This window comes from Flagellimonas halotolerans (assembly GCF_035818535.1).
Taxonomy (GTDB): Bacteria; Bacteroidota; Bacteroidia; order Flavobacteriales; family Flavobacteriaceae; genus Flagellimonas; species Flagellimonas halotolerans.
Genome location: NZ_JAYKYV010000016.1, coordinates 1 through 84,796, shown reverse-complemented (window position 1 = coordinate 84,796; position 84,796 = coordinate 1). Strand labels below are relative to the sequence as shown.

The following is an 84,796-nucleotide window of genomic DNA, read 5'->3' as shown; positions in this document are numbered from 1 at the left end:
TTTCGGGGTTTTGTTATACCTAAATATACGAATTAATTATCTGATAATCAAATAATTACACTACTTCTGAACGTGCCCATATTGTCTGGTTTGGCGAAATGGTACCAATGCTTGAAACTGCCGCGCAAATCACCCAACAGGCCCAAATACTTATTATTGTGGGAACCTCTATGCAAGTCTATCCCGCTGCAAGTTTAATCCACTACGCGCCAAATAAAACCCCGATTTACTTTGTAGATCCAAAGCCCAATATTCGTTCATCGGATTTCGAAAACCTTACCATAATCTCCAAAACAGCAGCAGAGGGAATTCCCGAATTGGTGGAACAGTTTTTTAATAGTTGGCCCTAGTTTCTTTTGCCCAGGCTACCAATACATTTATTTGCTCCTCGGACAATTTCGCATCAGCGTGGGTCCATGTGTATTCCTTTAAGGGCATTTTTCCCTCTTCCACCTCTTCGATGAGTTCTTCCAGTTTGTGATTCTTTTTTTCAGCATCGTAGTTGGCCCAATCGGAAAAATCAAGATGTTCCTTGCCCTCTTCAATATGGTCTGCCAACCAATAGGAAACCGGGGCAATGTTATTGTACCAAGGATATTTGGTATTGGCGCTATGGCAATCATAACAGGCCGTCTTTAAAATTTGTTTTACTGCTGTTGGAGGTTGGGTCTCTGTTTCAAAGGCAGCCACATAATCGCCTTCAGCTACATTTTTTTCAGGTCGGTAAAATTGCATTCCTACCAATACAACCAAAAGAACAATTGCTATTTTTTTCACTATTTTCATCACCTACAGGATTTTAGTAAATATATTGATTTTTTGTGACCGAAGAGGAACTCCATATCAGACTTTGTTCAGGTAGAATATCGAAACTTGAAATAGATGTTTTGGTTCAGCAATTGAAGAAAGAACCCCGACTGGCCAAGGCACTTTTTAAACAGGTGTTGTTGGAAGACAAAGCAGGAAGTTTCAATGCGAGTTGGACTTTTGATCATTTAATGCGAAAAGACCCCTCCTTGATCCTCCCCTTTTTTGAAGATTTTGTGAACGGTTTGTCAAAATTAAAAACCGAATCTTGTATAAGACCCATTGCACACGTTTGTGAAATGATTTGCGAAGCCTACTTTAAGAAAAAAGACCCCGTTTTTGTCCAAAGTATTACCGACGACCAATTGGAAAAAATAATGACATCCTGTTTTGAGTGGCTCATCGGTCCAATGAACATGGCACCCAAGGTATTTTCCATGACCAGTCTGTATTACTTAGGTTCAAAATTTGATTGGGTACGCCCCGAACTCAAACAAGTGTTGGAGGACACTTACGCCACAGGAACCGCGGGCTACAAAAACCGAGCAAAAAAAACTCTGGATAAGTTGGCCAAATTGGGTGTCTAAAACACAGCGTTTAAGTATCTTTGATGCTTTCAAAATTTTCTTGACCATGTCGCTGACACAACTAAATGCCATTTCGCCGATTGACGGTAGATACAGAAACAAAACCAAGGCCCTTAAAGATTATTTTTCGGAAGAGGCCTTGATCAAATACCGTGTTCAAGTTGAGATTGAATACTTTATTGCCCTTTGTGAGGTTCCATTGCCACAACTGGCCGATTTCAACAAAAAGCTGTTCCCCGAATTACAAAAAATTTATCAAGAGTTTTCTGCGGAAGATGCACAGGCGATCAAAGATATTGAAAAGACCACCAACCACGATGTAAAAGCCGTGGAGTACTTCATCAAGCAAAAGTTTGATGCATTAAACCTTCAAAAATACAAGGAGTTTATCCACTTTGGATTGACTTCTCAAGATATCAACAATACTGCGATACCTCTGTCCATCAAAGAAGCTATAAACGATGTATACGTTCCTTCTTATTTAGAGGTTTTGGAGAAATTGAAGGAGCTTGCCAAAGCATGGGAAAACATCCCCATGTTGGCAAGAACACACGGACAACCGGCCTCCCCTACCCGTTTGGGCAAGGAAATCGACGTTTTTGTCGTACGTTTTAAAGAGCAGTTCAATTTATTGAACGATATCCCCAGTGCCGCTAAATTTGGTGGAGCCACTGGGAACTACAATGCCCACAAAGTAGCTTATCCAAAAATTGATTGGAGAGCCTTCGGAAAACAATTTGTACAAGAAAAATTAGGTTTGCACCACTCTTTCCCCACTACTCAAATTGAGCATTACGATCACATGGCCGCTTTGTTCGATTGTCTTAAACGCATCAACACTATTTTGATTGATTTGGATCGAGATATATGGACCTATATTTCCATGGACTACTTCAAACAAAAAATCAAAAAAGGGGAAGTGGGTTCATCGGCCATGCCACACAAGGTAAACCCTATCGATTTTGAAAATTCTGAAGGAAACCTGGGGTTGGCCAATGCTATTTTTGAGCATTTATCCGCCAAATTGCCGATTTCCAGATTACAGCGCGACCTTACGGACAGTACCGTACTACGTAATGTTGGGGTGCCGTTTGCACACACCTTGGTTGGGTTTCAATCCACTTTAAAAGGATTGAACAAATTGGTACTGAACCAAGCCAAGTTTGAAAAAGATCTGGAAGACAATTGGGCTGTTGTTGCAGAAGCCATCCAGACTATTTTGAGAAGGGAAGGTTATCCCAATCCATACGAAGCATTAAAAGGTTTAACGCGTACCAATGAGAAAATCAATCAAAAATCCATTGCCGATTTTATTGAAACATTGAATGTCTCCGATGCTATTAAAGCTGAGTTAAAGCATATAACACCGGCGAATTATACCGGGGTGTGATTTTTGTTATTCCTGCGTCCCGTTCTTCAACGGGATAAACAAGCAGGAATCTCATCCGCTAGGTCATTTTAACATGTAGGACACAGTCTCGATTGAGAAGTCCACTTAATAAATTAGATTTCTCACACTCCCGCTGGTCGGTTCGAAGTGACGTAAAGCTAAGTGCCAAATCATGCATTTTCTCCCCAAGGTAGGTCTCTATTGTCATTCCTGCGAAAGCAGGAGTCCAATCATCGACCCATACAGCTTTTCCTTCGACCATTGCTAAAGGTAAACTAAACGCGAGAACTTAAGACATCTCGACTGCGCTCGATGTGACACGCATCTCCTTCCATTACGCTCACCACCCAGCTTACAAAAACCAGGGGAAAGTGTCTTCTGAAGGAGAGGAACAACTGAAGAAACTCCTTTCACAAGAACAAGTGCAATTCACAAGTTCAAGAGCAAAAACATCTGTGGCCATTCGTGAAATCCGTGTCAAAACCTTTAACACTTTGCCATTGACCTGAAAACCCAAGAATCCAGCTATCGGTTTATCCCTCTTTATGGATTTCCACTTGATGTGGGTATGGAATTTCAATTCCAGCCTTGTCCAAGGCTAACTTACAATTTTCATGGGTCGCAAAATACACGTCCCAATAATCATCTGGCTCACAAAAAGGTCTTACCGCAAAATTCACGGAGCTGTCCGCCAACTCCAACACATTTACCGAAGGCGCGGGGTCTTTTAACACCTTTGGATTAGATGTCAACACCTCCAATAATACATCTTTGGTTTTTTTGATGTCCTCACCGTAACCCACTCCTATTACGGTATCGACACGCATTTTACCCTCTGCGGTATAGTTTATGATGTTCCCGTTGGCCATGGCACCATTGGGAACAATGGCCAGTCTGTTCTGTGGGGTCACCAATTTTGTAGTAAAGATTTCGATTCCTTTTACTTTTCCCAAAACCCCTTGTGCTTCGATTAAGTCATCAATTTTATAAGGTTTAAATATCATAATCAACACACCTCCTGCAAAGTTGGAAAGCGAACCCTGCAACGCCAGCCCAACAGCAAGACCTGCAGCGGCAATCAAGGCTGCAAAGGTAGTGACATCCACTCCCAAACGGGAAATAACTATAATGATCAGGAATATTTTTAATGCCCACGAAAAGAGATTCAAGAGAAATGTCTGAAGAGATTGATCATACTTGCTTTTGGACATCACCTTACGTGTACCCTTTATTATCTTTTTCACCACCCACATACCAATAATGTATATAACAAGTGCTGTAATCAGTTTTGGGCCAAATTCTTTGGCCAGTTCAATACCATAGTCAAACCATTCTTGTGCTTTTTCCATTATGCTAGAGTTTTGTTAGTGTTCTTATTATGAGACACTAAGATACTAAACTAGGTCACGTTTTTGATTTTCCTAAAAAGAAAAAGGGTGACAAACGCCACCCTCCTTAGAAATTTATGATGATTGGCCTTAGCCTTTTAGAAAATCTCCAATTTCACCAAGACCTTCTCCTTTGTAATCGGATTTTTGTATGGCTTGCATTAATTGAATGATATGCGCGGGGTTCATATCCTTACCAAGTACCCTTACTAAGGCAAAGCCTTTATCTTCACTATCCCCATAAATAATTACTTCATCAATGGCGTCCTCATCTCCTAAATATTTAATGACTCCCTTGCCATATTTTGAATTGATTTTCATGAGCTCCACAAACTGGTCTCCCTTTAAGATTTCGCGTACTTTTTTCTTTTCAACCTCATACTCCACTTCATTATCGGCATTCTTTTTAAAGGCCAACAAATTGAATTTACGAAGTGATTCAATAGCTTCTTTTTGGGTTGGGTTCAAATCTTCCTCGTTCAGCTTTAAGATGCTTGCGGGAACATCTATGGACAAAAAGTTTGGGTTCTCCGAATTGTCCACATAATACTCTTGCAGGCTTTGCTGCGAAGCACACGAAGCCAGAAGCACTGCCCCGGCCACCAACATGGTTTTAATAATATGTTTCATCTGTTCTTTTTTTGATTGATTTTATAAACTGATAATCAGTTGACAATAATTAGTTGGAGCTTGTTGCATTTTGTTACAGTATCTAACCGATTATTGCCAACCGATGTCTTAATTAATTCTTTTTACTTGCCTCGTTGAGTTCTTCCGGTAAGTTCATTTTTTTTGTCAATGAACCAATTTTGTTCAAATCAATATCACCGGTAAGTGATAAAATTACAGTCTCGAATTTTCTGCCATCGGCCTCAACGTTATTCATACCTGTCACGAACATGAGCAGTTCGCTCACATGATCCGCATCCTTGCCCTCTTTAATGTAGAACTTGACATTGGCATCTTTGTCCTTTACCCGCATCAACTCTTCCATTTTGGAGAATTTTAGGTAGCTGTCCACGGACGACTTCATGTCCTCACCGATTTTCTTATCCTCGGTAGTGAAGACCTTTAAGCTTTGTAAGCTACTGGCAATATCCATAAAGTCCTGAGCTTCGGGATCATCTACCTCTACATCAATCTTTGCCAATAGGTTGAACATGCTTTTGTTCACCACTACGGATGTTACATCGTCCAAATCTTCAAATTTATCAAAAAGGGATTGTGAAAATCCGGCCAAAGGCAATACTGCCATTACTGTGATTAAAATATACTTTCTCATCTTTTCGTTTTTTAATTGTTGTTGTAAATCTTCTCTTTTGCTTCTTCGAACTCTTTTAGATAGGCCACCTTTTCTGTTCCACGACTAAAATTTTCCGCTAAGAGCTCAAAAGCTTTTTTGGTTTCTTCGTAGGCATATTCTGCCTTTTCTTGTTCCAAACGCTTAGTTTCTTGGTACTGATTACCAAAATAAATGCCAAAGGCAAGAACTACTGCCGCTGCAACGGATAGCCACTTGTAATAGTTTACTCTAGGTTTTAATGGTACCTGCTTGGTGTACTTTTCTTCCTTGGCCGTGGAAAAGTAGTTGAACATGGGTCTGTACTGTTCTAAATGAGGCGCTACCTCTTCTTGTGAAAAATACTCCCTGAGTGCTCTTTCTTCGTCCACTGTAGCAGTGGCCTCGAAATACTTCTCCAATATTTTCTCTATGTTACCCAATTCCATAGTTATGTTTTTTTATTAATTCTTCCCTTACTGTTTTTCTCGCCCTCGACAGTGCTACGCGCACTGCTGTGGGTTTCATGTCCAAGAGCTCGCATATCTCATCGAACTCGTATTGCTCCACATCCCGTAGCTGCAATATCATTTTTTGTTGTTCTGGCAGGTCTTCCATAATCCGTTCCATCCAACTTACGCTGTCCTCGGCCTCCATTTGTTTTTGTAAGGAGGTATTTTGGTCACTATAGTTGCTATGAACCAATTTTAGGTTTCCTGCTTGCTTGGACTTTAACCGGTCCAAACAAAAGTTTTTGGTCATGGTCATGGCAAAGGCCTCTACATTTTTATACTTTGACATTGACTCGTTCTTTGACCATAGCTTCAACAAAATTTCTTGAGTGGCGTCTTCCGCTTCCTCTCTGGAGACCAACAGGCGCTTTGCGAGCCTGTACAGTTTATCCTGAAAAGGTAAAACCACATTTAAGAATTCTGTTTGTTTCATTTGGTTGTCTTAGTTGTTTTTGTGTCTTTCTTATCGACCTACACTATCACGACGATACATATCGAAATTTGTTACAAAAAATTTGTACTCTCCTTATATAAAGGTATTTTGCAAGGCAAATTTGCATGATTGTTCATGTATTTTTACTCAATTCAACCTACACCCTTGATAAATTTGGAATAAAGTTTGAGTAAATTCATTAAAAATTAAGTTATGAAAAAGTATTTCTTCCTGTTTTTGGGATTGTCTTTTGCATTTTTGTCCTGCAGTGATGATGATGGAATCAAAAACGGACCTACTCCCGATCCAGACCCAAGTGCAGATGTGGCTGCCCAAGATTTTATGTGGAAGGCCATGAACCTTTGGTATTTTTGGCAAGCTGATGTTCCTGACCTTGCTGATAATAGGTTCTCCACCAACGCCGAATACACTGCTTTTTTGGAGAGTAATTCTGATCCTGAAAATTTTTATTATAGCATTTGTAACAGACACGAAGAAATTTACGGTGAAGAAACTGCCATAGACCGATTTAGTTTTGCCAACGAAGATTATACCGAGCTGGTAAGCAGTCTCTCGGGTATATCCCAAAGCAATGGTTTAGAGTTTGGATTGGGACTTATTGGCGATACCGATAACGTTTTTGGATTTGTACAATATATTTGGCCAGATTCGGATGCTTCTGCCAAGGACATACAAAGAGGCGAATTTTTTACGAGAGTCGATGGAGTTCAACTAACCGCAAACAACTATATCAACCTACTTTTTGGTGATAATAGTACTTACACGCTCGGAATGGCAACTGTGGCCGATAACACCATTTCTGACAGTGACAAAGAAGTTTCGCTTACCAAAATAGAGAATCAGATTGAAAACCCCATTTTGGTTGCTAAAACATTAGATGTAAACGGTACTAAGGTCGCCTATTTAATGTACAACCGCTTTTTAAGCAGTTTTAACGAAGATTTAAATGATGCCTTTGCAAAATTTAAGGCCAATGGAGCCACTGAACTGGTTTTAGACATGCGTTATAACCCAGGTGGCTCAGTTAACACATCGCGCCTTTTGGCCAGTATGATCTATGGCACCAAAACTAGTGATGTGTACATAAAACAGCGTTGGAACTCCAAGATACAAGCCGAGTTTTCCGATGAATTTCTGACTGACTACTTCGCAAATTCTACGGGAGCGAGTGCCATTAACTCTTTAAATTTGAGCAGAATATTTGTGATTGCCACAGGTGATTCTGCTTCGGCAAGTGAATTGGTGATGAACGGACTGGACCCATATATCGATGTAATCCATATTGGTGAAACAACACGTGGCAAAAATGAATTCTCCATTACTTTGGTTGATGATAGCGAAAACAATTTTATCTATAATAGCGATCGTGAAGGGAATATAAACTCACAAAATTCTTGGGGATTACAACCTTTGGTCGGTAGAAATGAGAATGCGGATGGTTTTTATGATTACACCAGCGGCTTAAGCCCCGACATTGAACTCAGTGAAGATTTAACCAACCTTGGAGTTTTGGGAGACGTAAACGAGCCACTTTTGGCACGTGCACTCCAAGAAATTTCTGGTGGAGCTGCAAAAATCGACTTTACGGTGGAAATGCCCGCAGAATCTTTTACATCTTCAAGATTACATACTCCATTAAAGGATAATATGTTTTTGGACAAACCTCTTCCCACAAATTTGGAGTTGGAATAAAAAAACCTGTTTAAAAAAACATCTAAACCGTTAATGGTAGCTTAACACGGAACCCATAGCCCTTACCCTGAAATAAGTTTAGGGCAAGCAGTTTTTGGTATGACAAATAATTGACTGTAAACTGTTTATCCTTGATTACATATTAACCTATGGGATCCACTTATCCTTGCCAAAATCGGGCTTGCGCTTTTCCAAAAACGCATTGCGGCCCTCCTTGGCCTCATCGGTCATGTAAGCCAAACGAGTGGCCTCTCCTGCAAACACTTGCTGTCCCACCATACCGTCGTCGGTGAGGTTCATGGCAAATTTTAGCATTTTTATGGAGGTCGGTGACTTGGCCAAGACTTCCTGAGCCCATTGGTAGGCAGTGTCCTCCAATTCCTTATGCGGAATTACAGCATTCACCATACCCATTTCATAGGCTTCTTGAGCAGAATAGTTTCTTCCCAAAAAGAAAATTTCCCGCGCTTTTTTTTGCCCCACCATTTTAGCAAGATAGGCCGAACCATAGCCTCCATCAAAACTGGTAACATCAGCATCGGTTTGTTTAAAAATGGCATGCTCTTTACTGGCCAGTGTCATATCGCACACCACATGCAGGCTATGCCCCCCTCCAACGGCCCATCCGGGCACTACGGCAATTACCACTTTGGGCATAAAACGAATCAAACGTTGTACCTCTAGAATATTTAAACGGTGATATCCATCATCGCCAACGTAGCCTTTATGACCGCGTGCTTTTTGGTCCCCGCCACTGCAGAATGCCCATTTACCATCCTTGGATGAAGGTCCTTCACCAGAAAGTAGCACGACCCCAATAGATGTATCCTCCTGGGCATCGTAAAATGCCTTGTAAAGTTCGCTTGTGGTTTTTGGGCGGAACGCATTGCGTATATCCGGACGGTTAAATGCGATACGTGCCACGCCATTACATTTTTTATAGGTGATATCCTCGAATTCCATGGCGGTCTGCCAATTGGGTGATTCCATAATAAACTTTTTATACCACAAATAACGGAAATTCTACGTTATTGTCATTGAGAAGTGCCTCCAGAACTTGTTATAGGGCAAAACCTGATATAATCAAAAAATTGTTGCTTTCTGCACATCCTCTTTACTTAGGGGCAAACCATAACATAACAGTAATTTTACTTATGTAACTTTACCTTTCCAAAGGCGTTGTTCATGAAAAAAATAAGCCACAATTCATTTTTTGATCACCTGAACCAATATGTACCCGTTTCGGAAAAAGCGTTTGGCAAGATTTTGTCGTATTTTGATGAACGTTGTTTGGACAAAAAGGAAATACTGATGCATGCCGGGGGGCCGTGCACCCATATCCACCTTGTGCTCAACGGCTGTATGCACATGTACTTTATCAATGAAAAAGGTGTGGAATGTACCGTTCAGTTTGCGTTGGAAAATTGGTGGCTATCAGACTTCTTGGCCTTTCAGAACAAATCCAACACCGATTTTAATTTACAAGCCGTAGAGAATACCCGGATTCTATCCATCAGTTATGAGAAACAAGAACAATTGCTCCATGAATTTCCAATACTTGAACGTTATTTTAGAACAATCTATCAAATTGCATACGGGGCCTCTCTAAATAAGGTGAAGTATATGTTTGGATTATCAAAAGAGGAAATCTACCTCCACTTTACAGAGCATTTCCCGGAATTTGCACAACGTGTGCCCCAATATTTAATTGCTTCTTTTTTGGGGTTGACTCCAGAATATGTAAGCGAAATACGGGCAAAAAAGCGTTCTTAAACCCGTTTAAGTTTTCTGTTTGTTTCTCTGAATACCTTAGCATCAACATTATAAAAAACAATCATGGAAACAAGAATTCAAATTGATGCAGCGGAACCATTGGCCTTCAAAGCTATGCTTGGGCTTGAAAATTACTTGCTACAAAGCCAGTTGGACAAAATTCACTACGAGTTGATAAAAATTAGGGCCTCACAGATCAACGGCTGTGCGTTCTGTATAAATATGCACACCAAAGATGCCCTGACACTGGGCGAAAACCCAAAAAGATTACTTTTATTGGATGCTTGGTGGGACACGGACCTTTTCTCCGAGGAAGAAAGGGTGATCTTAAAAACTACGGAAGAAGTTACCATGGTACACAAAAATGGGCTAAGCCGAGAAACATACGAAAAAGCCGTAAAGCTATTCGATGAACATTATTTTTCGCAGATTATTATGGCCATTGTTACCATAAACGCTTGGAACCGTATTGCAATAAGCACCCACAAACCTTTACAAGATTAAAAAAGTCATCAAACTACCTTCGCTAAAGGATACTAAAGAGTCCTCCCCCAACCCCTCCAACTGAGAAGAGAATAGTTCCTCCCCTTTGGGGAGGTTAGGTGGGGACAAAACGTGAAATAATAACTACCTTTGAGGTAAGCCCGCGAGGTGTTTAAACGAACAAACCTTAACCCATTTCGATACAGAGCATCGGAAAATTAGCCCCATTTAATGGGATTAAATCCTATATTAGTGTCCCACAATACATCAAAACTTTGATATGAGGACCAGGCATACTTTATTATTTGTTTTGCTGATACTTTCATGCTTATCATGTAAAAACTTTAGAGCAGAAAAAAATGATTCCGAGCCTATAATCGAAGATTTTAATACCGTTGCCATCAATAATGAGTATCAAATAAAGGTTCCCCGTTTCATGAAGGGCACCACTGGATTGAATGAAGAAGCATCCCTTCAGTATCAAAGCCTACTCCAAGAGGCATATCTTCTGGTAATTGATGAGCCAAAATCAAGATTTGAAGAAGTATATAGGGATTTAGGGCAGTACGATGAGCAACTTTCCACAATACAGAATTATAGGGATGCCCGGTTAAAAATACTCTCTCGAACCACTGAAATCAATAGTAGATCCAAACCCCGACCTTTCAAAATAAACGGTTTGAGTGCTGAATTTATAGAAATTGATGCCAATATTAATGGTGTCTCCAGTGAAATCTCTTATTTTTTGACCTTTGTTGAGGGGAATGACAGGGTTTATATGATTATGGCCTGGACCCTAAAAGACAAAAAAATGGAACATAAAAAAACCTTTAAAACGATTGCCGAATCTTTTGAATTGATCGATTAGGAAACCGTCTTAAAGGTTTATTGAATGTTGGTTCTACTTATTACTTGCTCAAATACATTTTTCGCCTGGAGTACAAGTTATAGAACTCATCATCTTTTAAGCTATCAATAAATAAAATGCTCTCCCCGGTACTCTTCATTTCAGGTCCCAAGTTTTTATTCACATTAGGGAACTTATTGAAAGAGAATACAGGTTGTTTTATCGCATAGCCATCCAAATGCGGCTTAAAGTCAAAATCCTTAACCTTTTTATCGCCCAACATCACTTTGGTGGCGTAGTTTACATATGGTTCCTTATATGCTTTCGCAATAAAGGGAACCGTTCGAGAGGCTCTTGGGTTGGCCTCTATGATATAAACGATATCGTCCTTGACAGCAAACTGAATATTGATCAATCCTACCGTGTTGAGTGCTAAAGCAATCTTTTTGGTATGATCTTTAATTTGTTGCATTACAAATTCACCAAGATTGAACGGTGGCAATGTGGCATTGGAGTCTCCCGAGTGAATTCCACAGGGCTCTATATGCTCCATTATCCCGATAATGTATACATCTTCACCATCGCAAATCGCATCTGCTTCAGCTTCAATGGCACCATCCAAATAGTGGTCCAAAAGCAACTTGTTGTTGGGTATTTTTCGCAACAAATCCACCACGTGGGCCTCCAATTCCTCTTTGTTGATAACGATTTTCATTCCTTGTCCACCTAACACGTAGGATGGTCTTACCAACAACGGGAACTTAAGTTCCTCGGCCAAATCCAAGGCTTCATCAGCGGTTTCTGCCACACCGAATCTTGGGTAAGGAATGTTGTTATCCTTCAATAATGTGGAGAAACTTCCCCTATCCTCGGCCAAATCCAAGGACTGGAAGCTTGTTCCGATGATGTTGATTCCGTATTTGTCCAGTTTTTCGGCAAGCTTCAAAGCGGTTTGTCCTCCCAACTGTACAATTACACCTTCTGGTTTTTCATGAAGGATAATGTCGTAGATATGTTCCCAGAAAACAGGCTCAAAGTAAAGCTTGTCCGCGGTATCAAAATCGGTGGAAACGGTTTCTGGGTTACAGTTGATCATAATGGTCTCATAACCACACTCAGCGGCAGCCAAAACACCGTGAACACAGCAGTAATCGAACTCGATTCCTTGACCAATTCGGTTTGGACCGGAGCCGAGAACCACTACTTTCTTCTTGTTGGTAACCACACTATCGTTAGCCACGTAGCGCTCGCCATCGGGTGTCTCTATTTCTTCTTCAAAAGTAGAATAGTAGTAAGGCGTTACCGCTTTAAACTCAGCGGCGCAAGTATCTACCAATTTGTACACTCGATTGATGTTCAAATCCATACGCTTACTGTGCACTTCACTTTCCCAACAATCCAACATGTGGGCAATTTGTCTATCCGCAAAACCTTTTTGCTTCGCTTCCAACAACAATGCTTTTGGCAAGCTCTCTATGGTGTATTTTGATATTTCCATCTCCAAGAAGTGTAATTCCTCGTATTGTTTTAGGAACCACATATCTATCTTGGTGATTTCGTGGATGCGTTTTAATGGGATACCAAGTTGAATGGCATCGTAGATTACGAATACCCTGTCCCAACTTGGTACTCTTAATTTTTCAATAATGGTTTCGTAATCCTTGTACCCTTTTCCATCTGCACCCAATCCGTTTCGTTTGATCTCCAGGGACTGTGTAGCTTTGTGCAAGGCTTCTTGGAACGATCGTCCAATACCCATTACTTCTCCTACGGACTTCATTTGAAGGCCAAGGGTTCTGTCGGAACCTTCGAACTTGTCAAAGTTCCAACGTGGTATTTTTACGATGACGTAGTCCAATGTAGGCTCAAACAATGCCGATGTGGACTTGGTAATCTGGTTGTCTAACTCATCCAAAGTGTAGCCAATGGCCAATTTAGCAGCGATTTTCGCAATCGGATATCCTGTAGCCTTGGATGCCAAAGCTGAAGATCTGGAAACCCTTGGGTTGATCTCGATTGCAATAATATCTTCTTTCTCATCTGGACTCACGGCAAACTGCACGTTACATCCACCTGCGAAGTCCCCTATACTGCGCATCATGTGGATGGCCATATCCCGCATGCGCTGGAACGTCCTGTCGGACAAGGTCATCGCAGGAGCCACGGTAATGGAATCCCCTGTATGGATGCCCATGGGATCCATATTTTCAATGGTACAAATGATTACTACATTGTCGTTCTTGTCGCGTAGCAGCTCCAATTCATATTCTTTCCAGCCCATCAAGGCTTTATCGATCATTACTTCGTGAATGGGAGAAACTTCCAGACCATAGCTCAACATATCGTCAAACTCTGCGGGATCGTGCACTATAGCTGCTCCTGCCCCTCCAAGTGTAAAGGAAGCCCGAATCACTAATGGAAACCCGAATTCTTGGGCAATTTCCTTTCCTTTTAGAAACGATGTTGCGGAAGCCTGTGGTGGCATACCTATACCAATTTTGAGCATCAACTCCCTAAACTTTTCACGGTCTTCGGTAATGTTGATGGCGTCGATGTCCACCCCTATGATTTTTACTCCAAAATCTTCCCAGATACCTTTGTCATCGGCCTCGATACAAAGGTTCAATGCGGTTTGTCCGCCCATAGTTGGCAATACCGCATCAATATTTGGATGTTTTTTGAGTATTTCAATGATCGACTTCGTTGTCAATGGTTTTAGATAAACGTGGTCCGCCATAGTTGGGTCCGTCATAATGGTGGCGGGGTTGCTGTTTATCAAAATGGTTTCGATACCGTCTTCCCTAAGCGATCTAAGTGCTTGGGAACCTGAATAATCGAACTCGCATGCCTGACCGATAATGATTGGGCCAGAACCAATAATCAAAATGGAATTTAAATCTTTTCTTTTGGGCATTTTCTACAGGGGTTTCTCGGTTATTTGTTTATATGTCAAAAAAAAGGTGTTACCTAGAAAAGTAACACCTTTAATTTAAATAATAAATACTATCATTATTTTTTATGTCTTGGCTCAGAGGAAACAGTTAATCTCTTTCTTCCCTTGGCTCTTCTTCTCGCAAGAACTTTTCTACCATTGGCAGTCGCCATGCGCTCCCTAAAACCATGCTTGTTTCTTCTCTTCCTTTTGGATGGTTGATACGTTCTTTTCATTTCCGAACTGTTTTATGGATTTTGATGTCGGGAAATTTGTTTTCCCTAAAAAATTCTGGGCGCAAATATACGAAGACTTTTTACTTTGGCAAGTCCAAACTTAAAATATTTAATTAAGTTTTTAGTACTTTTGCGAGCGCTTAACTAAAGGTAAAAACCACAAGACAATATGTTCAACAAAAATATCAAGCTCGTTATTGCCGTTCTTATCATTGCTTATGCAGTTTACCAGTTTGTGGAAGGCAACATTGGCAACGGAATTGCATTGATCTTGCTATCCTTCGTTTTCATCTCTCTTTATTTTAGAAATGAGTTTATCCTATTGGCCTTTCTTAAAATGAGAAAGCAGGATTTGGACGGTGTGCAACGGTGGCTTGATAAGATAAAGAACCCCGAGTCTGCTTTGATTAAAAAGCAGCAAGGGTACTACAACTACCTGCACGGTATTATCTACTCTCAAAAAAACCTGACGCAGGCCGAAAAGTACTTTAAAAAGGCCTTGAAATTTGGTCTCACCATGGACTACGATGTGGCCATGGTCAAATTGAGCTTGGCGGGCATTGCCATGCAAAAGCGCAGAAAGCGCGAAGCTACCCAATTGTTGAAAGAGGCCAAAAAGTTGGACAAGAACAATATGCTTACCGACCAGATCAAGATGATGCAGCAGCAGATGAAGAAGATTTAGGGTTCTTCCTAAGTTTCCTCATTATCTCTTTTCTTAATTTGGGTTGAAAATTTGTCAAACCAGATTTTGCCTTCGTCAATTTTATCGGCTTTTAATGACTTTAATACTTGTGCCGAATTACCGTCAACTATCACGGTGTTTCTTTTATTAATTGATAAATTCATTAAAAAATGAATTACATTCTATTACATTGAGTGTAAAAATTCAGGTCAAATAAAAGTTATACGTATATTTTAATTAAATTTGTACGTATAATAAGTTCGGTTTATGGACACAAAACTAACTTTAAAGCTTAATCAAGAAATAATTGAACGAGCAAAAGAATATGCTGCAGATAAAAAAATGAGCTTGTCCAGAATTGTGGAAGCTTATTTGCAATCTTTGACATCTGACAAGAAAGATTCAGATGTAGAAATTTCTCCATTCGTTAAAAGTTTATCTACTGGAGTCAAAATCCCTGCTGACTTAGATTCCAAAACAGCGTATTCCGACCAATTATTGGAGAAATACAAATAGATGAGAAAAAGATTGTTTCTCGATACGAAAGTAATTCTTGATTTACTTGGAGAAAGATACCCTTATTATGATTCCATAGCTAAAATTGCCACACTGGCCGATAAAGACGTGCTAACTTTAGTTGTCTCACCCATATCGTTTGCAACTTTAAACTACTTTCTATCAAAATTTGAATCTATACAAATTGCTAGGGGGAAATTAAGGAAATTTAAAATCTTATGTACAATCTGCGAACTAGATGAACACATCATTGAAAAAGGGCTGAATTCCGATTTTAAAGATTTCGAAGATGCGCTACAATATTTTAGTGCTGTGGATTCAGATTGCGACATTATTATTACTAGAAATGGAAAAGACTTTAAAAAGTCTTTATTGCCAGTTATGACTGCGGATGAATATTTGCAGAGCATAAAATCAACATAACATCACCTATTCGAAATGGCAACTGTGCTGCTAAAAACAACCGAAGACCTATACCAACAAATGCCGTAATCTATAAGCGTTCGTTCCAATCCCTACTTCCCCATACTACCCACACGATAGTACCCTTTATTAGGAATTTCGATGGTATACTTTTTACCAGAAGCATTGTTCAAATGCGGTTCGCGCAACCAAGGGTTATGGCGCTTCAGCACCTTGTAGTTGATTTCGTAAAGCTCCGCAAAATCCGCCCAGTTGCTTACCGCGGTATCTACTTCAACCGTAAAAGTCGGGGCCTTTTCATACATATCCTCCTCGTCCAACTGAAAACCGTACTTGTCGCGATTAGATAATATTTCCTTTATGGCCAAAATACGGAACACATAGCGCCCTGTTTCCTGCCCCAAAAGCAAATCGTAATAATCGTCCACTTGCTGAATGTCCATATATTTTTGAATGCCGGCAGGGCCAGCGTTGTATGCGGCAGCGGTCAAGGTCCAGGTTCCAAATCTTTCTTTCCACTTATTTAGGTAATCACACGCCACTTGCGTCGCTTTTTCCACATGGTAACGTTCATCTACGTTATCGTTTACTTCAAGACCATACTCCCTTCCGGTTCCTCTCATTATCTGCCAAAAACCAGTAGCTCCGGCAGGCGACACCACATTTTGCAAACCACTCTCGGCTACGGCCAAATATTTAAAATCATCCGGAATACCATTCTTTTTTAAAATGGGTTCAATAATAGGAAAGTATTTATTGGCCCTTTTCATTAATAAAAGGGCATTGGATTGCCAATAGGTGTTCACCAAAAATTCACGATCAACACGTTCCATAATTTCTGGGTCTTCTTGTGGAACCGGTTCGCCTGCAAAATTGAGGTCTTCAGGAATTTCAATGGCACTAATCTGGTAGGTATCCGCCACATTCTTGTCCGTATTGGCCGTTTCTGGCCCCTTTATGGCTGGTTTTTGCGTTTCACTTGACTGCACAGCAAAAATCAAGGTGCTTCCAACTGCAATCAATCCTATAATAGCGAGTATGTTTTTGATGTATTTCATAGCAATTAATTTTAAGAATACCGTAAAGATACTATTATATAGACGAAATTATTTCAAAATAATTGTGGGAAGGTGCTCATTGAACCACTTGGCACGATGAATGATCATGGTGTGGGTACCATTTTTAACCGTAATGCAATTTTTGATATTGGCTATTGGAAAAATAGCGTCACGTTCCCCTTGAATGTGCTCAACACTATCTACGGGGAGTTCTTGATTCCAATTTACGATCTGATCTATAGACCAATCAATATAATATTTATCACGGATGGATAAATACTTTTCATACAAATGCAAACGCTTGGTCACCGTTTCGCCAAAGGCGTATTTAGCCAATAGTTCCAAATTGTTTACCAAGCCCGTGGGCAGCAATTTGTGCACTTTGGTGTACTTGGCAAAAATCATTCTTTTAGGGAGTTCGTGCTTGCTCTTTACGGAAGATACCACGATTACTTTTCGGGTCGGGATAATTTTGGCCATCTCCTGCACCAATATACCTCCAAAGGAAACTCCCAACAAAACAGGGTTGGGCTCCTCAATCTTATCGCACATCTTTTTGGCATAATCGGTAAGACTGATTCCCCTATCGGGTAGAAACCAATCCAGAGTATGAACGGTAAATTGGTCTTCCGGAAGTTTTATTCCTTCAAAAATAGATGTATTGGCAGCCATTCCAGGTATTAGGTAAACAGGGATTTTATTATCGGACATATAGCACCAAATATCGGCAAGGACTAGGAAATTAGCAATATTTTGACTAATTTTGTATCCCTTTTGCAGCTAACCCCGTCAAATGAATACATTTTTTTAATTAGGGGAACACAGAACTACCCATTTGGGTACTTCTAGAGAGTCATTAAAAAAACAAGTACTATATGACAACATTGGAAATCACTGACAATAGTTTCTTGCGTCAATTTGAAACTAAGGTCAATGGGCATTTAGCCAAAATTGAGTACTCTTCACAAGAGCGCAAAGTATTTTTGACCAAACTGGTTATTCCAGAAGAAATTACAGAAGAGGGGTTTAAAGAGGATTTTATCAAAGCCGTTTTAAACGAAATTCAGGAAAACAACCTTAGAGTTGTACCCACAAGCCCTCAAATTGCAGGTTTTTTAAGAAAAAATAGGCAATACAAGGAAATGTTACCAGTTGGTATTCGCATCTGATCGAGCCAACCATCAGTTAAAGCATTTAAACCTCCTAAATCGGGAGGTTTTTTTATGCCATGATTTCGGTGGACACAAATTCGAATCGCACCAGACCGTCATCATCAATATCGGTGAGCTTTATTTGGTGCAAGGTATTCACAAACGTAGGATCCCATGGTGCCTTTACCTTTACATAATTTTCGGTAAACCCATGAATGTAGCCTTTTTTATTCTCCCCCTCGAACAAAACAGTACGTACAGTCCCTAATTGACTCTCATAAAAAGCCCTACGCTTTTTGGCGGATAGTCCTCGGAGCATCTTGCTTCGCTTGCTACGTACTTTTTTTGGAACCACTTCGTCCATTTCAGCGGCCACGGTATTATCTCTTTCTGAATAGGTGAACACATGTAAATAGGAAACATCCAGTTCATTCAAAAAATGATAGGTCTCCAAGAAATGCTCGTCAGTCTCTCCTGGAAAACCTACGATCACATCCACCCCGATACAGGCGTGAGGCATCGTTTTTTTGATGCGCTCTACCCTATCCACATACAAATTGGATAGGTAGCGACGCCGCATCTTCTTTAAAATAGCATCACTACCGCTCTGCAACGGCACATGAAAATGAGGCACAAAAGAATTGCTCTGTGCCACAAAATCTATAGTCTCGTTCTTGAGTAAATTAGGCTCAATGGAAGATATTCGTAAACGATGGATGCCATCAATAGTATCCAAGGCCTTCACCAAGTCCAAAAAGGTATGCTCGTGCTTTTTATTGCCAAACTCACCTTTTCCGTAGTCACCGATGTTCACTCCCGTTAAAACAATCTCTTTAATATCTTGGGAGGCAATTTCCTTGGCGTTGTGCAGCACATTGCCCAAGGTATCGCTACGCGAAATTCCACGTGCCAAGGGAATGGTACAATAGGTACATTTATAGTCGCAACCATCTTGAACCTTTAAAAAAGCACGGGTACGGTCACCAATGGCATAACTGCCCACATAAAAATCGGCATCTTCTATCTCGCAGGAATGCACCTCCCCCCTATCGTTTTTGGTAAGATCGTTTAGGTAATCGGTGATTTTGAACTTCTCCGTAGCGCCCAACACCAAGTCCACACCGTCCACAGCAGCCAATTCTTCTGGTTTTAGCTGCGCATAACAACCTACAGCCGCCACAAAAGCATCAGGATTGGCTTTTTGCGCCTGCTTTACAATGGTTTTAAAACGCTTATCGGCATTCTCGGTTACCGAACAGGTGTTGATCACATACACATCAGCCTCCTCCGAAAAGTCCACACGCTCAAACTCCTCCTTTTCAAAACCTCTAGCAATTGTTGAAGTTTCGGAGAAATTGAGCTTGCAGCCCAGCGTGTAAAATGCAACTTTTTTGTTCATATACCTGCCATGCGTTTTAGGGGCGCAAAGATAGTGATTTGTTGGGAGTTATCGCAAATGGCCCTATGGTGCAGAGTTTATGGTTTAGGGTTAATCGCCTACTACCTACTGCCTACCAAATCAATCAATTACATTTTCCCATCAAATTTCCCACATCTTTTAATTAACTTGTTTGCCCATACCAACCATAAAGAGCACCTAAATGAAAAAAATCATCATCCTAGCCTTAATTACCCTTGTCTATACCACCCCATCCCTTGCACAGGAATATCAATCTACTGCTGAAAACCTCGAAAACAGGAAATGGTTTCAAGATGCGAAATTCGGGATGTTTATACATTGGGGCGTATATTCTGTATTGGGCGTGCACGAATGGGTCATGGAAACACAGTCCATTGATAAAAAGACCTACGAAAAAATACCTGCGTTTTTCAACCCTACCGAGTTTAATGCGGAAGAATGGGTGCTCTTGGCCAAATCGACTGGCATGAAATACATTACCATAACCACCAAACACCACGACGGCTTTGGCATGTTCAATAGCAAGCTTACGGACTGGGACATTATGGATAGGACAGTCTACAAAAAGGATATTATAAAACAAATGGCCGAAGCCTGCAAAAAGCATGGTTTAAAACTGTTCCTCTATTATTCGCAACTGGATTGGCATCATAACGATTATTACCCAAGGGGCGATACTGGAAAAAAAACAGGTAGACCTGATAGCGGTAACTGGGAAAACTATCTTGATTACATGAACGGACAGCTCACCGAATTGCTGACTAATTATGGTGACATCGGCGGGATTTGGTTTGATGGTTGGTGGGACAAAAAAGATGCCGATTGGCAGCTTCAGAAAACTTACAATTTAATCCATAAACTGCAGCCACAGGCCATGATCGGAAGCAACCACCACCAAGCTCCCAACAATGGTGAAGATTTCCAGATGTTCGAAAAAGACCTCCCCGGAGAAAACAAAGGTGGGTTCAGCGGAGATTCCGAAGTGGGTAACTTACCTCTCGAAACTGCGGAGACCATGGCACAGCGATGGGGGTTTTCATTACAGGACAAAGCCTATAAATCTTCCAAGGAATTGATTCAATATTTGGTGAGAGCTGCTGGCTACAACTCCAACTTTCTGTTAAACGTTGGCCCAATGCCCAACGGTAAAATTCAACCCGAATTTATTAAAACCCTAAAAACAATTGGCGATTGGACCGAAAAGTACGGCTCCTCCATTTACGGAACCCGGGGAGGGCCCATACCACCGCAAAGTTGGGGCGTATCAACCCAAAAAGATGATAAAATCTATATTCATATTATGGACTGGAAAACCGACAATTTCTTTTTCCCAACCATTACTGGCGATATTAAGAGCATTATTGATTTCCAGTCGAAGAAAAAATTAGACTATAAAACCACAGCCTACGGCACGCTGTTACAGCTTCCGGATAATCGGGATTTTGACCAAGCTGATTTTATAGTTGAAGTAAACATAAAGTAAACCCGTGTTTGCCTTACCAAAACGGACAATATAACCGACAAAACCATCAAAATTCGCTACCTTGAACCTTTTACTCAAACCAACCCTATGAAACTACGCTTATTTGTCGTTGCCCTTGTATTACTGGCCTGCTATTCCTGTAAAACCGAACCCACATCATCCTTGGCGGACTACCAAGGTGAGGAGAACTACTCCGTAATTATCAGCGAGACCAAAGTGGGCTACCTCAAAACCAACACCACTGGTGATACCATTACTATTGACTACGATTACAAAAACAATGGCCGTGGCCCAACCATGAAGGAAACTATTGTGCTCAACGCCGAAGGCTATCCCGTAAACTGGCAAATAACCGGAAACACCACCTTTGGCAATGCCGTGGACGAACAGTTCTCCTTGGAAGGTGGAGAGGCCTCTTGGACCGATGCCACAGGCTCGGGGAACGCCGCTGTGGAATCACCACAACTCTATGTAAACCAATTTGGAAGTCCGTACAGTGCAGTTTTGGCAGCCCGTTTGCTCATGGATGCGCCCGAAAACACCTTGCCCGTGCTGCCCGCCGGGAACTTGACCCTGACCAAAATGGAGGATTTGACCGTACCCAGCAGCTCAGGCGAGGGCGAATTGGCCTTGACCACCTATGCGCTGTCCGGTGCGGAGATGAATCCTTCCTATTTTATTATGGATGATTCGGAGCGTTTCTTTGCCTATATCTCACCCCGCTACATCGTGGTTCGGGATGGCTACGAAGCCGAAGAAAAGGATTTGCGCCAATTGGCCGAAAACTATTCCGCCGAGCGCTACGAAAAACTTCAAAAAGAATACGCCCACAACTACGGTAAAAAAGTGCGCATTTCCAACGTAAAGGTTTTTGACCCAAAAACCCTATCCCTGACCGACCCGGTTTCCGTGGTCGTAGAAGGTGAAAAAATCACCGCTATTGAAGCTGCCGATGCCACTGGCGAGGACGAAGTGGTCATCGAAGGCAAGGGCGGAACTTTGGTGCCCGGTCTGTACGAAATGCACGCCCACACAGGCGACAACGGTGCTTTGTTGAACATTTTGGCAGGAATCACCTCTTTCCGAGATATGGGGAACAATACCGAGGTGCTGAGCAACTTGATTGAAAAAATCAACTCCGGTGTACTCGCCGGACCCCGCATTACCCGCCTTGGGTTTATTGAAGGAAAAAGCCCGTACAGCAGTAATAATGGTATTTTGGTGGAAAGCCAGGAAGAGGCATTGGCTGCTGTGGACACCTACGACAGCCTCGGTTTTTACGGTGTAAAACTCTACAATAGCATGGACGGTGATTGGGCACCTGCCATTGTAAAAAAAGCGCACGATCAAGGTCTGTTCGTAACCGGGCATGTACCTGCCTTTTCCAATGCCAATGCCATGGTAAATGCTGGTTATGATGAGATGACGCACATTAACCAGACCATGTTGGGCTGGGTGTTGGAACCGGAAGAAGATACCCGTACATTATTGCGCCTCACCGCCATGAAACGATTCCCCGAACTGGATTTGAACAGTGACAAAGTACAGGAGACCTTGGATTTGTTCGTAGCCAACAAAACGGCAATGGACCCCACCTTGGCCATCCACGAGCGTTTGATGCTCTCCCGCAACGGGGAAGTAACCCCCGGTGCCTTGGATTATGTAGACCACATGCCGCCCAACGAGCAACGTAGCCTAAAAGTGGCCTTGGCGCAGATTGCGGACGATGAAGAGGACAAAGCCTACCGCAAAGCCTACGATAAAATCGTGGAAACCCTTAAAATGATGAAGGACAAAGGCATTTTAATTGTGGCCGGAACCGATTTGGGCGGTGCCTTTAACCTGCACCGCGAGCTGGAACTGTACCACCAACAATTGGGCTACACCCCTGCCGAAGTATTAAAATTGGCCAGTTACGATATGGCGCAATACTTGGGGCATGAAAGTTTAGGAAGCATTGAACCCGGTAAATTGGCCGATTTCTTTTTGGTACCCGGCAATCCGGTAGAGGACATTAAGGCCATTAAAACCATTGCCATGGTATCGCGCGGCGGAACGTTTTACTACCCCTCCGATGTGTACCCGGCTTTTGGGATAACTCCTTTTACCGAAAAACCCGAAGTAACCGAATAGCATCTTTTTCTCAGATAACTTTTAAAAGCCAGTGGCAGTTTGCTACTGGCTTTTTTTATTAATGGAACCGTTCTCAATTTCTATTTGATGAATATTCGGTATTTTTCGGTACAGTATCTTCTAACACTAAAAGAATGAAACACTTACTTTTTCAACTTACCACTATTTGTTTGGTTGCAAGCTTTTTCTCGTGCAATACAAAACAAACCACCGAAACAACGGTCGAAAGTCCGGCCCGTTCCTATTCCGAATCGTACAAAGCTTCGATTTTTGACCCCGATGATCGGATAGAAAAAATCAAACAAATCGTACCCGAGCTAAAGCAATCCATCGAGGAGTACGCCAAGGCCGAGCATTTACCAGGTGTTGCCTTCGGTATTGTAGTGGACAATGAATTGGTGTTTACGGCTGCCACTGGATACCTGAACCTTGAGAAGGAGATTCCCGCTTCGCCCTCATCCGCTTTCCGAATAGCCTCCATGACCAAAAGTTTTACCGCAATGGCCATTATAAAACTCAGGGATGAAGGAAAACTGTCGCTGAACGACCCTGTCAGCAAGTACATTCCCGAAATGTCGAAACTCACCTATCTTACCAAAGATGCACCGACCATAGACATTGAAAACCTTTTGACCATGACGGCCGGATTTCCCGAGGACAATCCTTGGGGCGACCGCCAGTTGGACGAACCCGATCAGATGTTGATTGATCTTGTAGATGAAGGCATCTCCTTTTCCAATGTTCCTTCCTACGGGTACGAATACAGCAATACCGGGTATGCCCTTTTAGGGCATGTTGTTTCCGTGGTTTCTGGGATGCCCTATCAGGACTATATCACCCAAAATATATTTAAGCCCTTGGGTATGGACCACACCTATTGGGAATACGAAGGCATTCCCGAAGAACAACTGGCCATCGGGTATCGCTGGGAAGATGAACAATGGAAACTGGAACCCATGCTCCACGACGGTTCTTTTGGTGCCATGGGAGGACTCATTACCTCCATAGCCGATTTTAGTAAATATGTGAGTTTTCACCTTTCGGCATGGCCTCCCCGGAACGAGGATGACAGCGGCCCCATAAAACGAAGTTCGTTGCGCGAAATGCAGACGCCACAGTTCCCAAGGTTGTACGCCAATGCAAAAGATTATAAAGGTGACGACTGTGCTGTTTTGGCCGGCTACGGCTTTGGATTGGGCATTACGGAATACTGCAATGGCCTTAAAAGGGTCTCGCATGGAGGCGCGTTGCCCGGCTTTGGCAGCAACTATAGCTTTTACCCCGAGTATGGCGTGGGCATTATGGCCTTTTGCAACCTTACCTATACCTCGCCTTGGTCGTTAAATGAACTTAGTAAATTATTGTTCGAGACGGCCGATCTACAGCCACGGAAATTACTCGCCTCCGATGTGCTATTGGAACGGCAAGAACAGATTACCCAACTGATCCAGCAATGGGAACCCATTTTGGAAGAGCAAATCTTGGCCGAGAATTTTTATTTGGACCTATCGCGAGAAAAAAGAAGGGCAGCAATACAAAATGTTTTGGAAAAAGCCGGGGCCATTGAAGCGGTAGGTGACATGCATCCCATAAACCAGCTACGGGGGCGCTATACCCTACAGGCCGAAAATGGGGAAGTGAACATCTTTTTTACGCTAACACCAGAGAAATACCCAAAAGTACAGCGGTTGGATGTAGCCTTTGATTCAAATAAAGCGAAGCCATAGAGAGACGGGATTTACACCTAATGATCACTATACCAATGCATTACTATTGATAAAAGTGTTGAGTACTTACGGAAAAGCGCAAGTGATTGTAGGTTTTTTTCTATTAACTCAGTTGTCTGCACTGAACTCGATTCAGTATAGGTTTATATAAATCACTTTGTGTTGAGCGAAGTCTAAGTATTGAAACGATTTATATCTTTTAACGTTGACAATAAATATAAAAATCATGGCAAAAAAGAAAATTGCTGAATTAAAGGCAGAAAATACAGAAGACGAAAACATAAAGTCAAAGGAAAAAAAAGATAACAAAGAGAATGAGTTAGTAACGTTTGACGTTGCTAAACCAATGATTGATACATATGGAGGTGAGGGAAATGATTCAATTATAACTCATTTTCACAAAAAATTTCAAGAGTATCTATTTCAAGAATTCTCCAAAAGTGTCGTTTGTCTAAAAAATATAGGACTATACACTAGACCGTTGGCCAAAACCACTCCAACACCTATGTAACTTTAGTTACATTTTTTTTGGCTAATTAATACTTTCTTTGGAATATGCCGGGAATCCACAAATCCACATTCGACATGCGCATCCTGTTTACCGCTTTGTTGGCAGGTTTGCTGTTGGTGGCGCCCTGCAAAGTCCGTAATTCCTTGGAACATGCCCTGGGCTTGGAAAAATCCGAAGTCTCCAACAAAATAAAAACTACCATATCCGCTTCCTGCGCTTCCTACGAGGCTGTGCAGCATAGCGAGAGTACCGTATTGCAGTTGGATAGGGCCACTGCTCTATTACCAGCCGTGGCAACCCCTAGCTGTTTTACCGCTTCCAATAACGGAAAGAACGTTTACGCTGCCGAAAAGCAACCCTTTGCTTCGGTGGTTCCCCTCTACATTTTATATCGGCAGTTCAAAATCTATTCATAAGTAGTCCTTTCCACATCAGGCATTGCCTACCCCCTTATCTTTTAACTAATTATAAAACAACAACATGCAAACTATAAAATATTTGGGCCTTGTCGCCCTGCTCTTCGGAACCCTATCCTCTTGCAAGGATGCCAAAACCCCTGCGCAAGACACCGAACAGACCATCACCATATTACAGACCGCCGACATTCACGGACAATTGTTTCCCCACGACGAACTTTTTTGGGAAGACGAACACATCACCTTTAGAAAACTGGGTGGACTCGCCCATGTAAAAACCCTATTTGAGGACGAACGAAGTAAAAACCCCGAAGGCACCTTGATCTTGGATGGTGGCGACATGATCCAAGGAAGTGCTTTTGCCGCACTTTCGGAAGGGAAGGCCTTTGCCCCCATCATCCAAGAAATGGGCTACGATTTTCTAATTCCGGGTAACTGGGAAGTAGTGTACGGCAAACAAACCATGATGGACGTGCTCACCCAATACGATACGCCGGTGATTTCGGCCAATATGTACCACCAAGCCACGGGAAAATCTTTGTTTCCTCAGTATTTTGTAAAAGAATTGAAAGGCGTAAAACTCGGTTTTATCTCCTATAACGACCCCGAAATTCCGGTACGTCAGAACCCTTCGTTTAGTGAAGGTATCCGTTTTGATCACATCGAGGAAAACTTGGAAGCCCTGATCACCGAACTTAAGGACAACCAAAAGGTGGATGTGTTGTTTTTGGTAACGCATATTGGCATCAGCAAACAATACGATTTGGCCAACAACCCCGCCTTGGAGCGGGTGGACTATGTGCTGGGCAACGATACCCACGAACGTATCCGCAAACCTTTGGAGACCGAATACACCAAAGTGACCGAGCCTGGGGCCTTTGCTTCCTTTGTGGGTAAGCTTACCTTAACGGTTAAAGACGGCAAAGTGGTGAACGAAGCCTATGACCTTTTGGAAGTGGACCCATCAACATACGCAGCAGATGAAAAAGTGGCCCAAATTATTGAAACAGCAACCGCTCCATATCAAGAAGAAGCAAATCAAGTGTTGGGATATACCGGTGTTCCGCTCTACCGTTATTTTGTAGTTGAAAATCCCATGGACAATTTTATTACCGATGCCGCCCGATGGAAAACGGGGGTTGATGTTTCCATTTCCAATGGTTTTCGGTTCAGTACACCAATTTCTGTTGAAGAAGGAGGTAAATCTCCCATTACTAAGGTAGACCTTTGGAGCATGCTCCCTGTAAATGAAAAGGTAAAAATTGGAAAGGCCAGCGGTAAACAAATCAAGGATTGGCTGGAAAAAGAATTGCACAATGTATTCGCACAAAACCCTACGGAACGTTTTGGCGGCTGGTTGGTGCGCTTTTCGGGCATGGAACTGACTTTCTATGCGAACAAACCGATGGACGAGCGCGTAGCGTCCATAAAAATTGGCGGCAAACCAATTCAAGATGACAAACTGTACACCATGTCCGCTTGTCGTAGGGAAGGTGAACCCCTACCTACCCTCTGTCGTATACCCAACACTTTAGAAACCAAGGTGATGGACTACACGATCCACGATGTGATCGAGGAATACCTCAAAGAAAAGGGCACCATTGCCCCAACTTTGGATGGCAGGGCCAAAGCCCTGGATTTAGGCCCCAATGTATTGTCGCAATTACCGGGAACGGATTATCAATTCCATTAAAACAAGCCATGCAAAACAACAAAATTGAAGTTAACCGTAGTTCGGTAGCCGTGTTACGGGTCATGGTGAGTTTGATATTCATCGTGGCCAGTTTAAACCATTTAATCAATACCGATAAGGCCGTTGCTCGCATCGAAAATGCCAAGTTTGGAGCTTTGGGTCATTTATTGGGGCTACCGGAGTTTTCGGTGATTGCCTCTGGAGTGGTGATGCTGCTTGCCGGTATTGCTTTAGCTGTGGGCTTCAAGACCAAATGGTCGGCCTTACTGTTGATCTTGATGCTTATTCCCATCACTTTGACTATTCAAGTAGGTCAAATGGCGACGGTGGGGCCCTTGTTCAAGAATATTGCTATTCTGGGCGGACTCCTCTTTTTTGTATTAAATCCAAAACTTAAAAAACAATAAAATGAAAAAATTATTAACCGTGGCCTTGTTGGCCATCAGCTTTTTGACCGGGCTTAGTCAAGTGAGTGCACAAAGCACCTACAATAAAGATCAGAACAACTACATTGTGCTTACCCGAAAAATTCCACAATTAAAGGCCATCTTGTTGGCTGCTGATGAACTGGCTGCCGATGATGGTGACCAGTTCGGGGAGTTCCATGTGGTCATCTGCGGAGAGACGGTGAAAGGGCTAACAGACATGGAACAAATGCAACCGTTTCTGGATTTGGCCAAAAGTGAAAAGATAAAACTGTTGGCCTGTGGTTTTTCCCTTAAAAAATTCGGAGTAGATGCCACAAAACTACCCAAGGAAATGGGTGTGGTAGCCAATGGGATTCTGTATGATTTTAACCTACAAAAAGATGGGTTTTTAAGCATTACTTTATAAAAAAACCTGATTTTGTTATTAAAAGGGGCGTTGGAAACATCGTCCCTTTTTCTTTTTTGGTACATTAAGGGAAATCCGAGGTCCATTTATTTTTTCATCACAGGAATCTCCAAATAACTATCCCCATACCATTTAATGGTCAAAGGCTCTTTGGCATCTTTTATGGTTTCTTCGCTGACATTTTTACCTGTACCATAATTGATTTCAGAGAAGGGGTCTTTAATTCCATTGACCACCACTATCAACCGACTGCCCTTACTTATTTTCTTACTTGTCATCCGTACAATTGCGAATGGGAGTTTTACCTTTTCATGGGGTGTCAATAATTGTCGGTGCTCCCAATCTCGCACATAACTCGCCCTGCCCACATAGGGCAAGGTCAGTGCAAAGAAATTGCCCTCAGGGGTCTGCTCAAACAACACAACTTTATAATCAAAATCCTTTTTATTGATGGACACCGAGATTTCCCCTCCAAAAGAACCGTTCAGTTCAAAATCGGCATCAAAAGGTTGGGTTGCAAAGGAAAAACCATGTCCCACCATTAAACTGTCTTCAACAATGTTCCTCCAGCCACTTGAATTCCAGGTAAGGTTGCTTCGGTCCAAAAAATCAATCGCCTGCTCCAAGTATTCATTGGAGTCTACAGGCTGCTCCGCAAGGGTGAAATGGATATCCTTCCCATTATTTCCGGTATCAAACAGCGATGCAAAGCCAACTCCCGAACGCTCGTTGCTCAAATAATACTTGAGCGTATCGTTCACCATTTCCTGCAGCGAGGGAGCATGGCCCCATGTATTGGCTCCCATCACCTGATAATTGATTTTGTCCTGCAATAATTTGGGTTTAGCCTCACCCTTTAATATATAATCAAACCAATCAAAGATCAATTCCGTGACATCAATTTGGGCCACGGGGTCTATATCGTACCCAAAAATATTGGCGCTGGTTTTTTCCTGGGCTCCAAAATGGGTGTATGGCCCTATTACCAGATAATGCTCCGCATTTTTGTTGTATTTGGTATGTTCTTTCAAATAATACTGCGTTCCGACTTGCCCACCATCATAGTAGCCTGTTGTTGCCAAAACGGGAATCTTTATATGCGCAAACTCCTCTTGGTAGGGCATCATGTTTTGCCAATAGGCATCGTAGGCGGGGTGTAATAACCGCTCCCGAAACTGTGGGTTAGGCAATCCGTCCAAGCTATCCATGGCCTTGTAGGCCACCCCTTTTTCAAACCATTTCATGTTAAGGTCTCGCCACCTTTGGCCGTTGTAATATAAAGTGGTGTCCAAATACTTATTATTCGATACATAATGGTGCCAAGGAAAGTGGAAATTAAAATATACCCCATTTTCCATAGGTTCTGCGATACCCGGCGCTGCGGAGACCGAAGGAACAATGGTTTTTAAGGCAGGATGCACCTTGTGCTTTACCGCAGCCCATTGGGTGAAGCCGACGTAGCTTCCACCATACATTCCCACTTTTTGGTTGCTCCAATCTTGTTTACTGATCCAATCGATTACCTCATAGGTGTCGGTTGACTCATATTTATAAGGGACTATCGAATCAGGGCTCAAGCCCTTGCCACGAGTGTACGAAACCACCCCTACGTACCCGTAGTCCGCAGCCATTTTAGCTCTTTTAAGATCGCTTTTACGTGCGTAGATGGTATGAAAAAACACGGCCGGACTTGGTTCCGAAGCCTCGGCATTTCGAACTACGATTGCATGGATTTTTGCTCCATCATCGGTTGAAATCAATATACTGTCCTGAACCAGGTATGTTTTGCCGTCTTCCATGATCGCTCTTGGGGTTTGAACGGGAGCTTGTTCCTTGCAGGAGGCCACAAAACAGAGGGCTACCACGACAAGAACAAACGTTTTGTTGATTGAATTTTTCATTTTGATTGATTTTAAGTTCAGGATATAACCGTCCTAAAGCAATATGTTTTTGCTGTTCGTTATTTTGATTTGATTGCTTGTGAAACCGCTACAAACTGTTCCGTTTTTTGAACTTAACCGATTGCCTGCTCGAGAGATCTATCTTTTCCCCTGTGGTCAATACCAACTGCAGTTTGTTGTTGAAATACGGGTGGATTTCCTTGATGTATTCCGTATTGATGATTTGACTTCGGTTGACCCGAAAAAACGTATTTGGGTCCAATTTTTCTTCCAATTGGTTCAGGGAACGCTTGATCATGGCTTTTTTATTGCCAAAATACAAGCGTGCATAATTTTCCAAGGATTCGATTAAACTTATCTCGGCCAAAGCAATAAAATATACCTTTTCGCCATCCTTGATAAATATTTTTTGATGGCTTGCCAAGGGTGCTTTTTGCGCTTCTTCCTTCTTTTGCAGTTCCAGCTTTACCTTTTCTATGGTTTTGGCAAAGCGTTCTTCCCTTAGGGGTTTCACCAAATAATCCAAGGCATTTACTTCAAAAGCTTGGACAGCGTATTGATCATAGGCCGTTGTAAACACTACTTCGGGAACGGCTCCCAACTCCTCCAATAAATCAAACCCCGATTTCTCCGGCATATGAATGTCCAAAAAGATGATGTCTGGATGCTCTTCTTCTATTAATCCAATAGCAACTTCCACATTGTTGGCTTCACCCACAATTTCAAATTCTGGATAGCTTTCAAGGGCTCTCCGGACCTCTTCTCGGGCCAAGCGCTCATCATCTATGATCAAAGTTGTATACGTACTCATCATTTTTCAATTGGAATCATTAATGTGGCAACCACCCTGTTTTCCGAAGGGGTTTCAACCTTAAACTCCGCCCTTCCCTCATATTGCAATAAAAGGCGTTCATTAAGATTTTTCAGGCCTAGCCCCTTATGCTTTCCTTTGGAAAGATTTCCAGGATTTTTAACGCTAATCATTACATGGTCGTTCTTCTTTTGAACCGAAATATCTACAGTGCCCCCATCCAATTGTTTATCAATACCGTGCTTAATGGCATTTTCTACCAAAAGTTGAATACTTAATGGCGGGATTTTAACGTTTTCAAGCGTGTGGTCAATATCAAAGGTAATATTTAGGCGTTCCTCAAATCGAAGTTTTTCCAACTCCACATAATCCTTTACCAACGCCATTTCTTCTGCAATGGATGTGGTGGTATGCTCTTTTTCATACAATGATGAACGCAATAGGTCGGACAATAAATCTATGGCCCTTCGTGCACTTTTCGGGTTTTCAAAAACCAAGGCTTTGATGGAATTTAAGGAATTGAACAAAAAATGTGGATTCAACTGTGCAGCTAGATTGTCCAACTGACTTTGCTTTGCAATTACCGAAAGTTGGGCGTTTGTTTTAGCCGTATGTACCTCTTTAATATAGAAGTGATAGGCATGGTAGGCCAATACCCAAATAGCCATATGTCTCAATCCGGTAATCAGAACCGGATTCCAAACCGACAAATTCTCCAGAAATGTATTGCTATCATTTATCAAATAAATGTAAGCCGATGTTTTTAGATTCATTATCAGCATGAACAGTACGGCCAACACCAAAATAGAGGGAATAACCTTCTTAATCAATCCCTTTATCCCCAACTGGTTCCAATTAGCTTTTAAAGCTATGCTCCTATAAGCATGGGTCAGGCCAATACAAATGGCAACATCCAATATATAATTGATTAAAGCTTGAGTAATGGTAAACCGATCCCGTACCAAAGCAATGTAAAGCCACAAGAGGGAAACAAGGCCCCAGCCAATAAATTGGCATTTCCAATAGAGGGATAGTCTTGTTTTTGTCGTTTTGTTCTGCATTGAACCATTCATTTTTAGGACCTCTTGTTTTGCTTGGTTATTGCAACTCGGGATTTGAATAACTGGTCAACTCATTTACATATACCCCATACCCATCCTCATTAACATGCTTGATATATGTTTTTAAATCTGGGGAATACCACCAAATATCCGTCATTTCCCCTTTAAAACCTCTAGAATTTGTTACAATTCCTTTGTATTCTATTTTATACGCCTTGAATGTTCCGGCGACCACATTTAACTCTTCAAATGAAACAATTTCAGCATCTTGAATGGTTTTTCCCGTAGTACCTTCATCATTTTCCCATTCTGATTCGTATTTCCATTTTTTTCCAACCTGCAAAGGCCAATTACGAAACGGGGTGCTGCTCTTCTTATGATTTGTGGTTTTCGAAATTTGAACGGTATCAACCCCATTCCAGAGCCCCATAGTTCCATTGTAGTCCACTACTTCCTGAATGTCTTCCCCTTGTGCACGAATCTCTCCTTCCACTGCACGTTCCCATTTCCAAGTCCATTTTTCTCCAACGGTATAATCATTTAAAGTTGGTTGGTTGGTTTTTGTGGATGCACAATTACTGAAGATCAGTAGCAGTGCGAAGTGGAATATTACTTTTCTTGTCATTGTTATTGTTTTTTGATTGATGAATAATTATGGTTGTGATCATAACTATGATGAATCACTGGTACAAAGCAATCAAAAACATCCATCCCCAAGAAGAAAAAGTACATAAACGCATGAAATTTGAGTTGGGCGTAAAAAATAGCGGCAATTATCTACGGAAACAATGCGTTCCAATCCAAAAACAACCAGTTTCAAGGTCATTTAGGCTTGGGTGCCAACAAACTTCCCCTACAGCTCAAAAAAACTTTAATACCCTACATTGTATGGTTATCGACAAAGCCAATGGTTGGGAGTTACTAGGGAAAATTGAATAGATTTAGTAGTTCCGCCACTTTTGGGTAAACTCAAAAACGTGTTCCAGTATCTTGGCTTCGGTGTCGTTGAATTCCATGTTACGGCGTTTCATCATGGCTTCTGCCACTTCAAAAGCCTTATTGGTCCTAAAAGAGGTGTAACCTGCTGGGCCGCCCCAACTAAAACTGGGAATAAAGTTTCTGGGGAAACCACAGCCAAAAATATTGGCACTCACTCCCACCACGGTTCCCGTGTTAAACATTACATTGATGCCACATTTGCTATGGTCGCCCATCATCAACCCGCAAAATTGCAGTCCTGTTTTGGCAAAACCTTCGGTTTTGTAGTTCCACAGGCGAACGGGAGCATAATTGTTTTTTAAGTTGGATGTATTGGTGTCCGCCCCAATATTGCACCACTCCCCTAACACGGAGTTTCCAAGAAAACCATCGTGCCCTTTGTTGGAATTGGCAAACAATACCGCATTATTCACTTCCCCACCCAATTTGCAGCCCGGTCCAGCGGTAACGGCACCGTAAATCTTGGCGCCCATCTTTAAAATGGCGCTTTCGCAAAGGGCCAATCCACCTCGTACCATACAGCCTTCCATCATCAAGGCGTTTTTACCAATATAAATAGGACCTGTGGAGGCATTCAAAATACAGAACTCCACCGTAGCTCCTTCTTCGATAAAAATGTTCTCTGGGCTCCTAACTTGGTTGGTATCGGGTATGGGCTGGCTGGTTCTACCTTTGGTCAGTAGGTCAAAATCGACCTGTAGTGCCTCCCCGTTTTTGGAAAAGATGTCCCAGGTATGCTTTATGGTCAATACCTCGCCATCAAAAGGAATGGCTGTGTATGCCGATTCCTCAAAACCCGTTTCTGGGTTTTCTGTTACATAAGCGATATAGCTATCGTCCCCAATCAAAGCTTCACCCATCTTTAAAGTGCGGATGGCTTCCACCAAAGCTCGATTAGGCAAATAACTACCATTAATCACGGTATTTTTAGCCGCAACGGATAACGGAAACTTTTCAGAAAGGTAATCCGCAGTTTGAAAGCTCACAGAAGTTTTCAGCCATTTCTCCCATTTTTCACTAATCGTTAAGATACCCACCCGAATCCCGGATACAGGCCTCGTGAACGTAAAAGGAAAAAGGTCTTCGCGGTGGTTACCGTCGGAAAGGATATAGTTCATAGCGCAGCTTTGAAGGTCTATTTAGGAAGTTGTGATTGAAATTCCCAAACAGGTTACATACCGTAAAAATAAAAAACGCCCTCGAAAACCATCGAGAGCGTCTATATATTTCGTTAAAAAGTGCGGCCTACTCGGTCTCCTTCTCTTCTTTCTTGAATTTTTTGTACTTGTTCTTGAACTTGTCAATTCTACCAGCGGTATCGACCAATTTGGTTTTACCGGTGTAGTATGGGTGGGAAGTTCTTGAAATTTCCAATTTTACCAAAGGGTATTCAACACCATCAACAGTGATGGTCTCTTTCGCTTCAGCAGTGGACTTTGTAATAAACACATCGTCGTTGGACATGTCTTTAAAAGCAACCAATCTATAGTTTTCTGGGTGTATACCTTTTCTCATCGTCTTAAATGCTTAATCTCAGAATTTTCAGGGTGCAAATTTAATGATTTCTTTTATTTCTCCAACTTAAAAGCCCTAAAAAATTAAAAGTAAATTTATCTGTAACAAATCTAAGCAATCTGGCACTAACCTTTTGTAATCAACACTAATTTTAAAATCATGGAAGAACAACAACCCAAAACAGGGAAATTTGCACTTAACTACGGATTATTGTTAGGTGTAATATCCGTGGTGTTCGGCGTTATGCTCTACACCCAAAAAATGCACTACGAAAGAAATACGGCAATTATCGTGATTTCCATCGTAATAATGGCTGCCGTTGTGTTTTTGGCGATCAACGCCTTTAAAAAGGCGAACGGTGGGTATTTAACCATTTCGGAAGCTTTAAAAGTTGCTGTGGGCGCCGCTTTGATCGGTGCTGTAATTTCTTTGGCCTATCAATTTGTACTTACCAATTTTATTGAGCCCGATTTTATGGACAAAGCCATAGAAATGGCCAAACCAAAAGCCATGGAACAAAACCCAAGCATGACAGAGGAGCAATGGGAACAGGGTGTGGAAATGCAAAAAAGCCTCTCCTGGCTACAATATCCCATTGGTTTAATTATAAATTGTGTACTCGGTCTGATATTGGGCCTTATTACGGGACTGATCTTGAAAAAGTCCAAAGCGGAATACTAAAACAAAAAATACTACTTTTGAAAGGAATTCCAGAATCGAACAATGCAGATTTCCATTGTAATTCCTTTACTTAACGAACAAGAATCGTTAAAAGAACTACATGATTGGATTGTACAAGTGATGCAATCCAATCATTTTTCTTATGAAATCATCTTTATTGATGATGGCAGTACCGACGGCTCTTGGGAAACCATTTTGGAGCTTTCCAAAACTGACCCAAATACAAAAGCCATTCGTTTTCTAAAAAATTTTGGCAAATCACAGGCCCTGCACGCGGGTTTCAAAGCTGCCGTGGGAGACGTTGTGGTCACCATGGATGCCGACCTTCAGGACAATCCGGAAGAAATCCCTGAAATGTACCGAATGGTCACCCAAGAAGGGCATCATGTAGTATCGGGCTGGAAAAAGAAACGATACGATTCCGTTATTACCAAGAACATTCCCTCCAAACTGTTCAATTGGGCAGCACGGAAAACTTCTGGCGTAAAATTGCACGATTTTAATTGTGGGCTCAAAGCCTTCAACCAAAAAGTCATAAAAACCATCGAAGTTTCCGGTGAAATGCATCGGTACATTCCTGTTTTGGCCAAAAATGCCGGCTTTGCCGATATTACGGAAAAAGTAGTGCAGCACCAAGCCAGAAAATATGGTTCCACCAAGTTTGGAGCGGAACGTTTTATAAATGGGTTTTTGGATTTGATTACTATTTGGTTCGTTTCCAAATTTGGTCGTAGGCCCATGCACCTATTTGGGGCTTGGGGGGTACTCATGTTTATTGTAGGCTTTGGATTTTCACTTTATTTGGGTGTTGACAAACTATTCCTTAACCCAGCAGGTCGTCTAATTACCCAAAGACCACAATTTTATATGGCGCTGACCGCCATGATCATTGGCACACAATTATTTTTAGCGGGTTTTATTGGAGAGATTATGGTACGGTCCAGAAAAAACGATACCCGATACAACATCTCCGACAAAATTAACCTCTAGACCATTCCAAAACCCGTTAAACTTTGTATTTTTAAACCTCTAAACAACTATAAATACCATGGATTCCATTACCGATATAGCGCGAACTTGGTTGACCGATTTTTTTGACAATGACACAAAAAAAGAAATCAAACACCTTATGGAAAACGACCCTGACGAACTCAAGGAACGCTTTTATAAGGATTTAGAATTTGGAACTGGGGGCATGCGCGGTGTAATGGGTGTTGGCACTAATAGAATTAACAGGTACACCTTGGGGAAAAATACCCAAGGTCTAAGCAATTATCTTAAAAAAACATATACGGACAATGATCTTAGGGTCGTAATCGCTTACGATTGCAGGCACAATTCTAAATCTTTGGCCAAAACCGTGGCAGAGGTTTTTTCGGCCAATGGTATTAGGGTACACCTCTTTTCCGAATTAAGGACAACCCCCGAGCTTTCCTTTGCCGTGAAGCATATCGGATGCCATGCAGGAATTGTACTTACCGCCTCCCACAACCCACCGGAATACAATGGATACAAAGTATATTGGGCCGATGGCGGACAGATTGTGCCTCCACAGGATGGCGAAATTATAGCTGAGATCAACTCTCTATCTTTTGAGGACATCAAATTTGATAAGGATGAAAGTCTGATACATTTAATTGATGAAGATGTGGACGAAGCCTTTTTTGATGCATCTGTAAAAAATGGAAGTTTTGACGCCAAGGGGAAGGACAATTTCAAAATCGTGTTCACTTCCTTGCACGGAACCTCCATTACCGCCATTCCAGAAGTATTGAAACGAGCAGGCTACAAAAACGTTACTATAATTGAGGAGCAAGCAAAACCGGATGGGGATTTCCCAACTGTAAAATCTCCAAACCCTGAAGAACCAGAAGCATTGTCCATGGCCATAAAAAAAGCCGAAGAGATTGGTGCGGACATGGTTGTGGGTACCGACCCCGATAGCGACCGTTTGGGAATCGCAGTACGCAACTTGGATGGTAAAATAGAACTGCTGAACGGAAACCAGACCATGGTGCTCATGACCAAGTTCCTTTTGGACCAATACAAGGAAGAAGGATTCAAGGGTAACGAATTTATCGCTACCACCATTGTTTCCACCCCCATGATGCAGCAAATGGCAAAATCGTACGGTGTGGAATTTAAAACAGCGTTGACTGGCTTTAAATGGATCGGCAAAATGATAAAGGATTTTCCCAACTCCCGATTTATAGGTGGTGGCGAGGAAAGTTTTGGATATATGGTTGGGGACTTTGTACGAGACAAAGATGCAGTAACCGCTACCCTATTGGCCTGCGAAATCGCCGCCAACGCCAAAGCCAATGGAAGCTCTTTTTATAAAGATTTGATCGATGCCTACGTGGAGTTTGGCTTCTACAAGGAAAAACTCATCTCCATCACCAAAAAAGGAATGAGCGGAGCAGAAGAAATCAAACAAATGCTGAAGGATTTTAAAGAAAATCCAGTAAATACGGTTCAAGGTTCAAAGCTGCTCTACATTGAAGATTACAATACCTCCATTGTAAAAAATGTACAGACAGGTGAGGAATTTACGCTTCATTTGCCAAAATCCAATGTACTCATTTACGAGACGGAGGATGGCACCCGAATTGCCGCGCGACCTAGTGGAACCGAACCCAAAGTAAAGTTCTACATCAGTACAAATGGAAAATTGGACAAGGCAGCGGATTATAAATCCGTAAATTCGCAGTTGGATACCAAAATTGAAGGTATCATTTCTGAGCTGAATTTATAAGTGAATGAACTACTTTAAAAAGATTCTCCAATTTGCGAGACCATACCGCAAATATGGTGTTCTGAATATTTTCTTCAATATTCTCTATGCATTGTTCAGTGCATTGTCCTATGCTGCACTCATTCCAATGCTTAATGTACTTTTTGATAAAACCAAGCAAATGAGCGATCCACCAAAATTTGAAGGTATCGGCAAGCTCAAGGATTATTTTGAAGGTTACATGAATTATCAGGTGACCCAATTCTCCGGAGAGGACCCTATGAAAGGGCTGCTTTTGGCTGTGGGTCTCATTTTGTTCTTATTCCTATTCAAGAACATCTTCAATTACTTGGCCATGTATTTTATTACCTTTTTGCGTAATGGAGTACTCAAAGACATCCGTAACAAAATGTACCGGAAAATCGTGGATTTGCCCATCTCCTACTTCTCCGAGAAAAAGAAAGGCGATGTTATTGCCAGGATCACTTCCGATGTATTGGAAATTCAGCATTCCTTTCTATCCATTTTGGAGTTGATCGTGCGCGAGCCCTTGACCATCCTGTTTACGATCATTGTAATGTTCATCATTAGTGTAAAGCTGACCATTTTCGTTTTTATTTTTATTCCCATTGCTGGAATGATTATATCCCGGATTGGGAAATCATTAAAGAAAAAATCGGACAGGGTACAAAAGGAACAAGGTGAATTTCTCTCCATAGTTGAAGAAACCTTGGGGGGACTTCGCGTAATCAAAGCATTTAACGCGGAATCTAAATTCTATCATATATTTAAAACCTCAACTTCACGCTTTTTCAGGTTTTCAAACTCCTTGTTGAACCGTCAAAACCTCTCATCGCCGACCAGCGAGTTCCTTGGAATTGTCGTTTTTGGCGTACTGCTTTGGTTTGGCGGACGGATGGTACTCTTGGAAGGAACCTTGGACGCCGCCTCTTTTATATCCTATATGGGGTTGGCATTTAATATATTAACGCCTGCAAAAGCCATTAGCAAGGCTTCCTATGCCGTTAAAAAAGGAAATTCCGCTGCCGAGCGTGTTTTGGAAATACTCGAATCCCAAAACCCCATCACCGATATTGATGGAGCTGAAGATAAAACGGATTTTAATTCAGGTATTGAATTGAAAGAAGTCAGTTTCAAATATGAAGACGATTATATCCTTAAAAATTTCAACCTAAAGGTTGATAAAGGGAAAACTGTTGCCTTGGTAGGGCAATCCGGCAGTGGAAAAAGCACCGTGGCCAATTTGGTCACTCGTTTTTACGATGTAAATAAAGGAGATATATTGATTGACGGCACCAACATCAAACACATTACCAAAAAGTCGTTGCGCGGACTCATGGGGTTGGTAACGCAGGACTCCATTCTCTTCAACGATTCCGTAAAGAACAACATTGCCCTAGGCAAGGAAAATGCCACGATGGACGAGATTATCGCCGCTGCAAAGGTCGCCAATGCCCACGATTTTATTATGGAGCTCCCTCATGGCTACGATACCAATATTGGAGATAGCGGAAATAAACTGAGTGGCGGTCAAAAACAACGCTTGTCCATTGCAAGAGCCGTGCTGAAAAATCCACCCATCATGATATTGGACGAGGCAACCTCCGCCTTGGATACTGAAAGTGAGCGATTGGTACAGGACGCCTTGGAAAAAATGATGCTGAACCGCACTTCCATTGTAATTGCACATCGACTGTCCACCATACAAAACGCAGATACCATTGTGGTGATGAGCAAAGGGGAAATTGTGGAACAAGGTACCCATGAAGAATTGATGAAATCCGCCAAAAGCTACAAGAAATTGGTGGAGATGCAGTCGTTCACCTCTTAATCCATCACCAGCACAGTTATTTTGAGATAATTTGTGCCAATAAAAGAGTCCCGTCTTCGGACAAGTTCAAGCTCAAGTGTTACTGCGAACTCCCGAATCCTAAAAACCTTTTTATTTGAATACCAATTGTGCAATCCTGTTTTTTCCCGCAGCGTATGCCGTCGAGTCGTTTAAGAAACGAAGGGTGTAAAAAGGCGCTTCATTCAATTGCTGCCAGCTTTCGCCCCCATCATGGGAATAGGAAATTCCTGTAAAACCAACAGCCACCAAATCCTTGCCACCAGAATTCGGAACAAACTGCACACAACTTTTATATCCCGGTTCCAGACCGTCGGCAACCAATTGCCAGGTTTTACCGCCATCAACCGTTTTTATTTTATTCGCCCTATTGGATTCTGGTCGGGTGTAATCCCCTCCAATGGCAAATCCAGTGTGTTCATCAAAAAAGTCTATGGAATAAATACCTTGGGTGGGTTCATCCGAAATAACAGGAGTTTCTTGTATCTCCCAAGTCGCTCCTTTATCACCTGAAAAATAGATTCTCCCCTCTGTAGTTCCAATCCAAACTTTATCTCCCTGCACGGCAATATTGCTGTTACTGGCAGCAAAAGCACCTTCGCCCTCAATACCATCAGGCAAGTCGGAACACGATAATTTGTTCCACGAAGCCCCTCCATCTCTTGTAATAATAATAGAAAGGCATCCATTCACCGTATCGCCTACCGCAATACCTTCGGAATCGTTCCAAAAAGTAAGGCTGTCATAAAAAACACCTTCCCCATCTTCCGTATACACCAATTCCATCTTTCCTTGGTCACCTGTTTTGTACAATAAGGCAGGACTTTCCACCGAAAGCATGAAAAAATCACTTGAAGTATGGTCTACGGCCCTAAAATGTGGTTGAATGGAATCAAACATCTGAACATTGGCCATAACCTTGTGCGAATTAACATCAATAGTGCCATAAACTCCATTGCTCCCTGCAAATGCCAATGTTCTACTATCCAAAAAAGTAATCGCCCGTATACTTACGGAGTCTTCAAAAACAGGTGTTATTGCAACAGATTGAAAGGGTTTTTGTTTTGGCTCCCCAGCACAGGAAACCAATACAAGAGCCATTAAAAAGGAAATGATTGACCTCATTGTATTTATTTTCCTCAAAAGTAAGCAGAAATCATACCTTTGCAACCTTATTTTATATGATGCGTTTACACAGAAACTTGGTATTTGCCGTAATTGATGCCCTTCACATGATTTTTAATGAGGGGGAATATGCCGATAAGGTCATAGAAAAAGTATTGCGGTACGATAAACGCTGGGGCGCTCGTGATCGTGGTTTTATTGCCGAGACCACTTATGATATTGTTCGGTGGAAACGTCTGTATTCGGAAATTGCTGAAGTTCACAAACCGTATAGCAAGCCCCATTTGTTCCGATTGTTCGGGGTTTGGTGCGTGCTACGTGGTATCCGAATCCCCGATTGGAAACAATTGGAAGGCACGCCCGAACGTCGTATAAAAGGTAAGTTTGATGAACTGTCCAAAATCCGAAAGTTTAGGGAATCCATTCCCGATTGGATGGACGAACTTGGGGAAAAATCGTTGGGCAATGAGCTTTGGACTAAAGAAATTGCCGCCCAAAACCAACAAGCCGATGTAATTCTGCGAACCAACACACTAAAAGTCCCAAAACCCCAGCTAAAGAATTTTTTGGCCAAGGAGGATATAGCTACGGAATTTATAGAAGGGTATCCCGATGCATTAAAACTGGTGGAACGCAAGAATGTTTTTGTAACCCAAGCCTTTAAAGATGGACTGTTCGAAGTGCAAGATGCCTCTTCCCAATTAGTGGCTCCATTTTTAGAAGTTGAACCGGGACAACGGGTGGTAGATGCCTGTGCCGGTGCCGGAGGCAAAACGCTTCACCTAGCCTCACAAATGCAAAACAAGGGCCAATTGATCGCTTTGGATATTTATGAAAGTAAATTGAAGAAACTTAAAAAAAGAGCCAGAAGGAATGGTGTGCACAACGTGGAAACCAGAGCGATTGATTCTACCAAAGTAATCAAAAAACTATATAATAGCGCAGACCGTTTATTGTTGGATGCGCCCTGTTCAGGATTAGGAGTAATCAAAAGAAACCCAGACTCCAAATGGAAACTGGAGCCCGAGTTTGTGGACCGTATAATGGGGGTGCAGCAAGATATACTCCAGAACTACAGCAAAATGGTAAAAAAAGGCGGACAGATGGTGTATGCTACCTGTTCCATACTTCCACAGGAAAATACAGAGCAAGTCAAAAAGTTTTTGGAATCCGAAAACGGGAAAGACTTTGAGTTTGTAAGAGAACGTAATATTTTTGCTTCAGAAACTGGTTTTGACGGGTTTTATATGGCTTTACTGGCCAAACGATAAAGAAATTATTTCACTTGCTTCTCTAAAATCAGGCTACAACAATCTTAGATTTGGCTACATTATTCCTCTTAATAGAGGACAACTTCGCAGTGTCAATTTATAACAAAAAAATCAAAGAAAATGGACACTAAAAAAGTATGGTTGATCACAGGAGCCTCAAAAGGGCTGGGGTTAACAATGGTAAAAAAGCTACTGGACAATGAATACAGGGTAGCCGCAACTTCAAGGAATATAAGTGCTTTGGAAAGTGCAGTAGGCCAACATATCGATTTCTTGCCCCTTCAAGTGGATTTGATTAGTGAAGAAAGTGTTGAATCTGGTATTTCCAAGGTGTTGGACACATTTGGCCGCATTGATGTGGTAGTGAACAATGCAGGTTATGGCCAAAATGGAACATTGGAAGAGTTGACCGATGAAGAATCACGACAAAACTTTGATGTCAATGTTTTTGGCATGCTGAACGTAATTAGAAAAACCATGCCCCATTTGAGAAAACAACAATCTGGGCATATTTTCAACATTGCCTCTATAGCAGGTATGGTAGCAAACTTTCCTGGGTTTGGTATATACTGCGCTACAAAATTTGCCGTAGTTGGGCTCTCGGAAGCACTTTCAGCGGAAGCAAAACTATTTGGAATAAATGCCACGGTAGTATATCCCGGATATTTCCGTACCGAGTTTTTGTCCGATGAATCCCTGCGCTTAGCTAAAAACAAAATGGATGTTTATGCCCCAGCCCGTGAGTCAGAACGCTTGCACAAGGAAGAAATTGCCGGAAATCAACCAGGTGATCCTAAAAAAGCCGCAGAGGTAATAATTGAGGTTGCCGAAAGCAAAAACCCTACCCTACACTTGTTCTTGGGCAGCGACTCGTATGCTATGGCACAAGATAAATTGAAATCCTTGGAAACCATTTTGGAAAGTAACAAGGTGTTGAGTCATTCCACAGACTTTAAAAATTAATCTTTAATTTCAAATGGGGTGAGGGGCTTTCCCTCTCTCCATTAACCAATAAGTATATGCACACATTCAATACACTCAGCGAATTCCATAAGTTTTGCGACCTCCCTAAACCCGAGCACCCCTTGGTGAGCCTTATAGATTATAGCCAAGTGGAATACAAAACCACCGAAAGTGAAATCCATTGGATGCAAAACTTTTATTCTATTGGGTTGAAACGGGACATTCAAGCCAAAGTCCGATACGGCCAGCAGGAATATGATTTTGATGAAGGGTTACTGACTTTTATTGGCCCAAAACAGGTTCTTCAGTTTGAATTATTACCTTCCAAAATAAAAGCCTCGGGATGGTTATTGCTCATACATCCTGATTTTTTATGGCATACCCCATTGGCAAGAACCATCAAGAATTATGATTTTTTTGGTTATGCCATCAATGAGGCTCTTTTTCTATCCGAGAAGGAAGAAAAGACCATCACCGAAATATTGTTGAACATTCAACAAGAGTATCAATGCAACATTGACAAATTCAGTCAGAACATCATTATTGCCCAAATCGAATTATTGCTCAATTATGCAGAACGGTATTACCAAAGACAGTTCATCACAAGAAAAATCAACAATAACGAGATATTAGTTCGGCTAGAGGAGCTCCTTAACACGTATTTCGATGGTGAGGAGGTCATCAACAAGGGAATTCCTACAGTCCAATATGTAGCAAGCACATTGAATGTATCCTCAAACTATTTAAGCGGTCTTCTCAAGGTGTTGACCGGACAAACCACCCAACAGCACATTCATGAAAAATTGATAGAGGAAGCCAAAGAGAAATTGTCAACCACAAAACTTTCAGTAAGTGAAATTGCTTTTACCCTCGGGTTTGAGCATTCCCAATCCTTTAGCAAACTCTTTAAAAGTAAAACAAAGCAATCACCAATGGCCTTCCGCACCTCTTTCAATTGAACACCGCTACATCGAGCGCCCGTCCCTACCATAATGACGGGACAGGCGAGATGTTGTATTCGAGAAAATTCGTGTCATTCGTGTCAAACAAGCTATGGATTAGGAATGATACGATGAAAAAGGTCTAAAACTGTCATTCCGCACTTGATGCGGAATCCAAACCCAATTGGATGGGATGCTGAAACCGGTTCAGCATGACGCTTAAAAATGAAACTTTGTCACATCGAGCGAAGTCGAGATAGGTTTAAGTTCTGAACTCCGCTCAGACTGACATATCGAATTATTCCTTCACCGTTGGATATTCTACCCCTAACTGCTCCAAATAGCTATCGTATTTGGTTTCATCATAATAATACTTCTCCAAGGCTGGCCTAAACATATCCTGCTTGTCCTTGTTCAAGAACGTTGGTGGCATATCATCTGCAGAAATCATGGGCTCGTACTTGGTTTCCTTGGTCTGTTCATTATTGAAGTAGTCCCAAGCCTGGGTCAACAATTCAGGTTTTAACAAGAAATCCATAATGGTCATAGCTTCTGCTTTTGCGCCCGCTGTAGCCCCTTTGTGCGCAATCGGGGTCGCCATAGCAATGGCATTGGCCCAGTGATGCCCTGGTAGTCCTGGGATGTTGGACGGAAAACGCATGGTTACCGTAGGTACTTTCCAAGAAATATCTCCAATATCGTCAGAACCTCCACTCACAGGTTCCAAAACAGGAAGTCCTAATTCGGACAATTCTGTGGGCAATCCTTCTATTCTTTTGGATTTCATTTCCGTTTGCACGGCCTTGGCCAGCTTTTGGTCTGCATCCGACCATGTAGGTAGACCAATTTCTTTGATATTTTCATACATGGTCTCTGCAATCACCTTGTTAAAGTGTCTTGGCCATGCGGTACCCAACACACGGGAAGTCATTTTGGTTCCTGTCATCATTGCAGCGCCTTTGGCAATATCGTTGGCCTCTGCATACATTTCCATAATACCTTCGTAGGTAACGTCCCTAAAATAGAACCAAATAGCAGCTTTGGATGGCACTACATTGGGCTGGTCCCCGGCATCGGTAAAAATGGAATGGGAACGCTTCAGCGGGTGAAGGTGTTCTCTCTTGTAATTCCATCCCACATTCATAAGTTCCGCGGCATCCAAGGCACTACGTCCCCTCCAAGGTGCTCCGGCGGAATGTGCCGCTTCACCTTCAAACATATATTCCACAGAAATAAGGCCAGTTCCCCGAGTAGGACCCCATGAAACGCTCAGGTTACTGCTCACATGGGTAAAAATGCACATATCAATATCATCAAAAAGGCCATCTCTTACATACCAGGCTTTGGCTGCAACCAATTCCTCGGCAATTCCTGGCCAAAGAATCAATGTTCCTCCAATGCCTTCTTTCTCCATCACTTCTTTAACAGCTAATGCAGAAGTAATATTTAACGGTATTCCTGCATTATGGCCTTCTCCATGTCCTGGCGCTCCTTCCACAATAGGTTTATGATATGCTACGCCAGGATACTGTGATGCTTTGGGAATACAATCCACATCACTCCCTAAAGCAATAACGGGACCTTCCCCATTACTCCATGTTGCAAACCATGATGTTGGAATATTGGAAACAGAATGTTCAACGGTAAAACCGTTATCTTCCAAAATGCCAGTAAGGTATTTAGAACTTTCCTCTTCTTGGAATCCCAGTTCGGCAAAACTGAAAATTTTGTCCACCATTACCTGTGTCTGCTTTTTATTGGCTTCCACTAAGGCTTCTACTTCGGCCTTGAATTTTTTAATTTGACTTTTTGAGTATTTTTTTTGTGCAATCGAAGAAGTTACTCCTGTAAAAAGCATAATCCCGCACAATAGGATGTTGGTAGTTTTCATAAGGTTGGTTTTGAGTTAGCTATATTTCTTCCAAGATAGGAAAAGTTGCTTAATTTACTATGCCCAAAGGCATTTGACCTACCTTTTTTTTGTGAATTGACAAAATCATTCAACAGAATTTTAAGCAAAACCAGAATGAGCCCACAAAAAATATAAAGCTGTTTGCCCTACCTTTGTTTATCAGGTATAAAAATCCAATCAAAACATGTTCCTTACAATATTTCTTATTAGGTGCCTAAAAAATTAATCCAATTCCAACTCCAATCATCCATGAACACCTCAATCAAAATAAGGAGCACAATTAGAAATACAATTACAAGTGCTTGATTCCTATAATTTGTTCTTTTTTACCATTCCATCCAAGTGATTGTTTAAAACTCCACCAAATATATATGAATGCTCTCCACACAATCTGGTGAATTGAAGGATGCCCCTCTACAATTGACAAATACACTATCAACATTGTTTAGTTAACAAAACACCTTTTCAGTAGGATGAATTACGTTCCAAAATCGTAAATTTGCACTTTCTTAAACCGTTCAACGCAAAGATTGTATGATCCATTTTTTTGGGGACAAGGCGACCAAGGTTTTTGCCGTCCAATCCGCTCAGGAAATCACTCAGGAAAACATTAATAAACTGACATGGTTGTTTGGCAACCAGCCTAAGATTGAAGCGGCGTCTATCGACGCCTTTTTTGTTGGGCCACGTGCTGCCATGATTACGCCTTGGAGCACAAACGCTACCGAAATCACCCAAAATATGGGCATCACTGGGATTATCCGTATTGAGGAATTCCACGCAGTTACGGAAAATTTCACCTATTTTGACCCCATGCTGTCCCAAAAGTACAGCGCGTTGGGACAAGATATTTTTACCATCAATATTGTCCCAGAAGCTATCCAAGAGATTGATAACATTGCTGCGTACAACCAAAAAGAAGGTCTGGCCCTTAGCGATGAAGAGGTTGAATATTTGGAAGAACTTTCCAAAAAGTTGAATCGTAAGTTGACGGATTCCGAAGTGTTTGGTTTCAGTCAGGTGAATTCAGAGCATTGCAGACACAAAATTTTTAATGGAACTTTTGTGATTGATGGCAAGGAAATGCCCTCTTCCCTATTCAAATTGATCAAAAAAACATCCGAGGCCAATCCAAACGATATTGTTTCTGCCTATAAGGACAATGTTGCCTTTATAAAAGGGCCTAAAGCGGTTCAGTTTGCTCCCAAAAGTGCGGATAAGCCCGACTTTTATGAAGAAAAAGAGATTGATTCCGTGCTATCCCTAAAAGCGGAAACCCACAACTTCCCAACCACTGTGGAGCCGTTCAACGGAGCCGCTACGGGTTCTGGTGGAGAAATCAGGGACCGTTTGGCAGGTGGAAAAGGATCCTTGCCTTTGGCAGGAACCGCTGTGTATATGACCTCCTACTCGCGATTGGAAGACCCGTTCGACTCCGCTCAGGGCAGGCCGTGGGAAAAAGGAATGAAAGAACGGGATTGGCTATATCAAACGCCAATGGATATTTTGATAAAAGCATCCAATGGAGCATCTGATTTTGGAAATAAATTCGGTCAACCTTTAATTGCCGGCTCAGTTCTCACCTTTGAACATGAGGAAGAAGCACGAAAACTTGGCTTCGACAAGGTGATTATGATGGCCGGAGGTATTGGTTATGGTAAAACCGACCAAGCTTTGAAAGATACGCCCAAGAAAGGAGACAGAATAGTTGTTCTAGGTGGGGACAACTACCGCATTGGGATGGGAGGTGCTGCCGTATCCAGTGCAGATACTGGTGAATTTAGCTCCGCAATTGAACTGAATGCCGTGCAGCGTTCCAACCCAGAAATGCAGAAAAGAGCTTCAAACGCCGTACGTGGTCTGTTTGAAAGTCATGACAACCCTATTGTTTCCATTCACGATCACGGAGCAGGTGGACACTTGAACTGTCTGTCTGAATTGGTTGAAGAAACGGGTGGAACTATTGATACGGATAAGCTACCCTTAGGAGACCCTACGCTTTCCAAAAAAGAATTAATAGGAAATGAATCCCAAGAACGTATGGGATTAATTATCGGTGAAAAGGATTTGGATTTGTTGAACCGTGTTTCGGCACGTGAGCGTTCACCCATGTACAACGTAGGGGAAGTCACAGGCGACCACACCTTTAAATTCACTTCGGGTAAAACTGGTGAAACCCCAATGAACCTGGAGCTTTCCGATATGTTCGGAAGTTCTCCCAAAACTATTATGGCCGACAAAACGGCCCAGCAGAAATATCCTGCCCTTTCGTATTCTTTGGAGCATTTCCACGATTATTTAGAGCAAGTGCTGCAATTGGAAGCCGTGGCCTGCAAGGATTGGTTGACCAACAAGGTGGACCGTTGTGTTGGCGGACGCGTTGCAAAGCAACAGTGTGCTGGCATATTGCAATTGCCTTTGAACAACTGTGGTGTAATGGCACTCGATTTTAAAGGAAAAGAAGGTATTGCCACCAGTATTGGCCACTCCCCCATTTCGGCTTTGATTGACCCTGTTGCCGGTAGTAGAAACAGCGTAGCGGAATCGTTGACCAACATTGTTTGGGCACCGTTGAAAGATGGTTTGAAATCCGTGTCACTCTCCGCAAACTGGATGTGGCCTTGTAGAAATGAAGGAGAGGATGCCCGTTTGTACAAAGCCGTGGAGTCTTTGTCGGAGTTTGCTATAGATTTGGGCATCAATGTGCCCACGGGAAAGGATTCACTTTCCATGAAACAAAAATATAAGGACGGTGAAGTATTGTCACCTGGAACCGTAATTATTTCAGCAGCTGCCAATTGCAACAATATCAACCAAGTAGTGGAGCCAGTTTTGCAAAAAGATGGTGGGGGTATCTATTACATCAACATATCTAAGGATACTCACAAGTTAGGTGGTTCTTCCTTTGCTCAAATCTTGAATGGTATTGGGGACGAAGCTCCTTCTGTTTTGGACGCTGAGTACCTTAAAACTGTTTTCAACACATTGCAGGAACTCATCAAGAACAATCAAATTTTGGCCGGACATGATGTAGCTTCAGGTGGTTTGATTACGACCCTTTTGGAACTCTGCTTCGCAGACAACGATTTGGGTGCCAAATTGGATTTATCAGTGTTGGGCGAACAGGATATCATCAAATTACTGTTCTCTGAAAATATTGGGGTGGTGTTCCAAGCCAAGGATGCCTCTGTAGAAAAAGTGATGACAGCATCAGGTGTCAATTTTGCCAAAATTGGTACTCCAACATCAGAAAACACCTTGGAAATCAAAAACAACGGTATTCAAATTGGTTTGAACATCAAATCTCTGCGTGATATTTGGTTCAAAACATCCTATCTATTGGACAACATACAGACCGCAAATGGTTTGGCCAAAGACCGATATGACAACTACACGAAACAACCGTTGCACTATATTTTCCCTAAAAATTTTGACGGGAAACTGTCACCGCGAGCGCAGTCGAGAGGTTATGATAGACCAAAAGCAGCCATTTTACGCGAAAAGGGAAGCAATTCCGAACGTGAAATGGCCAATGCCATGTACTTGGCTGGTTTTGATGTAAAAGATGTACACATGACCGACCTTATTACAGGCAGGGAAACCTTGGAGGACATACAGTTTATCGGTGCCGTTGGTGGTTTCTCCAATTCCGATGTTTTGGGAAGTGCCAAAGGATGGGCCGGAGCCTTTAAGTACAACGAAAAAGCCAACAAAGCCTTAAAAGATTTCTTTGCCAGACCAGACACTTTATCCGTAGGGATTTGTAATGGTTGCCAATTGTTCATGGAGTTGGACCTCATCAACCCAGAACATGAAACTCACGGAAGATTGACCTATAACGACTCCAACAAGCACGAGAGTAATTTTACTTCGGTTAAAATTCAAGAGAACAATTCTGTGATGCTTTCCAACATGGCAGGAACCACGCTCGGGGTTTGGATAAGTCATGGTGAAGGCAAATTTAGTCTTCCACATACCGAGGACCAATATCATATTGTGGCCAAATACGGTTACGAGAGCTATCCGGCCAATCCAAACGGAAGTGATTTCAATACAGCCATGCTTTGCGATAAAACAGGTCGACATTTAGTGACCATGCCGCATATAGAGCGTTCTACGTTCCCTTGGAACTGGGCGCACTATCCAAAGAATAGAACCGATGAAGTGTCGCCTTGGCTACAGGCATTTGTGAATGCACGGGAATGGTTGGAAAATTTGGAAGATTAGTATAATTCACCCTGCTTGGAGGTTATTATTTGGGGATTTTTCAAAATTTACCTTATCTAATTGTTAAATCTGTTTCACTGTTAAGGTCTGATTTGCTAATTTGCAATCGCTTAACATATAACTAACTATGCAGACGGTTACCCGATTATTTGATTTCCCATACTATCAACTTGAAAAATACCCCATAGAAAAATCATTGGTCACCAAAAGTGACGGTAAATGGATAGCTACATCCACACAACAGTACATTGACAAAGCCAATGCCGTGAGCAGGGCCTTACTTCGTATGGGCGTTAAGCCTAACGACAAAATTGCTGTGATTTCCATGACCAACCGCACGGAATGGAATATTGTTGATATTGGAATTCTTCAAATTGGAGCACAGAACGTACCCATTTACCCTACCATTTCCGAAGAAGATTACGAGTATGTCCTGAACCACTCCGAAGCAAAATATTGTTTTGTTTCTTGTAGTGAGGTATTGGAAAAGGTCTTGTCTATAAGCTCAAAAATTGACAAGCTGGAAGAAATTTATTCCTTTGATGAACTGGATAATTGCAAAAACTGGAGAGAGGTCTTGGAATTTGGAGCCGATACATCCAACCAAGACAAGGTCGAAAAGTTAAAAGATGCCGTAAAACCTGATGACTTAGCTACCCTTATATACACCTCTGGCACTACTGGTAGACCAAAAGGGGTTATGCTATCTCACAACAATATAGTTTCCAACGTGGTCGATAGCCAAGTTAGGGTTCCTTTTGAAACGGGTGGAACTGCCCTGAGTTTTTTGCCTGTCTGCCACATTTTTGAACGTATGATTCTTTACCTCTACCAATATTGTGGTGTAGAAATTTATTTTGCGGAAGGGCTGGACAAAATCAGTGATAACGTGAAAGAGGTGAAACCCCATGTCATGAGTGTTGTTCCTCGATTGCTTGAAAAAGTCTATGACGCCATTATTGCCAAGGGAGCTGCACTCACAGGAATCAAAAAGAAACTCTTTTTCTGGGCTGTGGAAGTAGGACTCAAATTTGAGCCTTACGGAGCAAACGGCTGGTGGTACGAGAAAAAACTTGGGCTTGCCCGTAAATTGATATTTAGCAAATGGAAAGAAGGTCTCGGCGGCAATCTATCTGTGATGGTTTCCGGCAGTGCCGCACTTCAGCCAAGGCTTGCCAGGATTTTTGCCGCAGCAGATATGCCCGTAATGGAAGGATACGGACTTACAGAGACTTCGCCCGTAATTGCAGTTAACGACCAACGAAACAAAGGGTGGAAAATTGGCACTGTTGGGAAAATGATTGATAACGTAGAAGTGAAAATTGCCGAGGACGGGGAAATTCTTTGTAAAGGCCCCAATGTAATGATGGGCTACTACAAAGACCCGGAAAAAACCGCAGAAGTAATGACAGGGGCTTATTTCCATACCGGGGATATTGGAGAAGTGGATGCAGAGGGCTTTTTGCGCATTACCGACCGTAAAAAAGAGATGTTCAAAACCTCTGGCGGAAAATACGTGGCGCCACAATTATTGGAAAACCGTTTTAAACAATCCCGATTTATAGAACAAATCATGGTTGTGGGCGAAGGTGAAAAAATGCCGGCAGCCTTGATTCAGCCCAATTTTGAATTTGTAAAGGAATGGGCAAAACGACATAATATTGACTTGGAATCAAATGATGAATTGGTCAAAAACGAAAAGGTAATCGCCCGTATGCAGGAAGAAGTGGATTGGGCTAACCAAGAGTTCGCCAAATGGGAAAAAGTGAAACAGTTTAGACTTACCCCAGATGTTTGGAGTGTGGAAGATGGCCACCTCACCCCCACCATGAAATTGAAACGGAAGCCGGTAAAGGAAATGTACCTAGATCTGTACAATGATATCTACGGGCACTAAGCCAATGTTCAATTTACAATGAGCAATTGGCAATGACCCATAATCTGTCATCATTCCGAGCTGTCATCCTGAGCGCAGTCGAAGGAGCAGTCGAGAAATCTCATGTAATTGGAAATGAACAATTAGTTGTATTCAAAATTTGATTGTCATTCTGATTGTCCCAATAGTTATTGAAGAATTTATTAACTTTGAGTTAAAGCAAAAAAACCAACGGAAATCCGTTGGTTTTTTTGTTAAAGTATAATGTTGTGATTAATTGCAAGCAATACCTATATCGCCATTAAAATCAAACCGAAATCGTTGACCAAGGTTTCACGTGCTGCTGTCGCTTCGCTTTCAAAACAATATTTTAGTCCTGACACACCAACATCAATATCTAATGGTAATATCAAAATTCTCTTCGGTTATATTCCATAAGGTAACAAAGGAGTTTTCATCTTCAGCCAAGGCGTGATCAACATTTAAACCTTTTATCTTTATTTGGCCATCTATTTTATCAATACCATCGGTTACCCTTACTTTAATTGTGTGTTCTATTACCGATTCGTAATCAAGAGTCTTTCCTTTTGATAATGCTAAATTACCTTCAGATGAAAGAGAAAAAGTCCGTTATCATTTTCTATGATAGAAAAATAAAGGTCATCATTATCCTTATCCGTGGCTATTATTTTTCGTATTTCATCCCTATCCATAATATCTTCAGCACCCGTAAAGCTTTGTGCCTCAATTTTAGGAGCGTTGTTCTTGGGTGATTCCGAGCTATCGTCCTTACCACACGACCATAGCAACGCAAGCGAAATAATCGCACATAATAGATTTTTGATATTCATAATAAATATTTTGGTAAATAGGGATTTTCACAATATCCATTCATGCTGTCATTTTAACTACGATCTGACCTATGCCCCATTTGAATTGATGTATGAAGTATTCTTCTCATTTTTTGATAAAAAAACATAGATACTTAACTCAAATTTATTATGCATGCATAATAAATTTTTTATATATTTGAGAACACCAAACCTGTTCCATGAAAGATTTGACCATTGATTACGCCCTAAGGGCCACTTGGCAGGCTGTTAGCAAAATGTACAATGAGGAAGCTAAAAACTATGGGCTTACAATGGCCATTGGATTTACCTTACTGAGCATTGACCCCAAAGGAGGTACACCAAGTACCACATTGGGGCCCAAAATGGGGATGGAAGCAACTAGTTTGTCAAGGATCTTAAAAAATATTGAGCAAAAAGGCTACATACAACGTAAACGTAACCCAAGAGATGGGCGCGGCGTTCTGATTTATCTTACCCCGCTGGGTTTGGAAAAACGAAAGGAGTCCAAAGAAGTAGTACTGCGTTTCAACGAAGTCGTAAAAGAACATACCTCTCAAGAAGATTTGTTGGGCTTCTTTAGAATCATTGAAACTATCAATAAACTTATTACAGATAAAAAAATCTATTCAAAAACAACTAATAACTAAATTACAAACTCGCACATGAAAAGGCATATAAACAAAGTTGCCGTAATCGGTTCCGGAATTATGGGAAGTGGCATTGCATGCCATTTTGCGAATATTGGGGTTGAGGTTCTATTATTGGATATAGTCCCCCGTGAACTTACCGATAAGGAAAAGGCGCAAGGACTTACCTTGGAAGACAAAACGGTCCGCAATCGCTTGGTGAACGAATCCCTTGCTTCTGCCCTTAAATCCAAACCCTCCCCTATTTATCACAAAAGCTTTGCTGACCGCATCACCACTGGAAACCTAGAAGATGATATTTCCAAAGTGGCCGACGTAGATTGGATCATAGAAGTGGTCGTGGAACGCTTGGACATCAAAAAACGAGTGTTTGAGAATTTGGACAAACACCGCACACCGGGAACACTCATCACTTCCAACACTTCTGGAATACCTATTCGGTTTATGAGCGTAGAAAGAAGTGAAGATTTCCAAAAGCATTTTTGTGGAACCCACTTTTTTAACCCCGCACGTTACCTCAAACTTTTTGAAATCATTCCGGGACCAAAAACCTCCAAAGAGGTTCTGGAGTTCCTAAACGGATATGGCGAGCAGTTCTTGGGGAAAACATCGGTTGTTGCTAAAGACACGCCCGCCTTTATCGGAAACAGAATCGGAATTTTCAGTATCCAAAGCCTTTTCCATGCCGTAAAAGAAATGGAGATGACGGTCGAAGAAGTCGATAAATTGACAGGCCCCGTTATTGGACGGCCTAAATCCGCTACCTTCCGTACCGTGGATGTGGTAGGGTTGGATACCCTTGTGCACGTAGCCAATGGAATCAGTGAAAACTGTAAAGACGATGAACGCCACAAACTGTTCCAGTTGCCCGACTTTATCCAAACCATGATGGCCAATAAGTGGTTGGGCAGCAAATCTGGACAAGGTTTCTATAAAAAAATCAAAGGGGATGATGGTAAAAGTGAAATCTTGACCTTGGATTTGGACACCATGGATTACCGTTCCAAAAAGAGTGCAAAATTTGCCACTTTAGAACTCACCAAAACCATTGATAAGGTAATTGACCGTTTTCCCGTTTTGGTAGATGGAAAAGATAAAGCCGGAGCGTTCTATCGGAAAAGTTTTGGGGCACTTTTCGCCTACGTCACCCACCGTATTCCAGAAATCACGGATGAATTGTACAAGATAGATGATGCCATGAAGGCTGGTTTTGGCTGGGAACACGGCCCCTTCCAAATTTGGGATGCCGTTGGACTGGATAAAGGTCTTGAATTCATCAAGGCTGAAGGTTTGGAAGCCGCGCCTTGGATCGCTGAAATGAAAAATGCAGGAATTGATACCTTCTATACCATAAAAGAAGGTAACACTTACTTCTATGATATTCCTAAAAAGGCTATGGAAAAAGTTCCGGGTCAGGATGCATTCATCATTTTGGACAACATCAGAAAAACCAAAGAAGTTTTCAAAAACAGTGGTGTTGTTATCGAAGATTTGGGTGATGGAATCCTAAACTGTGAATTCCAATCCAAAATGAACACCATTGGCGGCGATGTGTTGGCAGGATTGAACAAGGCCGTTGACCTAGCCGAAAAAGATTTTGCAGGATTGGTCATAGGTAACCAAGCTGCCAATTTCTCTGTTGGCGCCAATATCGGAATGATTTTCATGATGGCGGTGGAACAAGAATATGATGAGCTGAACATGGCCATCAAAATGTTCCAGGACACGATGATGCGGATGCGATATTCCTCTATTCCAACCGTAGCTGCACCGCACGGTATGGCACTTGGGGGTGGATGTGAACTTTCACTTCATGCGGATAAAGTTGTGGCCGCTGCCGAAACCTATATCGGTTTGGTGGAGTTTGGCGTTGGGGTAATCCCCGGCGGTGGTGGTTCCAAAGAAATGGCGCTTCGCGCTTCGGATATTTTCAGAAAAAATGATGTGGAGCTCAATGTGCTTCAAGAGTATTTTCTCACCATCGGAATGGCCAAAGTGTCCACATCGGCTTATGAAGCCTTTGATTTGGGCATTTTGCAAAAAGGAAAAGATGTAGTGGTCGTCAACAAAGACCGTCAGATTGCAACAGCAAAAGCCTATGCTAAACTTATGGCAGATGCGGGTTACACTAAGCCTGTGAAGCGAAAAGATGTAAAAGTACTTGGAAAACAGGCCTTGGGTATGTTCTTGGTAGGAACGGATTCCATGGAAGCTGGTCACTATATTTCTGAACACGACAAAAAGATTGCCGATAAATTGGCCTATGTTATGGCCGGGGGCGACCTTTCGGAAGCCACAATGGTAAGCGAACAATATCTTTTGGACTTGGAAAGAGAAGCATTTCTATCCCTTTGTACCGAAAGAAAGACTTTGGAACGTATTCAGCATATGTTGAAAACAGGAAAACCGTTGAGGAACTAGACACAAGAATCAAGACAAAAGAGCCAAGACCCAAAATCCTGACTCTTGGTTCTTGAATCTAAAAATCAAAAAGAAAAAATGAAAACAGCATACATAGTAAAAGCATACAGAACAGCCGTAGGCAAAGCACCCAAAGGACTGTTCCGGTTTAAGCGACCTGATGAACTGGCTGCCGAAACCATAGAACACATGATGAAAGAGCTTCCCCAATTGGACAAAAAACGTATTGATGACGTTATTGTTGGGAATGCCATGCCCGAGGCCGAGCAAGGCTTGAACATGGCTAGGCTTATCTCACTAATGGGACTGGATATTGACGATGTGCCCGGGGTGACCGTAAATCGCTATTGCGCATCCGGACTGGAGACGATTGGTATTGCAACAGCCAAAATACAATCGGGAATGGCAGATTGCATCATAGCCGGTGGTGCGGAGAGCATGAGCTACATCCCCATGGGAGGTTACAAACCAACGCCAGATTACGCCACGGCCAAAGAAGGGCACGAAGACTATTATTGGGGAATGGGCCTAACAGCCGAAGCGGTTGCCAAACAGTTCAAGGTATCTCGCGAGGACCAAGACGAGTTTGCCTACAATTCGCACATGAAAGCGTTAAAAGCACAAGAAGAAGGTCGCTTTCAAGACCAAATTGTTCCTATTGAAGTAGAGCACACCTTTGTGAACGAAGCTGGTAAAAAGGAAACAAAAAATTACACCGTCAATAAAGATGAAGGGCCGAGAAAAGGCACCAACATCCCAACTTTGAACAAACTTAGGCCTGTTTTTGCCGAAGGTGGGAGCGTTACCGCTGGAAATTCATCACAAATGAGTGATGGTGCCGCTTTTGTTATGGTAATGAGCGAAGAAATGGTGAAAGAACTCAACTTGGAACCCATTGCACGATTGGTAAACTATGCCGCGGCAGGGGTAGAACCACGAATCATGGGAATTGGCCCTGTAAAAGCCATTCCAAAAGCATTGAAACAAGCCGGAATGAAACAGGACCAAATAGACCTTATTGAGTTAAACGAAGCCTTTGCATCGCAATCGTTGGCCGTTATCAGGGAACTTGGCCTAAACCAAGACATTGTAAACGTAAACGGAGGAGCTATTGCACTGGGGCACCCACTGGGATGTACAGGCGCCAAACTATCGGTTCAGCTTTTTGATGAGATGAGAAAGCGAGACATGAAAGGCAAATACGGTATGGTCACCATGTGCGTAGGCACCGGGCAAGGTGCCGCAGGGATATTTGAATTTCTTTCCTAAAATAGAAGAAAAGAGATTAGAGAAAAGAGACATCTTCGATGAAAAGGCACAATTATAAAAAATGAAAATTTGGTTGCTCGGATTGGAAATAGCCAACGACATTTCCGATTTGCTCCTCAATTTTCCAAAACATCAACGATATGACCTAAGTTCCCAGATAAGTAGATGCACAGTTTCAATGCCTAGTAATGTTGCTGAAGGATTATCTAGAACAGATAAATCTTTTAAGTACTTCATAGATATTGCATTAGGGTCCTCTTTTGAACTCGGCATACAACTTTTGATTGCAAAACACCGAAAATATATTAACACCGAAATTTTAAATACACTTGAAGATAAAATTGAAGAATGGCAAAAAATGACCATGGGGTTTCAAAACCGATTGGAATAAGTCTTTCATCTATTTTCTATCTTCTTTAATCATAATCAAAAATGGAAACAAAAGAAAAAGACATACTGAGAGGAGGTCAATTCTTGGTCAAAGAGACCAAATGTGAGGACGTGTTCACCCTTGAAGACCTCAACGAAGAACAAAAAATGATGCGCGAAAGCACCAAGGAATTTGTAGACCGCGAGCTTTGGGCACATTGGGAACGTTTTGAGAAAAAAGACTATGCCTATACCGAAGAATGTATGAAAAAGGCTGGTGAACTTGGCTTGCTGAGTGTGGCAGTTCCTGAAGCTTATGGCGGTATGGGAATGGGGTTTGTTTCCACTATGTTGGTCTGTGATTACATTTCAGGTGCTACGGGATCTTTTAGTACAGCATTTGGAGCACATACCGGAATTGGAACCTTGCCCATTACATTATATGGAACTGAAGAGCAAAAACAAAAATATGTTCCCAGATTGGCCACAGGCGAATGGTTCGGAGCTTATTGTTTGACTGAGCCAGGAGCGGGTTCCGATGCAAACTCAGGTAAAACAAAGGCCGTCCTTTCCGATGATGGCAAATATTACAGCATCACAGGACAGAAAATGTGGATTTCAAACGCTGGTTTCTGTAACCTGTTCATTGTTTTTGCCAGAATCGAAAACGATAAAAATATTACCGGGTTCATTGTGGAGAACGATCCGGGAAATGGAATCAGTCTTGGTGATGAGGAAAAAAAATTGGGTATCCACTCCTCCTCTACCCGGCAGGTATTCTTCAGCGAAACCAAGGTGCCTGTTGAAAATATGCTTTCTGAAAGAGGCAATGGATTTAAAATAGCCATGAATGCCTTAAATGTGGGCAGGATCAAATTGGCTGCTGCCTGTTTAGAGGCGCAACGCCGCGTAATCAACGAAGCTACAAAATATGCCAACGAGCGCGTTCAGTTTAAAACTCCGATTATAAACTTTGGCGCCATTAAAGCAAAGATTGCCGACATGGCCACCAATGCTTATGTGGACGAAGCTGCTTGTTACCGTGCCGCCAAAAATATCGAGGATAGAATCGTCATTCGCGAAGCCAATGGAAATTCACACCAAGAAGCAGAGCTTAAAGGTGTTGAAGAATATGCGATTGAGTGCTCTATTTTGAAAGTGGCCGTATCTGAACATGTACAGCATACCACGGACGAAGGCATCCAAATTTTTGGAGGAATGGGCTTTAGTGCCGATACCCCAATGGAATCTGCTTGGAGAGATGCCCGTATTTCCAGAATTTATGAAGGCACGAACGAAATCAACCGTATGCTTTCCGTAGGCATGTTGGTTAAAAAAGCCATGAAAGGCCATGTAGATCTTTTAGGTCCAGCTACTGCCGTAGGTGAAGAATTGTTGGGCATACCATCTTTTGATATACCTGATTACTCTGAATTACTATCAGAAGAAAAAGACTTATTAATCCGATTGAAAAAAGTATTCTTGATGGTTGCTGGTAGTGCCGTTCAAAAATTCGGACCCGACTTGGAAAAACATCAAATGTTGTTGATGGCCGCTTCCGATATCTTGATTCAAATTTATATGGCAGAATCAGCTATCCTAAGAACGGAGAAAAATGCAAAACGCTTTGGTGAAGGAGCCCAAGCAACACAAATAGCCATGACCAAATTGTATTTGTACAGGGCCGTTGACATTATCCAACAAAAAGCAAAGGAAGGTATTGTTTCCTTTGCCGAAGGTGATGAACAACGTATGATGTTGATGGGACTTAAACGCTTTACCAAGTATACAAACCAACCCAATGTGGTGAAACTTAGGACGCAAATTGCTGATAAAGTCGCTGCAGACAACGGGTATACCTTTGACTAATTCAAATATGTGTTGGGATAAAAACCCGCTTGGATTTGAAAACGCCCCGACCGGGGCGTTTTTTATCACCCACTTTTCTTGATGTATTTATGTTAGGTAGTGCCCGATTGCCGGACGGACAGGGAGTAGAGACCAAATTGAAATTTTACGCTTTGAAAAATAATCAATTAGCAAGAAGATACGAGCGTGACGCTTGCACCAACGGGAGCACTTATGTCAGGTTGAGCGCAGTCGAGACCAATCTAAGGCTTAGGTTTTTGTAAGACTTCTCGACTACGCTCAAAACGACAATTATTTTATGCAAAAACTTTACTTGATGGATTCCAATATTTGCTCGTCCTTCTGTTTTTTGGAAAAGTTGATGGCACATTCAATTAATGCCAAATGCGAGTATGCTTGTGGAAAGTTGCCCAACAACCTTTTAGTTTTAAAGTCGATGTCCTCGCTAAACAGCCCCAAATGGTTGCTGTAGCCCAATAAACGTTCAAACTGTTCCAAGGCCTTTTCCTCCTCCCCTATTTTGAACAAGGCATTGATGAACCAAAATGTACAAATGGTGAATGATGAGGAAGGAAGCCCAAAATCATCTTCGTTTTTATATCGGTACAAAAGACCATCGTTGCTAAGCCCATCTTCTATGGCTTTGACCGTATTTACATATTTAGGGTCGCGCGCATGGATAAAACCATACGGTTCCATCAAAAGCACCGAGGCATCCAAATGGCGGGACCCATAACATTGCACAAAGGCATTGATATCATTGTTCCAGGCGTTTTCGTGGATATCTTCCTTAATTTCCTGCTCAAGGGCCGTCCAACGTGCCAGTTTTCGGGTTTTACCGAACATTTGAGCCACTTTTATAGCGCGATCCAAAGCTACCCAACACAACACTTTGGAAAAGGTAAAATGTTTGTCTTCCCCACGGAATTCCCAGATACCTTTGTCCGGTTCCTTCCAGTGTTTTCCAACAATCCAAACAATTCCTTTAGTAATGCTCCAAAGTTCCTCCACATTCTCAATATCGTTGCTAAAGTTCCTTAGTTGCTCATAAATCACATCCATCAAAATGCCATAAATATCATTTTGACGTTGCTTGTAGGCCGCATTACCAACGCGAACAGGTTTGGAGCCTTTGTATCCATCAAAATGATCCAAGGTCTTCTCTGTTAATGTTTTTTCCTTGTTGATACCATACATAATCTGGAGTTTTTCATCTTTGTCAGGCATCAAATCAATAATAAACTGAAGATAACGCTTGGCCGAATTCTTATGTCCAAGTTCCGAAACCACCTTTATTACCATGGATGCATCACGAATCCAGCAAAAACGGTAATCCCAATTCCTAACCTCACCAATGGTTTCGGGCAAGGATGTGGTCGCAGCTGCCAAAACCGCCCCAGTCTTGTCGTAGGTCAGCATTTTTAGGGTTATGGCGCTCCTAACAATTTCTTCTTTAAACTTTTTGTAGTCGGGTGTCTTTGCTACCCAATCCAACCAATATACCTTGGTGCGTTCCAGTTCCAGCCCCATTTTATCCGTGGTCGGCATCAATATCTTTTCGTTGTAACGAATCAAAAAATATCCGTCTTCCTCCAAACTTATCTCCTCACCACCCAAAACACGCTCTTTATCAAAAGATGTGTACAGGAACAAGGTGTCATATTTTAACTTATGGGTAAGGCTGGCAATAAAATCCTCTTTTACAAAATGTTTGGTTGCACCTAATCCATATTCCAATTTAGGGTCATATTTTACCTTGAATTTTGGTGCACCAGAAACATATTTTACATAGCGGATAATCTCTGGCTGCGCCATGTACTTCCCATGCATTTTATGGTGACGGGGCATAAAGTCGTGCAACTCAAAAATATTATCCCCATCGGTAAAGCGTGTAATCAAAATCGCCGTGTTGCGATAATATTCTTGTTGAATGGTATAATCACCATTTGGGTGTATCTCAAAACTGCCCCCTTTTTGCTCATCCAACAGCTTCGCAAATATCGATGTTGAATCAAATTGCGGCAGGCAACACCAGTCTATGGAGCCTTCTTTGGAAATTAATGCCGCACTTCTGCAATTTCCTATAATTCCATAATTCAAGTTGTCCATAGGTCAAAAATTCTCAAAAGGGTTAGAATGAATTGGTTTTGCGCTCGAATTTCCCGAATTTTAAAGAAACAAAAAATTAAAATACGTCAAAAATCATCCTTTTATGGGAAAAACTATCATAATCTCAAATCGATTACCCGTTCAGTTACAAATTAGCAACGGAACCATTAATGCAATACCAAGTGTTGGGGGTTTGGCTACGGGGATGAAATCCGTACATAGCGGTGGCGAAAGTCTTTGGATAGGTTGGTCCGGGTTAACCGACGAGGACACACCCGAAGAACTTGAAGATGACATTGATAAAGCATTAAAAGAACATGGTTGTGCCAAGGTAAAGCTCAATTCCGATGAAATTGATGGCTTTTACTACGGTTTTAGCAATAGAACCATTTGGCCCCTGTTCCATTATTTTTTGAAGTATTCCGAGTTTGAACTGAATTATTGGGACACCTATAAAAAGGTAAACCAGAAATTTGCAGATGCCATTATAGAAAATTCGGACGAGGACGACACTATTTGGATCCATGATTACCAATTGATGCTGGTTCCTCAAATGGTGCGTGAAAAACGTCCCGATACTACAATCGGATTCTTTTTACATATTCCCTTCCCCTCTTTTGAAATATTCCGAACATTGCCTTGGCGTGATGAAATTTTGGAAGGATTGTTAGGCTCGGATCTTATAGGTTTCCATACTTACGATTACGAAAGACACTTTTTAAGTTCTGTACGAAGGCTTATAGGATTGGATGTAAGCTTCAACGAGATTTATTTGGACAATCGGGTCATTAAAGTGGATTCCTTCCCTATGGGAATAGATTACAAAAAATTCAGGGATGCCGCAATCTCGCATGAGTCCAAAAGCCAAGATGAGCGAAGTGATCTTCAGGTTAGGTTGGATAACCACAAAGCCTCGGCTCCAGATACCAAGCTCATCCTTTCCATAGACCGATTGGATTATAGCAAGGGCATTGCAAAACGTATCAATGCTTTTGAGTACTTCCTTCAAAAATATCCAGAATACAAAGAAAAAGTGAGATTGATTATCCTAGCTGTGCCATCTCGCTCCAATGTACCTCAATATCAACTGTTAAAAAGAGAAGTTGATGAACTGGTAGGAAGGATCAATGGGGAATTGTCCACCATAAATTGGACCCCGATCTGGTATTTCTACCGTTCCTTGCCATTCGAAAGCTTGATCGACCTATACACTTCCAGTGACATAGCGTGGCTTACCCCGCTCAGAGACGGAATGAACTTGGTCGCCAAGGAATATATCGCCACACGGACGGACAAATCCGGAGTACTTATTTTAAGTGAAATGGCCGGTTCCGCATACGAAATGAACGAAGCCCTGTTAATCAATCCCAATAACTTTGAGCAACAAGCGGACACCCTAAAAAGAGCCTTTAACATGCCATTGGAAGAGCAAGTTTCCAGGAACACTTTTTTACAAAAAAGATTGGAACGCTACAATGTGGAGGTCTGGGCCAACGAGTTCATGAACGCCCTAAAGGAAAATAGGGATTTGGGCCAAGCCTTTATTTCCGAAAAAATGTCGCCACAAATCCTCATGTCCATTGAAAAAGCTTATATAGCATCGAAAAAACGCTTGTTGTTCTTGGATTATGACGGTACCTTGGCCGGCTTCCATAAAGACCCACAACAAGCCTCTCCCGATGAAGAACTTTACGAACTTTTGGACGAATTGCACCAGCAAGAGAACACCACTGTATTTTTAATAAGCGGACGAGACAAAGAAACCTTTGGCCGTTGGTTTTTGCCCAAAAAATATAATATGATCGTAGAACATGGCGTGTGGATTTCCAGAAACGGCGATGACTTTAAGTTACTGGAACAAGTCAAAAGCGGATGGATGAGCAAAATAAGACCTGTTTTGGAATCTTTCGTGGATAGGACACCCGGCTCCTTTATCGAGGAAAAAAATTATTCCTTGGCTTGGCATTACAGAAACACCGATCCCGATTTTGGTACAAAAAGAGCAACAGAACTCAATACTGTTTTACGTAGTTTAATCGGGAATGACGATATTAGCGTTTTAAACGGAAACAAGGTCATGGAGGTAAAAAGCAGCAATGTAAACAAAGGTAGGGCCGCCACGAGAATGTTGAGTGAAGGTGATTATGACTTTGTATTTGCCATTGGTGATGACTGGACGGATGAATTTATGTTCCAAGAACTGCCAGATTCGGCAATTACCGTAAAAGTGGGACTCAAAAAAACACAGGCCAAATACCATGTGGAAAACACCAAAAGGGTACGGCAACTTTTAAAACGTTTTACAAAACAATGACACGAGGTTTTTTTTTGATTTGCTCATTATTGGTAAGCGCTCTAGGGTGGGCGCAGACCGATACGGAAGTCTATCTTTTTGACCTTAAGGTAAACAATGCAAAGCCTACCCTGTCCAATCCAAAAAATATTTCCAACAATCCCGGTTACGATAACCAACCCTCTTTTTGGGATGATGATTCTGTTTTGTTTGCTTCAACAAGGCAAGACCAAACAGACGTTCTTCAATTTAATGTGAATGAGGGCAGCACTTCGTCTTGGTTGACCTATACCACGACAGGAAGCGAATATTCGCCCCTTCGCATCCCCGGTAAAAATGCTATTTCTGCAATTCGATTGGATTTGGATGGCCTGCAACGTTTGTATGAGTATGACTTTGAAACAAGCGAATCAACCCCGATCACAGATCTAAAGATTGGATACCATGTTTGGTTTAACGACCACATTTTGGTAGCTACCGTTTTGATGGAAAATAGAATGGACTTAAAAGTTATGGACCTTGAAAAAGGAACACAACAAACCGTTCACCAAAACGTAGGTCGATCATTGCATAAAATACCGGGAACGGACCTCATTAGTTTTATAAGCAAGAGAAATAATACTTGGGAAATAATGTCTTTGGGCCCCATTACGGGTGAATCAAAGAAAATAACCAAGACTTATGCCCAAGAAGAAGATATTTGTTGGTTGGATGAAAACACCATCATTACTGGAGCGGGTAAAAGGCTTTTGACAAAGAAACTGAGTTCAGATGCTGATTGGGAAACCATCATTGAGTTTCCACAAGAAGAAATCAATAACATTAGCCGTATTGCTATCAGCCCTAACAGCAAACGATTGGCATTTGTGGCCGAGGAATCACCGGCAAAAATTATTCAAAAGCAAGTAAAAGCCTTTAATAGTCGAGATTTAGATGGATTCGTAGCCTGCTTTGCAGACAATGTACTGGTGCAACGTTTTCCCAATGAGAAAATGTATCAAGGAATTAGTACCATGAGGGACAACTACGAACGCTTCTTCGAAAACGTAAAATCTTCGAGCGTTGAAGTGGTGAACCGGATCATCCTCGGAAACACCATAATAGATGAGGAAAAAACCAAAGTAGATGGCAGGGACGGACACCAAGTCGCCATCTATCAAGTGGAAAATGGATTGATTGCTTCCATGACCTTTGTTTTCCCCGATGGGCCCTTGACCGATGCCGAAAGTGTTGTACAGGAGCAATTGGAGGCCTACAACAATAGGGATATTGAGGCTTTTACCGACACTTATGCCAATGGGATTGAGCTATATGATTTTCCGAAATCGCTCAATCTAAAGGGTAAATCCAAACTTGCACAACGGTACGGTTCCTTTTTTGAGGATACCCCGGATTTGCATTGTGAAATACAAAACAGAATCGTAATCGGAAACAAGGTAATTGACCATGAATCCGTAACCGTCAATGGAATGCCCATAAATGCCATTGGCATTTATGAAGTAGATAATGGCGAAATTGCCAAGGTTACGTTCATCAAATAATTTTTAAAGAATTTTAAACTAACTAAATCTAACAAAAATGAAAAAAGTACTTACGCTCCTATTGTTAACCATCACATCCATTGGTTTTTCCCAAACCGATACCCGGATGTACGACATCATCAATTCCGTATCGGCAGATCGTATTGAAAGTGATGTGACCACCCTCGTTAATTTTGGCACAAGGCACACTTTGAGCGATACCGTTTCACAAACCCGAGGAATTGGTGCCGCAAGGAGGTGGATCAAGTCAGAGTTTGACAAAATTTCTTCTAATTGTGGAGATTGTTTGGAAGTGTTTTATCAAAAAAACCTGATTGAAGAAGGTGATAACGCCCGAATAGTCAAAGATGTTGAAGTTGTAAACGTAGTGGCGATTCAACGTGGAACCAAGTTTCCGAACCGCTTTATTATTATGAGCGGTGATATTGATTCACGCGTAAGCAATCCAACCAATTACACTTCCGATTCTCCTGGAGCCAACGATAATGCCAGCGGTATGGCGGGCACCATTGAAGCTTCGCGAGTGCTATCCAAGTACAAGTTCGAGAGTAGCATTATTTACGTTGGTCTTTCGGGTGAAGAGCAAGGACTGTATGGTGGAAAAGGCTTGGCTGCTTATGCCAAGGAAAAAGGCTGGGATATTGTGGGTATCCTCAATAATGATATGATTGGGAACATCACCGGAGTGGACGGTGTGGTGAGCAATAGGGATTTCAGGATTTTCTCAGAACCCGTTCCGCCTACCGAAACCGAACAAGAACGGAGAGCAAGACGTTTTTACGGTGGCGAAGTAGATGGTATCTCCCGCCAATTGGCCAGATATGTGTACAAAACCACCAAAACCTATATGCCCGAAATGAACCCCATGATGATTTACCGATTGGATAGGTTTGGTCGTGGTGGTCATCACAGACCTTTTAATGATGCGGGATACGCGGGTATTCGAATTATGGAGGCCCATGAAAATTACACACAGCAACATCAAGATATTCGTGTGGAAGACGGCATCGCCTATGGTGATGTGTTGGAGCACGTAAATTTTGAATATGCCAAAAAACTTACTGCTGTCAATGCCATTAGCCTAGCTTCTATTGCGTGGGCTCCGCCAGCTCCAGAAACCGTAGAAATTGGCGGTATTGTGGAACCAAGCGCCAAACTAAGATGGAGCAAAGTGGATGGGGCCGTTGGCTATAAAATCTATTGGAGGGACACCACCTCGCCTACTTGGGACAATTATAAATATGTTGGCGATGTTAGCGAACATACTTTGGAAGGCGTAGTTATTGATAATTACTTCTTTGGAGTGGCCGCTGTTGGTGAGAATGGGCACGAAAGCCCGGTGGTTTTCCCAAACAAGGTTTTTAGGTAGGATTTGAATGTCATTCCTGGGAAAGCAGGAACCCAGGGTATTTCATAGGATAAGATTGGATTCTGCACCAGGTGCGGAATGACAGGTTGTTACCTAGACACAACACAATTTTTTTAACTGATTTTAAACTACTTACCAAGTATTAATTATGAAGCAGACTTTATTTGTTGCTTTTGTTTTTGGGTTGAGTATTGCATCTGCGCAAAATTTTACTAAACAAGACACTTTAAGGGGCAGTATAACTCCAGAAAGGGAATGGTGGGATTTGAACTATTATCACCTCAACGTGAAGGTGGAACCCTCCGATAAGTTTATTTCGGGGCACAACGTTGTTCGGTACAAGGTTTTGGAAGATGCCAAAATACTTCAAATTGACCTACAAGAGCCCATGAAAATTGAGTCCATCACACAAGACGGTAAAAAATTAAAATACACTTCTGTAGGAAACGCTCATTTCATCAAACTGAAGAAAAAACAGGTTCCCGGTGAATTCAACGAACTAAAAATAGCATACTCTGGGCATCCTAGAGAAGCGGTAAGAGCTCCTTGGGACGGTGGTTTTTCATGGAAAAAAGATGCTAATGGCAACCCTTTTGTTGCGACATCGTGCCAAGGTTTGGGCGCCAGTGTTTGGTGGCCCAATAAGGACCACATGTACGACGAAGTGGACAGTATGCGCATTAGTGTCACCGTTCCCAAACATCTTATGAATGTATCCAACGGACAATTGGAAAGCGTTACCAACAAAGGCGATTTTAAAACCTATAACTGGGTGGTAAAAAACCCCATAAACAACTATGGTGTTAATGTTAACATTGGAAATTACACACACTTTAGCGAAAAATATGAAGGTGAAAACGATCCTTTGCAACTGGATTACTACGTGTTGCCCGAAAACTTGGAAAAAGCCAAAAAACAATTTGCTCAAACTCCAATGATGTTGCAAGCTTTTGAACATTGGTTTGGCCCCTACCCTTTTTACGAAGATGGCTTTAAATTGGTTGAAGTGCCTTATTTGGGCATGGAACACCAAAGTTCTGTTACCTATGGCAATAAATATGAAAATGGTTATTTGGGTCGGGATTTGTCGGGCACCGGTTGGGGTCTACAATTCGATTTCATCATTATACATGAGGCTGGGCACGAATGGTTCGCCAACAACATCACCTACAAAGATATTGCCGACATGTGGGTACACGAAGGTTTTACGGCCTACTCTGAAAATCTGTACCTCGATTATCATTTTGGCAAAAAAGCATCTGCCGAGTATGTGATCGGAACTCGTACCAATATCCAAAACGACATACCCATTATTGGCCCCTACGGAGTAAATCAAAAAGGTTCGGGGGATATGTATTACAAGGGTGCCAACATATTGCATACCCTGCGCCAATTGGTGGATGATGATGAAAAATGGCGTCAAATATTGCGAGGACTCAATAAAGATTTTTACCATCAAACGGTAACCACCAATCAAATCGAAGATTATTTAAGTGAAAAATCGGATAAGGATCTATCCGCTTTCTTCAATCAATATTTACGTACCACGATGATTCCTATCTTGGAATATAAAATTGAAGATGGCTCCATTGCCTATCGCTATGTTGATGTGGTAGAAGGTTTTGATATGCCCATCAAAATATCCGTGGGAGATGAAGAAAAATGGCTGTTTCCCACAGCCGAGCGGAAAATGGAAGAACTGGAAGGAAGCAGCAAGGTAGTTTTTGATGAGAACTTCTATATAGAGACCAAAAAGATGTAGTCCGAAAAACATTTGAAAACAAAAAGGCTCCGCATATTACGGAGCCTTTTTTATTTGATTTATCAGTTGTTTAATTAAACTGTACCTGTGTCAGTGCAAAAGGGCTTCCCCCCTCACCTTCAGCTTTGTAGGTAAGGTATAGCTCAGGTTGTACTCCATCGGTTTTTTCAATGGGTATTACAATAGCTCCTCCTTGGCCACTGAGACCATCAGGATTAAGTTGTCCTGTTCCGAGGACTTCGCCATCAGGTGCTCCAGCCCTTAACTCCATGGTGTAGCCTATACTTGGAGGTTCTTGCCATCCAACAATGGCCATCAATCTACTTACACCTGTCAAATCTGTGTTTTCTATTTTCAACCATCCTTCGGCAGCGTTCAAAAGTTGCAACTGCATTCCACCAAAGGCCATGGCCTGCATACCCTCCGTAGGCGTACCCTCTGGAAAAGTCATGGTATTACTGGCCAAAACAACCGTTTTTGAGCCTGTTAATGGCAACGCTTCCGCTGTTCCTTGATCGGTGTAACTAGCTGTCAGTAAAAATACTTCTCCCTTCTCCTTTGCCTCTGGCGTTACTGTACCAGTTAAAGGGAGTGATGGTTGCTTATTGCCGCCACCTGTCAAGGACTGAATGTACTGGGTAATTTGTCTAGCCTCCATTTGAGTGACATTTGGGTGGGCAGGCATTACCACTTCACCCCAGACACCGGAACCGCCTCCAATAATTTTAGCCATCAAATAGTTGGTAGCACCTCGGTCGCCCTTGTACTTCTCCGAAACTTCAAGATAATTTGGTCCAATCGACGCCTCTTTTTCCTTGTGGCATGATTTGCAGTCCAAACTCTGGGTTAACGCTTTGCCCATTACAGCACCGGATACTTGCTGGTGGCCCAAATTCATGTTGACCTCATCCATACCTGAACGATATTCTACCGAAACATAAACATTATCCTCATCGACTTCGCTATCCGCATCCGAAACGGAAACCTTGTAGCCGATTGGTTGTCCTGGTATATAAAATGATGAATTCGCTTGGTCCAATTCAATATCAACTACAGGTCGCTCATTGCCCGCAACTATAGTTTGATCAAGGCTCGAAACTTCCTCGCCTGCTGTATCTTTGGCTGTTACATTAAGTTTATAGGAGCCTGCATCTTTGTACGTATACGTTAAAGTGGGTTCTGTAGTCTCCTGGGTAGTTCCATCTCCCAAATCCCAAACATAGCTCATGTTATCACCTTCCCGATCATGGGCTTCAACAGTGGCTGTAACAGTAAGTGGCAGTGAACCGGAATCGGTATCCACTATAAAATTGTCTATTACAGGGGCTCGGTTGCCTCCATTATATTCAATATAGCTCAAACCACTGTCCGGGTTTGCAGAGAACCAACCACTTCCGTATTCCAATAGGTAAACGCGTCCATCGGGACTCATTTCCATATCGATCAAATTGCTTAATTCGATGTCTGGTGCAAAAGGCTCCATTTTGTTTACAGAACCATCTTCAAAAAGATGAACGGCCATCATCCAACCTCTCATCCAATCATAAATGATTACTTTTCCATCGTAATAAGACGGTAAACCTCCGCCATTAGGGTATAAATCTGACCAATACGTAGGTCCTGCCATAGCGTTTCTTCCTCCCGAACCTGTTTGGGGGAAATCCTGGCTTTCTCCATAATGATAATATGCATATGCTGGTTGGGCAGGAGGCAACTCTCTCAAACCTGTATTGTTCTTGGAATCGTTGATTGGTTTCTCTGGGTCGAAAAACCTTCCGGATTCCCCAGTTTCATAATTATACTTGCTATAGGCAAAATTATCTCCGATAAACATGGGCCAACCGTAATTCCCAGGCTCACGGGCCTGGTTCATTTCATCATATCCTCTTGGGCCACGGGTTTCGAGACTGTCAACTCGTGCATCAGGTCCCACATCACCCCAATACAAGTATCCACGTTTTAAATCAACAGAAATCCTGTATGGGTTACGATGTCCCATGGTATAAATCTCTGGTCGTGTTTTTTCTGTACCTTCAGGGAAAAGGTTACCCTCGGGTATATCATAACTTCCATCTTCGTTGACTTTAATTCTAAGTATTTTACCACGAAGATCGTTGGTGTTTGCAGATGTACGTCTAGCATCAAATTGTTCCTTGCCCGGTATATCGTTCAAGGGTGCATATCCACTATTTACATATTTGGCCTCTTTGTCATCAAAAGGTGTAGAGTTATCTCCTGTAGATAAATAAAGAAGTCCATTGGGGCCAAAGGCAATAGATCCTCCTGTATGGCAGCATATTTCACGTTGGCTGTCCAACTCAAGAATTACTTGCTCGGAATCCATATCAAAATTCCCATCCTTAAACTTAAAACGCGAAAGTCGATTTTTCCAATTGTCGCCTGATGGGGCATAATACAGGTAAATCCAATTATTTTCCGAAAAATTTGGGTCTTTTTGAAGTCCCATAAGTCCTTGTTCAGCATTTACCCCTGGTGTTTCCAGTGTTTTATGGTATACATCCAAAAAGGCAACTTGGCTAATTTCCTTAGTCTCATCGGAATACAACATTACTTCTCCCCTACGCTGTGCAATCAACACATCATTGTTTGGTAGCACGGTCATTTCCGTAGGCTCAAAAAATTGTCCCGTAGACAATGTTACTTTACTGAAGCGATCGGTCTCGGGTGGTATTTGGGATGTTGCCTTGGCATAATCCAATTCAAGGTTTTTACCGATGGCATAGTTAATACCGCCAAGAACATGTTTTAGAAAGAGTTCCTCGGAATAACTTTCGTCCGTATGTCCTGCTGCAGTGTAAAACGCACGGCCACCATCAAATTCGTGGTACCAGGCCATTGGATGGTACTCCCCGTTTTCGCCACCTTCGTAGGTGGACTCGTCCACGGTCATCAAAACATTGATGCCATCGTAAATATTTTTGTAGTTGTACAATTCATCGCTACGGTGCCATACGGAATCTGTAAAAAATTCTGTAGATTGATGGTTTTTATCTTTTATGATAAAATCCGCCTCCGGTGTTCCTGCTGGATGGCTCAAGAATTGAGCGCCGACCAATTTGTTGTACCAGCCCCAATCGTACTCGGTATCGGCCGCTGCGTGAATACCCACATAACCTCCTCCTGCTTGAATGTATCGCTCAAAAGCTGCTTCTTCACGTGCATTGAGTACATTTCCTGTGGTACTTAAAAACACGATTGCGGAATACTGAGCCAAATTTTCGTCGGTAAATAATTGGCCGTTTGTTGTAGTGTCAACAACAAAATTGTTCTCTTGGCCCAGTTTTTCAAGAGCCGCGATTCCTGATGGGATAGAAGCATGTTTAAATGCCATTGTTTTTGAAAAAACCAAAAGCTTGGGCGGCCCTTGGCGTTTTTTCTCACACCCAACAAGAACAAAAAGTAGGCATAACGCCCCTAAAATGTAATTCTTCATGTGCATTAATAATTGTTGTAAAATCTTAAAGTTTAGTTTTGGCAATTAGCTAATAGCTAACTATGTGGCAATATAATTACTATTTTGCTGAAAACCGGCCTCTATTGTCTCAAATTGTAAAAATAAACGGATTCGTTGTAATTCAACGATATTATAACTCTGTTTTAAAACGGTCTATCATGCTTTTTTACAAATTGAGGCACCACTTCCATAAATGGTCATAATTATTTGTCCCTACCGTACTTTTTGTGATAAATCCATGCTGCTACTCCCCCAACAAATGCAAAAACGCTCAACATCAAGAATACATTTTGGTGTCCCAATTCCTCTCCGGGGTGTGCATCCAGCAGCATACCGTAGGCCGGACCCGCAAAGACATCGGGGGTATAGCCGATCAAAGAGATGAGTCCGACAGCGGTTCCCGTTAATGCCATTGGTATTTTACCAACGTGCATTACTCCAAAATACAGGGCCCGTATGCCATAAACCCCTGCCGCAATAACAACTACCGATATAAAAAACAAGAGTGTGGTTGTTGGGGCTATCACGCCACTGGCAAAGAGCAATCCTCCAATCAATGCCAAAACAAAGCTTACCACTAACAGCCATGTAATTTTCAATCTATCAGCGATCAAACCAAAAAGAATGCCTGTGGTAGGACGTAGAAATTGTAGCAGGGTTCCCACTTTGGCGGAATCCACTTGATTGTACAACATGACTTCTTCGGTATATTGCGAGATGATATCCGTAATCTTGTAACCTACATAACCACACAGTATAATTACCATGAGCAACCAAACCGAAGGTAATTTAAGCACTTGTTTAATATCTTTCCAAGAAATGCGTTCGAGAATGATTTTCTGATCACTTTCTGTGGTTTTCATGAAAAACCACACTAATACCCCTACCAAAATAATAATGATGGAGGCTGTATATAGAACATAAGTGAACGCTTTTTTGCGGTCATCAAGATCGGGAGAATCCGATAAAAAAAACGAAAAGACCACTACGCCCATCAAACTGAACAAGGCGCCTGTTAGTCCTCGACCACCATCGAGAAAGCCAAAGGCTTTTCCTTGGGAATCAGTTCCTCCCCAAATTCTTGTGGCCTTGATCATGGGTGCCCAAAAAAGAAAAATAGTGGTAAAACCCCACCAACCGTATAATATTTGGAGTACCCAAAATGCTGGATAGTGAGCAAACACAAAGCCACCCAAAGCAGTCATCCATAAGGCAATGGCTATCAATTTTCGGGCTTGATATTTATCTGCCAAATGTCCGCCCAGCACATAAGAAACCATCGCCACCAAACCGTACACCGAAAAGCAAAGCCCCAACTGAACATTGTCCAACTCCAAAACATCCAACACAGTGGGTCTAAAAACGCGCGGCAATACAAAAGGAAGGATAAAGATGGCCTCTCCCGAAAGAATCAACAATAATAAATAGAACCAACTCGGTTTTGTTTCGTTCAAAACTAGGATTTGGATAAAAGTCACTAAAAAAACCGGAAAAACCCAAAAGCATGAAGAATAAAAAATCGGGTATCTTTAAGGTTTCTAAAATCGACCCTAAATGATCCGACTACTTTTTTTATCTCTTATACCTATTATAATAAGCTGTAAAAAGGAGACCACCAACCATTTCGATTTGGCAATCACCAATGCCCAGGTCATCCATCTGGAAACTGGAAAAGTTGAACACCAGAACATTTTTATTTCCAACGGTATAATTGAAGCGGTCGAAGCAGTTGGCTCAATTAATTTTAAAGCTGATTCCACCATCGACGCCTCTGGAAAATATCTACTGCCCGGGTTTTGGGACAACCATATCCATTTACGTGGCGGGGACTCTTTGATTGCAAACAACAAGAATTTTTTAAAATTATTTATTGCCAACGGCATTACCACGGTCCGTGATGCAGGTGGTGACCTTACCCATTCTGTTATGGAATGGAAAAACAAAATCGCTTCGGAAGAATTGACCGGCCCCACGATTTTTACTGCAGGACCTAAAATTGATGGCCCAAAAGCCACTTGGGCGGGCTCTTTGGAAGTTGAAACGGAAGAAGCTGTTGTACAGGCTTTGGATTCCCTTGAAGCCTTGAACGTAGACTTTGTAAAAATTTATGATAGCAGAATTTCTCCTAAAAACTACCTAAAAGCTATCGAAGAAGCCAAAAAAAGGGGATTCACTGTATCGGGCCACATGCCGTTTACTGTTACTTTGGATGAAACCATTAATGCTGGGATGGATGGCATTGAACACCTCTACTACATAATGAAGGGGAGTGCCGGCAATGAACTTGAGGTTACCAAAAAAATGAACAATGGCGAAATGGGCTTTTGGAACGCCATGCCCGCTCTTTTGGACGCTTATTCGGATAGTACCGCGCAGGCGACTTTTAATAAATTAAAAGAAAACGATGTCTTTGTGGTGCCAACGCTTCATATTGGAAAAACATTAAGTTATTTGGATGAGGTTGACCATACCAAGGACAAATACCTTAAATACATGGGCAAGGGAATAATTAAGACCTATCAAGGTAGAATCCGATCAGCATTAAATTCATCTGAAGAAGCTAGGGAAAATCGCAAAAAACTTGATACTTTCTTTGGTAAATTGGCTAAATCACTTAACGATGCTGGGGTTCTGCTATTGGCCGGGTCGGATAGTGGTGCTTTTAACTCCTACACATACCCCGGCATATCTTTGCACAAAGAATTACAGGTAATGGTGGAAAACGGAGTATCGCCATTGAACGCACTTCGCACCTCAACCTTGAACGGTGCTAAGTTTTTAAATAAAACCGATGACTATGGAGCTGTTTCCAAAGGAAAAGTGTCAGACTTGGTTATTTTGGAAGCCAATCCGTTGGATGATATTGAAAATAGTCAAAAGATTTTTACAGTAATCAAAGGAACCCAAGTATTTTCCAAAATTGAGTTACAAGAATTATTGAACAGTGCTGCAATTGAATAATATCGTTTTAAACTAACGCAATTCCTTTACACTATTTAAAGATCAACGTTTCATATTTTGGTATCTTTAGCATTTCATTTTTTTTAAACCTATTATATGATCAAAAAATTAGCAACCCTATTTATCTTATTTGGATTATTAACCGTAAATGCCCAACAACCCGGGGAGGATGAAATGGGTGCCTGGTACATGTATTTTGGCACCAACAAAGTTTCGGAACGCTTCAGTATTCACACCGAGGCCCAGTTCCGATTTTACGAAACCACCAGCAACTTTAACCAAATGCTTCTGCGAACCGGGCTCAATTATCATATAAATCCAAATGCCATAGCTACGGCCGGTTATGGTTATATTGGCACGGACAATACCTTCTTTGAACTCGAAGGCGAGGTCAATTCCAAAGAACATCGAATTTTTGAGCAGTTTATTCTAAAGAATAAAGTTTGGGAATTTCTATTTGAGCACCGTTACAGGTTAGAACAACGTTTCTTGGATTCTGGCGAGACTACAGAAACCCAGCATCGGGCACGCTACCGTATTCAGATGACCTTGCCCCTTACAAATACTTTTTTCTTGAATTTCTATGATGAGCTTTTTATTAACCTCCAAGATGATTTATTCGGTCAAAACCGACTATACGGAGCTGTTGGCATACACATTACGGAGAACAGTAGTGTGCAGCTGGGGTACCTGAGAAACCAGTTTGCAAATGCCGTTTATAACCGATTACAGTTGGGAGTTTTCTACAATCCAGATTTGAGGGGACTCTTCAAAAAGAAGAAACCTTAAAAATGTTTGACAGCAGTACATATTATCCCTAACTTATAGGCTAATCTTTAAAACAATAATTTTAATGAAAAAAGTACAAATAACAGTCCTAGCGCTACTATTTATAACGGCCTTTAGCTGTAAGCAAGCAAAAAAAGAAGCCCAAGAAACAACGGAGGAAGTTGAGGAAACCGTTGAACAAGTGGCAGAAAAAATCGACCCACAGGTCATTACTTTTGAAATGGAACCAAAAAGCGATAGCAATGTAAGTGGTGAAGTCGTTTTTACCCAAGATCAAGGCGAAGTGATCATGAGAGCTACCTTTTTAGGACTTGACGAAGGTGAGCATGCCATTCACCTGCACGAAAAGGCCGATTGTTCGTCTGCCGATGGAAAATCAACCGGAGGACACTGGAACCCAACTTTTGAAGAACACGGAAAATGGGGTTCGAAAGATGGTTACCACAAAGGCGATATTGGTAATTTTACCGCTGATGTCGATGGGAACGCCACCGTAGAATTTTCTACGGACGAATGGTGCATTGGTTGCGGCGATGAGAAAAAAGATATTTTGGGAAAAGCGGTAATCGTTCACCAAGGTGTTGATGATTACACATCGCAACCTTCAGGTGCCGCAGGAGCAAGAATTGCCTGTACCGGCATCATTCAATAATATTGAAATAACAACAATGCAAAAAGCTGTCCAACCGGGCAGCTTTTTTTGTTGACCGCCCTTTAAATATTGTCTAACTTGGACCTGAATTTAAAATAACCGGGATGAAAAAATTTCAAATTGCCGCATTAAGCCTGTTACTGGTAGCCGTTTTTAGCTGCAAGCAAACAAAAAAAGAAGAAGAAAAAACAGAAGAAACGGTTGCCAAGGCCTATAGTATTGTAGAAGATTCCACCACTGTTAGGTTTACTGCCTATAAAACTACAGATAAAGTTCCCGTTGGCGGAACTTTTCAAGAAGTTGAATTGACTTACACCTCTGGCGAAACACCCGAAGAAACATTGAACGGGCTTGAATTTACAATTCCTGTAAGCAGCCTTTTCACCAATGACCCCACCAATGTTAGGGATCCCAAAATTATCGAGTTCTTTTTTGATAAAATGATAGAAACACAATCCATAAACGGAACCTTCTCTTTTGATGAAAGCAACAAGTGTTCCGTGAACCTGAGGATGAACGGTGTATCTGCAGAACTTCCCGTGGAATATGAAATCACCGATGACAACCATGTAAATTTCTCGGGGATTGTGGACTTGAAGAAATGGAATGCTTTGGATGCCTTGGCTTCTTTGAACGAAGCTTGCAAGATATTACACACTGGTTCCGATGGTGTCAGCAAAACTTGGGAGGATGTTGCTATCGAAGGTTCTGTTTTATTGGAGCAGAAATAAGCAATAGCTTTTCAACAAAGATTTATGAAGAGGGCTGTTAAGAGCAGCTCTTTTTTTATATATTTAACCAACTTCGATGAATCTGGACAACCTCATACAGCAATTTCAACAAAAAGACACGGTCGCTTTTGAGACCTTGTACAATATGTATGCTGAAAATATATGTGGGGCAATCAATGTAATTGTCAAAGATTCCGAGCGGTCCCAAGAAATTTGTCAAGATGTATTTGTGAAGATTTGGGAGAAATCGAACCAGTACGATGCTTCCAAGGGACGTTTTTTTACATGGTTATTAAACATTGCACGGAATGCCGCTATCGATGAAGTGCGCTCAAAAGCCCATAAGAACAAAAAAAAGAACCTTCCCGTTGATTCTCTCGTAGGTATTTATGAAAACGGCGAAGATTTAAACAGTAAAATGGACACCATCGGTCTTCAATCTTTATTAAAAGGGTTGAAAGAAAAGTGCATTTTATTGATAGATATGCTTTATTTTAAGGGGTATACCCAGAAAGAAGCGGCCAAAGAGCTCAACACGCCAATTGGTACCATAAAAACAAGGATAAGAAGCTGTATTTCTAACATTAGAAAAAATATGGCATAAGCATGGATGTAGAAGAATACATAGCGTCTGGAATATTGGAACTCTACGTTGCTGGAGCACTGCCCCCCGAAGAAAATTTGGAGGTGCAGCATTATGCCATTCAGTACCCTGAGATCAGAAAAGAAATTGAAGCAATTGAAAGAGCTATCCTTGAACTTACCGAAGCCGCTTCGCCAAAAATGCCACAGGATGGGTTTGCAAAGGTAAAGGCTGAAATAAACGATGTTATTCCATTTACTCCCCAAACCACTTCAAGCAAGGCAACTCCGTGGCGAAGTTATTTAGGATGGGCAGCATCGGTACTATTGGCCATTGGTTTGTTCTGGATGTATACGGAAAATTCCAAACTCAAATCCGAGATAGAGCTTACCAATCAGGAAAAACAAAGCTTGGAGGACGTTCTGTCCAACACCCAAGAAGAAATAACCCTTAAGGAAAACCTATTGCAACAGCTTAGGGACAAAAACGTGACGGTGATCGCCCTTGGCGGACAAACGGTATCCCCATCATCTTACGCAAAAGCCTACTGGAACAAAGAAGAAAACAAGGTGATTATTGATGGGCAAGGTCTGCCTGAGCCGCCAGATGGGTTCACCTATCAGGTTTGGTCCTTGAAATTAGACCCGCTCACCCCTACAAGTATTGGGTTGCTGGATGATTTTGCATCACAGGACACCAAACTCTTTACCTTGGAAAACGCCAACGATTCAGAAGCATTTGGTATTACTTTGGAACCTGAAGGCGGTAGTGAAACGCCAACGCTGGAACAATTGTATACCTTGGGTGCAGTTGGTTCCTAAAACCATTTTTTTCGTTTAAAAATGATAATGGAGGTTATAGTAACAACAAGCATCACACCCAACAATATAAAATAACCGTAGGGCCATTTTAACTCGGGCATATTTTCGAAGTTCATACCATAAATACCGGCCAAAAATGTAAGTGGGATAAACACTACCGAAAAAATGGTCAAGGTCTTTATAACCTCGTTCAATCGGTGTCCTTGCACACTGAAAAAAAGGTTGATTTGGCTTTCCAATTCCATAATATCGGAATCTATATCGGTGATCAATCCATTGATCTGCTCCCTGAGTTCACTAAAATACTTAGTCTGAAATCCTTTTACCTCCACCCTTTCTAGTTTAACTATAATATCCCTAAGCCCATGTGACGCCTTTTTAAAATCTTGAATGACAGCCTTTTTTTGTTCCACTTCGAACATAAATTCCGGTGTAGGCTCACGTTTTACAATGGCATCCAATGCGTTTTCCATTATCACACTTTCCTCATATTTATCCTTATAGTTGTTTATCAAGGTTTCCAGAATAAAGAAAAGGAGGTAATCCGCCCGTTTTTTTCTGATGATTCCCTTGTTTTCGAATATGCGTTGGCGAATCCAATCAAAATGGTCGCCCCGTTTTTCTTGTATGCACCAATTAAAATCCTTGGACACCACAAAATACATTTGTTCGGATTCCATACCATGCCCTTCGGTTTTTAGGATTTGGGCAGCAATAAACAATTGGTCTTCCAATACTATGACCTTATTGCCCATTTTTGGGTTCAACAACAATCGTAATAAAAAATCATCCAGGCCATTGCCACCAACCATTTGTCTAAACTCCTCCATATACTCCAACCCATAAGTGTTTACCCAGGTAATGGATTTATCTCCTTTGGAAAGTTGCATATCTTCCTGTAAAGAGAATTTACGGTTGTAGTAATTATCCGGCGAGTAATTTATTACCCATGAATTTTCTTCAAATTCTGTTATCATGGCTTAAAAAGTGAAAGGGTTTATTCGTAGTTTAGGACTATAAGTTAATCCAAATTTACTAAGAACCATTATGATTGACCCCATGTCCTTTAAATCCGAGATTTTATTCACTATTGTTCTTCTGGCCATCATCATAGCCCTCAATTCGTTGAGCAAAAGGGCCATTAGGCGTTTTGGCAAAATCAGTTCCATTGATATGAACAGCAGGAAAATTATTTTTTACTTGAGCAACTTGCTGTATTATCTAGTAGCGTTCATTGGAATTTCGTTGATCTGGGGTGTAAACTGGGAAGATTTTTCTGTGTTTATATCGTCCATCCTGGCCATTCTGGGAGTTGGGTTTGTAGCCCAATGGTCCATTTTGTCCAACTTAACGGCCAGTGTTATACTGTTTTTTAATCATCCATTGCGTTTGGGCGACAGGATCCGCGTAATGGACAAAGATTTTGATTGGACGGGCAAAGTAGAGGATATTAGCGGTTTTTACCTTTTTATGCGCACTGATGATGGCAAACAAATAACAATACCTACCAACTTGGTGATTCAAAAAGGAATAGAAATATTAAAAGAGGAAAAAACGGAACCCGACTTAAGTGCCGATAAATAAAACGCCATGGCTTTACAACCATGGCGCACCTAAAAACAACAACCAAGCCGAGACCATGGCGATCTCCAACCTAGGTTCTTATAAGAGATAGTTAAAGACTAGCTATTTGAACCTCTTTAACAGGCCCAAGTTCGTATACTGCCCCCATTAGCTCTTGTTTTAATTCGCTTACTTTTTCTTTTTTGCCATTGGCCTTATAGATTTCTGCCGCTTGGTGAAGAATGGCCGGCTCATACGTAGCACCGATTACGTGCTTTTCTATAACCTCCATGGCTTTTTGTTCCTCTCCCAAATAAAGTAAGCTATATGCCAACCATCCATAAGACTCTGGCGTAGGTCTGTTGTTCACTTCTTTCTGTGCCAGTTTAAATGCACTCTGTTCCACATCCATGCTCAATAAAAAATCTACATTATGGGCATTGTACATATCGCCATAATCTTTGTTGTTGCCCACAATCCTATAATAGCTGTCCAATGCTTGGACTTTGAGCATATCATCATTTAAAAAGGAGGCCACTTCGGCTTTCAACAGGTAATATTCGGGAGATTTGTTCTTTTTCATGATGGAGTCCAATATCCGGAGGGCCTCGGTGCCATTTCTTTCGTGTGAGTATACTATCCAAGCTATACCTTTTTTGGCGTATGCATTTTGAGGATCTATCCGGAGCGCTCTTAGGTACAGCTTATAAGAATCTTCAATTCGCCCAGCATGTCCGTAAAAATCGGCAAGATTGGTATAGGACCACAATAGCAAATCTTTGTTTTTTGATGATTCGGCCTTAGCTGTGGCCTTTTCCATAAATTGAATGGCCGTATCCAAATCCCCTTTGTGATCGTTCCATTTTGCAACACGGATCAAATAGCCAAAGTCGGACATATTTTGGATACTATCCAAATATTGGTTGGCCAAATCATAATTGCCCAATTCCATGTGCAGGTCAAACAACAAACTCTGCGTTTCGTTTACGCCACTTCCCAAAACCCTGGCTTCCTTGGCTAATTGCAGTGCTTCTTTAAAACGGTGTTGGGAGATATAATTCCTGGCAAGAGCCCGCAAATATCCCGATTTGCCCACGGCAGCGATTTCCACGGCTTTTTTAAGGGATTGCTCGGCATCTTTTAAATATTTGATGTCACCCGTTCCTTCAAAAAAACGGCTGTATTCTCCAGCTACATTGCCCAAACTGAGCAATTGTATACTATCGGATTTGATTTTGTTATCCCAAAGTTTAAAGTATTTGGATGTGGTCCTTACAGGTTCTGATGCCAAAAAGTGATCGTAATCCTGTCTGTTTGTTTTGAATTCAGTTTCTTCCTGCTGACACGACACCAAAAACAACAGGGCCAGCGGCAAAAAGATATATTGTATTGTAGTTTTCATTTTGTTGTTGTTTTTAATTAAAAAAGGGGAAGGAAAGTTTCCTTCCCCCATCCCTTTCGTAGCAATTACTCGGGTGCTCCCAAATAGGGAAATGTAGTTGAAATATTGGCCGTAAGCCCAACACCATCAGATGTTAGCCTTGGCAAATCGGCCATACCATCGTCATCAAGATCTTGACCACTAAACCGGTCACCTTCCATACCTCCGAAGAACAAAATCAGCGATACATCAATAATGTCATCGTTTGGGTGTCTTCCTGTTAGAGCCACCTCATCCCCGTCGGGCACCAACACGTTGCCATCGCCATCAAGGTCGGTGCCTGGATTAAAATATGTTGTAGGAAGATCAGGGGCTACTTCTAGCACATCAGCCGCTAAGACCGTGGTCAAGGTCGCGGCATCCAATCCTAGAATATTGTTCTCATAATTCACATCGGCAGGGTCCAATCCCAGTTTAAGGGCGTACACATCGTGGTATTGCTCCAATCTGGCTTGAAAACCTGCTTGGAAGGTGGCTGCCATTTCCGAAGGAATTGTGGTGTTGTGGGCATCTTTAACGCTTGCCTCACCTTCCATATCAAAACTCAATGTGGTATTTATTCCTGGGCGACCAAGGTGGTCTACCTGTGCAAATGTTCCTGTAAAATCGGCTCCCATCATATCGTCGTCGTCCATCATATCATCATCCATCATCATATCATCGTCCATCATCATGTCGGCTCCGTTGTCATCATTGCTGCAGCCAACCACTAGGCCTAAGCTAAGCACAAGGGCTGTTATGTAAATTGATTGTCTTAGTTTCATAATATCTGTTTAAAGTTTCTTATTGTTTTCTGTTTGTAGTCACCCAAGTTTTATATACTGAAAGTCCAAGGGCGTTCGTAGCTGTTGGTACTCCCAACATGCTGTTTGGAATTTCCACTATAATGGAAAGTGTATTGGCGCCATCAAAAGTGTCTGCAGCTTCTTCTGGGGGCAAAAACCCTCCCGGAGCGGAATCCGTCTCAGGAGATATCACTGCATTGAACTGGAAAAAGTCAAAAAAGAATGGGTCTTGTCTGGGCCCAGCAAAAAGTGATACTCCATCAGAGGTTGTTTCTACAATGGAGGTAGCACCAGAAATCTCCACATCGCCCAAAGCAGCATCGGTATACACTTCGCTGCTCAAGCCTGTTTGAGAAGGAGCCGTTGGACCAAAAAAGTACATTCTACCGTCTCTTGCGATGGCTTGGATCACTTGGTCCTCTACCAAATCACCATCCAAATCAATATTGATTTCGGTAAGTACATCCTCGTCAAAAGTTCCGTAAGCCAACTCGGGCAATACATTGGATTGCAGGTCCACTACAAATACGGTATTGTCCGACCCCTCGCTGGGTTCAAAAGCATAAAAATCGGCAATGTCCGCAGTGGTTCCAGCCGAAGAGGGCGCATCTATATGGTCTGCAGCAACCAATACTGTGGATGCAATTACCAAGGCGCCTAAGCCTAATAGGTATTTCGTTGTTTTTTTCATGTTACTTGTTTTTAAAGTTTCGTTCACCCCTACCTACGGAACCTTTTAGGGGGTGGTTTGGTTTTTAAATGTTAAAATTATCTTAATGTAATTTTAATGAAGTACTCGCCCCTAGATCAAAAAAAGTCGGATAATTTGTTTTACTTTGGCTAGTCAATTCATTAAAATGAACCCTTCTGCCTCTGGATGGATCAATAAGTTTGGTCACCTTGTAGACCAAGAGTCTTCTAAATTTAAAGACTTTAACAGCCTGTACAGGGAACTCAAAACAAATGGCTTTATTTACGGCGTGCATTTAGATATATCTTCCTTTATTGAGGTGGAACACACCTTGAGCGAAGATGAAATTGCCAAGATCAACTTGCTCACGGCTTTATATTTTACCTATACTTTTGAAGTGGGGAAAACGGATTTCGAAGCATTTGTGAACAAAGTGTTCGAGTACTATCAGTCTTTGAATGTTAGTAAGGTTTCTTTCCTTAATAGAATATTGAGCGGTTCCAAAACGGAGTCCCAACTTGAAAAATTGATTGATTCCAGAATCTATTTAAGTGACAATACTTTTAGCAGGGCATTGGGAAATAGCCTGACCAATTCCTTGCTGTATGTTGACATCCTCATATTTATGGTTTATCTCCGAGGCAATAGGGACATGATGGAACATGCCCAACTTTTGGAGTACGTGACCATCAACATTGTTTACCATGCGCTCAACTCCAAAGAGACCCACGAATCTGATGAGAAATTAATTCAATTATTGGGTTCATCCCTAACCTATGTCGACCTCGACAAAACAAAATTTATTGGAAATTTTTCCGATTTATTGACCCAAAATTTTACCGAAAATGAAAAGGATTATTTTTTGGATATGGCCTGCTTGACCATCTGGGAAGACAAGGCTTTGGACTACACCGAAACGGACTATATTTTTGGTTTGGGAAAGGACCTTGGAAGGTCTAAAAAAGAGGTGGAATTTGAATTGGGATTTGTTGCGGATTTCTTTGAAAAAAACAAGGACAAAATTGCCTATCTGAACAGCAAAAATTTGGCCGTTCAGTTTTACGATGGTATGTCCAAAAATGTGAGCAAACTTATTCTTAGAAATAGCAAAAGATTAAAAAAGGAGCTCACCCAAAGCAGGGAGTTGGTCGCGCTTTTATCCAAGTCCACGGTCAAGGATTTAAATGCCGAAGAGAAGAAAAAAGTACAAAATCAATTGCTCGATATTTTTAAGAGTATTCCCTCTTTGGCTATTTTTATGTTGCCCGGCGGAGCGATTCTTCTGCCTATTTTTATTAAATTGATTCCGAAGTTGCTTCCCTCTGCTTTTGATGATAACCGAGTGGAAGAAAAATAGCGTTTTTTACCTAAAAAAGCTGCTATAAGAAATATTTATAGTTGATTTTTAGGGACATTCAGGAGTAAGCCTGCTTTTTCATGAACATTAAACTAAATGCCACTGAACCATATTGGTTTTAGTGGCA

73 protein-coding genes are annotated in these 84,796 nt (G+C 41.8%); 45 read left to right on the top strand and 28 right to left on the bottom strand.

Features of this window, described 5'->3' with window-relative positions:
- Positions 1–80: 80 nt before the first annotated feature.
- On the top strand, positions 81–350 hold the full coding sequence (locus VM932_RS14925) for a Sir2 family NAD-dependent protein deacetylase (protein ID WP_326279788.1): 270 nt from the start codon (positions 81–83) through the stop codon (positions 348–350).
- Here the strand turns inward: VM932_RS14925 and VM932_RS14920 are convergent.
- Positions 334–786 (bottom strand): heme-binding domain-containing protein, encoded by a 453-nt coding sequence (locus tag VM932_RS14920; RefSeq protein WP_326279784.1) that lies wholly within the window; start codon positions 784–786, stop codon positions 334–336. The two genes, VM932_RS14925 and VM932_RS14920, sit on opposite strands and share 17 nt — an antisense overlap.
- A gap of 35 nt (positions 787–821) precedes the next feature.
- On the opposite strand from VM932_RS14920, the gene VM932_RS14915 reads away from it, so the two are divergent.
- Both VM932_RS14915 and purB read left to right on the top strand, forming a co-directional pair.
- Entirely contained in the window at positions 822–1,394 is a 573-nt protein-coding gene (locus VM932_RS14915; RefSeq protein WP_326279783.1) for an adenylosuccinate lyase, read from the top strand.
- 46 nt (positions 1,395–1,440) lie between these two features.
- Entirely contained in the window at positions 1,441–2,784 is a 1,344-nt protein-coding gene (gene purB / locus VM932_RS14910) for an adenylosuccinate lyase (protein WP_326279781.1), read from the top strand.
- Positions 2,785–3,317: 533 nt separating this feature from the next.
- On the opposite strand, the gene VM932_RS14905 is transcribed toward purB, so the two are convergent.
- From VM932_RS14905 to VM932_RS14885, 5 genes are all read right to left on the bottom strand, one after another.
- Positions 3,318–4,133: a mechanosensitive ion channel family protein gene (locus tag VM932_RS14905; protein WP_326279778.1), complete on the bottom strand. Its 816-nt coding sequence runs from the start codon at positions 4,131–4,133 to the stop codon at positions 3,318–3,320.
- A gap of 129 nt (positions 4,134–4,262) precedes the next feature.
- Positions 4,263–4,802, bottom strand: coding sequence for a DUF4252 domain-containing protein (locus VM932_RS14900; RefSeq protein WP_326279776.1), 540 nt, complete (start codon positions 4,800–4,802; stop codon positions 4,263–4,265).
- Positions 4,803–4,914: 112 nt separating this feature from the next.
- On the bottom strand, positions 4,915–5,454 hold the full coding sequence (locus VM932_RS14895; RefSeq protein WP_326279774.1) for a DUF4252 domain-containing protein: 540 nt from the start codon (positions 5,452–5,454) through the stop codon (positions 4,915–4,917).
- Positions 5,455–5,465: 11 nt separating this feature from the next.
- A complete protein-coding gene (locus tag VM932_RS14890) occupies positions 5,466–5,900 on the bottom strand; it encodes a hypothetical protein (protein ID WP_326279773.1) in 435 nt (144 codons plus the stop codon).
- Positions 5,887–6,396 (bottom strand): RNA polymerase sigma factor, encoded by a 510-nt coding sequence (locus VM932_RS14885; RefSeq protein ID WP_326279771.1) that lies wholly within the window; start codon positions 6,394–6,396, stop codon positions 5,887–5,889. The genes VM932_RS14890 and VM932_RS14885 overlap by 14 nt, the downstream gene beginning before the upstream one ends.
- 213 nt (positions 6,397–6,609) lie before the next feature.
- Here VM932_RS14885 and VM932_RS14880 point away from each other — a divergent pair, with 213 nt between their 5' ends.
- On the top strand, positions 6,610–8,109 hold the full coding sequence (locus VM932_RS14880) for a S41 family peptidase (RefSeq protein WP_326279770.1): 1,500 nt from the start codon (positions 6,610–6,612) through the stop codon (positions 8,107–8,109).
- A 147-nt stretch (positions 8,110–8,256) separates the two neighbouring features.
- Here the strand turns inward: VM932_RS14880 and VM932_RS14875 are convergent, their stop codons facing one another.
- A complete protein-coding gene (locus VM932_RS14875) occupies positions 8,257–9,099 on the bottom strand; it encodes a 1,4-dihydroxy-2-naphthoyl-CoA synthase (RefSeq protein WP_014031397.1) in 843 nt (280 codons plus the stop codon).
- Positions 9,100–9,294: 195 nt separating this feature from the next.
- Between VM932_RS14875 and VM932_RS14870 the strand changes: the two genes are divergently transcribed.
- The 3 genes from VM932_RS14870 (at position 9,295) to VM932_RS14860 (ending at position 11,233) form a co-directional block, all read left to right on the top strand.
- Entirely contained in the window at positions 9,295–9,882 is a 588-nt protein-coding gene (locus tag VM932_RS14870; protein ID WP_326279767.1) for a Crp/Fnr family transcriptional regulator, read from the top strand.
- A 63-nt stretch (positions 9,883–9,945) separates the two neighbouring features.
- Positions 9,946–10,386: a carboxymuconolactone decarboxylase family protein gene (locus tag VM932_RS14865; protein WP_326279765.1), complete on the top strand. Its 441-nt coding sequence runs from the start codon at positions 9,946–9,948 to the stop codon at positions 10,384–10,386.
- A 259-nt stretch (positions 10,387–10,645) separates the two neighbouring features.
- A complete protein-coding gene (locus tag VM932_RS14860) occupies positions 10,646–11,233 on the top strand; it encodes a hypothetical protein (RefSeq protein ID WP_326279764.1) in 588 nt (195 codons plus the stop codon).
- Between the two features lie 40 nt (positions 11,234–11,273).
- Here VM932_RS14860 and carB read toward each other — a convergent pair whose 3' ends face one another.
- On the bottom strand, positions 11,274–14,126 hold the full coding sequence (carB, locus tag VM932_RS14855; RefSeq protein WP_326279762.1) for a carbamoyl-phosphate synthase large subunit: 2,853 nt from the start codon (positions 14,124–14,126) through the stop codon (positions 11,274–11,276).
- Positions 14,127–14,221: 95 nt separating this feature from the next.
- The gene (gene rpmH, locus VM932_RS14850; RefSeq protein WP_072882462.1) at positions 14,222–14,380 is read right to left on the bottom strand and encodes a 50S ribosomal protein L34; all 159 of its coding nucleotides are present in this window, start codon (positions 14,378–14,380) and stop codon (positions 14,222–14,224) included.
- Positions 14,381–14,549: 169 nt separating this feature from the next.
- Here rpmH and VM932_RS14845 point away from each other — a divergent pair, with 169 nt between their 5' ends.
- The 3 genes from VM932_RS14845 (at position 14,550) to VM932_RS14835 (ending at position 16,004) form a co-directional block, all read left to right on the top strand.
- Positions 14,550–15,065: a DUF2892 domain-containing protein gene (locus VM932_RS14845; RefSeq protein ID WP_326279753.1), complete on the top strand. Its 516-nt coding sequence runs from the start codon at positions 14,550–14,552 to the stop codon at positions 15,063–15,065.
- A 267-nt stretch (positions 15,066–15,332) separates the two neighbouring features.
- Entirely contained in the window at positions 15,333–15,581 is a 249-nt protein-coding gene (locus tag VM932_RS14840) for a DUF6364 family protein (RefSeq protein ID WP_326279752.1), read from the top strand.
- Positions 15,582–16,004 carry a type II toxin-antitoxin system VapC family toxin gene (locus tag VM932_RS14835; RefSeq protein ID WP_326279750.1) on the top strand — a complete coding sequence of 141 codons (423 nt, stop codon included), beginning with the start codon at positions 15,582–15,584 and terminating at the stop codon, positions 16,002–16,004. It abuts the gene before it with no gap.
- A 92-nt stretch (positions 16,005–16,096) separates the two neighbouring features.
- Here VM932_RS14835 and VM932_RS14830 read toward each other — a convergent pair whose 3' ends face one another.
- Positions 16,097–17,062 carry a lytic transglycosylase domain-containing protein gene (locus VM932_RS14830; protein ID WP_326279748.1) on the bottom strand — a complete coding sequence of 322 codons (966 nt, stop codon included), beginning with the start codon at positions 17,060–17,062 and terminating at the stop codon, positions 16,097–16,099.
- A gap of 48 nt (positions 17,063–17,110) precedes the next feature.
- Positions 17,111–17,773, bottom strand: a complete 663-nt coding sequence (locus VM932_RS14825) for an alpha/beta fold hydrolase (RefSeq protein ID WP_326279746.1) — start codon at positions 17,771–17,773, stop codon at positions 17,111–17,113.
- Between the two features lie 164 nt (positions 17,774–17,937).
- Here VM932_RS14825 and VM932_RS14820 point away from each other — a divergent pair, with 164 nt between their 5' ends.
- A complete protein-coding gene (locus tag VM932_RS14820; protein WP_326279745.1) occupies positions 17,938–18,231 on the top strand; it encodes a GNAT family N-acetyltransferase in 294 nt (97 codons plus the stop codon).
- A gap of 52 nt (positions 18,232–18,283) precedes the next feature.
- Here the strand turns inward: VM932_RS14820 and mtaB are convergent, their stop codons facing one another.
- Positions 18,284–19,612, bottom strand: coding sequence for a tRNA (N(6)-L-threonylcarbamoyladenosine(37)-C(2))-methylthiotransferase MtaB (gene mtaB / locus VM932_RS14815; RefSeq protein WP_326279743.1), 1,329 nt, complete (start codon positions 19,610–19,612; stop codon positions 18,284–18,286).
- A 202-nt stretch (positions 19,613–19,814) separates the two neighbouring features.
- Between mtaB and VM932_RS14810 the strand changes: the two genes are divergently transcribed.
- From VM932_RS14810 to VM932_RS14775, 8 genes are all read left to right on the top strand, one after another.
- Entirely contained in the window at positions 19,815–21,116 is a 1,302-nt protein-coding gene (locus VM932_RS14810; protein ID WP_326279742.1) for an alpha-L-fucosidase, read from the top strand.
- Between the two features lie 87 nt (positions 21,117–21,203).
- Positions 21,204–23,249 (top strand): amidohydrolase family protein, encoded by a 2,046-nt coding sequence (locus tag VM932_RS14805; RefSeq protein ID WP_326279740.1) that lies wholly within the window; start codon positions 21,204–21,206, stop codon positions 23,247–23,249.
- A gap of 134 nt (positions 23,250–23,383) precedes the next feature.
- Entirely contained in the window at positions 23,384–24,976 is a 1,593-nt protein-coding gene (locus VM932_RS14800; RefSeq protein ID WP_326279738.1) for a serine hydrolase domain-containing protein, read from the top strand.
- A gap of 226 nt (positions 24,977–25,202) precedes the next feature.
- A complete protein-coding gene (locus tag VM932_RS14795; protein ID WP_326279736.1) occupies positions 25,203–25,487 on the top strand; it encodes a hypothetical protein in 285 nt (94 codons plus the stop codon).
- Between the two features lie 44 nt (positions 25,488–25,531).
- Positions 25,532–25,903 (top strand): hypothetical protein, encoded by a 372-nt coding sequence (locus VM932_RS14790; RefSeq protein ID WP_326279734.1) that lies wholly within the window; start codon positions 25,532–25,534, stop codon positions 25,901–25,903.
- A gap of 64 nt (positions 25,904–25,967) precedes the next feature.
- Positions 25,968–27,596 carry a bifunctional metallophosphatase/5'-nucleotidase gene (locus VM932_RS14785; protein WP_326279732.1) on the top strand — a complete coding sequence of 543 codons (1,629 nt, stop codon included), beginning with the start codon at positions 25,968–25,970 and terminating at the stop codon, positions 27,594–27,596.
- 8 nt (positions 27,597–27,604) lie between these two features.
- Positions 27,605–28,003, top strand: coding sequence for a DoxX family protein (locus VM932_RS14780; protein WP_326279729.1), 399 nt, complete (start codon positions 27,605–27,607; stop codon positions 28,001–28,003).
- Between the two features lies 1 nt (position 28,004).
- Entirely contained in the window at positions 28,005–28,430 is a 426-nt protein-coding gene (locus VM932_RS14775; RefSeq protein WP_326279728.1) for a sulfur reduction protein DsrE, read from the top strand.
- Between the two features lie 86 nt (positions 28,431–28,516).
- Here the strand turns inward: VM932_RS14775 and VM932_RS14770 are convergent, their stop codons facing one another.
- The 6 genes from VM932_RS14770 to VM932_RS14745 form a co-directional block, all read right to left on the bottom strand.
- The gene (locus VM932_RS14770; protein WP_326279726.1) at positions 28,517–30,331 is read right to left on the bottom strand and encodes a CocE/NonD family hydrolase; all 1,815 of its coding nucleotides are present in this window, start codon (positions 30,329–30,331) and stop codon (positions 28,517–28,519) included.
- An 88-nt stretch (positions 30,332–30,419) separates the two neighbouring features.
- On the bottom strand, positions 30,420–31,142 hold the full coding sequence (locus VM932_RS14765; protein ID WP_326279724.1) for a LytR/AlgR family response regulator transcription factor: 723 nt from the start codon (positions 31,140–31,142) through the stop codon (positions 30,420–30,422).
- Entirely contained in the window at positions 31,142–32,203 is a 1,062-nt protein-coding gene (locus VM932_RS14760) for a sensor histidine kinase (RefSeq protein WP_326279722.1), read from the bottom strand. The genes VM932_RS14765 and VM932_RS14760 overlap by 1 nt, the downstream gene beginning before the upstream one ends.
- Positions 32,204–32,240: 37 nt before the next feature.
- Entirely contained in the window at positions 32,241–32,828 is a 588-nt protein-coding gene (locus VM932_RS14755; protein WP_326279720.1) for a hypothetical protein, read from the bottom strand.
- A gap of 316 nt (positions 32,829–33,144) precedes the next feature.
- Positions 33,145–34,320 (bottom strand): GlmU family protein, encoded by a 1,176-nt coding sequence (locus VM932_RS14750; RefSeq protein ID WP_326279718.1) that lies wholly within the window; start codon positions 34,318–34,320, stop codon positions 33,145–33,147.
- Positions 34,321–34,447: 127 nt separating this feature from the next.
- The gene (locus VM932_RS14745) at positions 34,448–34,717 is read right to left on the bottom strand and encodes a type B 50S ribosomal protein L31 (protein WP_163627426.1); all 270 of its coding nucleotides are present in this window, start codon (positions 34,715–34,717) and stop codon (positions 34,448–34,450) included.
- 159 nt (positions 34,718–34,876) lie between these two features.
- Here VM932_RS14745 and VM932_RS14740 point away from each other — a divergent pair, with 159 nt between their 5' ends.
- The 4 genes from VM932_RS14740 to VM932_RS14725 are packed head-to-tail and all read left to right on the top strand — an operon-like array spanning position 34,877 to position 39,984.
- On the top strand, positions 34,877–35,398 hold the full coding sequence (locus VM932_RS14740; RefSeq protein WP_326279716.1) for a DUF4199 domain-containing protein: 522 nt from the start codon (positions 34,877–34,879) through the stop codon (positions 35,396–35,398).
- A 42-nt stretch (positions 35,399–35,440) separates the two neighbouring features.
- On the top strand, positions 35,441–36,388 hold the full coding sequence (locus tag VM932_RS14735) for a glycosyltransferase family 2 protein (RefSeq protein WP_326279714.1): 948 nt from the start codon (positions 35,441–35,443) through the stop codon (positions 36,386–36,388).
- Positions 36,389–36,446: 58 nt separating this feature from the next.
- A complete protein-coding gene (locus VM932_RS14730) occupies positions 36,447–38,153 on the top strand; it encodes a phospho-sugar mutase (RefSeq protein WP_326279712.1) in 1,707 nt (568 codons plus the stop codon).
- A gap of 4 nt (positions 38,154–38,157) precedes the next feature.
- Positions 38,158–39,984: an ABC transporter ATP-binding protein gene (locus tag VM932_RS14725; protein ID WP_326279711.1), complete on the top strand. Its 1,827-nt coding sequence runs from the start codon at positions 38,158–38,160 to the stop codon at positions 39,982–39,984.
- 111 nt (positions 39,985–40,095) lie between these two features.
- Here the strand turns inward: VM932_RS14725 and VM932_RS14720 are convergent, their stop codons facing one another.
- Complete coding sequence (locus VM932_RS14720; protein WP_326279709.1) at positions 40,096–41,127, bottom strand: WD40/YVTN/BNR-like repeat-containing protein; 1,032 nt, start codon at positions 41,125–41,127, stop codon at positions 40,096–40,098.
- 59 nt (positions 41,128–41,186) lie between these two features.
- Here VM932_RS14720 and VM932_RS14715 point away from each other — a divergent pair, with 59 nt between their 5' ends.
- The 3 genes from VM932_RS14715 to VM932_RS14705 all read left to right on the top strand — a co-directional run bounded on the left by VM932_RS14715 (position 41,187) and on the right by VM932_RS14705 (position 44,320).
- Complete coding sequence (locus tag VM932_RS14715; RefSeq protein ID WP_326279786.1) at positions 41,187–42,398, top strand: RsmB/NOP family class I SAM-dependent RNA methyltransferase; 1,212 nt, start codon at positions 41,187–41,189, stop codon at positions 42,396–42,398.
- A 120-nt stretch (positions 42,399–42,518) separates the two neighbouring features.
- Complete coding sequence (locus VM932_RS14710) at positions 42,519–43,361, top strand: SDR family NAD(P)-dependent oxidoreductase (protein ID WP_326279707.1); 843 nt, start codon at positions 42,519–42,521, stop codon at positions 43,359–43,361.
- A gap of 56 nt (positions 43,362–43,417) precedes the next feature.
- Entirely contained in the window at positions 43,418–44,320 is a 903-nt protein-coding gene (locus VM932_RS14705) for a helix-turn-helix domain-containing protein (RefSeq protein ID WP_326279705.1), read from the top strand.
- A 280-nt stretch (positions 44,321–44,600) separates the two neighbouring features.
- On the opposite strand, the gene VM932_RS14700 is transcribed toward VM932_RS14705, so the two are convergent.
- The gene (locus VM932_RS14700) at positions 44,601–46,193 is read right to left on the bottom strand and encodes a zinc-binding metallopeptidase family protein (protein ID WP_326279703.1); all 1,593 of its coding nucleotides are present in this window, start codon (positions 46,191–46,193) and stop codon (positions 44,601–44,603) included.
- Positions 46,194–46,748: 555 nt separating this feature from the next.
- On the opposite strand from VM932_RS14700, the gene purL reads away from it, so the two are divergent.
- On the top strand, positions 46,749–50,441 hold the full coding sequence (gene purL / locus VM932_RS14695) for a phosphoribosylformylglycinamidine synthase (RefSeq protein ID WP_326279702.1): 3,693 nt from the start codon (positions 46,749–46,751) through the stop codon (positions 50,439–50,441).
- Between the two features lie 127 nt (positions 50,442–50,568).
- Complete coding sequence (locus tag VM932_RS14690) at positions 50,569–52,338, top strand: AMP-dependent synthetase/ligase (RefSeq protein WP_326279700.1); 1,770 nt, start codon at positions 50,569–50,571, stop codon at positions 52,336–52,338.
- A 575-nt stretch (positions 52,339–52,913) separates the two neighbouring features.
- On the opposite strand, the gene VM932_RS14685 is transcribed toward VM932_RS14690, so the two are convergent.
- Positions 52,914–53,168 carry a hypothetical protein gene (locus tag VM932_RS14685; protein ID WP_326279698.1) on the bottom strand — a complete coding sequence of 85 codons (255 nt, stop codon included), beginning with the start codon at positions 53,166–53,168 and terminating at the stop codon, positions 52,914–52,916.
- 200 nt (positions 53,169–53,368) lie between these two features.
- Between VM932_RS14685 and VM932_RS14680 the strand changes: the two genes are divergently transcribed.
- The 5 genes from VM932_RS14680 (at position 53,369) to VM932_RS14660 (ending at position 59,746) form a co-directional block, all read left to right on the top strand.
- A complete protein-coding gene (locus tag VM932_RS14680; protein WP_326279697.1) occupies positions 53,369–53,818 on the top strand; it encodes a MarR family winged helix-turn-helix transcriptional regulator in 450 nt (149 codons plus the stop codon).
- Between the two features lie 15 nt (positions 53,819–53,833).
- Positions 53,834–56,239: a 3-hydroxyacyl-CoA dehydrogenase/enoyl-CoA hydratase family protein gene (locus tag VM932_RS14675; protein ID WP_326279695.1), complete on the top strand. Its 2,406-nt coding sequence runs from the start codon at positions 53,834–53,836 to the stop codon at positions 56,237–56,239.
- A 78-nt stretch (positions 56,240–56,317) separates the two neighbouring features.
- Positions 56,318–57,508 carry an acetyl-CoA C-acyltransferase gene (locus VM932_RS14670; RefSeq protein ID WP_326279693.1) on the top strand — a complete coding sequence of 397 codons (1,191 nt, stop codon included), beginning with the start codon at positions 56,318–56,320 and terminating at the stop codon, positions 57,506–57,508.
- 61 nt (positions 57,509–57,569) lie between these two features.
- Positions 57,570–57,899, top strand: coding sequence for a four helix bundle protein (locus tag VM932_RS14665; RefSeq protein ID WP_326279691.1), 330 nt, complete (start codon positions 57,570–57,572; stop codon positions 57,897–57,899).
- A gap of 41 nt (positions 57,900–57,940) precedes the next feature.
- On the top strand, positions 57,941–59,746 hold the full coding sequence (locus tag VM932_RS14660) for an acyl-CoA dehydrogenase family protein (protein ID WP_326279689.1): 1,806 nt from the start codon (positions 57,941–57,943) through the stop codon (positions 59,744–59,746).
- 309 nt (positions 59,747–60,055) lie between these two features.
- On the opposite strand, the gene VM932_RS14655 is transcribed toward VM932_RS14660, so the two are convergent.
- Positions 60,056–61,855, bottom strand: a complete 1,800-nt coding sequence (locus tag VM932_RS14655) for a glycoside hydrolase family 15 protein (RefSeq protein ID WP_326279687.1) — start codon at positions 61,853–61,855, stop codon at positions 60,056–60,058.
- A 103-nt stretch (positions 61,856–61,958) separates the two neighbouring features.
- Between VM932_RS14655 and VM932_RS14650 the strand changes: the two genes are divergently transcribed.
- The 4 genes from VM932_RS14650 (at position 61,959) to VM932_RS14635 (ending at position 68,820) form a co-directional block, all read left to right on the top strand.
- Entirely contained in the window at positions 61,959–64,169 is a 2,211-nt protein-coding gene (locus VM932_RS14650; RefSeq protein WP_326279685.1) for a bifunctional alpha,alpha-trehalose-phosphate synthase (UDP-forming)/trehalose-phosphatase, read from the top strand.
- Complete coding sequence (locus VM932_RS14645) at positions 64,166–65,689, top strand: nuclear transport factor 2 family protein (RefSeq protein ID WP_326279683.1); 1,524 nt, start codon at positions 64,166–64,168, stop codon at positions 65,687–65,689. The genes VM932_RS14650 and VM932_RS14645 overlap by 4 nt, the downstream gene beginning before the upstream one ends.
- A 37-nt stretch (positions 65,690–65,726) precedes the next feature.
- On the top strand, positions 65,727–67,058 hold the full coding sequence (locus VM932_RS14640; RefSeq protein WP_326279681.1) for a M28 family metallopeptidase: 1,332 nt from the start codon (positions 65,727–65,729) through the stop codon (positions 67,056–67,058).
- A 148-nt stretch (positions 67,059–67,206) separates the two neighbouring features.
- On the top strand, positions 67,207–68,820 hold the full coding sequence (locus VM932_RS14635) for a M1 family metallopeptidase (RefSeq protein WP_326279679.1): 1,614 nt from the start codon (positions 67,207–67,209) through the stop codon (positions 68,818–68,820).
- Positions 68,821–68,890: 70 nt separating this feature from the next.
- Here the strand turns inward: VM932_RS14635 and VM932_RS14630 are convergent, their stop codons facing one another.
- Together VM932_RS14630 and VM932_RS14625 are read right to left on the bottom strand one after the other, a co-directional pair.
- Positions 68,891–72,274 carry a ThuA domain-containing protein gene (locus VM932_RS14630; protein WP_326279677.1) on the bottom strand — a complete coding sequence of 1,128 codons (3,384 nt, stop codon included), beginning with the start codon at positions 72,272–72,274 and terminating at the stop codon, positions 68,891–68,893.
- Between the two features lie 224 nt (positions 72,275–72,498).
- Positions 72,499–73,749: an MFS transporter gene (locus VM932_RS14625; RefSeq protein WP_326279675.1), complete on the bottom strand. Its 1,251-nt coding sequence runs from the start codon at positions 73,747–73,749 to the stop codon at positions 72,499–72,501.
- Positions 73,750–73,849: 100 nt separating this feature from the next.
- Here VM932_RS14625 and VM932_RS14620 point away from each other — a divergent pair, with 100 nt between their 5' ends.
- The 6 genes from VM932_RS14620 to VM932_RS14595 all read left to right on the top strand — a co-directional run bounded on the left by VM932_RS14620 (position 73,850) and on the right by VM932_RS14595 (position 78,832).
- Positions 73,850–75,256, top strand: coding sequence for an amidohydrolase family protein (locus tag VM932_RS14620; protein ID WP_326279673.1), 1,407 nt, complete (start codon positions 73,850–73,852; stop codon positions 75,254–75,256).
- 96 nt (positions 75,257–75,352) lie between these two features.
- Entirely contained in the window at positions 75,353–76,045 is a 693-nt protein-coding gene (locus tag VM932_RS14615; protein ID WP_326279672.1) for a DUF2490 domain-containing protein, read from the top strand.
- Positions 76,046–76,109: 64 nt separating this feature from the next.
- On the top strand, positions 76,110–76,697 hold the full coding sequence (locus tag VM932_RS14610) for a superoxide dismutase family protein (RefSeq protein ID WP_163625676.1): 588 nt from the start codon (positions 76,110–76,112) through the stop codon (positions 76,695–76,697).
- 104 nt (positions 76,698–76,801) lie between these two features.
- Complete coding sequence (locus tag VM932_RS14605; protein ID WP_163625677.1) at positions 76,802–77,428, top strand: YceI family protein; 627 nt, start codon at positions 76,802–76,804, stop codon at positions 77,426–77,428.
- Between the two features lie 76 nt (positions 77,429–77,504).
- Positions 77,505–78,032, top strand: coding sequence for an RNA polymerase sigma factor (locus VM932_RS14600; protein ID WP_163625678.1), 528 nt, complete (start codon positions 77,505–77,507; stop codon positions 78,030–78,032).
- A 2-nt stretch (positions 78,033–78,034) separates the two neighbouring features.
- Positions 78,035–78,832, top strand: coding sequence for an anti-sigma factor (locus VM932_RS14595; protein ID WP_326279666.1), 798 nt, complete (start codon positions 78,035–78,037; stop codon positions 78,830–78,832).
- Here VM932_RS14595 and VM932_RS14590 read toward each other — a convergent pair.
- The gene (locus VM932_RS14590; protein WP_163625680.1) at positions 78,829–79,809 is read right to left on the bottom strand and encodes a CorA family divalent cation transporter; all 981 of its coding nucleotides are present in this window, start codon (positions 79,807–79,809) and stop codon (positions 78,829–78,831) included. The two genes, VM932_RS14595 and VM932_RS14590, sit on opposite strands and share 4 nt — an antisense overlap.
- 82 nt (positions 79,810–79,891) lie before the next feature.
- On the opposite strand from VM932_RS14590, the gene VM932_RS14585 reads away from it, so the two are divergent.
- Positions 79,892–80,416: a mechanosensitive ion channel family protein gene (locus VM932_RS14585; protein ID WP_326279662.1), complete on the top strand. Its 525-nt coding sequence runs from the start codon at positions 79,892–79,894 to the stop codon at positions 80,414–80,416.
- Positions 80,417–80,507: 91 nt separating this feature from the next.
- Here the strand turns inward: VM932_RS14585 and VM932_RS14580 are convergent, their stop codons facing one another.
- From VM932_RS14580 to VM932_RS14570, 3 genes are all read right to left on the bottom strand, one after another.
- Entirely contained in the window at positions 80,508–81,797 is a 1,290-nt protein-coding gene (locus tag VM932_RS14580; protein ID WP_326279661.1) for a tetratricopeptide repeat protein, read from the bottom strand.
- Positions 81,798–81,862: 65 nt separating this feature from the next.
- On the bottom strand, positions 81,863–82,600 hold the full coding sequence (locus VM932_RS14575; RefSeq protein WP_293164213.1) for a DUF4331 family protein: 738 nt from the start codon (positions 82,598–82,600) through the stop codon (positions 81,863–81,865).
- 19 nt (positions 82,601–82,619) lie between these two features.
- On the bottom strand, positions 82,620–83,312 hold the full coding sequence (locus VM932_RS14570; protein WP_326279658.1) for a DUF4331 family protein: 693 nt from the start codon (positions 83,310–83,312) through the stop codon (positions 82,620–82,622).
- Positions 83,313–83,478: 166 nt separating this feature from the next.
- Here VM932_RS14570 and VM932_RS14565 point away from each other — a divergent pair, with 166 nt between their 5' ends.
- The gene (locus tag VM932_RS14565) at positions 83,479–84,669 is read left to right on the top strand and encodes an LETM1-related biofilm-associated protein (protein ID WP_326279657.1); all 1,191 of its coding nucleotides are present in this window, start codon (positions 83,479–83,481) and stop codon (positions 84,667–84,669) included.
- Positions 84,670–84,796 lie beyond the last annotated feature (127 nt).

Bases quoted from the DNA above. Each gene is read 5' to 3' on its own strand.
- VM932_RS14655 (WP_326279687.1), bottom strand. From the start codon at position 61,855: ATGGACAACTTGAATTATGGAATTATAGGAAATTGCAGAAGTGCGGCA.
- VM932_RS14675 (WP_326279695.1), top strand. From the start codon at position 53,834: ATGAAAAGGCATATAAACAAAGTTGCCGTAATCGGTTCCGGAATTATG.
- rpmH (WP_072882462.1), bottom strand. From the start codon at position 14,380: ATGAAAAGAACGTATCAACCATCCAAAAGGAAGAGAAGAAACAAGCAT.
- VM932_RS14835 (WP_326279750.1), top strand. From the start codon at position 15,582: ATGAGAAAAAGATTGTTTCTCGATACGAAAGTAATTCTTGATTTACTT.
- VM932_RS14645 (WP_326279683.1), top strand. From the start codon at position 64,166: ATGACACGAGGTTTTTTTTTGATTTGCTCATTATTGGTAAGCGCTCTA.
- VM932_RS14765 (WP_326279724.1), bottom strand. From the start codon at position 31,142: ATGAGTACGTATACAACTTTGATCATAGATGATGAGCGCTTGGCCCGA.
- VM932_RS14690 (WP_326279700.1), top strand. From the start codon at position 50,569: ATGCAGACGGTTACCCGATTATTTGATTTCCCATACTATCAACTTGAA.
- VM932_RS14615 (WP_326279672.1), top strand. From the start codon at position 75,353: ATGATCAAAAAATTAGCAACCCTATTTATCTTATTTGGATTATTAACC.
- VM932_RS14920 (WP_326279784.1), bottom strand. From the start codon at position 786: ATGAAAATAGTGAAAAAAATAGCAATTGTTCTTTTGGTTGTATTGGTA.
- VM932_RS14575 (WP_293164213.1), bottom strand. From the start codon at position 82,600: ATGAAACTAAGACAATCAATTTACATAACAGCCCTTGTGCTTAGCTTA.
- VM932_RS14800 (WP_326279738.1), top strand. From the start codon at position 23,384: ATGAAACACTTACTTTTTCAACTTACCACTATTTGTTTGGTTGCAAGC.
- VM932_RS14790 (WP_326279734.1), top strand. From the start codon at position 25,532: ATGCCGGGAATCCACAAATCCACATTCGACATGCGCATCCTGTTTACC.
- VM932_RS14585 (WP_326279662.1), top strand. From the start codon at position 79,892: ATGTCCTTTAAATCCGAGATTTTATTCACTATTGTTCTTCTGGCCATC.
- VM932_RS14640 (WP_326279681.1), top strand. From the start codon at position 65,727: ATGAAAAAAGTACTTACGCTCCTATTGTTAACCATCACATCCATTGGT.
- VM932_RS14710 (WP_326279707.1), top strand. From the start codon at position 42,519: ATGGACACTAAAAAAGTATGGTTGATCACAGGAGCCTCAAAAGGGCTG.
- VM932_RS14865 (WP_326279765.1), top strand. From the start codon at position 9,946: ATGGAAACAAGAATTCAAATTGATGCAGCGGAACCATTGGCCTTCAAA.
- carB (WP_326279762.1), bottom strand. From the start codon at position 14,126: ATGCCCAAAAGAAAAGATTTAAATTCCATTTTGATTATTGGTTCTGGC.
- VM932_RS14720 (WP_326279709.1), bottom strand. From the start codon at position 41,127: ATGAGGTCAATCATTTCCTTTTTAATGGCTCTTGTATTGGTTTCCTGT.
- VM932_RS14795 (WP_326279736.1), top strand. From the start codon at position 25,203: ATGGCAAAAAAGAAAATTGCTGAATTAAAGGCAGAAAATACAGAAGAC.
- VM932_RS14635 (WP_326279679.1), top strand. From the start codon at position 67,207: ATGAAGCAGACTTTATTTGTTGCTTTTGTTTTTGGGTTGAGTATTGCA.
- VM932_RS14705 (WP_326279705.1), top strand. From the start codon at position 43,418: ATGCACACATTCAATACACTCAGCGAATTCCATAAGTTTTGCGACCTC.
- VM932_RS14825 (WP_326279746.1), bottom strand. From the start codon at position 17,773: ATGTCCGATAATAAAATCCCTGTTTACCTAATACCTGGAATGGCTGCC.
- VM932_RS14745 (WP_163627426.1), bottom strand. From the start codon at position 34,717: ATGAGAAAAGGTATACACCCAGAAAACTATAGATTGGTTGCTTTTAAA.
- VM932_RS14740 (WP_326279716.1), top strand. From the start codon at position 34,877: ATGGAAGAACAACAACCCAAAACAGGGAAATTTGCACTTAACTACGGA.
- VM932_RS14755 (WP_326279720.1), bottom strand. From the start codon at position 32,828: ATGACAAGAAAAGTAATATTCCACTTCGCACTGCTACTGATCTTCAGT.
- VM932_RS14700 (WP_326279703.1), bottom strand. From the start codon at position 46,193: ATGAAAACTACCAACATCCTATTGTGCGGGATTATGCTTTTTACAGGA.
- VM932_RS14610 (WP_163625676.1), top strand. From the start codon at position 76,110: ATGAAAAAAGTACAAATAACAGTCCTAGCGCTACTATTTATAACGGCC.
- VM932_RS14620 (WP_326279673.1), top strand. From the start codon at position 73,850: ATGATCCGACTACTTTTTTTATCTCTTATACCTATTATAATAAGCTGT.
- VM932_RS14785 (WP_326279732.1), top strand. From the start codon at position 25,968: ATGCAAACTATAAAATATTTGGGCCTTGTCGCCCTGCTCTTCGGAACC.
- VM932_RS14735 (WP_326279714.1), top strand. From the start codon at position 35,441: ATGCAGATTTCCATTGTAATTCCTTTACTTAACGAACAAGAATCGTTA.
- VM932_RS14665 (WP_326279691.1), top strand. From the start codon at position 57,570: ATGAAAATTTGGTTGCTCGGATTGGAAATAGCCAACGACATTTCCGAT.
- VM932_RS14880 (WP_326279770.1), top strand. From the start codon at position 6,610: ATGAAAAAGTATTTCTTCCTGTTTTTGGGATTGTCTTTTGCATTTTTG.
- mtaB (WP_326279743.1), bottom strand. From the start codon at position 19,612: ATGAACAAAAAAGTTGCATTTTACACGCTGGGCTGCAAGCTCAATTTC.
- VM932_RS14565 (WP_326279657.1), top strand. From the start codon at position 83,479: ATGAACCCTTCTGCCTCTGGATGGATCAATAAGTTTGGTCACCTTGTA.
- VM932_RS14590 (WP_163625680.1), bottom strand. From the start codon at position 79,809: ATGATAACAGAATTTGAAGAAAATTCATGGGTAATAAATTACTCGCCG.
- purL (WP_326279702.1), top strand. From the start codon at position 46,749: ATGATCCATTTTTTTGGGGACAAGGCGACCAAGGTTTTTGCCGTCCAA.
- VM932_RS14650 (WP_326279685.1), top strand. From the start codon at position 61,959: ATGGGAAAAACTATCATAATCTCAAATCGATTACCCGTTCAGTTACAA.
- VM932_RS14900 (WP_326279776.1), bottom strand. From the start codon at position 4,802: ATGAAACATATTATTAAAACCATGTTGGTGGCCGGGGCAGTGCTTCTG.
- VM932_RS14810 (WP_326279742.1), top strand. From the start codon at position 19,815: ATGAAAAAAATCATCATCCTAGCCTTAATTACCCTTGTCTATACCACC.
- VM932_RS14770 (WP_326279726.1), bottom strand. From the start codon at position 30,331: ATGAAAAATTCAATCAACAAAACGTTTGTTCTTGTCGTGGTAGCCCTC.
- VM932_RS14670 (WP_326279693.1), top strand. From the start codon at position 56,318: ATGAAAACAGCATACATAGTAAAAGCATACAGAACAGCCGTAGGCAAA.
- VM932_RS14730 (WP_326279712.1), top strand. From the start codon at position 36,447: ATGGATTCCATTACCGATATAGCGCGAACTTGGTTGACCGATTTTTTT.
- VM932_RS14905 (WP_326279778.1), bottom strand. From the start codon at position 4,133: ATGGAAAAAGCACAAGAATGGTTTGACTATGGTATTGAACTGGCCAAA.
- VM932_RS14715 (WP_326279786.1), top strand. From the start codon at position 41,187: ATGCGTTTACACAGAAACTTGGTATTTGCCGTAATTGATGCCCTTCAC.
- VM932_RS14895 (WP_326279774.1), bottom strand. From the start codon at position 5,454: ATGAGAAAGTATATTTTAATCACAGTAATGGCAGTATTGCCTTTGGCC.
- VM932_RS14830 (WP_326279748.1), bottom strand. From the start codon at position 17,062: ATGAAATACATCAAAAACATACTCGCTATTATAGGATTGATTGCAGTT.
- VM932_RS14775 (WP_326279728.1), top strand. From the start codon at position 28,005: ATGAAAAAATTATTAACCGTGGCCTTGTTGGCCATCAGCTTTTTGACC.
- VM932_RS14780 (WP_326279729.1), top strand. From the start codon at position 27,605: ATGCAAAACAACAAAATTGAAGTTAACCGTAGTTCGGTAGCCGTGTTA.
- VM932_RS14890 (WP_326279773.1), bottom strand. From the start codon at position 5,900: ATGGAATTGGGTAACATAGAGAAAATATTGGAGAAGTATTTCGAGGCC.
- VM932_RS14680 (WP_326279697.1), top strand. From the start codon at position 53,369: ATGAAAGATTTGACCATTGATTACGCCCTAAGGGCCACTTGGCAGGCT.
- purB (WP_326279781.1), top strand. From the start codon at position 1,441: ATGTCGCTGACACAACTAAATGCCATTTCGCCGATTGACGGTAGATAC.
- VM932_RS14750 (WP_326279718.1), bottom strand. From the start codon at position 34,320: ATGAACTATATCCTTTCCGACGGTAACCACCGCGAAGACCTTTTTCCT.
- VM932_RS14570 (WP_326279658.1), bottom strand. From the start codon at position 83,312: ATGAAAAAAACAACGAAATACCTATTAGGCTTAGGCGCCTTGGTAATT.
- VM932_RS14605 (WP_163625677.1), top strand. From the start codon at position 76,802: ATGAAAAAATTTCAAATTGCCGCATTAAGCCTGTTACTGGTAGCCGTT.
- VM932_RS14840 (WP_326279752.1), top strand. From the start codon at position 15,333: ATGGACACAAAACTAACTTTAAAGCTTAATCAAGAAATAATTGAACGA.
- VM932_RS14660 (WP_326279689.1), top strand. From the start codon at position 57,941: ATGGAAACAAAAGAAAAAGACATACTGAGAGGAGGTCAATTCTTGGTC.
- VM932_RS14600 (WP_163625678.1), top strand. From the start codon at position 77,505: ATGAATCTGGACAACCTCATACAGCAATTTCAACAAAAAGACACGGTC.
- VM932_RS14860 (WP_326279764.1), top strand. From the start codon at position 10,646: ATGAGGACCAGGCATACTTTATTATTTGTTTTGCTGATACTTTCATGC.
- VM932_RS14725 (WP_326279711.1), top strand. From the start codon at position 38,158: ATGAACTACTTTAAAAAGATTCTCCAATTTGCGAGACCATACCGCAAA.
- VM932_RS14870 (WP_326279767.1), top strand. From the start codon at position 9,295: ATGAAAAAAATAAGCCACAATTCATTTTTTGATCACCTGAACCAATAT.
- VM932_RS14685 (WP_326279698.1), bottom strand. From the start codon at position 53,168: ATGAATATCAAAAATCTATTATGTGCGATTATTTCGCTTGCGTTGCTA.
- VM932_RS14875 (WP_014031397.1), bottom strand. From the start codon at position 9,099: ATGGAATCACCCAATTGGCAGACCGCCATGGAATTCGAGGATATCACC.
- VM932_RS14630 (WP_326279677.1), bottom strand. From the start codon at position 72,274: ATGAAGAATTACATTTTAGGGGCGTTATGCCTACTTTTTGTTCTTGTT.
- VM932_RS14820 (WP_326279745.1), top strand. From the start codon at position 17,938: ATGACAACATTGGAAATCACTGACAATAGTTTCTTGCGTCAATTTGAA.
- VM932_RS14760 (WP_326279722.1), bottom strand. From the start codon at position 32,203: ATGCAGAACAAAACGACAAAAACAAGACTATCCCTCTATTGGAAATGC.
- VM932_RS14885 (WP_326279771.1), bottom strand. From the start codon at position 6,396: ATGAAACAAACAGAATTCTTAAATGTGGTTTTACCTTTTCAGGATAAA.
- VM932_RS14595 (WP_326279666.1), top strand. From the start codon at position 78,035: ATGGATGTAGAAGAATACATAGCGTCTGGAATATTGGAACTCTACGTT.
- VM932_RS14845 (WP_326279753.1), top strand. From the start codon at position 14,550: ATGTTCAACAAAAATATCAAGCTCGTTATTGCCGTTCTTATCATTGCT.
- VM932_RS14805 (WP_326279740.1), top strand. From the start codon at position 21,204: ATGAAACTACGCTTATTTGTCGTTGCCCTTGTATTACTGGCCTGCTAT.
- VM932_RS14580 (WP_326279661.1), bottom strand. From the start codon at position 81,797: ATGAAAACTACAATACAATATATCTTTTTGCCGCTGGCCCTGTTGTTT.